The organism is Agrobacterium sp. ST15.16.024 (genome assembly GCF_027956545.1).
GTDB lineage: Bacteria > Pseudomonadota > Alphaproteobacteria > Rhizobiales > Rhizobiaceae > Agrobacterium > Agrobacterium cucumeris.
Window position 1 is genome coordinate 56376 of sequence record NZ_JAQKGO010000010.1, and the last position, 90927, is coordinate 147302.

100 protein-coding genes, 1 pseudogene and 1 riboswitch (1 of these 102 cut by a window edge) are annotated in these 90927 nt (G+C 59.2%); of the genes and pseudogenes, 33 read left to right on the forward strand and 68 right to left on the reverse strand.

Going from position 1 to position 90927, the window contains the following annotated elements; translation table 11 throughout:
* On the forward strand, positions 1-17 hold the 3' end of the coding sequence (purQ, locus tag PL640_RS21940) for a phosphoribosylformylglycinamidine synthase subunit PurQ (RefSeq protein WP_271363530.1). It extends 655 nt beyond the left edge of the window; the window shows 17 of its 672 coding nt (coding positions 656-672); the start codon falls outside the window, past its left edge; it ends in the stop codon at positions 15-17.
* A 78-nt stretch (positions 18-95) separates the two neighbouring features.
* Positions 96-500, forward strand: coding sequence for a hypothetical protein (locus PL640_RS21945; RefSeq protein ID WP_271363531.1), 405 nt, complete (start codon positions 96-98; stop codon positions 498-500).
* A 254-nt stretch (positions 501-754) separates the two neighbouring features.
* Here PL640_RS21945 and PL640_RS21950 read toward each other — a convergent pair whose 3' ends face one another.
* Positions 755-1060, reverse strand: a complete 306-nt coding sequence (locus tag PL640_RS21950) for a DUF1127 domain-containing protein (RefSeq protein ID WP_271363532.1) — start codon at positions 1058-1060, stop codon at positions 755-757.
* 93 nt (positions 1061-1153) lie between these two features.
* Here PL640_RS21950 and PL640_RS21955 point away from each other — a divergent pair, with 93 nt between their 5' ends.
* The 3 genes from PL640_RS21955 to PL640_RS21965 all read left to right on the forward strand — a co-directional run bounded on the left by PL640_RS21955 (position 1154) and on the right by PL640_RS21965 (position 5206).
* The gene (locus PL640_RS21955) at positions 1154-2569 is read left to right on the forward strand and encodes an aminotransferase-like domain-containing protein (protein WP_271363533.1); all 1416 of its coding nucleotides are present in this window, start codon (positions 1154-1156) and stop codon (positions 2567-2569) included.
* A gap of 152 nt (positions 2570-2721) precedes the next feature.
* Positions 2722-4956, forward strand: a complete 2235-nt coding sequence (gene purL / locus PL640_RS21960) for a phosphoribosylformylglycinamidine synthase subunit PurL (RefSeq protein ID WP_271363534.1) — start codon at positions 2722-2724, stop codon at positions 4954-4956.
* A gap of 16 nt (positions 4957-4972) precedes the next feature.
* Positions 4973-5206 carry a BolA/IbaG family iron-sulfur metabolism protein gene (locus tag PL640_RS21965; protein ID WP_003507909.1) on the forward strand — a complete coding sequence of 78 codons (234 nt, stop codon included), beginning with the start codon at positions 4973-4975 and terminating at the stop codon, positions 5204-5206.
* 134 nt (positions 5207-5340) lie between these two features.
* Here the strand turns inward: PL640_RS21965 and PL640_RS21970 are convergent, their stop codons facing one another.
* Positions 5341-6489 carry a hypothetical protein gene (locus tag PL640_RS21970; protein ID WP_271363535.1) on the reverse strand — a complete coding sequence of 383 codons (1149 nt, stop codon included), beginning with the start codon at positions 6487-6489 and terminating at the stop codon, positions 5341-5343.
* A gap of 212 nt (positions 6490-6701) precedes the next feature.
* Here PL640_RS21970 and PL640_RS21975 point away from each other — a divergent pair, with 212 nt between their 5' ends.
* The 3 genes from PL640_RS21975 to PL640_RS21985 all read left to right on the forward strand — a co-directional run bounded on the left by PL640_RS21975 (position 6702) and on the right by PL640_RS21985 (position 8778).
* Positions 6702-6950 carry a hypothetical protein gene (locus tag PL640_RS21975; RefSeq protein WP_271363536.1) on the forward strand — a complete coding sequence of 83 codons (249 nt, stop codon included), beginning with the start codon at positions 6702-6704 and terminating at the stop codon, positions 6948-6950.
* A 147-nt stretch (positions 6951-7097) separates the two neighbouring features.
* Positions 7098-7433, forward strand: a complete 336-nt coding sequence (gene grxD / locus PL640_RS21980; protein WP_142840122.1) for a Grx4 family monothiol glutaredoxin — start codon at positions 7098-7100, stop codon at positions 7431-7433.
* Between the two features lie 136 nt (positions 7434-7569).
* Complete coding sequence (locus PL640_RS21985) at positions 7570-8778, forward strand: multidrug effflux MFS transporter (protein WP_269699839.1); 1209 nt, start codon at positions 7570-7572, stop codon at positions 8776-8778.
* 231 nt (positions 8779-9009) lie between these two features.
* Here PL640_RS21985 and PL640_RS21990 read toward each other — a convergent pair whose 3' ends face one another.
* The 5 genes from PL640_RS21990 to rpsD form a co-directional block, all read right to left on the reverse strand.
* Positions 9010-9834 carry an inositol monophosphatase family protein gene (locus PL640_RS21990; RefSeq protein WP_269699805.1) on the reverse strand — a complete coding sequence of 275 codons (825 nt, stop codon included), beginning with the start codon at positions 9832-9834 and terminating at the stop codon, positions 9010-9012.
* Between the two features lie 29 nt (positions 9835-9863).
* Positions 9864-10691, reverse strand: a complete 828-nt coding sequence (locus PL640_RS21995; protein WP_271363537.1) for an inositol monophosphatase family protein — start codon at positions 10689-10691, stop codon at positions 9864-9866.
* Between the two features lie 19 nt (positions 10692-10710).
* Positions 10711-11646 (reverse strand): tRNA 2-thiocytidine(32) synthetase TtcA, encoded by a 936-nt coding sequence (ttcA, locus tag PL640_RS22000; RefSeq protein WP_405049208.1) that lies wholly within the window; start codon positions 11644-11646, stop codon positions 10711-10713.
* A 64-nt stretch (positions 11647-11710) separates the two neighbouring features.
* Positions 11711-12640 (reverse strand): glutaminase, encoded by a 930-nt coding sequence (locus PL640_RS22005; RefSeq protein ID WP_271363539.1) that lies wholly within the window; start codon positions 12638-12640, stop codon positions 11711-11713.
* 69 nt (positions 12641-12709) lie between these two features.
* Entirely contained in the window at positions 12710-13327 is a 618-nt protein-coding gene (gene rpsD, locus PL640_RS22010) for a 30S ribosomal protein S4 (protein WP_046798221.1), read from the reverse strand.
* 452 nt (positions 13328-13779) lie between these two features.
* Between rpsD and PL640_RS22015 the strand changes: the two genes are divergently transcribed.
* Positions 13780-14763 (forward strand): TerC family protein, encoded by a 984-nt coding sequence (locus PL640_RS22015; RefSeq protein WP_110756937.1) that lies wholly within the window; start codon positions 13780-13782, stop codon positions 14761-14763.
* 186 nt (positions 14764-14949) lie between these two features.
* Here PL640_RS22015 and PL640_RS22020 read toward each other — a convergent pair whose 3' ends face one another.
* The 9 genes from PL640_RS22020 to PL640_RS22060 form a co-directional block, all read right to left on the reverse strand.
* The gene (locus tag PL640_RS22020; protein ID WP_142840127.1) at positions 14950-16467 is read right to left on the reverse strand and encodes an ATP-binding protein; all 1518 of its coding nucleotides are present in this window, start codon (positions 16465-16467) and stop codon (positions 14950-14952) included.
* Between the two features lie 126 nt (positions 16468-16593).
* Positions 16594-17481, reverse strand: coding sequence for an EamA family transporter (locus tag PL640_RS22025; protein ID WP_271363540.1), 888 nt, complete (start codon positions 17479-17481; stop codon positions 16594-16596).
* A 37-nt stretch (positions 17482-17518) separates the two neighbouring features.
* Positions 17519-18157: a LysE family translocator gene (locus PL640_RS22030; protein ID WP_142840129.1), complete on the reverse strand. Its 639-nt coding sequence runs from the start codon at positions 18155-18157 to the stop codon at positions 17519-17521.
* Between the two features lie 74 nt (positions 18158-18231).
* On the reverse strand, positions 18232-18519 hold the full coding sequence (locus tag PL640_RS22035) for a HigA family addiction module antitoxin (protein ID WP_271363541.1): 288 nt from the start codon (positions 18517-18519) through the stop codon (positions 18232-18234).
* 14 nt (positions 18520-18533) lie between these two features.
* A complete protein-coding gene (locus tag PL640_RS22040) occupies positions 18534-18812 on the reverse strand; it encodes a type II toxin-antitoxin system RelE/ParE family toxin (protein WP_271363542.1) in 279 nt (92 codons plus the stop codon).
* A 93-nt stretch (positions 18813-18905) separates the two neighbouring features.
* Positions 18906-19145, reverse strand: coding sequence for a hypothetical protein (locus PL640_RS22045; protein WP_142840131.1), 240 nt, complete (start codon positions 19143-19145; stop codon positions 18906-18908).
* A 392-nt stretch (positions 19146-19537) separates the two neighbouring features.
* Complete coding sequence (gene murI / locus PL640_RS22050; protein ID WP_271363543.1) at positions 19538-20359, reverse strand: glutamate racemase; 822 nt, start codon at positions 20357-20359, stop codon at positions 19538-19540.
* A complete protein-coding gene (locus tag PL640_RS22055) occupies positions 20343-21188 on the reverse strand; it encodes an RNA methyltransferase (RefSeq protein WP_142840133.1) in 846 nt (281 codons plus the stop codon). Before PL640_RS22055 ends, murI begins: the two co-directional genes overlap by 17 nt.
* A gap of 280 nt (positions 21189-21468) precedes the next feature.
* Positions 21469-21999: a hypothetical protein gene (locus PL640_RS22060; RefSeq protein WP_161991228.1), complete on the reverse strand. Its 531-nt coding sequence runs from the start codon at positions 21997-21999 to the stop codon at positions 21469-21471.
* Positions 22000-22214: 215 nt separating this feature from the next.
* Between PL640_RS22060 and PL640_RS22065 the strand changes: the two genes are divergently transcribed.
* Positions 22215-23429 (forward strand): NADP-dependent isocitrate dehydrogenase, encoded by a 1215-nt coding sequence (locus PL640_RS22065; RefSeq protein ID WP_046798443.1) that lies wholly within the window; start codon positions 22215-22217, stop codon positions 23427-23429.
* A 607-nt stretch (positions 23430-24036) separates the two neighbouring features.
* The gene (locus PL640_RS22070; RefSeq protein ID WP_271363544.1) at positions 24037-24663 is read left to right on the forward strand and encodes a glutathione S-transferase family protein; all 627 of its coding nucleotides are present in this window, start codon (positions 24037-24039) and stop codon (positions 24661-24663) included.
* A 75-nt stretch (positions 24664-24738) separates the two neighbouring features.
* Here the strand turns inward: PL640_RS22070 and PL640_RS22075 are convergent, their stop codons facing one another.
* The 3 genes from PL640_RS22075 to recA form a co-directional block, all read right to left on the reverse strand.
* Positions 24739-25122 (reverse strand): VOC family protein, encoded by a 384-nt coding sequence (locus PL640_RS22075; RefSeq protein ID WP_271363545.1) that lies wholly within the window; start codon positions 25120-25122, stop codon positions 24739-24741.
* A 115-nt stretch (positions 25123-25237) separates the two neighbouring features.
* Positions 25238-27901: an alanine--tRNA ligase gene (gene alaS, locus PL640_RS22080; RefSeq protein WP_271363546.1), complete on the reverse strand. Its 2664-nt coding sequence runs from the start codon at positions 27899-27901 to the stop codon at positions 25238-25240.
* Positions 27902-28135: 234 nt separating this feature from the next.
* Entirely contained in the window at positions 28136-29227 is a 1092-nt protein-coding gene (recA, locus tag PL640_RS22085; protein WP_046798211.1) for a recombinase RecA, read from the reverse strand.
* 246 nt (positions 29228-29473) lie between these two features.
* On the opposite strand from recA, the gene PL640_RS22090 reads away from it, so the two are divergent.
* Together PL640_RS22090 and PL640_RS22095 are read left to right on the forward strand one after the other, a co-directional pair.
* The gene (locus PL640_RS22090; RefSeq protein WP_271363547.1) at positions 29474-30415 is read left to right on the forward strand and encodes a carbohydrate kinase family protein; all 942 of its coding nucleotides are present in this window, start codon (positions 29474-29476) and stop codon (positions 30413-30415) included.
* Positions 30416-30444: 29 nt separating this feature from the next.
* On the forward strand, positions 30445-31368 hold the full coding sequence (locus PL640_RS22095) for a pseudouridine-5'-phosphate glycosidase (protein WP_142840139.1): 924 nt from the start codon (positions 30445-30447) through the stop codon (positions 31366-31368).
* A 286-nt stretch (positions 31369-31654) separates the two neighbouring features.
* On the opposite strand, the gene PL640_RS22100 is transcribed toward PL640_RS22095, so the two are convergent.
* On the reverse strand, positions 31655-33919 hold the full coding sequence (locus PL640_RS22100) for an OmpA family protein (protein WP_271363548.1): 2265 nt from the start codon (positions 33917-33919) through the stop codon (positions 31655-31657).
* A gap of 320 nt (positions 33920-34239) precedes the next feature.
* On the opposite strand from PL640_RS22100, the gene PL640_RS22105 reads away from it, so the two are divergent.
* The 5 genes from PL640_RS22105 (at position 34240) to PL640_RS22125 (ending at position 38099) form a co-directional block, all read left to right on the forward strand.
* Positions 34240-35013 (forward strand): ABC transporter substrate-binding protein, encoded by a 774-nt coding sequence (locus PL640_RS22105; RefSeq protein ID WP_142840141.1) that lies wholly within the window; start codon positions 34240-34242, stop codon positions 35011-35013.
* Between the two features lie 112 nt (positions 35014-35125).
* The gene (locus PL640_RS22110; RefSeq protein ID WP_142840142.1) at positions 35126-35929 is read left to right on the forward strand and encodes an ABC transporter permease; all 804 of its coding nucleotides are present in this window, start codon (positions 35126-35128) and stop codon (positions 35927-35929) included.
* Complete coding sequence (locus tag PL640_RS22115; protein WP_142840143.1) at positions 35926-36756, forward strand: ABC transporter permease; 831 nt, start codon at positions 35926-35928, stop codon at positions 36754-36756. Before PL640_RS22110 ends, PL640_RS22115 begins: the two co-directional genes overlap by 4 nt.
* Before the next feature lie 168 nt (positions 36757-36924).
* On the forward strand, positions 36925-37191 hold the full coding sequence (locus PL640_RS22120; protein WP_142840668.1) for an usg protein: 267 nt from the start codon (positions 36925-36927) through the stop codon (positions 37189-37191).
* 83 nt (positions 37192-37274) lie between these two features.
* Complete coding sequence (locus PL640_RS22125) at positions 37275-38099, forward strand: class I SAM-dependent DNA methyltransferase (protein WP_271363549.1); 825 nt, start codon at positions 37275-37277, stop codon at positions 38097-38099.
* A 319-nt stretch (positions 38100-38418) separates the two neighbouring features.
* Here the strand turns inward: PL640_RS22125 and PL640_RS22130 are convergent, their stop codons facing one another.
* From PL640_RS22130 to PL640_RS22140, 3 genes are all read right to left on the reverse strand, one after another.
* Positions 38419-38907 carry an Lrp/AsnC family transcriptional regulator gene (locus tag PL640_RS22130; protein WP_003507846.1) on the reverse strand — a complete coding sequence of 163 codons (489 nt, stop codon included), beginning with the start codon at positions 38905-38907 and terminating at the stop codon, positions 38419-38421.
* Positions 38908-38977: 70 nt separating this feature from the next.
* Entirely contained in the window at positions 38978-39631 is a 654-nt protein-coding gene (locus tag PL640_RS22135; protein WP_271363550.1) for a uracil-DNA glycosylase family protein, read from the reverse strand.
* The gene (locus tag PL640_RS22140) at positions 39624-40217 is read right to left on the reverse strand and encodes a thermonuclease family protein (RefSeq protein WP_269699820.1); all 594 of its coding nucleotides are present in this window, start codon (positions 40215-40217) and stop codon (positions 39624-39626) included. Before PL640_RS22140 ends, PL640_RS22135 begins: the two co-directional genes overlap by 8 nt.
* Before the next feature lie 107 nt (positions 40218-40324).
* Between PL640_RS22140 and pdhS2 the strand changes: the two genes are divergently transcribed.
* Positions 40325-41860: a two-component system sensor histidine kinase PdhS2 gene (pdhS2, locus tag PL640_RS22145; RefSeq protein WP_269699821.1), complete on the forward strand. Its 1536-nt coding sequence runs from the start codon at positions 40325-40327 to the stop codon at positions 41858-41860.
* 12 nt (positions 41861-41872) lie between these two features.
* Here pdhS2 and PL640_RS22150 read toward each other — a convergent pair whose 3' ends face one another.
* Together PL640_RS22150 and cobT are read right to left on the reverse strand one after the other, a co-directional pair.
* Complete coding sequence (locus tag PL640_RS22150; protein ID WP_142840147.1) at positions 41873-42277, reverse strand: diacylglycerol kinase; 405 nt, start codon at positions 42275-42277, stop codon at positions 41873-41875.
* A gap of 8 nt (positions 42278-42285) precedes the next feature.
* On the reverse strand, positions 42286-43320 hold the full coding sequence (gene cobT / locus PL640_RS22155) for a nicotinate-nucleotide--dimethylbenzimidazole phosphoribosyltransferase (protein WP_142840148.1): 1035 nt from the start codon (positions 43318-43320) through the stop codon (positions 42286-42288).
* Positions 43321-43472: 152 nt separating this feature from the next.
* On the opposite strand from cobT, the gene PL640_RS22160 reads away from it, so the two are divergent.
* The 4 genes from PL640_RS22160 (at position 43473) to ribB (ending at position 46247) form a co-directional block, all read left to right on the forward strand.
* Entirely contained in the window at positions 43473-44258 is a 786-nt protein-coding gene (locus PL640_RS22160) for an adenosylcobinamide-GDP ribazoletransferase (RefSeq protein ID WP_309578159.1), read from the forward strand.
* A 19-nt stretch (positions 44259-44277) separates the two neighbouring features.
* Positions 44278-44469, forward strand: coding sequence for a DUF1289 domain-containing protein (locus tag PL640_RS22165; protein WP_271363552.1), 192 nt, complete (start codon positions 44278-44280; stop codon positions 44467-44469).
* Complete coding sequence (locus tag PL640_RS22170) at positions 44466-45173, forward strand: TIGR02281 family clan AA aspartic protease (RefSeq protein ID WP_271363553.1); 708 nt, start codon at positions 44466-44468, stop codon at positions 45171-45173. The genes PL640_RS22165 and PL640_RS22170 overlap by 4 nt, the downstream gene beginning before the upstream one ends.
* A 160-nt stretch (positions 45174-45333) precedes the next feature.
* Positions 45334-45484, forward strand: a riboswitch (FMN riboswitch).
* Positions 45485-45605: 121 nt separating this feature from the next.
* Positions 45606-46247, forward strand: a complete 642-nt coding sequence (gene ribB, locus PL640_RS22175; RefSeq protein WP_080816685.1) for a 3,4-dihydroxy-2-butanone-4-phosphate synthase — start codon at positions 45606-45608, stop codon at positions 46245-46247.
* 271 nt (positions 46248-46518) lie between these two features.
* On the opposite strand, the gene PL640_RS22180 is transcribed toward ribB, so the two are convergent.
* The 4 genes from PL640_RS22180 to PL640_RS22195 form a co-directional block, all read right to left on the reverse strand.
* Positions 46519-47307, reverse strand: a complete 789-nt coding sequence (locus PL640_RS22180; protein WP_271363554.1) for an SDR family oxidoreductase — start codon at positions 47305-47307, stop codon at positions 46519-46521.
* Between the two features lie 14 nt (positions 47308-47321).
* The gene (locus tag PL640_RS22185) at positions 47322-48800 is read right to left on the reverse strand and encodes a sugar ABC transporter ATP-binding protein (RefSeq protein ID WP_271363556.1); all 1479 of its coding nucleotides are present in this window, start codon (positions 48798-48800) and stop codon (positions 47322-47324) included.
* Between the two features lie 119 nt (positions 48801-48919).
* The gene (locus tag PL640_RS22190) at positions 48920-49849 is read right to left on the reverse strand and encodes a sugar ABC transporter substrate-binding protein (RefSeq protein ID WP_065115989.1); all 930 of its coding nucleotides are present in this window, start codon (positions 49847-49849) and stop codon (positions 48920-48922) included.
* 132 nt (positions 49850-49981) lie between these two features.
* A complete protein-coding gene (locus PL640_RS22195) occupies positions 49982-50962 on the reverse strand; it encodes an ABC transporter permease (RefSeq protein ID WP_127758017.1) in 981 nt (326 codons plus the stop codon).
* Positions 50963-51192: 230 nt separating this feature from the next.
* On the opposite strand from PL640_RS22195, the gene PL640_RS22200 reads away from it, so the two are divergent.
* From PL640_RS22200 to PL640_RS22220, 5 genes are all read left to right on the forward strand, one after another.
* A complete protein-coding gene (locus PL640_RS22200; protein ID WP_271363557.1) occupies positions 51193-52002 on the forward strand; it encodes a transketolase in 810 nt (269 codons plus the stop codon).
* Entirely contained in the window at positions 52002-52958 is a 957-nt protein-coding gene (locus PL640_RS22205; RefSeq protein WP_271363558.1) for a transketolase family protein, read from the forward strand. The genes PL640_RS22200 and PL640_RS22205 overlap by 1 nt, the downstream gene beginning before the upstream one ends.
* Before the next feature lie 116 nt (positions 52959-53074).
* The gene (locus PL640_RS22210) at positions 53075-54544 is read left to right on the forward strand and encodes an FGGY family carbohydrate kinase (protein WP_271363574.1); all 1470 of its coding nucleotides are present in this window, start codon (positions 53075-53077) and stop codon (positions 54542-54544) included.
* A 20-nt stretch (positions 54545-54564) separates the two neighbouring features.
* Complete coding sequence (locus tag PL640_RS22215) at positions 54565-55524, forward strand: sugar-binding transcriptional regulator (RefSeq protein ID WP_003520399.1); 960 nt, start codon at positions 54565-54567, stop codon at positions 55522-55524.
* A gap of 24 nt (positions 55525-55548) precedes the next feature.
* Entirely contained in the window at positions 55549-56334 is a 786-nt protein-coding gene (locus PL640_RS22220) for an SDR family oxidoreductase (protein WP_271363559.1), read from the forward strand.
* 139 nt (positions 56335-56473) lie between these two features.
* Here PL640_RS22220 and PL640_RS22225 read toward each other — a convergent pair whose 3' ends face one another.
* The 5 genes from PL640_RS22225 to PL640_RS22245 form a co-directional block, all read right to left on the reverse strand.
* Positions 56474-57235: an ABC transporter permease gene (locus tag PL640_RS22225; RefSeq protein ID WP_142840156.1), complete on the reverse strand. Its 762-nt coding sequence runs from the start codon at positions 57233-57235 to the stop codon at positions 56474-56476.
* Positions 57232-58158, reverse strand: coding sequence for an ABC transporter ATP-binding protein (locus PL640_RS22230; protein WP_271363560.1), 927 nt, complete (start codon positions 58156-58158; stop codon positions 57232-57234). The genes PL640_RS22225 and PL640_RS22230 overlap by 4 nt, the downstream gene beginning before the upstream one ends.
* 104 nt (positions 58159-58262) lie before the next feature.
* Positions 58263-59084: a sulfite exporter TauE/SafE family protein gene (locus PL640_RS22235; RefSeq protein ID WP_271363561.1), complete on the reverse strand. Its 822-nt coding sequence runs from the start codon at positions 59082-59084 to the stop codon at positions 58263-58265.
* Positions 59085-59773: 689 nt separating this feature from the next.
* Complete coding sequence (locus PL640_RS22240) at positions 59774-61084, reverse strand: extensin-like domain-containing protein (RefSeq protein ID WP_271363562.1); 1311 nt, start codon at positions 61082-61084, stop codon at positions 59774-59776.
* Between the two features lie 402 nt (positions 61085-61486).
* Positions 61487-63301, reverse strand: a complete 1815-nt coding sequence (locus PL640_RS22245; RefSeq protein ID WP_271363563.1) for a methyl-accepting chemotaxis protein — start codon at positions 63299-63301, stop codon at positions 61487-61489.
* A gap of 252 nt (positions 63302-63553) precedes the next feature.
* Between PL640_RS22245 and PL640_RS22250 the strand changes: the two genes are divergently transcribed.
* Positions 63554-63868, forward strand: a complete 315-nt coding sequence (locus PL640_RS22250) for a DUF1883 domain-containing protein (RefSeq protein ID WP_046798183.1) — start codon at positions 63554-63556, stop codon at positions 63866-63868.
* A 176-nt stretch (positions 63869-64044) separates the two neighbouring features.
* On the opposite strand, the gene PL640_RS22255 is transcribed toward PL640_RS22250, so the two are convergent.
* Positions 64045-65361, reverse strand: a complete 1317-nt coding sequence (locus PL640_RS22255) for a replication-associated recombination protein A (protein WP_271363564.1) — start codon at positions 65359-65361, stop codon at positions 64045-64047.
* Complete coding sequence (locus PL640_RS22260; protein ID WP_271363565.1) at positions 65358-66764, reverse strand: DegQ family serine endoprotease; 1407 nt, start codon at positions 66762-66764, stop codon at positions 65358-65360. Before PL640_RS22260 ends, PL640_RS22255 begins: the two co-directional genes overlap by 4 nt.
* A gap of 172 nt (positions 66765-66936) precedes the next feature.
* Here PL640_RS22260 and PL640_RS22265 point away from each other — a divergent pair, with 172 nt between their 5' ends.
* On the forward strand, positions 66937-67290 hold the full coding sequence (locus tag PL640_RS22265) for a lysozyme inhibitor LprI family protein (RefSeq protein WP_271363566.1): 354 nt from the start codon (positions 66937-66939) through the stop codon (positions 67288-67290).
* A 15-nt stretch (positions 67291-67305) separates the two neighbouring features.
* On the opposite strand, the gene PL640_RS22270 is transcribed toward PL640_RS22265, so the two are convergent.
* The 3 genes from PL640_RS22270 to ilvD all read right to left on the reverse strand — a co-directional run bounded on the left by PL640_RS22270 (position 67306) and on the right by ilvD (position 72053).
* Positions 67306-68307: a serine hydrolase domain-containing protein gene (locus tag PL640_RS22270; RefSeq protein ID WP_271363575.1), complete on the reverse strand. Its 1002-nt coding sequence runs from the start codon at positions 68305-68307 to the stop codon at positions 67306-67308.
* 76 nt (positions 68308-68383) lie between these two features.
* Complete coding sequence (locus tag PL640_RS22275; protein ID WP_271363567.1) at positions 68384-70027, reverse strand: sulfatase-like hydrolase/transferase; 1644 nt, start codon at positions 70025-70027, stop codon at positions 68384-68386.
* A gap of 184 nt (positions 70028-70211) precedes the next feature.
* Positions 70212-72053: a dihydroxy-acid dehydratase gene (ilvD, locus tag PL640_RS22280; protein ID WP_271363568.1), complete on the reverse strand. Its 1842-nt coding sequence runs from the start codon at positions 72051-72053 to the stop codon at positions 70212-70214.
* A 312-nt stretch (positions 72054-72365) separates the two neighbouring features.
* Here ilvD and msrP point away from each other — a divergent pair, with 312 nt between their 5' ends.
* Together msrP and msrQ are read left to right on the forward strand one after the other, a co-directional pair.
* Positions 72366-73307: a protein-methionine-sulfoxide reductase catalytic subunit MsrP gene (msrP, locus tag PL640_RS22285; protein ID WP_142840166.1), complete on the forward strand. Its 942-nt coding sequence runs from the start codon at positions 72366-72368 to the stop codon at positions 73305-73307.
* A 2-nt stretch (positions 73308-73309) separates the two neighbouring features.
* Positions 73310-73957: a protein-methionine-sulfoxide reductase heme-binding subunit MsrQ gene (gene msrQ, locus PL640_RS22290; RefSeq protein WP_271363569.1), complete on the forward strand. Its 648-nt coding sequence runs from the start codon at positions 73310-73312 to the stop codon at positions 73955-73957.
* On the opposite strand, the gene PL640_RS22295 is transcribed toward msrQ, so the two are convergent.
* The gene (locus PL640_RS22295; RefSeq protein WP_271363570.1) at positions 73911-74339 is read right to left on the reverse strand and encodes a ribosomal maturation YjgA family protein; all 429 of its coding nucleotides are present in this window, start codon (positions 74337-74339) and stop codon (positions 73911-73913) included. The two genes, msrQ and PL640_RS22295, sit on opposite strands and share 47 nt — an antisense overlap.
* Positions 74340-74394: 55 nt before the next feature.
* Between PL640_RS22295 and PL640_RS22300 the strand changes: the two genes are divergently transcribed.
* A complete protein-coding gene (locus PL640_RS22300) occupies positions 74395-75267 on the forward strand; it encodes a DUF817 domain-containing protein (RefSeq protein ID WP_271363571.1) in 873 nt (290 codons plus the stop codon).
* 190 nt (positions 75268-75457) lie between these two features.
* Here PL640_RS22300 and rplQ read toward each other — a convergent pair whose 3' ends face one another.
* The 28 genes and pseudogenes from rplQ to PL640_RS22440 all read right to left on the reverse strand — a co-directional run.
* On the reverse strand, positions 75458-75883 hold the full coding sequence (gene rplQ / locus PL640_RS22305) for a 50S ribosomal protein L17 (protein WP_006313985.1): 426 nt from the start codon (positions 75881-75883) through the stop codon (positions 75458-75460).
* Positions 75884-76003: 120 nt separating this feature from the next.
* Entirely contained in the window at positions 76004-77014 is a 1011-nt protein-coding gene (locus PL640_RS22310; protein ID WP_003495228.1) for a DNA-directed RNA polymerase subunit alpha, read from the reverse strand.
* Between the two features lie 195 nt (positions 77015-77209).
* Positions 77210-77599 (reverse strand): 30S ribosomal protein S11, encoded by a 390-nt coding sequence (rpsK, locus tag PL640_RS22315; RefSeq protein ID WP_003495225.1) that lies wholly within the window; start codon positions 77597-77599, stop codon positions 77210-77212.
* Positions 77600-77737: 138 nt separating this feature from the next.
* Positions 77738-78106 carry a 30S ribosomal protein S13 gene (gene rpsM, locus PL640_RS22320; RefSeq protein ID WP_003507791.1) on the reverse strand — a complete coding sequence of 123 codons (369 nt, stop codon included), beginning with the start codon at positions 78104-78106 and terminating at the stop codon, positions 77738-77740.
* Between the two features lie 307 nt (positions 78107-78413).
* Positions 78414-79004 (reverse strand): adenylate kinase, encoded by a 591-nt coding sequence (locus tag PL640_RS22325; protein ID WP_142840170.1) that lies wholly within the window; start codon positions 79002-79004, stop codon positions 78414-78416.
* Positions 79001-80341, reverse strand: coding sequence for a preprotein translocase subunit SecY (gene secY, locus PL640_RS22330; RefSeq protein WP_142840171.1), 1341 nt, complete (start codon positions 80339-80341; stop codon positions 79001-79003). Before secY ends, PL640_RS22325 begins: the two co-directional genes overlap by 4 nt.
* A 334-nt stretch (positions 80342-80675) precedes the next feature.
* Positions 80676-81155 carry a 50S ribosomal protein L15 gene (gene rplO, locus PL640_RS22335; RefSeq protein WP_271363572.1) on the reverse strand — a complete coding sequence of 160 codons (480 nt, stop codon included), beginning with the start codon at positions 81153-81155 and terminating at the stop codon, positions 80676-80678.
* 16 nt (positions 81156-81171) lie between these two features.
* Positions 81172-81378 (reverse strand): 50S ribosomal protein L30, encoded by a 207-nt coding sequence (gene rpmD, locus PL640_RS22340; RefSeq protein ID WP_003495212.1) that lies wholly within the window; start codon positions 81376-81378, stop codon positions 81172-81174.
* 11 nt (positions 81379-81389) lie between these two features.
* A complete protein-coding gene (rpsE, locus tag PL640_RS22345; RefSeq protein ID WP_046798171.1) occupies positions 81390-81959 on the reverse strand; it encodes a 30S ribosomal protein S5 in 570 nt (189 codons plus the stop codon).
* Between the two features lie 119 nt (positions 81960-82078).
* Entirely contained in the window at positions 82079-82441 is a 363-nt protein-coding gene (gene rplR, locus PL640_RS22350; RefSeq protein ID WP_046798170.1) for a 50S ribosomal protein L18, read from the reverse strand.
* A gap of 12 nt (positions 82442-82453) precedes the next feature.
* Positions 82454-82987, reverse strand: a complete 534-nt coding sequence (rplF, locus tag PL640_RS22355; RefSeq protein ID WP_006313979.1) for a 50S ribosomal protein L6 — start codon at positions 82985-82987, stop codon at positions 82454-82456.
* A 42-nt stretch (positions 82988-83029) separates the two neighbouring features.
* Positions 83030-83428, reverse strand: coding sequence for a 30S ribosomal protein S8 (gene rpsH / locus PL640_RS22360; protein WP_003507786.1), 399 nt, complete (start codon positions 83426-83428; stop codon positions 83030-83032).
* Between the two features lie 12 nt (positions 83429-83440).
* On the reverse strand, positions 83441-83746 hold the full coding sequence (gene rpsN / locus PL640_RS22365) for a 30S ribosomal protein S14 (protein ID WP_003495202.1): 306 nt from the start codon (positions 83744-83746) through the stop codon (positions 83441-83443).
* Positions 83747-83779: 33 nt separating this feature from the next.
* Positions 83780-84334 carry a 50S ribosomal protein L5 gene (rplE, locus tag PL640_RS22370; protein WP_142840172.1) on the reverse strand — a complete coding sequence of 185 codons (555 nt, stop codon included), beginning with the start codon at positions 84332-84334 and terminating at the stop codon, positions 83780-83782.
* Positions 84327-84635 (reverse strand): 50S ribosomal protein L24, encoded by a 309-nt coding sequence (gene rplX, locus PL640_RS22375; protein WP_046798168.1) that lies wholly within the window; start codon positions 84633-84635, stop codon positions 84327-84329. Before rplX ends, rplE begins: the two co-directional genes overlap by 8 nt.
* A gap of 12 nt (positions 84636-84647) precedes the next feature.
* A complete protein-coding gene (gene rplN, locus PL640_RS22380) occupies positions 84648-85016 on the reverse strand; it encodes a 50S ribosomal protein L14 (protein WP_003495199.1) in 369 nt (122 codons plus the stop codon).
* A gap of 234 nt (positions 85017-85250) precedes the next feature.
* Positions 85251-85487 carry a 30S ribosomal protein S17 gene (rpsQ, locus tag PL640_RS22385; RefSeq protein ID WP_006313974.1) on the reverse strand — a complete coding sequence of 79 codons (237 nt, stop codon included), beginning with the start codon at positions 85485-85487 and terminating at the stop codon, positions 85251-85253.
* Between the two features lie 11 nt (positions 85488-85498).
* On the reverse strand, positions 85499-85699 hold the full coding sequence (gene rpmC, locus PL640_RS22390) for a 50S ribosomal protein L29 (protein ID WP_271363573.1): 201 nt from the start codon (positions 85697-85699) through the stop codon (positions 85499-85501).
* A gap of 12 nt (positions 85700-85711) precedes the next feature.
* A complete protein-coding gene (gene rplP, locus PL640_RS22395) occupies positions 85712-86125 on the reverse strand; it encodes a 50S ribosomal protein L16 (protein WP_006313973.1) in 414 nt (137 codons plus the stop codon).
* A gap of 38 nt (positions 86126-86163) precedes the next feature.
* Positions 86164-86895 (reverse strand): 30S ribosomal protein S3, encoded by a 732-nt coding sequence (gene rpsC / locus PL640_RS22400; protein WP_003516138.1) that lies wholly within the window; start codon positions 86893-86895, stop codon positions 86164-86166.
* Positions 86895-87284: a 50S ribosomal protein L22 gene (gene rplV, locus PL640_RS22405; RefSeq protein ID WP_006313972.1), complete on the reverse strand. Its 390-nt coding sequence runs from the start codon at positions 87282-87284 to the stop codon at positions 86895-86897. The genes rpsC and rplV overlap by 1 nt, the downstream gene beginning before the upstream one ends.
* A 2-nt stretch (positions 87285-87286) precedes the next feature.
* Complete coding sequence (rpsS, locus tag PL640_RS22410; RefSeq protein ID WP_003507772.1) at positions 87287-87565, reverse strand: 30S ribosomal protein S19; 279 nt, start codon at positions 87563-87565, stop codon at positions 87287-87289.
* 15 nt (positions 87566-87580) lie between these two features.
* Entirely contained in the window at positions 87581-88417 is an 837-nt protein-coding gene (gene rplB / locus PL640_RS22415) for a 50S ribosomal protein L2 (protein ID WP_003507771.1), read from the reverse strand.
* A 43-nt stretch (positions 88418-88460) separates the two neighbouring features.
* Positions 88461-88754: a 50S ribosomal protein L23 gene (locus tag PL640_RS22420; protein WP_003495178.1), complete on the reverse strand. Its 294-nt coding sequence runs from the start codon at positions 88752-88754 to the stop codon at positions 88461-88463.
* The gene (gene rplD / locus PL640_RS22425; protein WP_010971963.1) at positions 88751-89371 is read right to left on the reverse strand and encodes a 50S ribosomal protein L4; all 621 of its coding nucleotides are present in this window, start codon (positions 89369-89371) and stop codon (positions 88751-88753) included. Before rplD ends, PL640_RS22420 begins: the two co-directional genes overlap by 4 nt.
* Before the next feature lie 12 nt (positions 89372-89383).
* A complete protein-coding gene (gene rplC / locus PL640_RS22430) occupies positions 89384-90025 on the reverse strand; it encodes a 50S ribosomal protein L3 (protein WP_046798167.1) in 642 nt (213 codons plus the stop codon).
* Between the two features lie 168 nt (positions 90026-90193).
* The gene (gene rpsJ / locus PL640_RS22435; RefSeq protein ID WP_003495158.1) at positions 90194-90502 is read right to left on the reverse strand and encodes a 30S ribosomal protein S10; all 309 of its coding nucleotides are present in this window, start codon (positions 90500-90502) and stop codon (positions 90194-90196) included.
* 310 nt (positions 90503-90812) lie between these two features.
* Positions 90813-90927: pseudogene (locus PL640_RS22440) on the reverse strand (EF-Tu/IF-2/RF-3 family GTPase); the annotation flags it as partial.

Genomic DNA, 90927 nt, shown 5'->3' on the forward strand with positions numbered 1-90927 from the left:
GCGTCATCGCAGCCTGATAGACCGGGCGGGCTTTGAGCCCGCCTTTTTTAATGCCGGCTTCCGGCTAAGTTTCGGCTTCTCTTCTGGATGACCTGATGCCTCGTCTTCTTCGCCACAATGCCTATAAAGCCACCGCATTGCTGCTCGCGGCAGCCGCGCTCGCCGCCTGCCAGCCGAAAACGCAGCCGGCTGCCTCCGTATCCCGTGCCGCCCTGCCGACGATGGAACGGATTGCTCTTGGCGCGAATGCCTGCTGGTTCAAATCGGGTGATGCGGCGTTCAAGGCCTATCGTCTGGCGCCGGAACTCAACTCTTTCTCCGGCCGTCCGCGCATCCTGCTCGTACCACGCAACAGCCCGGAATCACGCCCCATGCTGGTCGTTCAGGCAGAAGGCAATCCGGCAAAGCTCGATGCTTTCGGACCCGTCATGAACGAAGCCATCTCCGGCCGCATCGCAACCGACGTGAAGCGCTGGGCGAATGGCGGCAAGGGCTGCTGATCTCATCGTAGTATTCTAGGCCTGCGCATCGGGCGAGACGTATCCGCGTCCCTCATTCCTGTGCTTGTCACAGGAATGAGGAAAGGAGAACGCTCGGCACAAGAAGCCCTTGCCACGTACCGTTTACCAATTTGCCGAAGCTGCTCTAAGCGACCTAAATAAAAAAACCCGCCGACGCCGGTTGGGAGTGGCGTGGCGGGCTGCCGAATGGCTTGATGGCGCCGGGGAAAGAAGGCACCGCTCTTCGACAAAAATTATAAAAACCGCGACGGCCAGGAGAAAAGCTGCGATTTCGCGGCTTCCTTCAAGGCTTCGTCCCGCGTAACGCCGATATCCTCCAGAAGATCATCAGGCAATTCCCGCAGAGCGAGCCGTCCCCGTCGTTTCTGCTGCCAGCGCAACATGCCCATAATCAGGCGACCAATAAGCGTGCGGGCGATCTCGGCCGGAAAGGGCGCCGGTGCGACCATGTCGCCGGCATCGCGGAACACGCGTTCCCGTTCGTAGCCATCAGGATAAAGCGTATCCGCTGTCGAAAGGTATTGATCCATCTTGCGCATATTGCACCTATTGTCTCCGTGCGTTTAATCTCAATCAATGCAGACAATAAATACAATTGACTTGCTGACAGATACAATGCATAAATTGTCACCATGACAAATTGGCTTCCTGATCTCACCGAGGGCGACGGCCCGATTTATCTGCGCCTTGCGGACAGTATCGAAGGCGCGATTTCCGACGGCACCCTGCAGGCCGGCTCGAAATTGCCGCCTCAGCGCAATCTCGCTTACGATCTGGGCGTGACAATTGGTACAATCAGCCGCGCCTATGCGCTGATCCATGAACGTGGTCTCGTCAGCGGCGAAGTCGGCCGCGGCACTTATGTCAACGAGCGCAAGAGCCCCGCCCCGTTGTCGCGGGTAGAACCGGCGGCGGCATTTGGCGGCACGCGTTATGCCATCGACACCAGCGCCGAGTTCCGCCTGAACACCACGGCGGCACCCGATGTTGGCCAAAGCGTGCTGATCGGCAAGTACATCGAGGCGCTCGCCAAAGAGCATCCCTTCGAAATTTCCAACTACACCCGCACCCTTCCAGACAACTGGTGCATGGCGGGCGCTCGCTGGCTGTCCCAGAACGGCTGGTCACCCAAACCGGAAAACATCGTTTCGACGCTCGGCGCCCATGCCGCAGTGATGAGCGTGGTGACGGCAATGACCGCGCCGGGGGACCGCATCGTCTTCGAACCGGTCACCTATTCCCATATCAGCCGCAGCGCCGCCCTTGCCGGACGCCGCGTGACACTGGTGGAAGCGGATGAAAAGGGCATTGTTCCCGATGATTTCGAGCGCGTTTGCGCCCAACAGCATCCGAAAATGATCTTCCTGATGTCGGCGGGCCAGAACCCCACCTGCGCCACCTTGCCTGAAGATCGGCGGCGGGCAATCGCCGATATCGCCCGCAGATACGGCGTATGGATCGTAGAGGACAATCTCTACGGCGCTATGACCCGGGATGCGATCCCGCTCATCGCGGAATTTGCACCCGACATCACCTTCGTCGTCGGCGGCCTGTCGAAATCCGTTTCGGCCGGCACCAGGGGCGGCTGGGTGGCCTGCCCCTCGCAGTTTTCATCGAGAATACGGATTTCGCATTCGATGCTGACCGGCGGCCTGCCCTTCATGCTGGCCGAACTGAATGCCCGCCTCGTCAATAGCGGCGACGCCGACGATATCCGCAAGGATTGCATTGCCGAAATCAACCAGCGCGAAGCGATCGCCCGACGCGTCTTTTCCGGGCTGGAATTCAATTCGCTGCCCGATATTGCCTTTTTGTGGCTGAGACTGCCCGAACCCTGGCTTTCGGGAACCTTCCGCAGCGCGGCCATGAAGGAAGGCGTGCTGATCGACGACGAGGACGAGTTCAAGGCCGGACGGACGGACAAGGTTTTCCACCGCATCCGCATCAGTTTTTCCGGCCCATCCGAACAAAAGGAAATGACGCAGGCCTTCGGCATCCTCAGACATCTGCTCGACAATGGGTCGGTGGGTTACGAAAGCGTGGCGTAGTCCTTTCTGGACCCGCAGGCATCACCCATGAGCCGCCGCGAACGGCACAAACCGCCAATTAGCGGGTGAATCCACGCATTTTCCTGTCGCACCATTGAGCCTCTTGCGCTAAAGAACCGGAAACTTTCCTCGGCTCGAACCGCGTGAGACCTATGTCTATCTCAAACTCCATCAAGATCACCCCGGAACTCGTTGCATCCCACGGGCTGAAGCCCGACGAATACCAGCGTATCCTCGACCTGATCGGACGGGAGCCGAGCTTTACCGAGCTTGGCATCTTCTCGGCCATGTGGAACGAGCACTGCTCCTACAAGTCTTCCAAGAAGTGGCTGAAGACCCTGCCGACAACAGGACCGCGCGTCATTCAGGGCCCCGGTGAAAATGCCGGCGTGGTGGATATCGACGATGGCGACTGCGTCGTCTTCAAGATGGAGAGCCACAACCACCCGTCCTATATCGAGCCCTATCAGGGTGCGGCGACCGGCGTCGGCGGCATCCTGCGTGACGTCTTCACCATGGGCGCCCGCCCGATCGCGGCCATGAACGCGCTGCGCTTCGGTGCGCCTGACCACCCGAAGACCCGCCACCTGGTGGCCGGCGTCGTCGCCGGTGTCGGCGGATACGGCAATTCCTTCGGCGTGCCGACGGTTGGCGGCGAAGTGGAATTCGACCCGCGGTATAACGGCAACATCCTCGTCAACGCCTTCGCAGCCGGACTTGCCAAGTCCAATGCGATCTTCCTCTCGGAAGCCAAGGGCGTCGGCCTGCCGGTCGTTTATCTCGGCGCAAAGACCGGCCGCGACGGCGTTGGTGGTGCGACCATGGCTTCGGCCGAATTTGACGAGTCGATCGAGGAAAAGCGCCCGACCGTTCAGGTCGGCGACCCCTTCACCGAAAAGTGCCTGCTGGAAGCCTGCCTTGAGCTGATGAAGACCGGCGCGGTCATCGCCATTCAGGATATGGGCGCCGCCGGCCTCACCTGCTCGGCTGTCGAAATGGGCGCCAAGGGCGATCTCGGCATCGAGCTTGACTTGAACGCCGTACCGGTGCGCGAAGAGCGCATGACGGCTTACGAAATGATGCTGTCGGAAAGCCAGGAGCGCATGCTCATGGTTCTCGAGCCCTCCAAGGAAGAGGTCGCCAAGGCGATCTTCGTCAAGTGGGGTCTGGACTTCGCCATCGTCGGCAAGACCACCGATGATCTGCGTTTCCGCGTCATTCACAATGGCGAGGAAGTCGCCAACCTGCCGATCAAGGAACTCGGCGACGAGGCTCCCGAATATGACCGCCCATGGACGCCCGCCAAGGTGCCGGCACCGCTGGCCGAAACCGACGTTCCCGCAGCCGATATTGCCGATGCACTGGTGTCGCTGCTCGGTTCGGCCAACAACTCCTCGCGCCGCTGGGTCTACGAGCAATATGACACGTTGATCCAGGGCAATTCCCTGCAACTGCCGGGTGGCGATGCCGGCGTGGTGCGCGTTGAAGGCCACGACAAGAAGGCGCTCGCTTTCTCCTCCGACGTAACCCCGCGTTATGTTGAGGCCGATCCCTTCGAGGGCGGCAAGCAGGCGGTTGCCGAATGCTGGCGCAACATTACAGCGACAGGCGCCTTGCCGCTGGCGGCCACCGACAACCTCAATTTCGGCAATCCGGAAAAGCCCGAGATCATGAGCCAGCTCGTCCATGCCATCAAGGGCATCGGCGAAGCCTGCCGCGTCTTGGAGTTCCCGATCGTTTCCGGCAACGTCTCGCTCTATAACGAGACCAATGGCCAGGCGATCCTGCCCACCCCCACCATTGGCGGCGTTGGCCTCCTGAAGGATTGGGGCCGCATGGCACGCATCCGTTTCGCTGCCGAGGGCGAAGTGGTGCTTCTGGTCGGCGCACCTGCCGGTCTCGGCACGCATATCGCCCAGTCGGTTTACATGCGTGACATCCACAACCGTATCGATGGCCCGGCGCCGCATGTCGATCTGCCTGCCGAGAAGCAAAACGGCGATTTCGTTCGTGGCGTCATCACCGACGGTCTGGCCACCGCCGTTCACGATTGCTCCTCGGGCGGTCTGGCGCTTGCGATCGGCGAAATGGCGATTTCCTCGGGTATCGGTGCAACGATCGATGCGGTCGAAGGCCACAATCCGGTCCTCACCTTCTATGGCGAAGATCAGGGCCGATATGTCCTCACCGTCAAGAAAAGCGATCTCGACAAGGTGCAGGCGGCTGCCAGGGCGGCGGGCGTTTCCTGCGTGGCCATCGGCGTTACCGGCGGTTCCACCGTAAAGCTGGGCACGGCGCGCGCTGTCGAGATTAAAGAATTGCACTTGGCCTATGAATCGTGGTTCCCTCAATTCATGGACGGCGAAACTTTGCTCGCCGCAGAATGAATTAAGGAGAAACACCATGCCCATGAAACCCGGCGACATTGAAGACATGATTAAGGCGGGAATTCCCGGGGCAAAGGTCACGATCCGCGATCTGGCCGGTGATGGCGACCATTACGCGGCCGAAGTCGTTGCGGAAGCATTCAAGGGCAAGACCCGCGTGCAGCAGCACCAGATGGTCTATGACGCGCTGAAGGGCAATATGGGCGGCGTTCTGCATGCCCTTGCCCTGCAGACCTCGGCTCCCGAATGATTGCGACCGTGAAAGCGATGCCGGCGAGACAGTTTCACTGTCCCGCCGACGCATAAAGGCTCCGGACTAAATAAAAGGCCCGCGTGACACTCTCACGCGGGCCTTTTCACATCGATGGAATGGGCAAACGCCGCTTACAAGGCAGGCGGCGTCTGGGAATCCAAGTCGGCGAAGGACGCGGCCGGCACCGGCCCTGCCGTCAGCAGCGTAAAATCGTAGCCGGACCTGCGATCCGGACCGAGAACATATTGCCGGTGCATGCGCAGGAAGTTGCGCTTGTTCTTTTTATAACGCTCTGGCGAAAGCGAATGCTTGAAACGGATCGGCACGATCTTGGGCTGCGGCGCATCTGCGTGACCGGCCAGGGCCACGGTATTGCACCGGTAAAGATGGATTGGATCGGTCAGACACTGGATGTCGAACCACGTCACTTGCTGGTGACGCGCGATCGTGCCGACGCTCTCACGCAGCCTGTCCGCACTCGACAGGAAGGCGCATTGCAGCGCCGCTCCACCCAGGGTGGCGAAAGACAGTTTCCGGCCTTCAAGCGCGTCCGGCTTCAACTCCAGCACACGGCCGATAGTGGCGAGCGCAAGACTGGCGCCCATGCTGTGCGAAACGACCAGCACCTCGTCCGAGGGCTGTTCGAGCGCCGTCAGGACAAGCGCCGCCCTCTCCTCGATCCAGTCGCGCGCAATCGGCTCATCGCGGCCGACCGCAAGCGCGAACCGCCAGTCCGCGTAAAGGTGCAGGGTGTGAAACCGCTCGGCAAACGGCAGAAACGCCTTCACGAAAAACAGCGCGGCGGCAGGAAGGCTGAGGGCAAATAGCCAGATTGGCAAAGCGAACAGCCATGGCGAAAGGGCAATAGCGGCAGCAAGCCCGCCACCGACAAGCATCAGCAGGAACGGAAAGAGGAAAAACAGGCCGAAACGCCAGGCATGGCGAAAGTAGCGCGCCGCGCCCCCTTCACTGACGATGCCCGCCCCCGCCTTGAATCCGAGCCAGATCTGCCGCCAGACCGGTTCATCCCGCAGCTCGGAGATGACCCCATTATGATCATAGACAAAAATCTCCGAACGGGTTCGCCAGTCGCCCGCCGAGGCCTCCACCGCGAATGTTTCACCTCCCGGCGCATTCTCCAGCGGCCCCACCGCATAGCCGACATCCCAGGTCTTGCCGGCAAGCACCGCCGCCCGCTGGTAACGCAGATGATGGGCTGCCGCATCAAGCGGATCGAAACCGGGGAAATAAAGAACAAGTCGTGACTTGACGGTCGGCATGCACAAACCTTCGGGCGGGAGCATTTCCAGTAAAAGCGGGACCGCTTTTACGTCAGGACAATGCGTAAAAACAAATAGCTAGAGCGTTTTCGCGTTTCAGAGAAAAGCGGAAATGCTCTAGAGACACCCGAAAGGATCGCTTGATACAGTGGGCGATGCACGTATAGTAAAAATCGCGACAGAAATATGATTTATTTATCGGTGAGGGAAATTTGTCTGGCATCGTCGATCAATTGCTCAACGGCGTCGTCAAGGGCGCTCTCGCCGAAGTCCTCACCAAGACCGGTATCCGCAAAACCCGCCGCACGCGCCGGACGAAAAGCACCGGCTCGCTGGCCGGCGGCATCGTCGGCTCCGTTCTCGAAGCCGCAATCAACGCCGCCGTCAAACCCAAGCCGGCCAAGAAGCAGGTGAGCAAAAGACGCACCGCCGCCGCGCGCAGCCGGCAGAGATATCGCTAAGGCGTCTCAAGCCACGTTTTTGGCATGTCGTGCATTGCAACACCCGCGCATTTTTTACGCTTCCTGGGTGGAAATCGCGCCGCGACATGTTATCTAGGGACAAACAGAAAGCAGCGGCCTTGAACCGCATGTGAAAGGAATAAGCCTATGAGCGGCATTAACGACATGATCGACAGCGAAGTGAAGAGCAACGACATCGTTCTTTTCATGAAGGGCACCCCGCAATTTCCGCAGTGCGGTTTTTCCGGCCAGGTGGTACAGATTCTCGATTATCTCGGCGTCGACTACAAGGGCATCAACGTGCTTGCCGATGCTGACATCCGTCAGGGTATCAAGGACTATTCCAACTGGCCGACCATCCCGCAGCTCTATATCAAGGGCGAATTCGTCGGCGGCTGTGACATTGTAAAAGAGATGTTCCAGTCCGGCGAACTTCAAAACCACTTCCAAGAACAGGGTATCAGCGTCCGCGGCGCGGCCTGATTTCGGCCGGTAAACCGGCCCACCCTGATTGTCAGAAATGTATGCCAGGCGTTGCTTCAAGCAACGCCTTTGCCGTTCTTTTTGGGGCAATCCTGTGACAGAACTTTCACAATCCACCACTTCGCGCGCAGGCTCGATGGGGCGCACGGAATTTATCGCGCTTGCCGCCATGCTGATGGCGCTGAACGCGCTTGCCATCGACATCATGCTGCCCGGTCTTCAGGAAATCGGCGCATCACTGGGCGTCGTCAATGAAAACCACCGCCAATACGTAATTTCCACCTATCTTCTCGGCTTCGGCGTCGCCCAGCTTCTGTATGGACCGATTTCGGACCGTTTCGGCCGCCGCAAGCCGATGCTCGTCGGTCTGGCCATCTATATCATCTCCGCCATTGCCGTGGTCTTCGTGCCGTCATTCTCCGGCCTGCTGGTCCTGCGCTTCATCCAGGGCATCGGTTCGGCGGCGACGCGTGTCATCACCATCTCGATCGTCCGTGACATCTATGGCGGCCGTCAGATGGCGGAAGTCATGTCGCTGATCATGATGGTCTTCATGGTCGTTCCGGTCATCGCGCCCGGCACCGGCCAGATCGTGCTTTTCTTCGGCAACTGGCATCTGATCTTTGCTTTCATGGCCGGCATCGCCGCCGTCGTGACGGCCTGGATGTATTTCCGCCTGCCGGAAACCCTGCATCCCGACGATGTCCGCCCTTTCACCGCCCGTTCGGTGCTTGGCGGCTTCAAGATCGTGCTCACCAACCGGATCGCGCTCTGTTATACGCTTTCGAGCACCTTCATCTTCGGCGCGCTGTTCGGCTTCATCAACTCGGCTGAACAGGTCTATAAGGGCATTTATGGCCTTGGCGCATGGTTTGCGGCGGCCTTTGCCGGCGTTGCGCTGTTCATGGCCTTCTCGTCCTTCATCAATGCGAGGCTGGTCGGCAGGTTCGGCATGCGCAAGCTGTCGCACGGATCGCTGCTCGGCTTCATCGCCATCACCTTTATCTGGCTGGTGGTGCAGGTGCTGGGACCGGAGCCGATGCCCTTTGCCATCTTCATCGTGTTCTTTGCGCTGGCCATGTTCCAGTTCGGCTGGATCGGCTCGAACTTCAACTCGCTCGCCATGGAACCGCTCGGCCATGTTGCCGGCACCGCCTCCTCCGTCATCGGCTTCATGGGAACCGTCGGCGGTTCGCTGATCGGCGCCGGCATCGGCCAGGCTTTCGACGGCACGGCGCTGCCGATGGTGGCCGGCTTCTTCGTCGTCTCCATCATCGGTCTGATCTTCGTGCTGATCGGCGAAAAGGGCATGCTGTTTCAGGCTCACAACAAGCCGACACGGTGAAAGCCATTGGAAAAAAGAAAGGGCGCGGAATTCTGTTCCGCGCCCTTTTTGTTTGGATACAAGCTGACCTCATCCACCCGCCGTCACCCCGGACCTGATCCGGGGTCCAGCCAGCCCAAGTCCTTGGGCTGAGAAAAGTCTTTCCGCCGCGCAGACGCGCCGCGGCTGGATGCCGGATCAAGTCCGGCATGACGGTGGAGGGTGTTGCGTCGTCCCCACGAATCTGAAGCTTCACACCGTAAAAATCTTCTCGCGCAGCAATTCCCAGGTCTCCTGATCCGGAGCCAGCAGCAGCCCGCCATCCACATGGCGCGGCAGATAGGGCGAACCATCGAGACGGGCAGCGTAGGCGCCCGATTCCTGCGAGATCAACGTGCCGGCCAGATGGTCCCACGGCATCAGCTTGTTATACATCAGGAAATGCATGTGGCCGCCGCAGAACAGGCGGTATTCGTGCGCAGCGCAGCGATAGCTGGTGAACAGCCGCACATCCGCAAGGTTCATCAAGATCTTGCGGCGTGTTTCCACATCGAAATAACCGGTATTGGCGATGCCGACCATCTGCGACAGGTGCGGTGCCGTCACAACCGACATCTGCGTCTGGGTGCCATCTGCGCCACAAAGCCAAGCGCCGGAACCCTTTTCGGCGATTGCCCAGTCATTGCCCATGGGATCGAAGATCAGGCCGGCCACGGTCTCGCCCTTGGAAATGACGCTCATCATCACGCCGAACAGCGGCAGGCCCGACGCGAAATTATAGGTGCCGTCGATTGGGTCGACCACCACGGCAAGATCAGCATCGGCAAGCTTGCCGAGCAGCGAAGCATCGGCCGCGACGGCCTCTTCGCCGATGAACAGCGCATCAGGCATGATTTCCTGCACGCGGGCACGGATCAGCCGCTCGGCAGCCTCGTCAGCCTCGGTGACGAGATCGATCGCCTCGGACTTGATCCTGACGTCGCCATCGCCCAGATTGCGGAACCGCGGCAGGATTTCCACTGCCGCCGCCTCCTGAAGCGCGTTGGCAAGAGAGGCGATGTCGAGTTCGAGAGCCATGGGCGATATCCTTCCTTGTGATGTACCTGCTATAAGGCGACGATTTCCCGTCGCAGCATCTTCCAGCTTTCCCTGTCGGGCGCCGACAGGATGCCGCCCGCCGTCTGGCCCGGCCGATAGGGCGTATTGTCGAAACGGGCTGTGTAACCACCCGCTTCCTGATGAACGAGCACGCCGGCAAGATGATCCCACGGCATCAGCTTTTCATGGCCGATGAAATGCAGTTTGCCGGCCGAGGCAAGCCAATATTCATGTGCAGAACAATTCAGCGAAAACGCCATCTTGATCTTCGCCATGTTGGCGGCGATGACAGGACGGCGATCCTCGTGGCTGTGGCCCCAGGAAAAAATGCCGACCATCTCGGATAGCGGTGCGGGGTCCGCAACCTTGAGCTTGGCCTGCGAGCCGTTCCTGCGATGGAGATAAGCGCCCTCGCCTTTCAGCGCAACAATCGTGTCGCCCATGACAGGATCATGGATGATGCCCGCCACCGTCTCACCCTTGACGGTGACCGCAAGCAGCGTGCCGAAAGCGGGAAAGCCGGAAGCGTAATTGAACGTGCCGTCAATGGGATCGATCACGAAGGCAAGTGGCGCATCGGCAAGGGCCGGAATGACTGATGGGTCCGCCTCATAGGTCTCTTCGCCGACGATGTGGGCCTTCGGAAACCGCTGTAATAAAGCAGCAGTAATCGCCTTTTCCGCCAGAATATCAGCCTCGGTAACGAGATCGACCGCGGACGTCTTTTCGGAGATCGCGTCTGCGTTCAAGTTGCGGAAGCGGGGCAGAATTTCCTGGGCGCCGGCAGCGGCGACGGTGGAAACGAGGAATTCGATATCTTTATCGGAAAGGCTCATGGCGCGGGGCACTTCTTCATCAGGGAGGGCTGGCCTCACTACGCTCTTCAGGTGACGCCCCGGTGACAGCAAGCGCCGAAAAATCAAAAAGCCTGGGATCAAGCAGATGCGACGGATTAACGTGGGCAAGCGCCCGCAGCATCACATCCTTGCGGCCCGGCATGCGCCGTTCGATATCCGCCAGCATCTCTTTCATGGCATTGCGCTGAAGCCCGTCCTGCGAGCCGCAGAGGTCGCAGGGAATGATCGGGAATTCCATCGCCGCCGCAAATTTCGCCATATCGTCTTCGGCGCAATAGGCAAGCGGGCGCAGGACCATCAGGTCGCCCTCGTCATTCAAAAGCTTCGCCGGCATGCCGGCGAGACGGCCGCCATGGAAAAAGTTCATGAAAAAGGTCTCGAGAATATCCTCGCGGTGATGGCCGAGCAGCAGCGCGTCACAGCCCTCCTCCCGCGCGATGCGGTAGAGATTGCCGCGCCGGAGCCGCGAACAGAGCGAACAGTAGGTGCCGCCGGAAGGCACCTTTTCTTTCACCACCGAATAGGTATCGCGATATTCGATGCGATGGGCGACACCGATCTTCGCCAGATATTCCGGCAGGACGTGCTTGGGAAAATTCGGCTGGCCCTGATCGAGATTGCAGGCCACCAGTTCCACCGGCAAAAGCCCGCGCCATTTGAGATCGAGCAGCAAGGCTAGAAGACCGTAGCTGTCCTTGCCGCCGGAAAGGCCTACAAGCCAGCGCTTCTGGCCGTTCAGCATGCCGAAATCTTCAAACGCCTGCCGCACATTGCGCAGCAGCCGCTTGCGCAGCTTGTTGAACGAGACCGACCGCGGTGCATTGTCGAACAGCGGATGCGAGCTGCCGTTTTCCTCGGACGCGTCGTGATCCGCCCCGATTGGTGCGGCCCCGGCCTGATCTACAAAGTCATCGATCTTGGTGAGAATGTTCATCATCCGCTCGCTCCGGCACGACTGCCGTTCTTCATGCAGGCAATGCCCCCATCCGCTGGCAATATCAAGCCCCGAATACCGACCAGCCGGTTTTCGTCGCCAGCAATTCCAGTGCCTGTGACCCGAGCGCCGAATTACCCACCTTGTTGAGACCCGGCGACCAGACGGCAATCGACGCATTGCCCGGCGCCACCGCCATGATGCCGCCGCCGACACCGCTCTTGCCCGGCAGGCCGACATGATAGGCGAAATCGCCCGATCCGTCATAATGGCCACAGGTCAGCATCAGCGCATTGATGCGCCGCGCCCGGCGGTCCGAGACGACCGTGTGGCCGGTCAGCGGATTGCGGCCGCGATTGGCAAGGAAAAGCCCGGCACGGGATAGCTGGGCGCAGGTCATGGAAAGCGCGCACTGATGGAAATAAACGCCGAGCGTATGTTCCACGGGATGGTGCAGATTGCCGAAGGAACGCATGAAATTGGCGAGCGCGAAATTGCGGAAACCCGTCGCCTGCTCGGATTTTGCCACCGTGTCGTCAATGCTGATCGTGTCATCGTCAGCGAGATAACGCACGAAGCGCAGAAGCTCGCCGATCGCCTCACGCGGCTGGTGGCCGGAAAGAACGATATCGGTCACCACGATCGCGCCGGCATTCACAAAGGGATTGCGCGGGATGCCGTGCTCATGTTCCAGCTGGACGATGGAGTTGAAGGAAGAGCCTGAAGGTTCGCGCCCCACTCGGTTCCACACCGTCTCACCGGCCTTGCCGAGCGCCAGCGTCAGCATGAAGACCTTGGAGATACTCTGGATCGAAAACGGCACAAGCGCATTGCCGGCCGTATAGGTGGTTCCATCGACGGTGGTGATGGCGATGCCGAACTGGTTGGAATCGACCTTGGCGAGTTCGGGAATATAATCCGCAACCTTCCCCTCACCCAGTCTCGGCAGCATGCTGTCATAGATGGAATCGACGATCGCCTGAATATCCTGCATGCAAAGCCTTCCCCAGCAAACAAAAAAGCCGCCCCGAAGGGCGGCTTTCTCAATACTGAAACGCGTCGATTAACGCGAGTAGAATTCGACGACCAGATGCGGTTCCATGACGACCGGGTACGGAACGTCGGAAAGCGACGGAACGCGGGCGTAGGTCGCAACCATCTTGTTGTGGTCGACTTCGATGTAGTCAGGAACGTCACGCTCTGCGAGCTGAACGGCTTCGAGAACCGTCACCAGCTGCTTGGACTTCTGACGAACTTCGATGACGTCGCCAGCCTTGCAACGGTAAGAACCGATGTTGACGCGAACGCCGTTAACCGTGACGTGGCCATGGTTGATGAACTGGCGCGATGCGAAAACGGTCGGAACGAACTTGGCGCGGTAGACGATGGCGTCCAGACGCGACTCGAGCAGGCCGATCAGGTTCTCGGAAGTGTCACCCTTGCGACGGTTTGCTTCGTCGAAAGTGGCGCGGAACTGCTTTTCGCGCAGTTCGCCGTAGTAGCCCTTGAGCTTCTGCTTGGCGCGCAGCTGCGTGCCGAAGTCGCTCATCTTGCCCTTGCGGCGCTGGCCGTGCTGGCCCGGGCCGTATTCGCGGCGGTTAACCGGGGACTTCGGACGACCCCAGATGTTTTCGCCCATGCGGCGGTCAATTTTGTACTTAGCCGATTCGCGCTTGCTCATCGTATTTCCTTCTCAAAAGGTTATGCCGGTCTGTTGCCAAACCGGTTTAAGGAAACACGCCCTCCTCTGAAGCCCGTTTCAGGGCCTCTGACAGGCTTCTCACATGCAAATGGAGAAACCACGGGACATGTCGGTGATATTGACCGCCGAACGTCAGCCTTTAAACTGCAAGGCAGTCAACAAAACACACCGGACATCACTGCCCGGCGTTGGGGCGGCTTCTATAGTCGTTTTACAAATTTGTCAAACAGCGCCTGCCGATTTTTTTCTTGGACCTGCCCTTGAAAACATCGACCGGCCACCCATTTACCCATCGTGATCAGAACTCGGGCCCCTCTGACGTGTTACCGGACAACACGTGATGTCGAGTTTCTTTAGGTTGGGGCCCACGTATATTCTTGACACACGTTCCCCATCCGCAAAGCCAACCTCGTCCGGCTAAAGGTTGACTGATGGAGTTCCTCCTCAACGATTTTCTCGGTACCCCCACATGGATGTGGGCGGTCTTCATTTCTCTCGTCCTTGGCCTCCTGGCGCTCGATCTCGGCGTGCTGCACAAGAATTCCAAGGAAATCGGCATTCGCGAAAGCTTGCTGATGTCCGGCTTTTACATCGCCATCGGTTTGGCCTTCGGCGGCTGGATCTGGTATCAGTCCGGCCAGCAATCGGCGATGGAATATGTCACCGGCTTCGTGGTCGAAAAAAGCCTGGCGATGGACAATATCTTCATCATCGCCATGATCTTCTCTTATTTCGCCATTCCCCGTCAGTACCAGCACCGCGTGCTGCTCTGGGGTATCCTCGGCGTCATCATCCTGCGCGGCATCATGATCGCCGGCGGTGCAGCCATCGTCGAAAACTTCCACTGGGTGCTTTATCTCTTTGCGGCCTTCCTCGTATTCACGGGCCTCAAGATGCTGTTCTCGTCCGACCATGACGAGGCCGATATCGGCAACAACCGCATCCTGAAATTCCTGCGCAGCCGCCTGCCGGTGACGGAGAAGCTGCATGGCGAGAAGTTCTTCGTCAAGGAAACGGATGCGACTACCGGCAAGCTCAAGACCTTCGTGACGCCGCTCTTCCTGGCGCTCATCATGGTTGAAATCGCCGACCTGATCTTCGCGGTCGATTCGATCCCGGCGATCTTCGCGATCACCACCGATCCGTTTATCGTATACACCTCGAACATCTTCGCGATCCTTGGCCTGCGCGCCCTATATTTTGCGCTCGCCGCCCTGATCCACCGCTTCGCTTATCTGAAATATGCGTTGGCTGCGGTTCTGGTCTTCGTCGGTTCGAAAATCTTCGTCGCCGATATGCTCGGCATCGCCAAAATCCCGCCCGCCGTCTCACTCGGCGTCACGGTCGCCATCCTCGCAACCGGCATCATCGGTTCGCTGATTGCGACACGCAAGGAAGTGAAGGCCGTCGAGTAATGATGAGCAAGGAGGAGGCGGTGACGCCTCCTCACACGCCGTCACCCCGGACCTGATCCGGGGTCCAGCGCGATCAAGTCATTGATCGCAAAAAGCTCTTCTCGCGGCGCAGACGCGCCGCGGCTGGATGCCGGATCTAGTCCGGCATGACGGAAAGGTTATTCCAAGCAGGAAACCCTGCCAACCTCACTCCGCCGCAAGCCGCGTATCATCCTCAGCCGCATCCGCATCGCCGGGTGCGGTCTTCGCATCGAGATCGGGAAAAGCCACGATGCGCTTGCCGGAGAAATCGGCATGCACCACCACGAGCTCCTTCTCCTCGAAATAACCGAGGAGGCGCCGCGCGCGGCGGGCGGAATGGGTGCCATAGGCGCGGGCAATGCGGGCATCCGACGGGCAAGGCTCTTCACCCAGCGCCGCCTTGACGAGCAGCAGGAAGACCCCCTGCAGATCGTCGGAAACCGACATCGACAATTCCAGCGCCTTTTCCCAGCCTTCGCTTGCCGCCATCGCCGCATCCACGCCGGAACGGGCAATCGCCACCTGTCGGCGGAATTCCGCCAATGTCATCGGCGTGCCGGGAATGCGGCGCATACGGGCGCGCACCAGAAAATCCTGATAAAGCACGGCATCCGTGCGATAGGCCGATTGCGGATCGTCGAGAATTTCCACAAGAACCGCACCGATCTTTTCCTCACGCTCTTCCGGCGTCAGTTCCGGCTGACCTGCACGCGGCGATTGCTCCGGTGTAGGGCCGACAGCGGCGGGTGTGGAACGCGAGAGCTCTGCCAGAATATCCGTGGTCGGACGCGGTGCTGGTGGCGTACGGCGCACGGCGGCGCGTGTGAATTCTTCCGGGTCCGGCGTGAAGATCAGGTCTTCCACATCCTGGGGTGCATCCGGCAGCGGCATCAGCTTTGGCGAGGATGAGCGCGCCGAGGTCTCCACCGCTCCAATGACGATGGGCAGCGGGCGACGCGAAAGCGCCGGGCCGAGCGCCACGAAATTGCCGCGCTGCAGATCGCGGAACATTTCCGCCTGTCGCCGGTCCATGCCAAGAAGGTCAGCCGCGCGCGCCATGTCGATATCGAGAAAGGTACGGCCCATCAGGAAGTTCGAGGCTTCCGCTGCCACGTTCTTGGCGAGCTTCGCCAGACGCTGCGTGGCGATGACGCCGGCAAGACCGCGCTTACGGCCACGGCACATCAGGTTCGTCATGGCGCCTAGCGACGCCTTGCGGGCATCTTCCGTCACCTCGCCGGCGACGGAGGGCGCAAACATCTGCGCCTCATCCACTACCACAAGCACCGGATACCAGAATTCGCGATCGGCATCGAACAGGCCGTTGAGGAAAGCGGCTGCGGCCCGCATCTGCTGTTCGACATCAAGGCCTTCCAGCGTCAGCACGCAGGAAACGCGATGCTGGCGAATGCGGTTGGCAATGCCGGCAAGCTCCGCTTCCGTGCGCTCGCCATCCACCACCACGTGACCGAACCTGTCGGAAAGCGTGACGAAATCACCCTCGGGATCGATGATGACCTGCTGCACCCACGGCGCCGATTGCTCCAGCAGCCGGCGCAGCAGATGCGACTTGCCGGAACCGGAATTGCCCTGCACCAGCAAACGCGTCGCAAGCAATTCCTCGATATCGAGCTTGGCCTGCTGCCCGCCCGATAAGGTTCCCATGTCGATGCCGACCTGCAATGTTCAATTCCTCGTGCTGCATCTGATCCGGCCGATTCTCTTGGCGGCGGCCGAACATGCTCTTTACCAAAAAATCGCCGGTTGCGTCTGCCCCGTGCCGATAATGCACAGGCAATTGCACCGCCTCTAGGCAGCCCCGGACGAGACCCGCAAAAATGCAAGCCGTCTGCCGAACACATTCAGCATCAGACCGATGATGACCAATGCGGCGCCGACCACTTCAAAGACGGTGATATGCTCTGCGAAAGCGAGATAGGCGCTGATGAAACCGACAATCGGCACCAGCAATGAAAACGGCGCCACCGTTCCGGCAGGATAACGCAGAAGCAGGTAACTCCAGATGCCCGCGCCGACAATCGTCGCACCATAGGCCATGTAGATCACCACGAGAGCCATCGTCGGCGTCGCATTGAGCACGCCTTCCGCAATCGCCTCAGGTCCTTCCACCACCAGCGAAAGCAGGATCAACGGCAGAACCGGCACAAGGCTCGTCCATGCGACAAAGGAAACCGCATTCACCTGGCCGATGCGGCGGTTGACGATGTTGCCGCAGGCCCAGGCAATTGCCGAGCCGACCCCCATCAGAAGCGGTACCAGGGCTGCGACCGTCATGCGTTCCACGCCGATGACCGCCAGCCCGCCAAAAGCAATGATCGCGCCGATGATCTGTGAAGGCAACGGCCGTTCGCCGAGAAACACCACGGCAAGCGCCAGCGTGAAGAAGGCCTGCGACTGCATGACGAGCGAAGCGAGCCCCGCCGGCAGGCCGAGCTTGATGGCCGGATAAAGCAGGCCGAACTGCACGAAGCCCATCGCCATGCCGTACACGATCATATGCCGCCACGGCACATTGGGTTTCGGCAGGAAGAATATCAGCGGCACGGCTGCAAAGAAATAACGCACACCCGTCAGAAACAAAGGCGGCATGTCGGTGACGCCGACCTTGATGGCGACGAAGTTGAAGCCCCACAAAAACACGGTGATCAGGGCGAGAAGTATATGCGGCAATGCCATTTTGTTATGTCCGAATTTCAGGCGATCAAGAGTTGCCTTACGGCGCGACCGCCCTCTTCCAGCCAAAGGCAATGAGACCGGCGCCGATCAGGAGACCACCACCCGTGCGGTTGACGATGCGCTGAACATTCGGCTTGCGGATCGTGTTGCGGGCGGCACTTGCCAGAAGTCCATAAAGCGCCGCATTGACAGTGGCAAGCACCAGGAACGTCACCTCGAAAATCAGCACCTGCGGCCAGAAGGGCAATGTCGGCACCAGAAATTGCGGCAGGAAGGCCACGAAAAACACGATGCTTTTCGGGTTCAGCGCCGTGACGATATAGGCATGCAGGAAGATTTTGAGCGGTCTTTCACGGCCCGTCACACCCTTGCCGTCCGCGCCTTCGCCGCTGATCGGTGAACGCCACAGCTTGATGCCGAGATAGATGAGGTAGGCGGCGCCAATCCATTTCAGACCGGTGAAAAGAGCAGCCGATGTGGCAAGCAGCGCGCCGAGCCCCAGCATCGAGGCCGTCATGGCGGTGAAATCACCCAGCGCCACGCCCGTCACCGTCGCGGTGCTCGCCTTGCGGCCATGGCCGAGTGCGTAAGAAATCACCAGAAGGATCGTCGGTCCCGGAATGGCGAGCATGATGGCGGATGCGGCCACGAAGGCCAGCCAGTTCTCCAAAGGCATGATGAAATCTCCCTTCACTCGATGCGGTGAGCAAGCCACCAAACCCACGAGGTATCAAGCGTAATCTTCGAAGATTATGCCGTCCTGTCATCCAACGGACGAACGGGCGGCTGCTCACGCTTCATCGCCTGTGCAAGATCGTAATTCGACTGCATGGCAAGCCATGCGCGGGCCGTGCTGACGCCTGCCCGCTCCAGCCGCACGGCAAGGTCAGGACTGACGCCCGCCCGTGCGTTAAGGACGCGCGAAAGCGCCACACGGGACATGCCGAGCCTTTCAGCGGCTTCTGTCACGGAAAGCTGAAGCGCGGTAATGACCTCCTCCCGCAAAAGCTCACCGGGGTGAACAGGAAACTTCATCATTGGAACAAATCCCTTCAGTGATAGTCTTGATAGTCGACAAGCTCGACATCGCTGTCCAAAAATCGAAATGTCACCCGCCAGTTTCCGTTCACCCAGATCGACCATTGACCCTTCATCTCGCCTTTTAGCGGGTGAAGTTTGAAACCAGGAAGATTAAGATCGGGCGCACTTGCCGCGACCTCAAGCAAGGTGAGTATTCGGCCAAGCTTGGCGGCATGGGCCGGCTGAATACCCTTCGTCGTCCCTGAGCGGTAAAAAGCTTCAAGCCCTTTGTGACGAAAACTCACGATCATGGAATAACGTTATCCTGTATCGCATCGCTATACAACACACCGAACGCCAGATCAGCCTCCAGGACATGTTTTTACCGAAGAGGCTGTCACGGATCAAAACCGCGGCGCCCAGTAAGGTGGCGCCCAGTCCCGACGCATCTTCCGCTCGGATGGCTCGAGGCCGATATCATCCAGCATACGTTCGGGTAGATCGGTGATATCCGTCGGCGGCGCACGCGGCACCATGGCCGCAACGAGAACCGCCCTTAGGGTTTTCCAGACGCCGAACGTGACGAACAAACGGTCGACCGCATCCGGCAGCGCATATGCTACCAATGGTTGATTTTTTTGCATGGAGATCCATCCCGGCGCAGCGAAGCGGCCAGGTCCTTTATCGATGGAAAACGACATGCCGGAATGACGGGCGCAGCACTCAGGCCACGCGAACGCGCAATTTCAGATGTCGAACGAAGTGAAAATGCCAAACGGCAAGGAAATCAGGCAATAAGCCTTATCGGAGGTTGATGCCTCGGACCATGTAACCACCGATGACCATGCCGGAAATGCCAGACATGCCGTTAAGGCGCATATTAAAATCGTCAGTCATTCCACGCCTCCTTTTATAGCGGTTACAGACGAGGGGCATCTTACACGAGATGCCAGGCGCGACAAGTGGTCGCAATCTCGAATTGCAAAAGTCAAATAAGATAGATGCAAAAATACAACAGGCGCTCAGGCGACAGAACTCAGGCTGCCGAAACGCTGAGACCGAACCCCTGCATCAACCGCCGTGTGGCGAAATCCGGCTTGCCCGACGTGAAGACGGCAAAGTCGAAGCCGTCGGGGTGTTCCGCATCCTGCGGCAGCGGTACCAGATGGCGCGCCCGCCTTGCTATCGCCTCTGCCGGATCAAGCCAGTCCACCGGCCAGGGCGCCAGCCGGCGAAACACATTGGCCATGAAGGGGTAATGGGTGCAGGCGAGAACGACGATATCGGTGCGCTTGCCGTCACTGTCGATGAAGCAGGGTTCGATTTCGGCCAGAACCGCCTCATCCGAAACCGGCTCACCCCTAATCCAGCTTTCCGCCATGCGCGCCAGATTTTCAGAGCCCACGAGACGGACATGGCACTGTGTGGCGAAGGACTGGATGAGATCACGCGTATAGGCACGCTTGACGGTACCCGGCGTCGCCAGCACGGAGACGAGGCCGGAGCGGGTGCGCTCCGCAGCCGGCTTGATGGCGGGAACGGTGCCGACAAATGTCATGTCCGGAAACCGGGCGCGAAGATCGGCCCCGGCCAGTGTGAAGGCGGTGTTGCAGGCGATGATGCAGACTTCCGGGCTGTAGTCCTGTAGCAGCGTTTCGAAGAGCGAGAGAATACGCGTCTTCAGCGCCTCCTCTTCCCAGCCGCCATAGGGAAAACCCGCATCGTCGGCCACATAGATGAAACCGCGCTCGGGCATCAGCACGCGCGCTTCGCGCAGCACGGTCAGCCCGCCAATGCCGGAATCAAACACCAGCACCGGTTTCAGCACATCGGCCGCGGCCTCACTCGTCTTCAGCATTCTCCCCGGTCCTCTCCGAATTGGCGCCCTCAGCCGACGGCGCCGCCCGGCCTGCCTGCTTTGGCCACTGCCGGGGGAAACGGTCGAGCGAATTGATCACGCCGCGGACAACGCTGATTTCCTGCTCGGAAAAACCCCGTCTCGACAGCACGGCACGCAGATTGTCGACCATTTTCGGCTTTTTTTCAGCAGGGTGGAAATAACCGCGCGCGTCCAGCGCTTCCTCGATATGTTCGAACAGGCCGAAAACCTGCTCCTTGGTCGAAGGTCGCTGCTCGACGGACTGGAAAAGCGTCTCCCCCAGGTCGTCCATGCCTGATTTCATCCATTCGTAAGACATCAGCAGCACAGCCTGCGCAATGTTCAGCGAGGCAAAAGCGGGGTTGACGGGGAAGGTCACGATCTCGTCGGCCAGCGCCACTTCCTCATTGGTCAGCCCCCAGCGCTCCCGCCCAAACAGAATGCCGGTCTTTTCGCCGGCCTTGAATTTTGCCCTGAGCGTATCGGCAGCGGTTACCGGCGCGCGCACCGGCTTGAAACCGTAACGCTCGCGCGCCGTCGTGGCATAAACGAAATTGAGATCCTTTATCGCCTCTTCCAGCGTCTCGAATACCTTGGTACCGTCAATGACATGATCGGCCTTGGAAGCGGCGGCTCGCGCCTTCTCGCTCGGCCAGCCATCACGCGGATTGACCAGACGCAGTTCGGAAAGGCCGAAATTGGCCATCGCCCGTGCCACCATCCCGATATTTTCGCCGAGCTGCGGTTCGACCAGAATGATCGCCGGGCCTTCCGCCAGAAGTTCAAGCTCGCTGTTAGTGCCTGCCATCGTCGTTTGTCCGTTTTCAAAAGCGCCGCATCGACTTTAACGCCGATACTGTAAAGCGCGCTTCACTGGCACAGATCGGCGCTAAAATCAAAGTCGGAGGGAGCACGCATCCCGCTCGGCTTTGCTGAAGATGAGAGCAAAACCACTACCCCGTCATCCTCGGGCTTGACCCGAGGATCCACAAACCGTTGAAATCAATCGATCCTCGGGTCAAGCCCGAGGATGACGCCGATTGTGGTGAAAGCCTCGCATCACCCTCAACAGGCTCAAACGCGACCCCTCACTCCCCCTTGATGATATTCGCCATCTCTTCGCGTAGCGAATCCCTGCCCTCATCGCCAACGCGGTGAATGTCGCTGATCACCGGCCGCCCGTCTTCCTCGATGACATCGAAATGAACTTCATCGACGGTCGCCTTCATCTCCGCCTCGTCCATGCAGGCCCACAGCTTGAATTTCGCCGTCACATCAGTCACGCCGTCCTTCACCGCGCCCGGCGTCACCGAAACATCCGCCAGCGGGCAGCCATCCTGCGAGTTCGTCACCACATCGTAACCGAAGGGATCGCCGGTCTCACCGCTTTCCGCCTCATAAGCCGGCTTCTTGGATGCTTCGCGATACTGGGTGACGAAGTCCTTGCTGAACAGGCTGGTCAGCATGTCCTCGTCGAAAATATATTTCCAATTTTCGGCGTCGCCGGACCAGTTCTTGACGGTGATGTCCATCACCTTCTGAACGGGATCGGCAGGCCCGGCCGCAAGGGCATTGTGCGAAAAGAGGACGGCGGCAGTCAGAAGCAGAATATTCCGCATGATGTGATCCCGGGATAGGCCCGACACGCGGGCGAAGCGATTCGCCTGACTGTATTCCGGCATTGTGGTTTGGCAATGCGCAATCCACTGTTGCGCTGCGCCAAAAAAGCGCCCCCCATGGCTTTGCCTCAGACGCTCGCGATGCTATAGCCGCACCGGATATTTTTCCGGATACCGGCGTCATCAGGCGCCACAGCTTCGAAGGTGAGGAATTCATGGCAAAGATCAAGGTAGCCAATCCAGTCGTTGATCTCGACGGCGACGAAATGACCCGTATCATCTGGCAGCTGATCAAGGACAAGCTGATCCTGCCTTACCTCGATCTCGATATCGAATATTACGACCTCTCGGTTGAAAACCGTGATGCCACCAACGACCAGGTCACCGTCGATGCGGCACACGCCATCAAGAAGCACGGCGTCGGCATCAAGTGCGCCACGATCACGCCGGATGAAGCCCGCGTCGAAGAATTCGGCCTGAAGCAGATGTGGAAGAGCCCGAACGGCACGATCCGCAACATTCTGGGCGGCGTCATCTTCCGCGAACCGATCATCTGCAAAAACGTTCCGCGCCTCGTTCCCGGCTGGACCAAGCCGATCGTCGTCGGCCGCCACGCTTTCGGCGACCAGTACAAGGCAACCGATTTCAAGTTCCCCGGCAAGGGCAAGCTGACGATCAAGTTCGTTGGTGAAGACGGTCAGGTCATCGAGAAGGACGTCTTCGACGCTCCGAGCGCCGGCGTGGCTCTTGCCATGTACAACCTCGACGAATCCATCCGCGAATTCGCCCGCGCATCGATGATGTACGGCCTGATGCGCAAGTGGCCGGTTTACCTGTCCACCAAGAACACCATCCTCAAGGCCTATGACGGCCGCTTCAAGGACATCTTCGAAGAAGTCTACCAGACCGAGTTCAAGGCGAAGTTCGACGAAGTCGGCATCATCTATGAGCACCGCCTGATCGACGACATGGTTGCTTCCGCACTGAAGTGGTCTGGCGGTTACGTCTGGGCCTGCAAGAACTACGATGGCGACGTTCAGTCCGACACGGTTGCCCAGGGCTTCGGCTCGCTCGGCCTGATGACCTCGGTTCTCCTGTCGCCGGATGGCCGCACGGTCGAAGCCGAAGCGGCACACGGCACGGTGACGCGTCACTACCGCCAGCACCAGAAGGGTCAGGAAACCTCGACCAACTCGATCGCTTCGATCTTCGCCTGGACCCGTGGCCTCGCCCACCGCGCCAAGCTGGACGACAATGCCGAACTGGCAAAGTTCGCGACAACGCTCGAAACCGTCTGCGTCGACACCGTCGAAAGCGGTTTCATGACCAAGGATCTGGCCCTGCTCATCGGTCCGGACCAGCCCTGGCTCTCCACCACCGCGTTCCTCGACAAGATCGACGAGAACCTCAAGAAGGCGATGGCGGCTTAAGCCTCTTCACTCAGCGACATCAAAACCCGGCCTCAGCGCCGGGTTTTTTCTTTGCGCCACAAAGCTGAAACGTCAGCGCCGCGGCACGGGCCGAGCGCGCCCTCACCTCCTCCTGCACTGGGAGACCGAGTGCACCCGTCGCGCGCCTGATCTGCAAATCTCCGACCAGAAGCGACAGCCCCCCGGCCCTTCCGGCATGTCAGCGCAATGACACCGCGTTTTTCCAATGCCTGAAAATAGGCCGCGAGTTTCGGCATGACGTGGTCACGATCTGGGCTGCATTGGGCAGAAAAAGGTGGAAAAACTGAAAAATCGGGCCGAAACGCCCGGTTTTCTTTTTTTGTTCACAGTATCTTGATTAGACGTTGCACTAGGCGCAGACTTCGATTCTGCACCGTGCCGTGGCCAGTATAACAATAAGACAAAGCTGAAACAGCATCTACTTACAGATAACTTGCCCGGTGCAGTCAAAACTTACCGTAGCGTCAGTACGATCTTCAAAGAGCGTGAGAATGATGCCGCGGGTTATAAAAACACACCGCGCCAGTGAGGGACCCGCAGGGTTTCCCCATGAGGTTGCGGCTATTTTGCTTGGGGAGGCAAAACTATGAGTGAGTTGATCTTCTACACCAATCCCATGTCGCGCGGACGCATCGCGCGCTGGATGCTCGAAGAAGTGGGTGTTCCGTATAAAACGGAAATATTGAGTTTCGAAACCTCGATGAAATCACCCGCTTACCGCCTGATAAACCCGATGGCCAAGGTGCCGGCCATCAAACATGGCGATACCATCGTCACCGAGGCGGCGGCGATCTGCGCTTATCTGGCCGACGCCTTTCCGGGTGCAAATCTTGCTCCGACGCCGAAGGCGCGCGGACTTTATTATCGCTGGATGTTTTTCGCTGCCGGCCCCCTGGAAATGGCGGCCAGCATGAAGGCAATGGGTTTTGAAGTACCGACCGACAAGCTGCGCATGGCGGGCTGTGGCAGCTATGCGGATGTGATGAACACGCTTGAGCGCGCCGTCAGCGAAAACCGCTTCATCGCCGGCGATCTCTTCACCGCAGCCGATGTTTATGTCGGTGCCCATATCGGTTGGGGGCTACACTTCGGCACGATCGAAAAACGCCCGGCCTTCATCGACTACATGGCGCATCTCACCGAACGCCCGGCCTTCAAGCGCGCTGCCCAGCTTGATGAAGATGCGGCGAAGGATTTGCAGGCAACCGGATAATCGGCCTGCGATATTGCAAAAAACGAACCACGGCCCGTCCGAAAATCGCCCATAGGGTCGGTCTTTGCGGCGGGTCTATTCATCGGATTGGCCGAGCGGTTCTCCGACCTCGATTGCATGCCCGTCCGGATCATAAAAGCGGAATACTCTCTGCCCCCAGGCCTGCTCTTGCACGGAATGAATAAGCTCCACATGCGGTGCGATATTTAGAAAAGCTGCATCCACATCTCCATGCTCGAAATAGAGCAGCAGGTTTCGCCTGCCATAGGGCTCTTCCATGCCGGATGGCGCCTGCCACACCGTCTCCTCAAGCGACCGCCCCTCATGAATGGCAAAGCCGCCTTCAAAGAGAACGAAATCCCCGAAGTCACGCAATATTCTGAGGCCGAGCCGGTCACGATAAAACGCCTTGGATCGGTCTATATCGCGCACGAAAGGGATGGGATTTACAAATCGCATCGCATGCCTTCCTCCCCGTCTTCAGCGCTCGATGGGCCATGCCGTCTCTCGCCAGCCGCAGCGCAGAATGAAAAAAGGCGGGGTAAAACCCCGCCCCTTCCTCAATCTTTCCGGATCAGGCCGCCAGTGCCGCGGCCACTGCTTCGATGGCCTCCTGCGCCTTGGCGCCATCCGGGCCGCCGGCCTGTGCCATATCCGGGCGTCCACCGCCGCCCTTGCCGCCAAGTGCGGCCGAAGCGGTGCGGACAATATCGACAGCACTGAAACGGGCCGTCAGATCTTCGGTAACGGCAGCAACGGCGCTTGCCTTGCCATCCTCGGAAACCGCAATCAGCAGCACGACGCCGGAGCCGATATTGGCCTTGGCCTCATCGGCAAGACCCTTGAGATCCTTGGCATCGATACCAGCAAGCGATTTCGCAAGGAAATTGACGCCCGCGACCTGCTGCACATCGTTTGCGCCGGCATCCGACGAACCACCGCCCATCGCAAGCTTCTTGCGAGCATCCGCAAGCTCACGCTCCAGCTTCTTGCGCTCGTCCAGCAGCCCTTCAACGCGCGACAGCACGTCGCCCGGCTGAACCTTCAACGACGACGCCAGAGCCTTCACCCGCTCATCCTGCTCGGCAAGATAGGCGAACGCCCCCTGACCGGTGACGGCTTCGAGACGACGCACGCCAGAACCGACAGCGCTTTCGCCGAGAATGCGGATAAGGCCGATCTGACCGGTGGCAGCCACATGGGTGCCGCCGCAAAGCTCAACGGAATAGGGACGGTTGGCTTTTGCGCCATGCAGGCCGGTGCCCATCGACACCACGCGAACCTCGTCGCCGTATTTTTCACCAAACAGCGCCATGGCACCTTCGGCAATGGCATCGTCAACGCTCATCAGACGCGTGACAACCGGCGAGTTCTGCAACACGATCTCGTTCGCCATGTCCTCGACGACCTTCAGCTCCTCGGCCGACATCGGCTTGGGATGTGAAACGTCGAAGCGCAGGCGCTCGGGCGCAACCAGCGAACCCTTCTGGGCAACATGGGTGCCGAGCACTTCGCGCAGCGCCTCATGCAGCAGGTGGGTTGCGGAGTGGTTGGCGCGCAGACGCGAACGGCGATCATGATCGACCGTCAGCTGTACGGCTTCATCGACCTTCAATCCACCCTTGGACACCGTGCCGGAGTGCACAAAAAGGCCTTCGCCCTTTTTGTGGGTGCCGGTGACATCAAAGCTGCCAGTTTCGCCGACGATGACACCGGTATCGCCCATCTGGCCGCCCGATTCACCGTAAAATGGCGTCTGGTTGACGATAATTTGCACCGTCTCGCCCTCGGCAGCATTATCGACTGCCTTGCCATCCCTGACGATCGCCTGAATGACGCCCTCAGCGGTTTCGGTGTCGTAGCCCAGGAATTCCGTCGCGCCGAGCTTTTCCTTCAGCTCGAACCACACGGTTTCCGTTGCCGTATCGCCGGAGCCGGCCCAGTGCGAGCGGGCTTCCGCCTTCTGGCGCTGCATGGCATCGGTAAAGCCGGAAATATCGACGCCGATTTCGCGGGCGCGCAGCGCGTCCTGTGTCAGATCGAGCGGGAAACCATAGGTGTCATAGAGCTTGAAGGCGGTTTCGCCATCCAGCATATCGCCCTTGTGCAGGGTGGAAGTAGCATCGGACAGCAGCGACAGGCCGCGTTCCAGCGTCTTGCGGAAACGGGTTTCCTCAAGTTTCAGCGTCTCGGAAATCAGCGCTTCGGCCCGAACCAGTTCGGGATAGGCGCGGCCCATCTGCTGGATCAGCGCCGGCAGCAGCCTGTAGATCAGCGGCTCGCGCGAGCCCAGAAGCTCGGCATGGCGCATGGCGCGGCGCATGATGCGGCGCAGAACGTAACCACGACCTTCGCTCGATGGCAGAACGCCATCGGCAATCAGGAAGGAGGCCGAACGCACATGATCGGCGATGACCCGGTGGCTGGCGCGGTGCTCGCCTTCGGCCGGAACCCCGGTTGCCTCGACGGAAGCGGCGATCAATGCGCGGAACAGGTCCGTGTCGTAATTGTCGTGTTTGCCCTGCAGCAGTGCCGAAATGCGCTCGAGGCCCATGCCGGTGTCGATCGACGGGCGCGGCAGGTCGATGCGTTCTTCCTTCGTCAACTGCTCATATTGCATGAAGACGAGGTTCCAGATCTCGATGAACCGGTCGCCATCCTCTTCCGGCGAGCCGGGCGGGCCACCCCAGATATGATCGCCATGATCGTAGAAGATTTCCGAACAGGGACCACAGGGACCGGTATCGCCCATCGCCCAGAAATTGTCGCTGGTCGCAATGCGGATGATGCGGTCATCGGAAAAACCGGCGATCTTCTTCCAGAGATTAAAGGCCTCGTCGTCGGTGTGATAGACCGTGACCAGCAGACGGTTGCGATCGATGCCGAATTCCTTGGTGATCAGGTTCCAGGCATGGGTGATCGCCTCTTCCTTGAAATAATCGCCGAAGGAGAAATTGCCGAGCATTTCGAAGAACGTATGGTGACGGGCGGTATAACCGACATTGTCGAGGTCGTTATGCTTGCCACCGGCGCGCACGCACTTCTGCGCCGAAGCGGCGGTGGAATAGGGACGGCTTTCAAGACCGGTGAAGACGTTCTTGAACTGCACCATGCCGGCATTGGTGAACATCAATGTCGGATCGTTGCGCGGCACCAGCGGGCTGGAGGGCACGATCTCGTGTCCATTCTTTTTGAAGTAGTCGAGAAAGGTCGACCGAATTTCATTTACACCGCTCATGCCCACACACCGCTCACAGCTGGAGTCCATCATTGCCATCACAAATGATGGCTATATTGCAAAATCAATGGCTTTTATCGTCCGTATCCTGCCCTGTCCAGCCATGCAGGTAAACCAAGGCGCATCGACAAACAAAAAGGGCCAGGCGAGGGAAAATCGCACAGCCCATTTCGTTTCGATCAGCTCATTTAGGTAAAGCGGCCCGACAATCCATGCCCGGCCGCTTTTGAGGTGTCAGCCCTCGTCGCCGTCACCGTCGCTATCGCCGGCATCCGGACCGCCATTCTGCAGGAAGCGGTCAGCGATCAGACCGGCATTCTGACGCAGCGCCAGTTCGATCTCATTGGCCGTCTCCGGATTGTCGCGCAGGAAGGTCTTGGCGTTTTCACGCCCCTGCCCCAGACGCTGGCTGTTATAGGAGAACCATGCACCGGATTTCTCGACGATACCGGCCTTCACGCCGAGATCGACAAGCTCGCCGGTCTTGGAAACGCCTTCGCCATACATGATGTCGAATTCCACCTGCTTGAAGGGCGGTGCCATCTTGTTCTTGACGACCTTGACGCGCGTCTGGTTGCCGACCACCTCTTCGCGTTCCTTGACGGCACCGATACGGCGAATGTCGAGGCGCACGGAGGCGTAGAACTTCAGCGCGTTACCGCCCGTCGTCGTTTCCGGCGAACCGAACATGACGCCGATCTTCATGCGGATCTGGTTGATAAAGATCACCATACACTTCGACTTGGAGATCGAAGCGGTCAGCTTGCGCAGCGCCTGGCTCATCAGACGTGCCTGAAGACCCGGCAGGCTGTCGCCCATCTCGCCTTCGATTTCCGCCCGCGGCGTCAGCGCCGCAACCGAATCGACGACCAGAACATCGACCGCGCCGGAACGAACCAGCGTATCGGTGATTTCCAGCGCCTGCTCGCCGGTATCCGGCTGCGAAATCAGCAGGCTCTGCAGATCCACACCCAGTTTGCGGGCATAGACCGGATCAAGCGCATGTTCGGCGTCCACGAAAGCGCAGATGCCGCCCTTCTTCTGGGCTTCCGCAATGGTCTGCAGCGCCAGCGTCGTTTTACCCGAGCTTTCCGGACCATAAATTTCAACGATGCGCCCCTTCGGCAGACCGCCGATGCCGAGCGCGATATCCAGGCTGAGCGAACCCGTTGAAACGGTTTCCACTTCAACCACATTTTCATTGGAACCGAGCTTCATGATCGATCCCTTGCCGAACGAACGTTCGATCTGGGAGAGCGCCGCTTCCAGTGCCTTGCTTTTATCCACGGATTTATCCTCTACGAGACGCAAAGAATTTTGTGCCATCTGAACCACCTTTAGGTTATTGAAGCCGCACAGGCAATGAAGCAGTATGGAAATGGTATGTACTCCATTTGTTCTCATTTCGCAAGGCACGGCCAGCATATTGAAAACAAATAACGATAAGTGGTTTGTTCTATCTTTGTTTTTCGGCTCCGGCCTATCGCCGCAAACGGGAAGTGACAGGGAAACGGACAGGAGGTTCGGCCGAATCGTCCGGCCTTTCCATCCGCCAAAGAGGGAAACGCAAGCGTGAAGAAAATACTCGTTCTGGGCGGCGCGCATATCGACAGGCGCGGCATGATCGAGACTGAGACGGCGCCCGGCGCCAGCAATCCCGGCTCCTGGATGGAGGAGGCAGGCGGCGGCGGTTTCAACGCGGCGCGCAATCTTGCCCGGCTCGGTTTTGCCGTCCGCATCATCGCGCCACGCGGCGGCGACGTGACGGGCGAAGCGGTGGCGGAGGCCGCAAAATATGCCGGCGTCGAAGATACGCCCTTCATTTTCCTTGACCGTCGTACGCCGAGCTACACTGCCATTCTGGAGCGTGACGGCAATCTGGTCATCGCGCTTGCCGATATGGACCTCTACAGGCTCTTTACCCCGCGCCGCCTGAAAGTGCGTGCCGTGCGCGAGGCGATCACGGCAAGCGACTTTCTGCTCTGCGATGCCAATCTGCCAGATGACACGCTGACGGCGCTCGGCCTCGTCGCCCGCGCCTGCGAAAAGCCGCTCGCCGCCATCGCCATTTCCCCCGCCAAGGCGGTGAAACTGAAGGGCGCGCTTGCCGATATCGACATCCTCTTCATGAACGAGGCAGAAGCACGCGCGCTCACCGGAGAGACGGCGGAAAATGTTCGCGACTGGCCCGGCATTCTGCGCAAGGCCGGGCTTGCCGGCGGCGTCGTCACCCGCGGCGCAAGCGAGGTCGTGGCTTTCGATAGGACGCAAACCGTAACGCTCAACCCGCCCCTTATTCGCGAGGTGAAGGACGTGACCGGCGCCGGCGACGCCATGGCCTCCGGTTATCTCGCCGCGATCGCCGAGGGAAAGACCATCGCGGAAGCGCTGAGACAGGGTGCGGCGGCTGCGGCCATCACCGTACAATCGCCCTTCGCCACCTCGCAGGATTTATCAAAAGACAGTGTCGATGCCATGTTGGGACTTGTTCCCGCAGCTGAGATACTGGCATGAACCCGCTTTCAAGAACTGGAACAGAATAAATGACCCGCCCAATCTCCCCGCTCCTGCCCATCGTTTATTCACAGGAAGTCGCCGCCGCCAAGCAGCGCGGTGCGCCGATCGTCGCACTTGAATCGACCATCATCACCCATGGCATGCCCTATCCCGGCAATATCGAGATGGCCGAAAGCGTCGAACAGATCATTCGGGACCAGGGCGCCGTTCCGGCGACCATCGCCGTCATTCACGGCACCCTGCATATCGGCCTCGAAAAGGACCAGCTGGAGGCGCTCGCCCAGACCACTGACGCCATGAAGGTCTCGCGCGCCGATATCGCCTTCGCAATCGCCGAGCGCCGCACCGGTGCCACCACGGTTGCCGCCACCATGATCGCCGCCGCCCGCGCCGGCATTCGCGTTTTCGCCACCGGCGGCATCGGCGGTGTACACAAGGGAGCGGAAGAGACCTTCGATATCTCCGCCGATCTGACCGAACTGGCCAAGACCGGCGTCATCGTCGTCTGCGCCGGCGCCAAGGCGATCCTCGATATTCCGAAGACGCTCGAGGTTCTCGAAACCAACGGCGTGCCCGTCGTCACCTTCGGCTCGGAAGAATTCCCGGCCTTCTGGTCGCGCTCCTCCGGCCTGGCGAGCCCACTTTCGCTGAACAGCCCGGCGGCAATCGCCAATTTCCAGGTAACCCGCGAACAGCTCGGCATCGATGGCGGCATGCTGATCGCCAACCCCGTCCCGGAAGAAGACGAAATCCCCCGCGAAGAAATGGAAATCTACATCAACCGCGCCATCTCCCATGCCGAGCGCGACGAAGTCACCGGCAAGGCGGTCACGCCCTATCTGCTCGGCGATATCTTCCGGCTGACGGATGGCCGCAGTTTGGAGACCAATATTGCGCTGGTGCGCAACAATGCGCGGCTGGCGGCGGAGATCGCCGTGGCGCTGGACTAACCGCCGAGGTTGGGATCATCCTCAAGTTTGTGGGCGATGGTAGGGTTCGAAAACCTCTCATCCGTCATGCCGGACTAGATCCGGCATCCAGCCACGGCGCGTCTGCGCCGTGAACGAGTTTTTCGTGATCAAGGACTTGATCACGCTGGACCCCGGATCTGGTCCGGGGTGACGGATTGCGGATGATCCAACTTCGTCAAACGCCTCGGCGCTAGGGACATAGTAATCACCAAAAAGCCCGGAAAGCTTGCGCTCTCCGGGCCTTTGTTTTCCTGCCAGAACCCAATCAGTTCTGCGCGACCGGCTTCACCAACGGCGTGACGCGGCGGATGGTGACGCGGCGGTTCTGCTGTTCCGGACCGAGTGTCTGGACCTTCAGGTAACGCTCGCCATAACCCTGCGTCGCAAGGTTTTCCGGCGGAATGCCATAGACATCGGTCAGCACATTGGCGACGGATGCGGCGCGCTCGTCGGAAAGAACGAGGTTGCTTTCATCCGAACCCACGGCATCGGTATGACCTTCGATCAGGAAGGTTTCCGCCGGGTTCTTTTCCAGCGCCTTGTTGATCGCGTCCGCCACCTTGCGCAGTGAGCGAGCCTGCGCCATCGGAATTTCGGCGCTGCCGGTGGCAAAGGTGATCGTATCGAGGTCGATACGGCGCACCTTGTCACGGATACGGGCCGAATAGCGCACTTCATCCAGCGAATAGACACGCTCCACGGGCTCGACCGGCGGCTGCTCGAGGAAGCGGTAATAATCGCGGTCCGGATCGCTCGACGTGTCGATGATATAGTCACGAACGGGGATACGCAGGCGCATTGGCGGCAGGTCGAGGCCCGGATCGCGATAGACATAATCGCGGTCTGGATCGTCCATCAGCTCGGGCGCATAGAACAGCACATATTCCCGGCCGCGATCATCGATGCGCGAGCGCTGGATCACGTCGCCATAACGATTGCGGATCGTCACCACCTGCGTGCCGTCACGGCGCTCCACGGTTTCGCGGACGCGACCGCCCGGCAGACGCTCGTAATAGGGCTCGCCGCCATCACGAATGAAGCGCTGATTGTCATCGCCACGCACGACGACACGATCGCCGAATTGCAGGATGATCGGCGCATCGCGATCACGATCCCGGTCACGCGGGCGGCCCTCACGTGGCTGCCATTCGCGCACGCCTTCCGGCCGCTCATATTGCGGACGACGGTCGATGCGCTCGCCCTGCTGGGAGGTGATCGCCTCCATTTTCACGGGCGGCGGCGGGGTCTTGCCTTCGGCGGCACCGGCGCGCTGCGCCTCGGCGTCGGAGGTCGGAACCTTCACGTCACCGGCCTGTTCACGCTCCCGGCGACGTTGCTCGCGGGCCTGATTATTACCGGAGCGCTCCACTTCCTTGTCGCTGTCGAGAACGGCCGCACCCTTGTCGACCGGCAGGATGACGGTATCGGCGGTCTTGGACGGGTCCTTGGCAACCGCCTTGGCCTTGTCCAGTTCCTCCTTCGTCATAGGTGGTGCTTCCGTCTGCGGAACGGCAACCTGGTTGGGAACGGGCTCGCCGGCAGGTGCCTGTCCGGTCGTGGCGCCGCTTGGCGGCGGGGGCGTCGGCGTGCCCGGCAGCGGCGCTGCAGGCTCTGTCTTGCCCTGACCTTCGACTGGCGGCCTCTCGGAAGGCTGCTGGCCGGGTGCGGGGTTGGGCTGTGCTTCTGGCGCCGGCGGACGTGCAGGTGTCGGCGCTTCCGTCGGAACAGGCGCTTCTTTCGCGGCCGGTTCCGGAGCGTCGGGCTTTTTCTCCGGAACAGCCTTTTCGGCCGGTTCGGATTTCTGTTCCGGAGCCTTTTCTTCTACCTGCGGCTTTTTCTCACGCGGTTTGGCGGGCTGCTCGGCATTGTCAGGACGTGCGGCCGGCTGCTCGGCGGCAGGCTCTTTTGCACGTTCCTTGCGCGGGCGCTCCTTCGGCTGCTGTTCAGCGGGTGCCGCCTCAGGCGCGGCTTCGGGGGCGGCCTCCGGACGCTGGCGTGCGGGCCGCTGCTCGCCTTCCCCTTGAGGCTCCTGTGCCCGCTCGGGTTTGCGTGGACGTTCCTGCGGCTGTTCGGCAGGCGCCGGTTCAGGGCGGGCTTCGCGCTGCTGCTGCGGCTCACGCTGAGGTTCCGGCGGTGCTTCACGCTTGGGTTCCGGCTGCGCTTCACGTTGCGGCTCGGGACGCGGTTCGGCAGGTGCGGCTTCCGGCTTCGGCTCGGGCGGGCGTTCACGTGGCGGCTCGGGGGCCTGCTCCTGCTTCGGCGGCTCTGCCTGCGGCTGCGCTTCTTCGGCCTGCTGGCGCTGTTTGCGCAGAAGCTCCTCCGGGTTCTGTTCCTCGGCCACCTGGCCTTCTGGCTGCGCCTGCGCCAGAATCAGCGGGCTCTGCAACTTGGGCATCTGGGTCTGCGCCCGCGCGGCTCCGGCAAAACCGGCAGCAGCCGGCTCCACCGCAATCGCCAGCGACATGAGGGGGAAAACCACCCCCGTCAGCAATCTGTTCTTCTTCAGCATCGGTGCGTCCTCATCTGCCATTATTGGTCGCTTGTATCGCGACATCTTGAACCGGCTGCGCATGCAGGCGCTGGTCAACGCCTTGCACACGCTTCGGTTCCCATGATGGACAAAGCCTTGTGTACCGGAAATGAACAGATCAAGGCGTTTTCGTGAAAGCTCTGCGGCGCAATCGAGATGACTAATATTGCAGTTGCATTTTTTGACCAACCGGATGAATAATTGCCCCGGCGCTGAAGGCCACGGAAAACAAAAAAACATTCCGTCGCGCCTTGCGCTTATGGCGTCCGCACTGAAAACAACAACAGACTGCGGATGAACGACCAAAAGAGAGGATCGAAATGCCTATTTCCACCCGTCTGCTCGCAGCCGTATCGATTGCCGCTATCTCGCTGTTTTCAGGTGCCGCCCTTGCGCAGGACAAGATCGTCATCGGCACCGAAGGCGCCTACCCGCCCTTCAACAATCTTGAAGCCGACGGCACGCTGACCGGCTTCGACATCGACATCGCCAAGGCGATGTGCGAACAAATGAAAGCCGAATGCACCTTCGTCACCAATGACTGGGACGGCATCATTCCCGCCCTTCAGGCCAAGAAGTTCGATGCCATCATTGCTTCCATGTCGATCACGCCCGAGCGTCTCGAGAAGGTCGATTTCTCCAAGAAATATTACAACACGCCGCCGGCCATCGCCGTGCCGAAGGATTCGCCGATCAAGTCTCTCGACGACCTGAAGGGCAAGTCGCTCGGCGCCCAGGGTTCCACCACCCACTCCAACTATGCTGAAAAGCATTTTCCGGATGCCGACGTGAAGATGTATCCGACCGCCGACGAATATAAGCTCGATATCGCCAATGGCCGTATCGACGCCGTGATCGACGATATCGTCGTGCTTTCGGAATGGCTGAAGACGGATGCCGGCGCCTGCTGCAAGATCCTGACGCCGCTCAAGGTCGATGTCGAGATCAACGGCAATGGCGCAGGCGTTGCGGTCCGCAAGGGTGACACAGCGCTCGCCGATAAATTCACGGCTGCCATCGCCGGTATCCGCGCCAGCGGCAAATACCAGGAGATCAATAAAAAATACTTCGATTTCGACGTTTACGGCGAGTAAGCCTGCTCGATCTGTTGAAATCTGGTGGCGGAAGGCTTGCCCTTCCGCCATTTTTGTTTGAAAACGTCACCATAACAATCACGGCGGCTTAAGACCGCGGGGGAAAACTGGCATGAGCGGAGCATTTTCCGCCATAGGTGCGTTCTGGACCTATGTCTCGACACTTCTCGACCCCTTTTGCGGTCCGGTCGGTCTCTTCTCGCTTTTCGGAAACGGCACCCTTGTTGCGTGTGGTGATGCAGGCTGGGGCGATGAAATCGCCTTCGGCGTCAAGGTCACGATCTCGCTGGCGCTTGCGACATTGCCTGTCGGCCTGCTGATCGGCTTCCTCATCGCGCTTGCGGCGCAATCGGAAGAAAAGTCGCTGCGGCTGGCAACCGGCATCTACACAACCATCTTCCGCGGCCTGCCGGAACTGCTGACGCTCTTCATCGTCTATTACGGCATTCAGATGCTGCTGCAATCAGCAGCGGGTTATGTCGGCATCACCGGCCCGGTCGAGATCAATGCCTTCGTGGCCGGCATGGTCGCGCTATCGGTGGTGTTTTCATCCTATGCTTCCGAAGTTCTGCTCTCCGCCTTCAAGGCCATTCCCAAGGGCCAATATGAGGCGGGCCATGCGCTTGGCCTGTCGCGCGGCCGCACCATGGTGCTCATCATCATTCCGCAACTGGTCAGGATCGCCCTGCCCGGCATGACCAATCTCTGGGTCATCCTGCTCAAAGACACGTCCTACGTTTCGATCATCGGACTTGCCGATATCATCCGTCAGACCGGCATCGCCGCCCGGGTCAGCAAGGAAGCATTCTTCTTCTACGGCATCGCCTGCCTGCTTTACCTCATCCTCGCACTTCTCTCCTCCATCGGGATCGGCTTCATCGATCGCTGGTCTCGCAAGTCGGAGGCACGCCGATGAGCCATATCAATGAACTCATTCCGCCGCGCCCGGCGCCAGCCATAGCCGACAAGCCGCTCAACATATCGCGCATCGTCGGCATCGCCGTCATCATGCTCTGGCTGCTGCTCGCCGCCGGCTTGATCTTCGCCATGATCGAAGGGTGGGACTGGGCGAAATTCGAACGTTACGGGCCGCGTTATATTGATGGCCTCATCACCACCATCACGCTGGTCGGCAGTTCGATCATTCTCGGCGCAATCTTGTCGGTGCCGATCGCCTTTGCGCGTATGTCGAAAAACCGCGTCCTCGGCGCGCTGGCCTATGCCTATGTCTATGTCTTCCGCAGCACGCCGCTTCTGGCCCAGCTTTTCCTGATCTATTACGGCCTCGGCAGCTTCCGCCCGCAACTGGAAGCCGTTGGTCTGTGGTGGTTCTTCCGTGAAGCCTGGTATTGCGGCCTCCTGTCGCTGACCCTCAACACCGCCGCCTATCAGGCCGAAATCCTGCGCGGTGCAATCCGCAGCGTGCCGCTCGGCCAGCATGAGGGCGCCGCCTCGCTCGGCATTTCGAAATTCATCACCTTCCGCAAGGTCATCCTGCCGCAGGCACTCATCGTCGCGCTGCGTCCTTACGGAAACGAGATCATCCTGATGATCAAGGGTTCGGCAGTCGTCTCCATCGTCACGGTCTTCGACCTGATGGGACAGACCCGCTACGCCTTTTCCCGCACCTTCGATTACCAGGCCTATCTCTGGGCCGCGATTTTCTACCTGACGATCGTCGAGACGCTGAGGCACGTCTGGGCCTGGCTGGAAGCCCGCCTGACACGCCACCTCAAGCGTTAAGCCAAAGCTTGGCAGCACTCATCAACTGAGGCTGCCAACATTTTGAAAAATATAACTATTTTGTGACAGTCCATGGCTTTGGCAAGGTTGGATTAACCCTGTCGTGTTCCCATGTCAGATACAGCGGCAACGCTGTGATCGGCAATCATGGAAACGGGAACCGCCGTCATGAACAAGGACATGGAAATGATGCTGAGAGGCTACGGCCTCACCACCGCCCAGATATTCTACCGCATGCCGGACCATCCGCTGGTTCTGCAGACCTATGTCTGGCAGGACTATGATCTCGCCCCGGATTTTCCCGAAATGCACGGCTTCCTCAAATTCTGGCAGGAAAAGCTCGACGGACCGCTACATTCCGTCCGCTACGTGCACCGGCAGGTGATCTCGGCGCAGGAATGGCGCGCGCTGAAAGGGGAGTTCATCATCCACTGAGAACTGTCCCCACATAAACGTTGCGCCAACCACCGTTGCGGCTTACAGCAAGCGTCAACCGAAGACGTTATGGATACCGCACGATGACGAAGAACCAGAAAATCGACGAAGAGGCGCTTGCCGAGGCCTATAACCGCGCACTGACGCTTGAAAAAGCCGGCGATGTGGAAGCGGCGGTAAAAGCCTATCAGGAAGTTCTGGCGATCGATCCGGAAGATCACGGTGGCGCCGCCGTGCGTATCGCCGCCATGGGCCGGGGCGAAACGCCACCGAAAGCGCCAGACGCCTACGTCGAAACCCTGTTCGATCAGCACGCCGAAGCCTTCGAGGATATTCTTGTCGAACAGCTGGGTTATGCCGTACCGATGATGGTCCGCCAGCGGCTGCAGACGCTGAACCTCGGCCCTTTCAAGCGCCTGCTCGATCTCGGCTGCGGCACCGGCCTCACGGGCGAGGCGCTGCGCGACATGGCCGAGGACATTACCGGCATCGACATTTCCGAAAACATGGTCGAAATCGCCCATGAGAAGGACCTCTACGAGACGCTTTACGTCGCCGAAGTCGAAGATTTCCTTGAGGATAATGACGACGAACCCTTCGATATCATCACCGCAACCGACGTGCTGCCCTATCTCGGCGCGCTGGAACCGATGTTTTTCGGCGCCGCCGAAAACCTCAATGCCGGCGGCCTGCTGATCTTCTCCTCGGAAACCCTGGACGAAAAGACCTTGGCCGGACGTCCCTATATGGTCGGCCCGCATCACCGTTTCGCCCATGCGGAAAATTACGTTCGCGAAAGACTGGCTGCGACCGGTTTCGATATCCTCGAAGTCACCGATATCAACGTCCGCATGCAGGACGGCAACCCGACACCGGGCCATCTGGTGATTGCCAAGCTCAAGGGCTGAGGCCCCGACATTGCGGCATATTTCTTCTCCCCGAGGGGGAGAAGATGGCCCGAAGGGTCGGATGAGGGGGCAACGTTGCCGGATTTCGGAGAGCTTGCCCCCCTCATCCCGCTGCCGCGGACTTCTCCCCCGCGGGGAGAAGAAACAAGTGGCGTCCGCTCGGCCCAATGCGACGAACTCTGCCGTGCTGAATCAATATCTCATCAAGATCGCCCAGCCAGTTGAAGAGATTCGACTTTCCGTCGCAACAACCCGCAAATAAAAATGCCCTCCCCGGCAACCGGAAAGGGCATTGCTCAAAAACCGGATGAGCGGCGTATCACTCTTCGCCGGATTTCGGATTATCCAGCAGCATGTAATCGAGCGGCAGTTCCGTCGTATATTTGATCTGCTCCATCGCAAAAGCAGACGACACGTCGCGAATTTCGATCTTGGCGATCATCCGCTTGTAGAAAGCGTCATAGGCAGCAATGTCAGGCACGACGACGCGCAGGAGATAATCGACATCGCCGCTCATGCGGTAAAATTCGACGACCTCCGGAAATTCGGAAACCACCTCGGAGAAACGCTTCAGCCATTCGATGGAATGGGAGGCGGTGCGGATGGAAACGAAAACCGTGACCTTGGTGTTGACCTTGACCGGATCAAGCAGCGCCACGCGCCGGCGGATGACACCGTCCTCTTCCATCTTCTGGATACGCCGCCAACAGGGCGTCGTGGAAAGTCCGACCTTTTTCGCCAGATCAGCGACGGCCAGCGTGGAATCCTCTTGCAGAATGCGCAAAATCTTACGGTCAAGGCGATCCAATGCGTCTATCCTCCTGAATTAATTTCCTTTCAATACACTAATTTTTGCAGAAAAACAGAAAATTGTTTCACTAAAGCCGCATTTCCACATGTTGCCGCAGAACCGGAAGCAGCTCCTGCGTGAACCATGGGTTCTTTTTCAGCCAGCCGGTATTGCGCCAGCTGGGGTGCGGCAGCGGTAAAATGCCAGGGCCGGAATTGACGTGCAGGTGGCCGCGCCAGTTCTGCACGGTTTCGGTCATGGTTTTGCGTCGCTTTTCGCCCAGATGAAAAGCCTGCGCATATTGGCCAACAGCAAGGATCAGATCCACCTGCGGCATCGCTTCCATCACCCGCTCACGCCATACAGGCGCACATTCGCGCCGCGGCGGCAGGTCGCTGCCCTTTTCGTCGTAACCCGGGAAACAGAAACCCATGGGCACAATGGTGAAGCGGTCGGGATCATAAAAAGTCTCGCGGTCGACATTCAGCCATTGCCGAAGCCTGTCGCCGGAAGCATCGTTAAATGGCAGTCCCGTCTCGTGCACACGCAGGCCCGGCGCCTGCCCGGCAATCAGGATGCGGGCCTTCTTCGACATGACGACCACCGGCCGCGGTTCATGCGGCAGGCGATCGGCCATGCCCCTGACAGGCGCGTCACGACAGAGGCGACAGCGGGTAATCTCGCCGCGCAACGCATCCAGCCCGTCATCGAACCCCGGCATGGATTGATCCATCTCAGCCATGCGACCATCCCAGAAGATGGCGGATGACGGTCAGGAATCCCGCCGCCGGTGTCTCGATATCCGCTGCCCGGTGCTCCCGCCGCCATTGCGAAGGTTTTTCGAATTCGCCCGCCCAGATGCCCCGCGCATCCCGGCGCGCTGCGGCCTGTTCACCTGAAAACTGGAAGTAACCGGAGGCGACGGCAAAACCCGCCGACACCATTTCCGCCGAAACATCCCTGCCGCCGGCGGCACAATAAACGAGCAGCCGGCCGTAACGGTCCCTCGAACTGCCGGAACAGGAAAAATTCTGCGCCACGACCAGCCGTTGCAGCACACGGCGCGCCTCCTCCCCGCAGGGCCAGGTCTCGGCGCCGCGCCGGCATGTCTGCAACAGTTCGGGCGCATCGATACCCAGCAGACGAAACCGCTCTTCACCCTTTGAAAGCGTATCGCCGTCGATCACGAAGAAACGACCGCTATACGTCTCGCTGTTGATCTGGTCGAGCTTGGCGGCGATGAGGATGCCGAGAAAAACCGCGGCAAGAAACAGCCCGCCGTCGCGGAACGCCGAAAAACCCCTGCGCCTGCCTCCGTTTCGTCCCATGTAACAACAAACCCTTGTCAGAAATGGCAAACAAATCCTTTCACGGCAGCATCTTCTTAAGATTTTGAGCGTAGCCTGCAAGGGTTCATGTCACCTGCGTTGTAACAATGAGTAAAAGCGTCAGCACGTCCACCGACAAGATCATCGTCGACCGCTCGAAAAAACACCGCAACAAGGCGGTTTTCGACACGGTGAAGACGACGCGTGAACGCCTGCAGCAGGGTGCTGGCGGAACCGAAGCCTATGAACGCGAAATGCTGACAATGCACATCGCCGAGACCCTTCAGGGCGCGATGTTCATGCCGCTTTTCATCGTGCTCGCCTCCGTCATCGGTCTTTATATCACCCGCGACATCGGGCTGATCATCTGGTCGCTGATTGCGCTCAGCTTCCACGCCATGGCTCTGGTGCTGGCCAAGAGAGCGGCGAAACAGCAGATCACGCCAGAAAATCTCCAGCACTGGAAAAGTCTGTTCCTCGGCATGCAGATCCTCATCGGCTGTGCATGGGCCATGTTCGCACTGGCCGAACCGGCGCGCAACGACCCGACGCTTGTCCTCTTCTTCAAGGGCGCAACGCTGCTGATCGCGCTTTCGCTGACCGCCATGGCCAATTTCATGCTGCGCCGGGCGACTTTCATGACCTTCCTGCCGGTTATGGCGGCGCTGTGCGTCACCTCGGCCATCTCTCGTGATCCATTCGATGTCGGCCTTGCATTGATGTTCGGCATGGCGATCCTCTTCTGTCATCGCATCACCAGCCGGCTCTACCAGACCAGTGTCAAGCTCCTGTCCTCCCAGACGGAAAAGGACGACCTGATCGCCGAGCTCGAAGTCGCCAACTCGGTTTCGGATGAAGCGCGACGCCGCGCCGAAGAGGCCAATCTGGCCAAATCACGTTTTCTCGCTTCCATGTCGCATGAACTGCGCACCCCGCTCAACGCCATTCTCGGCTTCTCCGAGGTCATGGCGTCAGAAGTGCTCGGCCCGCTCAACAATCCGCTCTACAAGGAATATTCCGGCGATATCCATCGCTCCGGCCAGCACCTGCTCGATCTCATCAACGAAATCCTCGACCTGTCGCGCATCGAGGCCGGTCGCTATGATCTCAATGAGGAATCCATCTCGATGCTCGAAATCGCCGAGGATTGCATCGGCATGATCCAGCTGCGCGCACGCGCCAAGACGATCAGAATTTCGCAGCAGTTCGAAAGCAGTCTGCCGCAGGTCTGGGCTGACGAAAAATCGATCCGCCAGGTCATTCTCAACCTTCTCTCAAATGCCGTGAAATTCACGCCGCAGGGCGGTGAAATCCTTGTGAAAGCCGGCTGGACGGCGGGCGGCGGGCAATATGTGTCGATCAAGGATAACGGCCCCGGCATTCCCGAAGACGAAATCCCCGTGGTGCTGTCGGCATTCGGTCAGGGATCGATTGCCATCAAGAGCGCCGAACAGGGAACCGGACTTGGCCTGCCCATCGTTCAGGCCATTCTCGCCAAACATGACGGCCAGTTCATCCTGAAATCGAAGCTGCGCGAAGGCACCGAAGGCATCGCCATCCTGCCGGCAAAACGCGTGTTGCAGAGCCTGCCGGCCGTGGAGGAAACCCACGCGATCCAGCCGCGCCGCCGGTCCTTCGCATAAGGGCTCAAGGCCTCAGAAGAACAACGTCGTTACCAGCGAATAAAGCACGAAGAATCCGTTCGCCATCAACAGGCAGAAAACGGCGAAGGAGCCGAGGTCCTTGGCATGTCGCCCGACCGAGGAAATTTCCGGCGAAATGCGGTCCACCAGCTCCTCAATCGCGGTATTGAGCGCCTCGACCGCAAACAGCAGCAACATCAGCACAGTGAAGACGAGAAGATGCGCAAAGGGCGCAGCGACGATGAGAAGCAGGCCAAGCCCGACGCCGAAGGCCAGAACCTCATGCCGGAACGCCGCTTCCTGCCACAGCCGGCCCAGCCCCTGCACGGAATAGCGGGCAGCGGCGAAAAGATGCCGCCAGCCTTTTTCCTTGCGGAATGCCGGTTCGGGTTGCTTCTTTTGCGGCGTCGCGTCCATCTTCGGCCTCAATGATCGGTGCGGGGGCTGATGCGGGTGTCCACACCCGCCGCTTCGAAAGTCGCCATGCCGGAATGGCAGGCGGCGGCAGCCTTGACGATGCCGGCGGCCAGTGCCGCACCGGTGCCTTCGCCCAGCCGCATGCCAAGCGCCAGAAGCGGCGTCTTGCCAAGCTTTTCGACGGCGGCGAGATGGCCGGGCTCACCCGAGACATGGCCGATCAGGCAATGATCAAGCGCCGAAGAATTGGCGGCCTTCAGCAGGGCGGCAGCGGCGGTTGCCACATAACCATCTATCAGCACGGGAATACGCTGCACGCGCGCCGCGAGGATAGCGCCGGCAATTGCCGCGATCTCGCGTCCGCCGAGACGGCGCATGATTTCCAGCGGATCGGACAGGTGGTCCTTGTGGAACTCGACAGCGGCCTTCACCGCCGCGATCTTGCGGGCCATGACCTCGCCTTCCGAACCGGTGCCGGGGCCGGTCCATTCTTCCGCCGTGCCGCCATAGAGCGCCAGATTGATCGCCGCCGCAATCGTGGTGTTTCCAATGCCCATTTCACCGACACAGAGAAGATCGGTGCCACCGGCAATCGCTTCCATGCCGAAGGCCATGGTCGCCGCACAGTCGCGCTCCGAAAGCGCCGGCTCGCAGGTTATGTCCCCGGTCGGATAATCAAGCGCCAGGTCGAATATCTTCAGGCCAAGATCATTGGCGACGCATATCTGGTTGATGGCAGCACCGCCGGCTGCAAAATTCTCCACCATCTGCTGGGTCACGGAAGTCGGATAGGGCGTAACACCATGACGGGTGACACCATGATTGCCGGCAAAAATCGCCACCAGCGGACGGGTGACGGCGGGCGAACGGCCGGACCATGCCGCCAGCCACATGGCGATTTCCTCAAGGCGGCCGAGCGAACCGGCGGGCTTGGTCAGCTGCGCATTGCGCTCCTTGGCCGCCACCAGCGCGTGCGTCTCCGGGCCGGGAAGCTCACGCAACAGCGCGCGAAAATCGTCGAAGGGCAATCCGCTCATGCTCATGGTGTCGGTCTCTTTCGTAGCCGGGTTGGCTGTCGCATCGGCTCATGCGTCCGGAACTTGTGTTTTCCGGCAAATCGGTCTTTGTTGCGCCTCTCATAATCGCGGATGCGCCGCGGAACAACCGGAAATGCAAGTGCAGCAACGGAGAGAGCATGAAGGCCCGGGATTTTATAACAGATGTCATGCATTCCGTTGCCTTTCTCAGCCGCCTGCCGGTTCCTTCGCGGTTTTTCGAAAATGCCGATGGCGTGTCGATGCGCCGCACCGCCCGCACCTTTCCCGCCGCCGGCCTGCTGATCGCCCTGCCCGCGGCTTTTCTGGTGGTGACTTTCGCTACTTTCGATGCCTCGCCGCAGCTCACCGGCTGGCTCGCCATCGCCCTCACGGCGCTTCTGACAGGAGCACTGCATGAAGACGGGTTAGCCGATATGGCCGATGGTTTTGGCGCAGGCAAGGACAAGGCACGCACGCTTGAGATCATGAAGGACAGCCGCATCGGCAGCTATGGCACCATCGCCATGGTGCTGTCCTTTGCCCTGCGCGCCACCGCACTCGCATCGCTGATCGAGACACTTCCCGCAAAAACTGCCGCCGCCGGCCTGATCGCCGCACTTGTCCTGAGCCGTTCCCTGATGGTGTGGCACTGGCAGGCTATGCCCGCCGCCAAAACCTCCGGCATTGCCGCCGGCGCCGGCCAGCCCGGCGAAACCGAGCGCAATATCGCACTGGCGATCGGGTTGCTCGTCTTCATTCTCTTCACGCTGCACGCTTTGCCTCTTCTGTCGATTGCACTTGTGCTGGCGGCAGCCATTCTGGCCACCATGCTGTTCGGCCGGCTGTGCGACAGGAAGATTGGCGGCCATACCGGCGATACCATCGGCGCCTGCCAGCAGATCACGGAGATCGTTACTCTCGTCGCCCTTGCCCTTGCGACGTAACGGTCTGATATAGATCGTCATGGAAACACCCTGCATCCATATCTGCCGCCTCGATGCGACCAACAGCCTCTGTATCGGCTGCGGCCGCACGCTGGATGAAATCGGCGGCTGGGCAGGTTATAGCGACGAGAAGCGCCGCGCGATCATGCAGGCGATGCCGCAAAGACTGGAAAATTTGAGCGAGACCGCCAAGGAGACGCATACCGCATGAACAGGCTGACCATCGTTCTCCTTCTCCTCGCCGTGGGCCTCGGCCTGCTTCTCATCAATCACGATGGTGGCCGCACATTCGGCCTCGATAATGATCAATTCGCACAGGCCCTCTATCTCGTGCCCATTGCCGGCCTCCTGTCGGTCGGCATCCTGGCCGGAAGACGGGGTGGCTTCGGCACCGTCATTCGCCAGCTCGCCGTCTGGCTCGTCATCATCCTCGGCCTCGTCTCGCTCTATCTCTATCGCTACGACCTGCAATCCTTCGGTGATCGGCTGCTGGGTGGCCTGATGCCGGGCCGCGCCGTAGTGGTGACGACCGCCGGCGGCGAACAGGAAATCGTGCTACATAAATCGATGAGTGGCCATTTCGAGGCGAATGTGAGCGTTGATGGCAAGACCATCCACATGCTCGTTGATACCGGCGCTAGCTCCGTGGTGCTGGCCAATGCCGACGCCGCCGAAATCGGCATCGACACCGACAGCCTGCGCTATACCGTACCTGTTATGACCGCAAATGGCCGCACGGCAGCAGCCCCCGTCACCCTGGCGGAAATCGGCATCGGCCCGATCGTGCGCCGCAACATCCCTGCCCTCGTCGCCCAGAACGGCCAACTGGGCCAGAGCCTGCTCGGCATGAGCTTCCTGTCGACGCTCGGTTCGCTGCAGATGCAGACGGACGAATTGCGGTTGCGGGATCGATAAACCGCAGGCATCACGGGGTCCGCCGCGGCACTCCGCACTCGTCATCGGACGCGGAAAGGAAATACCCCGTTTTAGGCATAATCGGGATGTTCTTTTCGCACCGACCGGTCGTCGCAGAGCATTGCCCCTTGATTCCTTCGCATTTGATAATTTATGTTGGTGCTGTTCTCAGGGCGGGGTGTAATTCCCCACCGGCGGTATCGGGATTTTTCCCGGAGCCCGCGAGCGCTTCCGGTCTCCAAAGCCGGAAGGTCAGCAGATCCGGTGAGAGGCCGGAGCCGACGGTATAGTCCGGATGGAAGAGGACAAGGCATAAGACGCCCGCGCGTGAGCGGGCTTCGCATTGCATTGTTCGCCCAAGGGATATTTGGCGCTTCTTGAAGCGCGAAAATGCCGCAAAACGGCATAACCCCTTGAAAGGCTTGAAATAGAATGACCATTGCTAAAATTGAAGACGCGATCGATGCCATTTCCCGTGGCGAGATGGTGATTGTGGTCGATGATGAAGACCGCGAAAACGAAGGCGATATCATCGCCGCTTCCGACAGCATCACTCCGCAGCAGATCGCTTTCATGATGAACCATGCCCGCGGGCTGGTATGCGTCGCCATGCCGGGTGAGCGCCTCGACGCGCTCGACATTCCGCTGATGGTGTCGCGCAACACCGAATCCCTCAAGACGGCCTTCACCGTCTCGGTGGACTATATTCCGGGCACCACGACAGGCATTTCCGCCGCCGACCGGGCAGAGACAGTGCGTGCGCTGGTGTCGGAGGGTTCGCGCCCGGAAGACTTCGCCCGTCCCGGCCACATCTTCCCGCTGCGCGCCAATCCGCAAGGTGTTCTCGGCCGCACCGGCCACACGGAAGCCGCCGTGGACCTCTGCCGTCTTGCCGGGAAATTCCCGTCCGGCACCATCTGCGAAGTTGCCAATGACGACGGCACCATGGCCCGCCTGCCCCAGCTCGAAGTCTTCGCCGAACGCCACGGCCTGCTCGTCGTGACGATCAAGGACCTCGTTGCTTACCTCAAGGGCGAGGTTGTCGAAGACGTGGTGCAGAAGCAGGTTGCGTGAGCTGCTGCTCGTGGTGTGAATACAAAAACGCCCGGCGCAAGCCGGGCGTGATGCTTGTGAAACCGTCTGGCTTCTCCTCTTCCGTCATGCCGGACTTGATCCGGCATCCAGCCACGGCGCGTCTGCGCCGTGAGAAGAGTCTTTTGCGATCAAAGACTTGATCGCACTGGACCCCGGATCAAGTCCGGGGTGACGGAGGGAAAAAGCCGCGTCAACCTGACCGATAGGTCTGGCGCCCTATCATCCATCTCAGCGCTAACGCGCCAAAACCCTACCAGCAGCAGAAACCGCCATCCACCAGCAGATCCACGCCCGTCACGAAGCTCGCCGCATCTGACAGCAGGAAGATCGCCGGACCGACCATCTCATCGACGCCCGCCATGCGCTGCATCGGCGTCTGTTCTTCGAACAGCTTGGTCTGATGCACCATCTCCGGCCGCGTATTCATCGGTGTTGCCGTGTAACCCGGCGAGATGGTGTTGACGCGAATGCCGCGCCCCACCCACTCCATCGCCATGGATTTCGACATGTGGATGACGCCGGCCTTCGAGGCGTTGTAGTGGCACTGCATCAGCCCGCGATTGACGATGACGCCGGACATGGAGGCGATGTTGACGATTGCACCACGGCCGTTCTTCAGCATGGCATTGGCTTCCGCCTGGCAGGAGAGGAAAACACCCTTGAGGTTGATGTCCATCATCGTCTGGAACTGGTTTTCCTCCATCTCCTCGGCCGGATTGGCATTGGCGATGCCGGCGGCATTGACGGCGAGTGAAAGCGCGCCAAGCTCGGCCTCAGTACGGGCAACCGCTTCAGTCAATGCCTGCTTGCTGGTGACGTCAGCTGCAATCTGGATCGACTTACGTCCGGCCTTTGCAATAAAATCGGCGGTCTGCGCCAGACCGTCATCGGTGCGGCGATCAAGCAGCGCGACATTGGCGCCGGACTGGGCAAGCCCCATGGCGATCCGCTGGCCGATGCCGGAGCCGGCACCGGTGACAAGTGCCACCTGGCCGGAAAGATCGAACAGTTTCGGCGCGTTGAGCGTGATGGTGGACATCGGTATTTCCTTCTTCAGATGGTTGCCAGTTCCATGACCGAGACGTCGTTTGCTTCGTCACGGTTGAGGATGCCGGCCTGTTTTCCCTGCGCGAGCACGAGGATGCGATTCGATACGCCCAGCACTTCCTCGAGATCGGAACTGACGACGATGACGGCCACGCCGCTTTTCGCCAGACCGACGATAATGTCGTAAATGCCCGCGCGTGCGCCGACATCGATTCCGCGGGTCGGCTCGTCCAGCACCACCACGCGTGGATTGCGGGCAAGCCATTTGGCAATGACCACCTTCTGCTGGTTGCCACCGGAAAGATCGGACGCCGGCTGTTCGCTGCGGCCCTTCACCCCGAATTTGGCGATGGCTTCCCTGGTAAAGGCGCGCTTGATGCGCGGCGTGATCCAGCCAGTGCCGACGCGGTCGAGATTGGCATAGATCAGGTTTTCACCGATCTCGTGCTCCACCACCAGCCCCTGCAATTTGCGGTCTTCCGGCACCATGACGACGCCCTTGGCGATAGCATCCGCCGGGCTTTTCAGCGTCAGCACCTTGCCATCCAGCAGCACCTCACCCGCACTCGTCGGGTCAGCACCGGATATCGCCCGCACCAGCTCGGTGCGTCCCGCGCCGATAAGACCGGCGATACCAAGGATTTCACCGGCGCGAACGCCGAAGCTGATGTCGCGGAAGGCATTGGTCGCGCCAGTCAGCCCCTTGACCTCCAGCACCACCTTGTCCTGCGGTTCCGGCAATGCCGGGAACAGGCGCTCCAGCGAGCGGCCGACCATGCTTTCAACGATGGTACGCACCGGCGTCGCGCTATCGGCAAATTCATGCACGCGCTCACCATCGCGCAACACGACGATGCGGTCGGTGATCTGTTTGATCTCTTCCATGCGGTGGGAAATATAGATGATGCCGACGCCCTCGGCGCGCAGCTTGCGCACCTGCTCGAACAGCGCCTGCGTTTCCGCGCCGCCAAGTGCCGCCGTCGGCTCATCGAGGATCAGAAGTTTCGCGTCCAGCGCCAGCGCCTTGGCGATTTCGATCAGCTGCTGGTTGGCGGTCGAAAGGCCGGCCACCTTGCGGGTGGCGGGAATGTGGAGATTGAGGCGCGCCAGCTGCTGCTGGGCTCTGCGCACCATCTCGGCGCGGTCGATAACGCCATTCTTCATCAGCCAGCGGCCGATGAACACGTTCTCGGCAATTGAAAGCTCCGGCAGAAGCTTCAGCTCCTGATGGATGAGCACGATACCCTTATCGATCGCCTCGCGCGGCGATGCAGGCGCGTATGGCTGCCCAAGCCATGTCATCTTGCCCTCGGACGGCTCACGCGAACCGGCGATGATACCTGACAGCGTGGATTTGCCCGCGCCGTTTTCACCCAGCAACGCCACCACTTCGCCCGGATAGACATCGAGATCGACGGCTTTCAGGACCTCAAGCGGACCATAACGTTTGCTGATGCCACGGAGCGAAAGAACCGGCTCGCGCATGACGGGACCTCCCAGGACACCTTAAGCAGCGGGAATGCCCAAAGCCTTGCGTCCGAAATAATCTAAAGACAAACCAGTGAATGCCCCGCGCATCCCATGGGTCGCGCGGGGCAGCAGGATCAGGGATGGTTGGCGATGAAGCCTTCGACATTTTCCTTTGTCGTCAGCGTCGCATCGGAGAGCTGCACGGCCGGAACCTTCTCGCCGCCGACGATCTTGACGGCCATTTCCACAGCCATGCGGCCCATCTTCTGGGTCTGCTGCGTCGCGGTCACGTCGAACACGCCGTTCTTCAGCGCCTCAAGGGCTGCCGTATCACCATCGAAGCCGCCAACGACGATCTTCTGCGAAGGGTTGGCAACCTTGATCGCCTGCGCCGCGCCGAGCGCCAGACCGTCGGCCTGCGCAAAGACGATGGAAACATCCGGATTGGCCTGCAGCATGTTCTGCATGATCTGGAAGCCTTCATCCTGGCTCCACATGTTGGACCACTGTTCGGCAACAATCTTCACGCCGGAATTGGCGTTTACCGATTCCATGCAGCCCTTGGTGCGGTCCACTTCCGGTGTCGTGCCCTTCTGGCCATGGATGATGACCATCTTGCCCGAACCACCGGCCTGCTTGATGATGTAATCGCAAACCGCCTTGGCGGAGGCGACGGAATCGGTGGCAAGGAAGGTATCGCCCGGCGCGCCATCGGCATTGCGGTCGATGTTGATGACGGGAACGCCGGCGGCCTTGGCAAGCTTTACCGGAACGGTCGCAGCGGCGGCACCGGCCGGAATATAGATCAGCGCATCGATGTTCTGGGTCAGCAGATCCTGGATCTGGTTCACCTGCGTCGGGCCATCGCCCTTGGCGTCAACGGTGACGACGGCAATGCCCCGCGTCTTGGCTTCGGCTTCAACGGCCTGCTTGATCTGGTTGAAGAAGTTCGCCTGCAGATTGGCGACGGCAAGGCCAATCTTCTTGACTTCGGCGGCATTGGCCTGGCCAAGCGACATGGCGAGAAGGGCGGCGGATGTCAGCAGAATGCGTGAAAATTTCATGATTATTCCTCCATTTGTTGATTGTTGACCTTCGGGCAGATCAAACCTCCTCCCCTCCGGCCGTTTTTCACGCCTCCCATGCCGGGAGGGTCGTTTATTGCGCGGACGGCTCTTCGCCATCCGCAGGCAAATTCAGCTTCTGCGGCGACGCAAGGTTTCAGCACCCACGGCCAGCACGATGACCACACCGATGATGACCTGCTGCAAAAAGGGAGAAACGTTGAGCAGATTGAGGCCATTGCGCAGCACGCCGATGATCAGCACGCCGATGAGGGTGCCGCCAATGCCGCCAGCACCGCCCGAAAGCGAGGTTCCGCCGATGACGACCGCCGCAATCGTATCCAGCTCGTAACCGAAGCCGCTGGAGGGCTGCACCGAGTCGAGACGTGCCGCAAGAACGATGCCGGCCAGACCGGCCAGAACCGCACAGGCGACATAAACGCAGATCGTCACCAGCGGCACGTTGATGCCGGCAAGACGCGCCACTTCCGGGTTGCCGCCAACGGCATAAACCGTGCGGCCTTCGGAGCGGAAACGCAGGAAAATCCAGGTAACAAGCACCACGACCAGCATCAGCAGCACGGTTGCGGTCAACACGCCGAAATGGCGCTCAATCGCCAGCATCATGAACCAGTCAGGGAAACCGACGATCTGCTGTCCATCGGTGATCATATTGGCGAGACCGCGCGCCACCGACATCATCGCCAGCGTGGCAATGAAAGCAGGCACCCGGAAGGCCGTCACCAGAATACCGACCACGAGGCCGCATGCGGCAGAGGCGACAAGCGCCAGCACGATGGCCATGCCCATCGGCATGCCCGCGACATTGGCCGTCCAGCCCATGATCATCATCGACAGCGCCAGCACCGAGCCGACGGACAGATCGATGCCGCCAAGCAGGATCACGAAGGTCATGCCGACGGCCATGATGCCGAGCACGGTGATCTGGTCGAGAATGTTGAGCCCGTTTCGGAGCGACAGGAAGTTCTCGCTGGCGAAAGTCAAAAAGACACACAGCAGCAGCAGGCCCAAAAGTGGTCCGGTCGCACCACTCAGCCAGGCAAGCGGGCTCCTGGTGTGCGTGACCCCCTCATTGCGTTCAAGCGCGGACATGGCTCCTCCCGATGACTGTCTTGCATTTTTTAAACCGATTAGAATAATTATTCATCATCGGTGAAACATGCATAAGCCAGTTGAGAGAAGCTTGTCAATAGGGCTTTCACGGCAATGCCGATACCGCCGGACGATAAACAATCCGCAATTCCATCTTGACAGAAACGCCACGTCTGCAATTATATAAATAGATGCATAAATATTCACACGCATGTTTTGAAGAGGATTCCATGCAGTCCCAGGAGCTAGAGCGCATTGCGCGCCAGATTCGCCTTCGCGACGTACAGGCTGTTTTTGAAGCGGGTGCGGGCCATGTCGGCGGCGAAATGTCGGCTATCGACATCATGACGGCCCTTTACTTCCACGTCCTGCGCATCTGGCCGGATGATCCGAAGAACCCTGCCCGCGACCGCTTCGTGCTTTCCAAGGGCCATACGGCCTGCGCGCTGTATGTGACGCTTGCCAAGCGCGGTTTCATCCCGGAAGAGGAAATCTCGACCTTCTTGCAGCCGAATTCGCGCCTCAACGGCCATCCGAACTGTAACAAGGTGCCGGGCGTGGAAACCAATACCGGCCCGCTCGGTCACGGACTGCCGGTTGCCGTCGGCATGGCCAAGGCGGCCAAGCTTTCCGGTGCGGACTACCACACCTATGTCATGACCGGCGACGGCGAGATGCAGGAAGGCTCCAACTGGGAAGCCATCATGTCCGCTGCGCAATTCGACCTCAACAATCTGACGCTGATCGTCGATCACAACCGCTTCCAGCAGGGTGCGGCGCTTTCGGAAACCAATGATGTCGCGCCGCTTCGCCCGAAGCTCGAGGCTTTCGGCTGGGAAGTCAGCGAAATCAACGGCAATGCCATGGCGGAAGTCGTGCCAGCGCTGGAGCATCGCGGCAACCGCCCGCATTGCATCGTCGCCCACACCAACAAGGGTCACGGCATTTCCTTCATGCAGGACCGCGTTGACTGGCACCATAAGGTTCCGAGCAGGGAACAATATGAAATCGCCGTCAAAGAACTTTCGGAGACATTGTAATGAACGCGCCCGTAACCGCCGCCAAGCTTTATGACTGCCGCGACGCCTTCGCCGAAACGCTGGAAGTGCTGGCCGCCGGCAATGACAGGGTCGTCGCCGTCTGCAACGATTCGGTCGGCTCCTCGAAGCTTGGCGGTTTCAAGTCGAAATTCCCGGAACGTCTCGTGAATGTCGGCATTGCCGAGCAGAATATGGTCGGCGTCGGCGCCGGTCTCGCCAATGGCGGCCAATTGCCCTTCGTCTGCGGCGCATCCTGCTTCCTCACCGGCCGCGCGTTGGAGCAAATCAAGGCCGACCTTGCTTACTCCAACGCCAATGTGAAGCTGATCGGCATATCCTCGGGCATGGCCTATGGCGAACTCGGCCCGACGCATCATTCCATCGAAGATTTCGCCTGGACCCGCGTTCTGCCGAACCTGCCGGTCATCGCCCCCTGCGACCGCATCGAAACGGCCGCCGCCGTCAAATGGGCCGCGGACTATGCCGGCCCCTGCTTCCTGCGCCTGTCACGCGTCGGCGTGCCGGATCTTCTGCCGGAAGGCCACGTCTTCGAACTTGGCCGCGCCAACCTGCTGCGCGAAGGTTCCGACCTGACTTTGATCGCCAATGGCACGCTGACCCACCGCATCGTCAAGGCCGCCGATATTCTGGCCAGCCGTGGCGTCAAGGCGCGTGTGCTGAACATGGCGACCGTACGTCCCATCGATGAGGCGGCGATCATCACTGCTGCGAAGGAAACCGGCGCGATCCTGACGGCTGAAGAACATTCGATCTTCGGCGGCCTTGGTTCGGCCATTGCCGAAGTCGTGGTCGAGCAGGCCCCGGTGCCGATGAAACGTCTCGGCGTTCCCGGTGTCTTTGCCCACACCGGTTCGGCCGAATGGCTGCTGGATGAATTCGGCATGGCGCCGGCCGCCATTGCGGATGCGGCCGAAGCGCTGATCAAGAGAAAATAAAGTCTCCTCCCAGAGTCGTCGCGTGTCTTCGGATGCGCGGCGACACCCTTTCTGCAATATCGTCGTTTAATCGCCGCAAGGCGGAAACGAAAAACTGCCGACGAAAGACTCCCATGATGCGCGCCATTCTGTCCATCGATCAGGGCACCACCAATTCCAAGGCCATACTCGTCTCGGAAAGCGGAGAGCTGCTGGCGCGCGGCTCATCTCCCGTCGGCATCGCCTATCCGCAGCCCGGCTGGGTGGAACAGGATCCGAACCGCATCTGGGCCTCGGTCCGTGAAGCGATCTCCGCCTGCCTCGACGCCGCCCCCTCTGCGATCGATGTCGCGGCCATCGCCATTTCCAACCAGCGCGAATCCGTCACCATATGGGATGGCGAAACCGGCGAGCCGCTCGGCCCGGTGCTCAGCTGGCAATGCCGCCGCACGGCGCAGGACTGCGCCGAACTGATCGAAAAGGGCCATTCCGAGCACGTCATGGCGCTGACCGGCCTGCCGATCGACCCCATGTTTCCCGGCGCAAAAATGCGCTGGCTGCTGGAGCGTGCCCCGAAGGGACGCAGGCTCCGCATCGGCACCATCGATAGCTGGCTCATCCATTGCTTCACCAGCGGTAAAGTCCATGCCTGCGACGCCTCCAACGCCGCCCGCAGCCAGGTGCTCGATCTCAACCGGCAGGTCTGGAGCGATGAGCTTTGCGAGCTCTTCGGCATCGATATCAACACCCTGCCCGATCTGCGCGACAGCAGCGGCGATTTCGGCACCACATCAGGCGTTCCCGGTATCAAGGACGGCACACCGATCCTCGCCGCCATCGGCGACAGCCACGCAGCCCTCTTCGGTCACGGCGCCTTCAACCCCGGCGATGGTAAGGTCACTTTCGGTACCGGCTCATCTGTGATGACCACTCTGCCGCATTTCATCGCGCCCGAACGCGGCATCACCACCACCGTTGCATGGCGGCTCGGCGGCAAACCAACCTTTGCCTTTGAAGGTAATATTCTCGTTTCGGCAGCCTCCCTGCCCTGGATGACGGAGATTCTCGGCCTGCAGGATGTCGCCGCGCTGGTGGAACTCGCCGCCACTGCCGAGCCAAACGGCCCCGGTTTCGTGCCGGCCTTCGTTGGCCTCGGTGCGCCCTATTGGGATACCAATGCGCGCGCCCTGTTCTCCCAGATCAATTTCAGTGCCACGCGTGCCCAGATGGCCCGCGCCGTCACTGACTCGATTGCCTTTCAGGTCCATGACGTCTTCGCCGCCATGCGCGCGCAGTCGCCTTCGGGCTTTGGACGGCTGTTCGTGGATGGCGGGCCGAGCCAGAACCGTTTCCTGATGCAATGTGTCGCCGACATGCTGCAACACCCCGTCATCCAGCGTGACGCGCCGGAAGCCTCGGCACTGGGTGCCGCCTATCTCGCCGGCCTCGCCCTCGGTGTCTGGAGCGATCTCGATGCCATCGCGGCGTTGAACAGCAACGGCAACACCATCGCGCCGTCCGCGAGCGAAAACAGCCAGCGGCTCAGCGTCTGGCGCGATGCGATTGCCCGCTCGACCTTGCCTGTAACCTCGGGTAATGGTGAATAAAAATTCACCCTGGAGGGCTTATGGGCAGGCTAAACGAACTTCGAATGATATCCCGCGTGGCGCAGATGTATTTCAGCGAGCACAAAAGGCAGGCGGAAATTGCGCAGCATCTCAACCTGTCGCAGGCCACCGTCTCGCGCATGTTGAAGCGTGCCGAGGCAGAAGGCATCGTCCGCACCAGCATCATTCCGCCGCCCGGCACCTATAGCGATCTGGAAGCGCAGCTGCGCGAACGTTTCGACCTGCCAGAAGCCATCGTTGTCGATTGCAGCGAGGATCGCGACGGTGCGATCATGGCCCGCATCGGCGAGGCAGCGGCGCATTTCCTCGAGGTGACGCTGTCGCAGAACGAGATCATCGGCGTTTCCAGCTGGAGCCAGACGATCTTCAAGATGGTGGAAAACATCCACCCGCTTAAAGGTGCCAAGGCGCGTTATATCGTCCAGACACTGGGCGGCATGGGCGATCCTTCCGTGCAGACGCATGCGACCCAGATCACCACCCGGCTGGCGCGGCTGACGGAGGCCGAACCGAAACTGCTGCCGGTGCCGGGCGTCGCCACCTCGCGCGAAGCCAAGCTCTTGATGCTCGCCGATCCCTTCGTGCGCGAAACCATCGATCTCTTCGGATCGATCACGCTCGCCATCGTCGGCGTCGGCGCGGTCGAACCATCGGAGCTTCTCGCCCGTTCCGGCAACATTTTTTCCGCCAAGGAACTGGCCGATCTCGCCCAGGCGGGTGCGGTGGGCGACATCTCGCTGCGCTTCTTCGACAGGCAAGGCAAGCCGGTGAAGACGCCGCTCGACGACCGGGTCATCGGCCTGCCGCTGGAAAACCTCTCCAATGTTGACCGCGTCATTGCACTCGCAGGCGGCTCGAAAAAGACCGAGGCGATTGCCGGGGCACTCAGGACCGGTGTGATCGACGTGCTCGTCACCGATAAATTCACCGCCGAACGACTGGTCGGCAAGGAAACGTAGCCAAAATCCCATAAAGGAGGAGACATGAGGCGCTTTGAAGGTCAATCCGTATTCGTGACCGGAGGCAATAAGGGCATCGGATACGGCATCGCCCGCCGTTTTGCCGAGGAAGGTGCAAAAGTCGCCATCGCCTCTGTCGACAGGGACACCCATGACGCCGCCAGAAAACTGGCGGACGAAACCGGCGCCGTCACACACGGCGTCATCCTTGATGTGCGTGATGCGGCAGCGGTGCGTGAGGCCTATGGCGCAGCCGAAGAGGCGATCGGCGCGCTGTCCATCTCCGTCCAGAATGCCGGCGTCATCACCATTTCCAAGATCGAGGAACTGACGCAGGAACAGTGGGATTTCAATCTCGACGTCAACACCAAGGGCGCGTTCCTCTGCTGCCAGGAGGCGATCCGCCGCTTCCGCGAAAGCGGCATCAAAGGTCGTCTCGTCAACACCGCTTCCGGCCAGGCGCGTCAGGGCTTCATCTATACCCCGCATTATGCCGCCTCGAAATTCGGCGTTATCGGTCTGACGCAAAGCCTTGCCAAGGAACTGGCGCCTGAGGGCATCACCGTCAACGCCATTTGCCCAGGCATCATCCATACCGAAATGTGGGACTATAACGACCGCGTCTGGGGCCAGATGCTGGGCGATTACAAGCCGGGCGAACTAATGGCCGAATGGGTACGCAACATCCCCATGCGCCGCGCTGGAACGCCCGCGGAAGTGGCCGCACTGGTGGCGTTTCTGGCCTCCGAGGATGCGGCATACATCACCGGCCAGACGATCAATGTCGATGGTGGGTTGATCATGTCTTGAGGGCTCGCGACCTCTCTCCTCCCGTCATCCTCGGGCTTGACCCGAGGATCCATCCCCACGCAACCATGGATCCTCGGGTCAAGCCCGAGGATGACGGCACTGTAGAGAAGTCTTCAGTGACAGGCAGTAATCCGCAATGTCAGTTGCGCAGCCGATACCCCGTCTTGAACATCCAGGCGACAACGCCAAGGCAGAGCCCCAGAAACAGCGTGATCATCGCAAGGCTGATGACGGGATTGACGTCGGCGATCTCGTAAAAGCTCCAGCGGAAACCGCTGATGAGATAAAGCACCGGATTGAAGTGGCTGACCGTCTGCCAGAAGGGCGGCAGCATGTCGATGGAATAGAAGCTGCCACCGAGGAAGGTCAATGGCGGCACCACCAGCATGGGAATGAGGTTCAGCTGCTCGAAATTCGTCGCCCAGATGCCGATGATGAAACCGAACAGGCTGAAACTGACAGCCGTCAGCACGAAGAACAGCACCATCATGAACGGGTGGGCAATGTGGATATCCACGAAGAACGTGGCCGTGATCAGAATGATCGTGCCGATCATCAGCCCCTTGGTCGCCGCCGCCCCGACATAACCGGCGACGATTTCCGTCATCGAGACGGGCGCGGACAATATCTCATAGACCGTGCCAGTGAATTTCGGGAAATAGATGCCGAAGGAGCCGTTGCTGATACATTGGGTCAGAAGCGTCAGCATGATCAGGCCGGGCGTTATGAAAGCGCCATAGGAAACGCCGCCAACTTCCTGAATCCGCGAGCCGATCGCGGTTCCAAACACGATGAAATAGAGCGAGGTGGAAATGACCGGAGACACCACGCTCTGCAACAGGGTGCGCCGCGTGCGCGCCATTTCGAAAAGATAGATGGCCTTGATGGCTTCGAAATTCATTTCTGGTCTCCCACCAGCGAAACGAAAATATCCTCCAGCGAACTCTGTCGCGTGGAAATATCCTTGAAGTGGATGTTGGCGGCGGAAAGGGCACCCAGAAGATCGGCCATGCGCCCCTGCTCGCCATTATCCTCGATTTCATAGGTGATGGTGCAGCGATCGTCTGAAAGCGTAAGCCCGAAGGGCGCAAGGCTTTCCGGCAACTGCTCCACCGGCTGCGCCAGTTCAAGGAAAAGCTGCTTGCGGCCGAGTTTCTTCATCAGCGCCGTCTTTTCCTCGACCAGCAGCAGCTCGCCGCCATTGATGACACCCACGCGGTCGGCGATCTCTTCCGCCTCTTCGATGTAGTGCGTCGTGAGGATGATGGTGACGCCCTTGGCGCGCAGCTCGGAGACGACATTCCACATGTCACGGCGCAGGGTCACATCCACACCGGCGGTCGGCTCGTCGAGGAACAGCACCTTTGGCTCATGCGCCAGCGCCTTGGCAATCAGCACACGCCGTTTCATGCCGCCGGAAAGCTCCCGCAGCATATTGTCCTTCTTGCTCCACAGCGACAGGGATTTGAGGATGCGCTCGATCAGTTCCGGGTTCTTCTTCTGCCCGTGCAGGCCGCGCGAAAAGCTGACGGTGTTCCACACCGTTTCGAACTGGTCGGTCGTCAACTCCTGCGGCACGAGACCGATCAGGGCGCGGGTCTGGCGAAAATCCTTCACCACATCATGCCCGCCGACAAAAACGGAACCGTCACCCGGATTGACGAGACCACAAACGATGGAGATCAGCGTCGTCTTGCCGGCACCGTTCGGACCCAGAAGAGCGAGGATTTCTCCCTCTCTGATATCAAGGCTGACGCCTTTGAGCGCCTGAAAGCCATTTGCGTAGGATTTGGTCAGATTCCGTATCGAAACAATGGCATTCATCGCGAATCTTTCGAAAAACCGAGTAAGATGCACGCCATATAGGCCGTAGAATGCGCAAATGCCAGTCCGGAGGCCTGAACACTGCGTTCGGCAATCGAGGAAAATCAGCCGTAAACGCTGTAGAAAAACTGCGCCGCGACGAAGACCAGAAACACCCCGAAGGCCCGCTCCAGCTGCTTTTTGCTAAGCGCATGCGCCAGCCGCGCGCCATAGGGCGCGACCACGAGCGTAATGGGGATCAAGAGCACCACGGCGATCCAGTTGATGAAGCCGGTTGAAAATGGCGGCAGGCCCGCATCACCCCAGCCGGCCCAGATGTAACCCAGCAGCCCCGGCAGCGAAATCAGCACACCGACGCCGGAGGACGTGGCAACCGCCTGATGGATGGTGCGCCCGTAAAGCGTCATGAAAGTATTGTTCATCACCCCGCCGCCCACGCCCATCAGGCCGGAGAGAAGGCCGATGCCGGTGCCCACCAGAAACCGGACCGGGTTTTGCGGCAGGTCGGAACCGAGATGCCAGCTCGCCCGGTTGAAGACCATCCGAAAGGCGAGCGCCAGCGCGATGAAGGCAAAGATCAGCCGCAGCGCAACACTGGAGGCATGGGCGGCCACGACGGATGCGAGGATGGTGCCGAGCGGCACGGCGACGATCCAGCCCTTCAGAAGGTCGATATCAACCGCGCCCTTCTGGCGATGGGTCAGAAACGAGCGGATGGAGGTCGGCACGATGATGGCAAGCGAGGTGCCGAGTGAAAGATGCATGCGCACCGCCTCCGGCACATCCAGAAGCCCGAAGACATGGTAGAAAACCGGCACCAGAACCGCGCCGCCGCCAATACCGAACAGCCCTGCGAGAAGGCCGGCGATGACGCCGGCCGCCGCAAGCGCCGCAGCGAAGACCATTACCTCTGAAACAGGGGGCATGAAGGTGGGCTCCTGGCGGCCGTTGTCACAAACATGTGATCCTCATAGCGTATCAGAGACGGGCGGCAAGCCATGTTGGCCGCAGGTCAGTACGGCGCGATGTCTTTTGCCGCATATCCGCGCCGGATGGACCACTTCTTGGGACCATGTCCCATTGCATGCCCTTGCAAAGACGCCGATATCCCCCCGATAAGGCAGTCTTCTTCACCGGCCTTCGGGCCGGTCTTTTTTTGGGTATTTGACAGGGGCGTAGGTGTTGGGAGATGGATCACAACAAACGCCGATCTGTCCAGCGAATGTCGTCCCGTGCCACCAGGCAGGTCTCACCGAACGTCCTAGGTGTTAGCTTTCAGGAGGTTGTTCGTTGACAGTGGACCGGAGGTGCGTGGGGCTTACCCCCCTCTGCCCTGCCGGGCATCTCCCCCACAAGGAGGGAGATCGGCAAGGGGCGCTACCTGCACCTCATTCTCGAGCTTGAGATGGGCGAGACCTTGCCGCAGATCGATCTCCCCCCTTGTGGGGGAGATGCCCGGCAGGGCAGAGGGGGGTAAACCCCACGCACCCTCGATCAGTTGTCAACAAACAACCTCCTGAAGCTCACACCTGGAGCATCGGATCTAAAAGTGTATTGCGGTTTTCAAACAAAAACTGAGAGCGGCGGGACCGATTTCGATTTATCGCTCGCCGCTCTAATCGCAATGCCTGTAACCCGACTTGCGGGTACGCAGGTCAAAGTGAAAATGGTTCCAGTGGTTGGGATCGCTGCCCGGCCCGAGAACGGTCGAGAAATATTTGCAGCTGTCGGACCTCACCGCCTTCAGCAGCGCCTTTTCGCGGAAGGCGAAGAAGTTCTTGCTGCGGACGTCGATTTCCTTGCCGTTCTTGAGCGTGATGGTGCCGATATCGATGGCGTTGCCGCGCGCATGTTCCGACCACGGGTTGCTGGAGCGCGAATTCATCTTGCGGCAGGAATAGCCACCCATCGGCGTGATGCGGCCGACGCCTGAGAGATAACGGAAGCGCGAGGACGGCACGAGCTCGAACTTCACCCATTTGGCGAAGGCGAGCGTGACCTGGCAATTGAGCTTCACCGCCGGGCGGATGGCGACGCCGCTGGCAAGTCCGCTGAGTTCGATCGGATAATCGATGCCGCAGGTCGGACCATCGGCGATACGCGCAACATCGCGGAAAGCGACGCCAAGACGACGCAGTTCGGAGCGACAGGCAACTTCGGAGGAAGGCATGACGCCGGGCGGCATGCTTGACCGGTTGCTTTGTCCGCCGCGCGCCATCGGATCATTCGGCATCAACATGGCAACCTCCTCCACCGGCTGGCGGCGGGAAGACGAGCCGACGGGTGGCGGCGGTATCAACCGTGATTGACCGGCGCTCTGCTGCCGGCGAGGAGGAGAAACGGCCATCGGATTGTCGGTGCCGATACCATCCACCACCGGCTGCTCCGAAACGCCTTCGGCAATATCCGCATCCTGCTCTTCCGCAAGTCCACGAACCGGTTCCACGCCCAGCATGGAATCCATGTTCACCCCTCCCTCACCTTCAGCAATTTGGCTGCCGGCCATCGGTTGCGGAGACATGGTCTGACCTTGCGTCGCCTGGTTTGGCATCGCCTGATTTGACATCGTCTGCGTCGAGGCGCTGTGGCCGCTCGCCGCCATGCGCGCCTGATGCTGGGTGTCGAGTGTGGAATAGCCCTGTCCGCCCTGTGGCGATTGCAGCAGGGGGTCCTGCGAAGCGTAAGGCTCCGGCATCGGCTGCGACACGGCTGCGGGATAATCGGAGGCCTGCCCGGCCCGCTCGGCCTGATAGACCGCGCCTGACGGTGCGCTGTAGCCCTGCTGCCGCGACGACCTTATGGCGCTGACACGCGTGGTGCCATCCACCTCCGCCGGTGGCACGAGGCCTTCCGCCGAACACGACACCATGACCGTGGAAATCATCAGCAACGTCACAAGACGACGCGGAAGGGAAACATACGCCATACGAGAACCTGTACCTTCAGCGGCCGCAAACGCGGCAATACAGGTCAAATTTTAAAGAAATGAGGTAAACGAAACCTTATTGGTTGCGGGAAATAACGAACCGGCCAGTTTTGGGGTGTTCGAAAACCCAGCGCAAACAAATTGCTTCCGTCATTCCGGCCTTGAGCCGGAATCCAGCCGACGCGCGTCAGCGCGGCGGGAAGGACTCTTTTCAGCCCAAAGATTTGGGCTGGCTGGATACCGGCTCAAGGCCGGCATGACGGGAGGAGAAAACTTGGTGAAACAGTAGCCGCTGGAATGCGCGAAGTGCTGTGCCAAAACGTCAGAAAGACATCTAGAATCAAGCCTCAACAAAAAGGGCGCAGCCAAGCCGCGCCCTCCAATTACCCCAAGCGGATCAACTCACGCGGCCCGAGAAACCTCGCGCCCTACCCCTTGTCCGAGTTCGAAACGGGAAAGCAGTGAGCGCAGCTGCTGGCTTTCCTCGGCAAGCGTCTGGCTGGCCGCCGTTGTCTCTTCCACCATGGCGGCATTCTGCTGCGTCATCTGATCCATATGGTTGACGGAGGTATTGATCTCCTGCAGGCCGGTTGCCTGTTCCCGCGCCGCCGTGGCGATGGAATTCACATGACCTTCCACGCGGTTGACCAGCGCCACGATCTCTTCCAGCGCATCGCCCGTGGAACGCACGAGCGCGACACCGCCGCCGACCTCTTCTGCCGAACGGTTGATGAGGGTCTTGATCTCCTTGGCCGCGTTGGCGGAGCGTTGCGCCAGCTCGCGAACCTCCTGCGCCACCACGGCAAAACCACGTCCCGCTTCGCCCGCCCGTGCGGCCTCAACCCCGGCATTCAGCGCCAGCAGATTGGTCTGGAAGGCGATCTCGTCGATGACGGAGATGATCTGACCGATGCGTTTGGAGGAATCCTCGATACGACCCATGGCATCAACGGCGTTTCGAACGATCTCGCCCGAGCGGCCGGCACTGGTTTTCGTGTCCTGCACCATCTGCCGCGCCTCATTGGCCCGTTCGGAAGCGGTGCGCACGGTGGCGGTGATCTCGTCAAGGGCCGCTGCCGTCTCCTCCAGCGCCGCCGCCTGCTGTTCGGTCCGGCGTGAAAGATTACCCGTCGCGCCGCTGATATCGGAGGCACTGTCATTGACGACATCGCCGGTTCGGGCAATCGCCTCGATGGCGCCGTGCAACGCGCCAACCGCACGATTGAAATCCATGCGCAGTTTTTCATAATCCGCGCCAATATCGGCAAGCTCGACGGTCAGATCGCCATTGGCAAGCGCCTCCAGCGAATTGCCAAGCTGGGTCATGGCATGGGTCTGACGTTCAGACGCGGAGCGCAGAACTGTTTCATTGCCCCGCCGCGCCTCTTCCAGTGCCCGCTGCTGGTCAGCCTCACGGGCCTGCAGGGCGCTGCGCTCATTGACGCTGTCACGCAAGACCAGAAGCGTCTTGGCAATCGCGCCGATTTCGTTGCGGCGGTCAGCGAACTGGATTTCGGCCGCGCCGTCACCATCGGCGATCCGCTTCATGCTCTGGCGAATAAGGTCGATCGGTCGCGTCACGCTGCGCACGACGGCAGCTGCCACGCCGATGACCAGAAGGGCAGACAGAACGCACAGACCGATGTTGAAATAGGCATCGCTCCAGAACACCGCCTCAAGATCGTCCACATAAACACCGGTGCCGACAATCCATCCCCAGGGGGCGAAACCGGCGACATGGGAAAACTTCTCCACCGGGTCCGGCGCGCCGGGTTTCGGCCAATAATAATCGACAAAACCCTGACCGCCCGCCTTCACCGTGTTCACGAATTCGACGAACAGCGCCTTGCCGTTCGGATCCTTGTTGGCGGTAAGGTCGGTGCCGTTCATTTCAGGCTTGATCGGATGCATCACCATATTGGGATGCATGTCGTTGATCCAGAAGTAACCGCTGCCATTGCCATAACGCATCGCCGCGATTGTCGTTTTGGCTTGCTGCTGCGCGGCTTCCCGTGTCAGGCTGCCACTCTGCTCCAGACGATAATATTGCTCGATAATGGCAACGGCGGTTTCGTTCATCGCCGCAAGCCCGGCTTTGCGCTCGCGCTCCATCTCGTGGAAGGTTTCAAAAAGGCTGAATGTCAGCGCCGCGGTCAATATTGTCAGAAACAATGCGACAAGCGCATAAAGACGCATAGATATCGTAACGTTTTTCATATTCCCCCCAACGCCGACGATGGCATTCCCATCAGCCGATGTTAAAGTTGAAAAATTTATTATCATTAAATACGCATCTTATACGTTAGTATTATTCCCTGCCGTCCACGTGAAACCCGTCGATACTCTCCACAGCCATTCAAAAGCGGCACGGCTGTCCGAAATTCGACGAGCGCGCGCCTGGCTTTAAAGGGCTCGTTAACTCTGGCGTCCTATCCTCCTTTGCCAAATATACGGTATGGGAAGCACGCGATGGCACGGCCGAATTTCCGCTTTACGCATTACGACCTGAAGGAATTGCGGGCTGGGACGACCATTGAAATATCGCTGTCGGCCGTCAACAATGTGCGGCTGATGACAGGCGCGAATTTCCAGCGCTTCACCGAACTGCTCGACTTCAAATATCTCGGCGGTGTCGCGAAAAAATCGCCGATCCGCATCGCCATTCCGGAAACGATGCACTGGCACCTGGTGATCGACGCCGAGGGGCATAGTGGCCTGGCGGAATCCTCGGTGAAGATGCTGCCGGCACAACCGCAGGTCGCGCCGCAGCGCAAAGCGTCCTGATTTCTTCAAAGCATTTCGGCTTTTCTCGCAAACGCCACACGCTCTCGTATCTTTACGCATTTTCCGAGCGTAAAAGCGCCACGCATTTTGACGGAAATTCACTGATAAACAAAGAGATAGCGCGGCTTTGCGACTCTTTTTGCCAAGCACATAATTCTGTTTGTGAAGAACGCCGCCTAACGCACGCCTCGCTCACGGCGCAGCTTCGCCCACCAGTCGAGACGTTTGCGGATTTCCCGCTCGAAACCCCTGTCGGGCGGATCGTAAAAAGTCGTGCGGCCCATTTTTTCCGGGAAATAATCCTGTCCCGAAAAAGCATCCGGCTCGTCATGGTCATAACGGTAGCCGTCGCCGTACCCCTCGCCCTTCATCAGCTTGGTCGGGGCATTGAGAATGTGTTTGGGGGGCACCAGCGAGCCGTTTTCCTTGGCCGCCCGCATTGCCGATTTGAAGGCCGTGTAAACGGCGTTGGATTTCGGTGCGGTGGCGAGATAAACGCAGGCCTGCGCCAGCGCCAGCTCGCCCTCGGGTGAACCGAGATAATCATAGGCATCCTTGGCGGCATTGCAGACGGCAAGCGCCTGCGGATCGGCAAGGCCGATATCTTCCACCGCCATACGCACCAGCCGCCGCCCCAGATAAAGCGGATCTTCGCCGGCATCGAACATGCGGGCCAGATAATAAAGCGCCGCATCCGGATCCGAGCCGCGAACCGACTTATGCAGCGCCGAAATGAGATTGTAGTGACCGTCCTGGCTCTTGTCGTAAACCGGGGCGCGTCGCTGCACGATGCGTGTCAGCCCTTCGGTATCGAAGGTCTCATCCTTGCGCGCCGCCCGCCAGACCTCTTCGGCAAGCGTCAGCACGGCACGGCCATCGCCATCCGCCATGCGGATGAGGCTCGCCCGCGCGTCTTCCGTCAGTGGCAGAGGTTTGCCCTCCGCTTCCTCGGCACGTTTCAGAAGTTCACTGAGACTATCCTCATCATGCGAACCAAATGTCAGCACCCGCGCCCGCGACAAAAGAGCGGCGTTGAGTTCGAAGGACGGGTTTTCGGTGGTGGCGCCGACCAGAATGATGGTGCCATCCTCCATGACCGGCAGGAAGCTATCCTGCTGGGCGCGGTTGAAACGGTGGATTTCGTCAACGAACAGCAGTGTCTGCCGGCCGTTCATCCGGCGGGTGCGCGCGGCCTCGAATACTTTCTTGAGGTCAGCGACCCCGGAAAAGATCGCCGAGATTTGCTCGAAAGCCAGCCCCGCCTCACCCGAAAGCAGACGGGCAACCGTCGTCTTGCCGGTTCCGGGCGGCCCCCAGAAGATCATCGATCCCAGTGAGCCGCTGTCGATCATGCGGCGCAGTACGCCCTCTTCACCCGTCAGATGCGCCTGCCCGCTTACCTCGGCCAGTGTCTTTGGACGCAGGCGATCGGCAAGAGGCCGCCGATTGGCGACCTCAACAGGCACTTGCGGGGCGAAGAGGTCGTCACTCATCGCAGGAACTGCCGGATGCGCTGGCCGTCGCGCAGGATTTCGACCCGCCAGAAACCGGGATTGTCATTCAGCGCCTTCTCGACCGCAGCCGTGGAGCCGATATCCGCGCCATTCAGCGACAGGATCACGTCCTTCGGCTGGAAACCGACGCGATAGGCTGGCGAACCGCGCTTCACATCAGTGATGACCACGCCCGTCACCTGCGACGGCATGCGCAGCTCATCGGCAAGCTTCGGCGAAAGATTGGCGACGGTGGCACCGGCGAAGGGATTGCGGCCTTCGACGAGGCGCTCATCCCGCGGCGCGGTTTCCGGCGCCGTGTCGAGTGCGATGGTCAGCTTCTTTTCCTTGCCCTTGTCCATCACGGTAAGCTCGGCGGATTTGCCGATGCCCGCCGTCGTCAGGCGATAACCCAGCGCATCGGGATGCTCGACCTCGAAACCGTTGACTGCGGTAACCACCTGTCCCGGCTCGATGCCCGCCTTCTCCGCCGGGCCGTCCTTGACGACACTGACGACGAGCGCCCCACGGGCGCGATGCAGACCGAGCGCCTCGGCGACATCAGACGTCACGGGATCGAAAGTCGCGCCAATATAGGGTCGCTGAAAGTTTGCATCACCGCGTTCGGCCGCAGCCACGAATACCCGCACCAGATTGGCGGGAATGGCAAAGCCGATACCGTTAGATCCACCGCCCTTGGAGAAGATCGCGGTATTGATGCCGATCAGCTCACCGGCCATGTTCATCAGCGCACCACCGGAGTTGCCGGGGTTGATGGAAGCATCGGTCTGGATGAAGAAGCCGAAATCGCCCTGCGTCACCTGGTTGCGAGCCAGACCCGAAACGATGCCGCTCGTCACCGTCTGGCCGACACCGAAGGGGTTGCCGATGGCCAGCACCAGATCACCCACCTCGATGGTGTCAGAATTGCCAAGCGACAGCACGGGGAACTGCTCCTTGGCATCGATCTGCAGAATGGCAAGATCGATACGGTCGTCCTTCATCAGCACCTTGGAGGAAAACTCGCGTCCATCCGCCAGCGCTACCTTGATGTCGTCGGCACCATCGATGACGTGGTTGTTGGTCACGACCAGACCGCCGGCGGTGACGATCACGCCCGAGCCAAGCGACGACTGCTTTTCCGTGCGGTTCGGCATCTGCTGGCCGAAGAACTGCTCGAAGAACGGGTCGCCGGCAAAGGGCGACAGACGCCGCTGCACGACACGTTCGGCATAGACGTTGACCACAGCACCCGCGGTGCGCTTGACCAGCGGCGCGAAGGAAAGCTGCATTTCCGTGTGGCTTGACGGTACGGTCTTGTTGTCCTGCGCCTGCGCGCCCGTGGGCAGGAGAATGAGCGCGGCGAGAAAGCCGGTGGACAGATACTTCAACACGCTTCGCATGTGATTCCTCATCGTCATCAGTATGATGGAGTTATAACGCCAAAGCCTGTAAAGCAAAGAGCGGCAAGATGATGGCCAGCCTTTTCCCTGTGCAGGCCGGTTCCGGCAATTGGAACCACCGACGCCCCTTTTTGGTTTCATCCGCATCGATTGTCCTTGAAAGAAACGATCCATGCATCTGAAACAGACTTTCCTCGCCTGCGGCCTCCTCCTCTGCGCCTCCACTCTCGGCTCGCCAGCTTCGGCAGCCAGCTTTGATTGCACCAAGACCGACCTGGCGGCGGATGAAAAGGCGATCTGCGACAATCGCGCCCTGAATGACCAGGACGTGAAGATGGCCACCACCTTCGATATCCTCACCCAGCTGATGGCCATGGGCGCCCGCGACACATTGCGCGACGAGCAGAGCCAATGGTTGAAGAAACGCCAGGAATGCGCGGCGGATGTCGCCTGCCTGACGGGCGCTTACGACGAGCGTATGAAGAAGCTCGGCGAAGCTTTCCAGAGCATCAACAGACCCCTTTGATCGATACGGTGATTATCACGCCGCACGGATGATGTTCTCCATGAGACCGTGCAGCTGATCGCGATAACCGGTTCTGGCTGAAGGCGCATCCTCACGTGAGGTCATCACCACGGACAGGCGCTTGGCGGGAACGATGTAGAGCATCTGCCCGCCATAACCCCAGGCGTAATAGACCATTTCTCCCGCCATCTCCTTGATGAACCAGCAATAGCCGTATCCATCACCGTTGAAGACGGAGTTGGTGCGCTGTTGCCAGGACTGGTCGATCCATTCCTGCGAGATCAGCCGCTCACCGCCGGGCGTCACCCCGCCCCGCCGGTAAAGCTCGCCAAAGGCCAGCAATGAGCGCGCCGTCATCGCCATCTGGTTACCGCCGAGATAAATGCCCTGCGGATCACGCTCCCAGCCACCAATGGCAAATCCCTCCAGCGGCCGAAACCAGTCCCGCGCCAGAGAGAGCGTCGAGCGGCCGGAGGCCCTGGTCAATATCGCCGAGAGCAGATGTGTGGAGCCGGTGGAATAAAGCATGCCACCATCAGGCTCTCCGGCGAAACCGGACCCCAGCGCCATGCGCACCCAGTTGCGGCTGGCGACCCAGCGCCCATAATTCGGGCCGGACATGCGCTCCAGACCGGATTGCATCGAAAGCAGGTTGCCGATGGTGACCCTCTCCAGCCGTGGATCGGGATTCGGCGGAAAATCGCTGCGCAGGATGGTCGCAATCGGCTGATCGGCACCAGAGAGTATCTTCCGGTCGATCGCCATGCCGACCAGTGCCGAAATGACCGATTTCGATGCCGACTTGATGTTGGTGGAGCCGTTAAGGCTCGCACCATGATAGGCGCGGCTGGCGACCTCCGCCCCGTCGATGCTGACGATGACGGCCTTGAGGCTCGAAAGCGTATCTGCCTCGCCAAGCAGCGTACTAAGGCGGGCGCGGCCCCCGCTCGTCTGAGCAAGAGCGATAGAAGCTAAAGGCAAGCTACCAAGAAGGGCGAGTGCGGTTCGTCTTTTCATTTGGTAGAAGTAGGATTTCTCAACCACGACAAAACCCTCCCTCTCAACCACTCACTCCATTGTGAATGGCAAGCCCTCACATCACATTTGAGCCGGGAGTTTCGCTCCTCTTCAATCCCCATACGCGCTCACGCAACTTCCAATCTGCAAGAATCGCCCGATCGAATGTCTCAAGCCCCCACTCACCTACAAGCGTTGGCGCTTCCGAAAAAAGTGAGACGCCAAGTCCTGCCCTGCGATCAGGCAATATGTATCCAAGAGATTCAAGAATAGTTGGAAATACATCCACCATCGTTGCACGTTTATCGGACTGACTGTTTGCGGAAATTCCTTCATTTTCGCGCGTACTGAAGATAAAAAAACTGTTTCGCCTTTGCAGCTTCTTGAGCTTTCGATCCAATTCGTTGCGCATCGCCAGATGATCACTTTGCAGGATGACCACAGTATTTTCCAGCAGTCCCTCAATTTCGAGCCGATCCAGAAAAGCCGCAGTCAATTTGTTCGTGCAATAGAATGCCTGCTCCGTTTGTGTCGGGAATTGTGTGACCTCTGGATCGGTTTCACACTGACGCGAAACATATCCCTTCGGCGTATGTCCGCCGATAGTGGTCAACGTGACGGCAAATGGACGATTGCCGTTTGCCAGCCGCTTAACCTCTCCATAAGCCGCGTGGAACATGTCCTCGTCATCAAGGCCCCAAGGATTTTTACGCAATCCCAAGCTGTTTTCAGAAACGGGATATTGGTGGCCCAACACTTCATAGCCAAGGCTGTTTTGGTAGTTGTGAGCCCTAACAAAATTCTCCGTGCCAGCAAATCGCAACATCGCACCTTTGATGAAACTAAGATCGTAGCCATCACGAACCAGCAGGTCACTGACACAAGTGGCATTCGGCAATACCGCATTCGTCTGGTCGAAATCATTTCGATTGATCGAGCCAAGGCTCAACAATGGTACACCGCATAAACTTGCGACTTGTCCTGCCAATGTCCAGTCCGTTAGCTGCGCCTGCTCAATTCCGTTTGCGGAAAATCCCTTCTGAAACAATGGCAAAAGGGGAGAAGCTAAGGTTCCGAATGCACCGTCTAACAGCGTCCGCTCAGTGCTTTCAAGGTAGATATGGACGAAATTCGGTTGCTTGCCCAAAGGTTTGGGTAGATTTGACGGGTTTACATACACCGCATCGAGATCCTTGGAGTGAGGACCGTAGACTTCAAACAGGTATTGCCCAACATTGACAGTAAAGGGATTGAGGACAAGCAAAGGCAGAAAAACGATTTTTCCAAGCCGTTGAAGTTGCATATCGCCTCGCGCGGCCATTCGCCAACAAATGTAGATCAAGATAAAGGGCTGCAACTCAATGAAAGCCACCCGTGCAACATCCAGGACAACGCCGTTTGATTCCATATCGTATTGAAGATGGAACACGACGGGAGCAATCGAGAATGTACCAAAAATTCGAATATATACGTACCAGATTGCGAATAACAAAAGCGGAAAGATTGGAAGCCACCATCCATAATTGATCGCCCCGTTAGGAATATATTTTATAAATCCGAACATCACAAAAAAACAAGAAAAAGAAATCGCAAAAATCCATAGGAATTCGATATTAAAATCAAATATGTTCACGATCAATGCGGATATTGAAAAAGAAAATACGAAATTCCATACTACCCAATACGATCTTTTATTCCGGTAAAAATCGATTTTAGACAAAATGATGATTCCTAGTGCGATATTTATGCTTTTACACTGGAATAAACTACGATTTTACTAACAACAAACTATGATCAACAAGACAGCCCTGACATAATTAAACAATTTCGGCCAGAAAATATCAGAACAAAAAAGCCGCCCAAAACGGGCGGCCTCTTATCCGGGATCGAAGCTGGTGCGCCCCTTATTCTGTGTCCGGCAAAATCCGCACTGCGCCCTTGTCCGCGCTCGACGCAAAGGCCGCATAGGCCTTCAACGCCGTCGTGACATTGCGCTTGCGCGGTGCCACCGGCTTCCAGCCGAGCTCTTCCTGTTCGGCCCGGCGCGCTGCAAGTTCCGCATCCGTGACCTTGAGGTTGATGGTGCGATTGGGAATATCGATCTCGATCAGGTCGCCCTGACGCACGAGGCCGATGGCGCCGCCCTGTGCCGCTTCCGGCGAGGCGTGACCGATGGAAAGACCTGACGTACCACCAGAGAAGCGACCGTCGGTGATCAGCGCGCAGGCTTTGCCGAGACCCTTGGATTTCAGGTAGCTGGTCGGATAGAGCATTTCCTGCATGCCCGGTCCGCCCTTCGGCCCTTCGTAACGGATGACGACGACGTCGCCCGCCTTGACCTCATTGCCGAGAATGCCCTTCACCGCGGCGTCCTGGCTTTCGTAAACGACGGCCGAACCGTTGAATTTCAGGATCGATTCATCAACACCCGCCGTTTTCACGATGCAGCCGTCAAGCGCGATGTTGCCGTAAAGCACGGCCAGACCGCCATCCTTGGAGAAAGGCTTTTCAACCGAGCGGATGACGCCGTTATCGCTGTCGGTATCCAGATCATCCCAGCGCGAAGACTGGCTGAAGGCAACCTGGGTCGGCACGCCGCCCGGGGCCGCCTTGAAGAATTCACGAACCGTCTCGCTGTTGGTGCGGGTAATGTCCCAGCGATCGATGGCATCGCCCAGCGTCGCCTCGTGCACGGTATAGGTATCGCGGTTGATGAGACCGCCACGCTCCAGCTCGCCGAGAATGCGCATGATGCCGCCGGCGCGGTGAACGTCTTCCATATGCACGTCCTGCTTGGCCGGCGCGACCTTGGAAAGGCATGGAACCTTGCGGGAAAGACGGTCGATGTCCTCCATGCCGAAATCGACGCCGCCCTCATGGGCCGCCGCCAGGATATGCAGAACCGTGTTGGTGGAGCCGCCCATGGCGATATCCAGCGACATGGCGTTCTCAAACGCCGCCTTGTTGGCGATGGTGCGCGGCAAAACGGTCTCGTCATCCTGCTCGTAATAACGGCGGGCCAGATCGACGATCAGATGACCGGCCTCGACGAACAGACGCTTGCGATCCGAGTGGGTGGCAAGCGTCGAGCCGTTGCCGGGCAGCGAGAGACCCAGCGCCTCGGTCAGACAGTTCATCGAATTGGCGGTAAACATGCCGGAACAGGAACCGCAGGTCGGGCACGCAGAGCGTTCGATGATCTTGACGTCCTCATCGGAAATCTTGTCGTCGGCAGCCGCCACCATGGCATCGACCAGATCAAGCGCGACGGTCTTGCCATGCAGAACCACCTTGCCCGCTTCCATCGGGCCGCCGGACACAAAGACGGCGGGGATGTTGAGGCGCATCGCCGCATTCAGCATGCCGGGAGTGATCTTGTCGCAGTTGGAAATGCAAACCATCGCATCGGCGCAATGGGCGTTGACCATATACTCGACAGAGTCAGCGATGATCTCGCGCGACGGCAGCGAATAAAGCATGCCATCATGACCCATGGCGATACCGTCATCGACCGCAATCGTGTTGAATTCCTTGGCAACGCCGCCCGCCGCTTCGATTTCGCGGGCAACCAGCTGGCCGAGATCTTTCAGGTGCACATGGCCCGGTACGAACTGCGTGAAGGAATTGACTACCGCGATGATCGGCTTGCCGAAATCGCTATCCTTCATGCCGGTGGCGCGCCAAAGGCCGCGCGCGCCCGCCATGTTGCGGCCGTGGGTTGTCGTTCTGGAGCGATAGGCTGGCATGGTGTTTTCCTCGATCTCTTGAACAGAAGGGCCGTCTTCCGCAGCACGGTCAAAACAGCCTCTGCCCTATTTTGCGGTTTTTCTAGCGCAAACCGCAAGCCCTGTCACTGTCACCTTCAGGCAAAACAGTACGGTTCGGTACGGTACGCTCCATCTGCTGCTGCCATTCCGGCACTGGCTCATCACAAATGCGCGATTTTCACCGTGCGGTCGTTGTTTTTTCGCACAGCGCTGAAACATATCTGTGCAGCGGTCGTATTGGTTATCATAATCGATTTATCGCCGATGCACCCGGCTTTTGTGGAGGTTGAAATGCCCGCCTATCGTCCGCCCCTCATCGCGGCAAGTGAAATCACGCCGAAGAGTACCTACCTGTCCCGACGCGGCTTTCTCGGCACGGCGGCCGGACTTGCGGCAGTTGGACTTACCGGTCGCGAAGCGATCGCCGCACCGCTTTCCGCAAAACCCGGCGCCTACAAGCTGGATGACAAGCTCACCCCGCTCGATGCCGTCACCAGCTACAATAATTTCTACGAATTCGGCGTCGGAAAATCCGACCCGAAGGAAAATTCCGGCAAGTTCAAGCCCACCCCATGGACGGTGAAGGTGGATGGCCTCGTCTCCAAGCCGCAGGAATTCGGCATTGAAGAGCTGATGAAATACCAGCTTGAAGAACGTACCTATCGCATGCGTTGCGTCGAAGGCTGGTCGATGGTCATTCCATGGATCGGTTTCCCGCTCGCAAGCCTGCTCGACAAGGTCGAGCCGCTTGGCAGCGCGAAATACGTCACCTTCGAAACCGTGGTGCGGCCGGAGGAAATGCCGGGCCAAACCGGCCTGTTCCAGCCGCTGTCCTGGCCCTATATCGAAGGCCTGCGCCTCGATGAGGCGCGACACCCGCTGACCCTGCTTGCCGTCGGCCTATACGGAGAAACGCTGCCCAACCAGAACGGCGCGCCGATCCGGCTGGTCGTTCCATGGAAATACGGCTTCAAGGGCATCAAATCCATCGTCAAGATTTCGCTGGTCGAAAAGCAGCCGGAAACGACGTGGAAAAATTCCAATGCCCGCGAATACGGCTTTTATTCCAACGTCAATCCGCATGTGGACCATCCCCGCTGGAGCCAGGCGACCGAACAGCGCATCGGCGAAGGCGGCTTTTTCGGCACCCAGAACCGCCCTACCCTGATGTTCAACGGGTATGACGAGGTGGCAAGCCTTTATACCGGAATGGACCTGAAAGCGAATTATTGACCATGGCCTTTGCCCTGTCGCTTCCATCGCTGCCGAAGCGTTACCAGCCGGCGACCATCTGGTCGCTATATGTGATCGGTCTCTGTCCGGCCGTCTGGTATTTCTATCTCGCCGCAACCGGCGGCCTCGGCTTCAACCCGGTCAAGGATTTCGAGCACCTGCTTGGCATCTGGGCGCTGCGCTTTCTCTGCCTTGGCCTGCTGGTGACGCCGTTGCGCGACCTCTTCAACATCAACCTCATCGCCTATCGCCGGGCACTGGGCCTGATTGCCTTTTATTACGTGCTCGCGCACTTCACCGTCTATCTGGTGCTGGATCGCGGCCTGATGCTGGGCTCCATCGCCGGAGATATTCTCAAACGCCCCTATATCATGCTCGGCATGGCCGGGCTTGTCATGCTCACGCCGCTTGCGCTCACCTCCAACCGCTGGTCCATCCGCAAGCTTGGCAGCCGCTGGAACACGTTGCACAAGCTCGTCTATCTCGTGCTCATCGTTGGCGTGCTGCATTTCGTGCTGGCACGAAAATCGATCACGCTGGAGCCGGTGTTTTACATCAGCACCATGGTGGTATTGCTTGGATATCGGCTGGTGCGGCCGACGATCATGGCGGCGAAGAGGGCGAAACGCGCGAAAGCCGCCCGGCCATGAAGAATGCGGCCACAATGCCCGCGATGTAACAGACGATATTCCATGGGGAAAAAACGCGACCGAGCAGCAAGGCTCCGGCGGTCGTCGATCGAAACGCGTCCAGCGCCGGAAAATGGACAAGCCGGATGAATTCCACGGCAATAGCGACGAGAATGGCGGCCTGAGCCTCATGACCACGCCAACCGGACGGAAATACCGCCGCCAGCAACAGAAAAACCATGGCTCCCCACAGCACGGATCCGCCATATTTTACCGCCACGAACGGTAACCCAACGTCATAACCGAACCTGCGCAGGCAAAGGCCGCAGACGATCACCACGATCGCCGCCGCCAGAAGCCGGATGCGGGTGAAATAAGATGGGGATACGCGCGGCAGGCCCATACGGCTTCCTTCGGGTTTTCGTATGAAAGGTGACGAAGTGAGATCGGGGACGGAAATGAGCACATCAACAAGCCCGGCCGCAAGTCGCCTCTCCGTCCTGGACAATCTGCTCTGCGATACCTATCCCTGGGGCGAACTCAAGGGCTTCAGGCGCTTTATTGTCGAATTTCTCTATTTCGGCATCAAGGAGGCCCGCGCCTGCCTGTTTGCGGGGTTGTTTTTCATCTCCATCTTCGTCGTGCCGCATGGCGGGTTGTTCGGCATCCCGCGTTATGACGTACTGCTGATCATTGCGCTCGCCATCCAGTTCTTCATGATCTGGAGCAGGCTTGAAACGCTTGATGAGGCCAAGGCCATCCTGCTGTTTCACGTCGTCGGTTTCGCATTGGAGGTGTTCAAGACATCCAGCGCCATCCAGTCGTGGTCCTATCCGGATTTCGCCTATAGCAAGGTCCTCGGCGTGCCGCTTTTCTCCGGCTTCATGTATGCCGCCGTTGGCAGCTACATCATTCAGGCATGGCGGCTGCTGGATGTGCGCATTCGCCACTATCCAACCTACTGGATGGCGACGCTGATCGGCATCGCCATCTATGCCAACTTCTTCACCCATCACTTCATCGGCGACTACCGCTGGTACATCGCCGCCTGCGCCATAGGGCTTTATTCCCGCGCGACCGTGATTTACCGCCCCTATGATCGGGATCGAAAGATGCCGCTGCTCCTCTCATTCGTCCTCATAGGATTTTTCGTCTGGCTGGCGGAAAACATCTCCACCTTCTTCGGCATCTGGAAATATCCCGACCAACTCGGCGCCTGGTCCGTGGTGCATATCGGCAAATGGAGCTCATGGTCGCTGCTGGTCATCATGACCTTCACCATCGTCGCGCATCTCAAGCACATCAAGGCCCGTATCCACGTTCCGGAGTGAAAGAGGATTCTCTGCAGCCAAGCAACTGGCTGGGCAGCTCACGGCTGCGGCAATATTCGCAAATGTACCCGCACGAATGTGCTCAAGGTCGCGAGATCCGCGCCTGCCCCTCCTCCCGATACCAAACGCAAAAAAGCCGGGCGATCTCTCACCCGGCTTTTTAACTCACGACACCCGAAGGCGTCACATATTACGCAGCTTCGGCAGCAGCAGCTTCAGCAGCAACGCGAGCCTTGTCGGCTGCACCCTTGGCGTCAACGTCGCGCTCGACGAATTCCACAACGGCGAGAGCCGCGTTGTCGCCCTGGCGGTAGCCGGCCTTCATGATACGCAGGTAGCCGCCATTGCGGGTTGCGTAACGCGAAGCGATCGCGTCGAACAGCTTGCGAACGGCGTCCTGATCCTTGATCTGCGAGATCGCCTGACGACGAGCGTGCAGGTCGCCGCGCTTGCCGAGGGTCACGAGACGCTCGACGATCGGACGGATTTCCTTCGCCTTCGGAAGGGTGGTGACGATCTGCTCATGGGTGATGAGCGAAGCAGCCATGTTGGCAAACATTGCCTTGCGGTGGCTGGCGGTTCTATTGAGCTTGCGGCCTGAATTTCCGTGGCGCATTGCTATTCTCCTTCTACGCAGGTTCCTTCTCTAAGGCCTGCCGTTTCCTGGCACATGCAGATGACTTATCTGCTGTTTGACGGGGAAAGGCAGTCTTTAAAGGGTCTGCCTTTTTGATTGTTAGTACTGGTCTTCGTAACGCTTGGCGAGATCTTCGATGTTCTCTGGCGGCCATGCCGGCACTTCCATGCCGAGGTGCAGACCCATGGAAGCGAGAACTTCCTTGATTTCGTTCAGCGACTTGCGACCAAAGTTCGGCGTGCGGAGCATTTCGGCTTCGGTCTTCTGGATCAGGTCGCCGATGTAAACGATGTTGTCGTTCTTCAGGCAGTTTGCCGAACGAACGGACAGCTCGAGCTCGTCGACCTTCTTGAGAAGCGCCGGGTTGAACGCGAGTTCGGTAACCGATTCTTCTTCTGCTTCCTTCTGCGGCTCGTCGAAGTTGACGAAGACGCCCAGCTGGTCCTGAAGAATGCGAGCGGCGAAGGCAACGGCGTCTTCGCCGGAAACCGAACCGTTGGTCTCGATCGTCATGATCAGCTTGTCATAGTCGAGAACCTGGCCTTCGCGGGTGTTTTCCACCTTGTAGGACACTTTCTTGACCGGAGAATAGAGGCTGTCCACCGGAATGAGGCCGATCGGGGCATCTTCCGCGCGGTTGCGCTCAGCCGGTACGTAACCCTTGCCGTTGTTGACGGTGAATTCCATGCGGATTTCAGCGCCATCATCAAGCGTGCAGATCACGTGGTCGGGGTTCAGGATCTCGATGTCGCCAACCGTCTGGATGTCACCAGCGGTTACGGCACCAGGGCCCTGCTTGCGCACGACCATGCGCTTGGAATCGTCGCCATCCATCTTGATGGCGATTTCCTTGATGTTGAGCACGATATCCGTCACATCTTCCCGAACGCCGGGGATGGAGGAGAATTCATGCAGGACACCGTCGATCTGCACGGCCGTTACAGCGGCGCCACGCAGAGAAGACAACAGAACGCGACGCAGCGCGTTGCCGAGGGTAAGACCGAAACCACGTTCCAGCGGCTCGGCAACCAGGGTTGCCTTGGTGCGGCTGGACGAGGTGAACTCGACCTTGTTCGGCTTGATAAGTTCCTGCCAGTTCTTCTGAATCATCTTTAAACCTTCCGTTCGCCGCCACCATCCAATCGTGACGGACCGAGCATGAAAACACCGAGAGGAACCTAATTCAGTGGTTCATCAGTGGGTTCTTGAGCGCAAGTCCGTCGATCGAAATCGACGCGCACACGCCAGATACACGAAAATTCCGCCAGACCTGAGGTAAGGCGGAATTTCCGAACCACGGTCGCGTCAGACGCGGCGCTTCTTGCGCGGACGGCAACCATTGTGCGGGATCGGCGTCACGTCGCGAATGGAAGTGATCATGAAACCGGCAGCCTGCAGAGCGCGAAGTGCCGATTCACGGCCGGAACCCGGACCGCAAACTTCAACTTCAAGCGACTTCATGCCGTGTTCCTGAGCCTTCTTCGCGCAATCTTCAGCAGCGATCTGGGCAGCGAACGGGGTCGACTTACGCGAACCCTTGAAGCCCTTGGCACCAGCGGACGACCAGGCAATAGCATTGCCCTGTGCGTCGGTGATGGTGATCATCGTGTTGTTGAAGGTCGAGTTGACGTGCGCGACGCCCGACGTGATATTTTTGCGTTCGCGACGACGGACGCGTGCGGCTTCCTTGGCCATGTTATACCTTTCATTGATCTCTTCACCGCCGTAACACCAGCGGCTACACCGGCGATCAGCCCGTATTCGAGCTTTTCGCCAAACTCAGAAAGGCTGGCGCGGACTGCACCAGCCTCCCCTTTCCGGAGAACCGGAAAATTACTTCTTCTTACCAGCGATAGCCTTCGCCGGACCCTTGCGGGTGCGGGCGTTGGTGTGCGTGCGCTGACCGCGGACCGGAAGGCCACGACGGTGACGCAGGCCGCGGTAGCAGCCGAGGTCCATCAAACGCTTGATGTTCATCGACGTGTCGCGACGCAGGTCGCCTTCGACCTGGTAGTCGCGGTCGATGGCTTCGCGGATCTGAAGAACTTCAGCATCCGTCAGCTGATGAACGCGCTTGTCAGCCGGAAGACCGACCTTGTCCATGATTTCCTGCGCGAATTTCGGACCAATCCCGTGAATGTAGGTCAGCGCAATAACAACGCGCTTCGCAGTCGGGATGTTGACGCCAGCGATACGTGCCACGTCTTTTCTCCTTGGTTCCAGTTGCCATCCGGCAAGTGGTGATTCCAGTCGAGCGACCAACAGGGTCGCCAGTTCAAAATTGATGTCCGTGACAGGTCAAAACGACCGAACCCGGATCTCCCTCCCTTAAGGGAAATCCGCGCCAGTCGCTTGGGATGTCGCGAGTTGGCGCGGTGTTTAACGGAATCAGCGCAAAAAAGCAACCGGCTCCGCCAAGATTCTTTTGCCATCCAAAGGACGAGCTAAATCATGAGAGCGGCAAATCGGGCGAAAATCGCCGGCAGATTTTGCCACCCTGCCCCAGCCTTCAGGCAGAAGCTTTTTCGAGGACGTTTTCGATAGCCTCGGTCACGGCATCGACATCCGCCATGCCATCCAGCGTCACAAGTTCACCCTGCTCGCTGTAATAGTTCGACAGCGGCGCGGTCTTCTCGCGATATTCCGTCAGGCGCTTGCGGAAAGCTTCCGGATTGTCGTCCGAACGAACCGTACCACCGGCGGCAATGGTTTCTGCGACGCGGTTTTCGATTCGGCGAATCAACGCCTCTTCGTCCACCTTCAGTTCGATGACGGCATCAAGGGCAAGATTCTTGTTGCGCATGTTCTCGGCAAGCGCCTTGGCCTGCGGAACAGTGCGCGGATAGCCGTCGAGAATAAAGCCCTTGGCACAGTCAGGTGCTTCGATACGTTCGGAAACGATCTGATTGACGATATCGTCGGAAACCAGCCCGCCGGCGTCCATGACGGCCTTGGCGCGCTTGCCGATTTCGGTGCCCGCGCTGACCGCAGCGCGAAGCATGTCACCGGTGGAAAGCTGCGGGATCCCGTACTTGTCAGTCAGCCGCTTGGCCTGGGTTCCCTTGCCCGCACCCGGCGGACCCAAAAATATCAGTCTCATCGTCCCCTCTTTCCTCCACGCAACTTCGACTTCTTGATCAGCCCTTCATATTGCTGCGCGATCAGGTGGCCCTGGATCTGCGCAACCGTGTCCAGAGTTACACTGACAACGATCAAAAGCGAAGTACCACCAAGGGCTAATGGAATGCCCGTGCGTGCGATAAGTGTCTCAGGAAGGATACACACGAAGACAAGATAAACAGCACCGACCACTGTGATACGGGTCAGGACGTAATCGATGTACTCCGCGGTGCGCTCACCCGGACGAATGCCCGGAATGAAGCCGCCATGCTTCTTGAGGTTATCGGCCGTGTCCTTCGGGTTGAAGACGATAGCCGTGTAGAAGAATGCGAAAAACGCGATCAGCAGGCCGTAGAGCGCCATGAACAGCGGCTGTCCATGCTGCAGCGACGCAATGATGGACGTCGCCCAGCCGGGCAGATTGGTGTTTCCGGCAAAACCGGCAGCCGTCGCCGGCAGAAGCAGCAGCGAGGATGCGAAGATCGCGGGAATAACGCCGGCGGTGTTGAGCTTCAGCGGCAGATGCGAGGTATCGCCCTGGAACATCCGGTTGCCGACCTGTCGCTTCGGATATTGTATCAGCAGGCGACGCTGGGCGCGTTCCACGAAGACGATCAGCGCGATGACGCCGATAGCCACGACGACGACCATCAGAATCAGCGGGGTCGAAAGCGCACCGGTGCGGCCGAGTTCCAGCGTGCCGGCAAGCGCCTTGGGCAGGCCAGCAGCGATACCTGCGAAAATGATCAGCGAAATACCGTTGCCGATACCACGCGACGTGATCTGCTCACCGAGCCACATCAGGAACATCGTGCCGCCGAGCAGCGTGATGACGGTGGAGATACGGAAGAACCAGCCTGGATCGACCACGAGGCCGCTGCCACTTTCAAGGCCGACCGCGATGCCATAGGCCTGCAGCGTACCGAGCAGCACCGTGCCGTAGCGGGTGTACTGGTTGATGATCTTGCGGCCGGCTTCGCCTTCCTTCTTCAACGCTTCAAGCGAGGGCACGACCGAGGTCATGAGCTGCACGATGATCGAAGCGGAGATGTAAGGCATGATGCCGAGGGCGAAAATCGCCATACGCTCGACAGCGCCACCCGCAAACATGTTGAAAAGACCGAGAATACCGTTGGCCTGGCCCTGGAAGGCCTGCGCATAGGCTTCTGGGTTCAGGCCCGGAAGCGGAATATGGGTGCCAAGACGGTAGACGAGAAGTGCGGCAAGAGTAAACCAGAGACGCTTTTTCAGATCCTCCGCCTTAGCGAAGGTCGAAAAATTCAGGTTCGAAGCCAGTTGTTCCGCTGCGGAAGCCATAAATTTCTCCGAATGACCCTTGCCAGCCAGCAAAACCGGCCGATGCGGAAAGGTCTAAAAGATACCGGTTCAAAAACCGGGCTTCGGACGAACACGGCTTTGCGCCGCCATCATGCCTCACCCTGTTTTTTTATGTCCTATCCCCTCCCCTATGGAAGTTCAAGAACTGTGAGGCTCTCCCTGCAGCACTTTATGCTGCAAGCGGCGCGCATAACAGCTGCACCGCGAAGAGTTTGCCATGATGCATCTCTAAATCGATTTAGATCGAAAGCAACATTGGCCAGGGAGCGCAGACGCCCGGAGCACGAAGCCCCGGGCGCCTGAAGTCTATATATTACTCGGAAGCTTCGGCTGCAACCACGAGAAGCTTGATCGAGCCGCCGGCCTTCTCAATCTTTTCGAGTGCGGGCTTGGAAGCGCCGGCAACTTCGAAGGTAACCTTGGCCTTCAGCTCGCCGTCGGCGAGGATGCGGACACCGTCCTTGACGCGGCGGATAACGCCGGCTGCCTTGAGAGCAGCAGCATCGATCGTTGCGGAAGCGTCGAGCTTCTTGGCGTCGATGGCGGTCTGGATGCGGCCGAGCGACACAACAGCATATTCGGAGCCGAAGATGTTGTTAAAGCCGCGCTTCGGCAGGCGACGGTAGATTGGCATCTGACCGCCTTCGAAGCCGTTGATGGCGACGCCCGAACGAGCCTTCTGACCCTTCACACCGCGACCACCGGTCTTGCCCTTGCCAGAACCGATACCGCGACCTACGCGGATACGATCCTTGGAGGAGCCTTCGTTGTCTCTGATTTCATTGAGTTTCATGATAGGTTACTCCGTCTCACTTCTCGTCAACGACGCGAACGAGATGCTGGACCGCACGGATCATGCCACGAACCGCCGGAGTATCTTCCAGGGTGCGCTGACGATGCATCTTGTTGAGACCCAGACCGACCAGCGTCTGACGCTGGATTGCCGGGCGGCGAATAGGGCTGCCGATCTGTTCGACCGTAACAGTCTTCTTGGCTTCAGTAGTTTTCTTGGCCATGATCCAGCTCCTTATTCTTCAGAAGCGTTGCCGGACGCGGCGCGGCGAGCCTGAAGGGTCGCAAACTTAAGACCGCGCTGTGCAGCGATGTCCTTCGGATGAACCTGATGCTTCAGAGCGTCGAAGGTTGCGCGAACCATGTTGTAAGGGTTCGACGAACCGGTCGACTTCGCAACGACGTCATGAACGCCCAGCGTTTCGAAAACAGCGCGCATCGGACCGCCGGCGATGATACCGGTACCGGCCTTGGCCGAACGCAGCAGAACCTTGCCTGCGCCGTGACGGCCATTGACGTCGTGATGCAGCGTGCGACCATCGCGCAGCGGAACGAAGATCAGATCGCGCTTTGCGCTTTCAGTTGCCTTGCGGATCGCTTCCGGAACTTCACGAGCCTTGCCGTGGCCGAAGCCGACGCGGCCCTTCTGGTCGCCGACGACGACGAGAGCGGCGAAGCCGAAGCGACGGCCACCCTTAACAACCTTTGCAACGCGGTTGATCGCGACCAGCTTGTCGACGAATTCGCTATCGCGCTCTTCGCGGTTCTGGCGATCTTCGCGAGAACCTCTTTTATCCTGTGCCATTGTCCTTGTCCTTTTTCTTTTACGGGTGGAACGGCAAACGAAAAGACCAGCGGCCTCGATGAGGAGATCCGCATGGCCCGGTGAAATTCCGCCCGGATCGTTGCCCGGGCGGAAAAATATCAGAAGTTCAGACCGCCTTCGCGGGCAGCATCTGCCAGGGCCTTGACGCGGCCGTGATAGATGAACGCGCCTCGGTCGAATACGACATCCTTGACGCCAGCCTTGACGCCGCGCTCGGCAACCAGCTTGCCCACGACAGATGCCGCAGCAACGTCGGCGCCGGTCTTGAGCGAGCCGCGCAGATCAGCTTCGAGCGTGGAGGCAGACGCAAGCGTCTTGCCAGCAACATCATCGATGATCTGGGCGTAGATGTTCTTCGACGAGCGATGAACCGACAGGCGCGGGCGGCCGTTGGCAACCGCCTTGATCTGGCGGCGCACACGGCTCGCGCGACGTGCAAGTGCTTCTTTCCTGCTAGCCATTTCGCGTGATCCTTACTTCTTCTTGCCTTCTTTGCGGACGATACGCTCTTCAGCGTACTTCACGCCCTTGCCCTTGTAGGGCTCGGGACCACGGTATTCGCGGATTTCCGCGGCTACCTGACCGACCTGCTGCTTGTTGATACCGGAAACGATGATTTCCGTCGGCTTCGGCACGGCAATGGTGATGCCGACCGGCGGCTCATAAACCACGTCGTGGGAGAAACCGAGCGCCAGCTGCAGGTTCTTGCCCTGCAGGGCGGCACGATAACCAACGCCGTTGATTTCGAGCTTGCGTTCGTAACCGTCCTTAACACCCTTGAAGATGTTCTCGATCATCGTGCGGGACATGCCCCACTTCGAGCGAGCTTCCTTGGTGCCATTGGCTGGCGTTACGGAAACGCCGTTATCTTCGAGTTTCAGCTGAATATCGTCGTTTGCGACGAAAAACAGTTCACCCTTCGGGCCCTTCGCAGTGACCTTCTGGCCGTCGACATTGGCCGTCACACCTGCGGGAACCGGAACGGGCTTTTTACCGATACGAGACATTGTTCAATCCTGTCTGTTCGTTATGGAGATCCGTGCTCGATCTTAGAAGACCGAGCAAAGAACCTCGCCACCAACGTTCTGTTCGCGAGCCTGGTGATCGGCCATCACACCCTTCGGAGTCGAAAGGATGGTGATGCCGAGGCCGTTCGCGACCTGCGGAATGGACTTTACCGAGACATAAACCCGGCGGCCCGGCTTGGAAACGCGGCCGATCTCACGGATCACGGACGCGCCTTCGTAGTACTTCAGTTCGATGGTGAATTCGGACTTGCCGTTTTCGAAATCGACCTTGGAATAACCGCGAATGTAGCCTTCAGCCTGCAGCACGTCGAGAACGCGTGCGCGGAGGCTGGAAGCAGGCGTGCTGACCGCAGACTTGCGGCGAGCGGCACCATTGCGGATGCGGGTGAGCATATCACCCAAAGGATCAGTCATGGTCATGTGCCCGTCTCCTTACCAGCTCGACTTGACAATACCCGGCACCTTGCCGGAATTGCCCAGCTCACGAAGCGCGATACGCGACATCTTGAGCTTGCGATAGAACGCGCGCGGACGGCCCGTTACTTCGCAGCGGTTGCGGATACGCGTCTTCGAGCCGTCACGCGGCAGCGAAGCGAGCTTCAGAGTGGCCTTGAACCGGTCTTCGATCGGAAGGGACTGGTTCATTACGATCGCCTTGAGTGCAGCACGCTTGGTAGCCTGCTGGGCGACCGACTTGCGGCGGCGCTTGTTCTTTTCAACTGCGCTTGTTTTCGCCATATCGGAGTTCCTTTTCTACGCTCGTCGTTACGGTTAGTGACGGAACGGGAAGTTGAACTCTGTAAGCAGAGCCCGAGCTTCGTCGTCCGACGTCGCCGTCGTGCAAACGATGATGTCCATGCCCCACATCTGATCAACCTTATCGTAGTTGATCTCAGGGAACACAATGTGTTCCTTGATGCCCATGGCGAAGTTGCCACGGCCGTCAAAGCTCTTGGGGTTCAGACCCCGGAAGTCGCGAACGCGCGGCAGCGCGATGTTGATCAGACGATCAAGGAATTCATACATGCGTGCGCCACGAAGGGTAACCTTCGCACCGATCGGCATGCCTTCGCGAAGCTTGAAACCAGCGATCGAGTTACGAGCGCGGGTAACGACCGGCTTCTGGCCGGCAATCGCAGCCAAGTCACCGGCAGCAATGGTGGGCTTCTTGGAATCAGCAGTCGCTTCGCCAACACCCATGTTGATCACGATCTTTTCGATCTTCGGGATCATCATCACGTTGGCGTAGGAGAACTTCTCCTGCATGGCGCCGCGGATACGCGACACATATTCCGTCTTGAGACGCGGCTCGTACTTGTCAGCCATCGATCACTTCTCCCGAACGCTTGGCCACGCGGACCTTCTTGCCTTCTACAACAGAAAAGCCAACGCGGGTCGGCTTGCCATCCTTATCGGCGATGGCAATGTTGGAGATGTGCAAGGATGCTTCCTTGTTGATGATGCCGGCTTCCTGGCCCTGGGTCTGGCGCTGGTGACGCTTCACCATGTTTACGCCACGCACAACAGCCCGGTCTTCCTTCGGCAAAACCTGGATTACTTCGCCGGTACGGCCCTTGTCCTTACCGGTCAATACGACAACCTTGTCGCCTTTACGAATTTTCTGCATCGCGATTGCTCCTTACAGTACTTCCGGAGCCAGCGAGATGATCTTCATATGGTTCTTGGCGCGAAGTTCGCGCGGAACCGGTCCGAAGATACGGGTGCCGATGGGCTCTTTCTTGTTGTCGATAAGAACGGCTGCGTTGTTATCGAAACGGATGACGCTGCCGTCAGCGCGACGGATGTCCTTGGCGGTGCGCACGACAACCGCCTTCATCACATCGCCCTTCTTGACGCGGCCGCGCGGAATAGCTTCCTTGATGGAAACGACAATAATGTCGCCAACAGAAGCATATTTGCGCTTCGAGCCGCCCAGCACCTTGATGCACATGACACGACGTGCGCCGGAATTATCCGCCACGTCGAGGTTTGTTTGCATCTGAATCATGTCAGGTCGCCTTCTTGTTGTTACCGGAACGGTTGGGCAAACTCTCCCGAGTGAGCCCCCTGCTCCAGCTTATGAATATCTCTTTTTTTGCGCGGAAATGTCGTGACAGGGTGGTTTCCCGAAGGACCTTCCGTGCGCATCAAAGCAAAAGACGCTCGATTCACGAGCGTCCTTGCGCTGCTTCATACAGGAATTCGCGCCAAGTACAAGATGCCTGGCGCGATTCTGTTGAAATTAAGCCTGGGCGGCGACAACCGTCCAGCGCTTGTCCTTGGAGATCGGTGCGCATTCCTCGATGGAAACGACATCGCCGACCTTGTATTGATTGTTTTCGTCGTGTGCCTTGTACTTCTTCGAACGACGAACGGTCTTTTGCATGAGCGGGTGAGCGAATCGACGCTCAACCCGGACCACGACAGTCTTCTCGTTCTTGTCGGACACTACGACGCCCTGCAGAATGCGTTTCGGCATATTATTTTTCCTTAGGCCTTGGCTTCTGCCGCCTTCTGGCGGGCAATGGTTTTAACGCGGGCGATGTCCCTGCGGACTTCGTTGATGCGCGAGGACTTCTCCAGCTGGCCGGTCGCCTTCTGGAAGCGCAGGTTGAACTGCTCCTTCTTCAGATCGGCGAGCTTGTCCTTGAGCTGGTCGGCGCTGAGGCCGCGAACTTCATCGGCTTTCATGTGCCTTGCTCCTTACTCTGCGATGCGCTGTACGAAGCGCGTCTTGACCGAGAGCTTGGCAGCGCCGAGACGAAGCGCCTCACGGGCGATCTCCTCGGTAACACCGTCGATCTCGAACATCATACGACCGGGCTTGACCTTGCATGCCCAGTATTCGACCGAACCCTTGCCCTTACCCATACGAACTTCGGTCGGCTTCGCCGTTACCGGAACGTCAGGGAATACGCGGATCCACACACGACCTGCGCGCTTCATGTAACGCGTGATCGCGCGGCGGGCCGCTTCGATCTCGCGTGCATTCACGCGGTTCGGTTCCTGCGACTTCAAGCCGAATTCACCGAATGCCAGGTCAAAGCCGCCCTTGGCGACGCCCTTGATGCGTCCCTTGAACTGCTTACGGTACTTAGTACGCTTTGGCTGCAACATTTTCTTACTTCTCCGAGCTTATCTTTCGCCAGCGTCAATCAAGCGTTTTCGCGACGACGATCGGGACGATCGCCACGCTCACGGCTTGCAGGGCCCTGCGCATCGCCTTCGAGACCGCGACGCTCAGAAGCCATCGGATCGTGCTCAAGGATTTCGCCCTTGAAGATCCAGACCTTGATGCCGCAAATGCCGAATGCGGTTTCAGCTTCAGCTGTGCCGTAGTCGATGTCCGCACGCAGCGTGTGCAACGGAACGCGACCTTCGCGGTACCATTCGGTACGAGCGATTTCAGCACCGCCGAGACGGCCGCCGCAGGTGATCTTGATGCCTTCGGCGCCAAGACGCATTGCAGACTGAACCGAGCGCTTCATTGCACGGCGGAAAGCCACGCGACGCTCGAGCTGCTGGGCGATCGACTGGGCAACCAGAGTTGCGTCGATTTCCGGCTTGCGCACTTCAACGATGTTGAGGTGCGTTTCGGAGTTGGTCATCTCGGAAAGCTTCTTGCGAAGCTTCTCGATGTCCGCGCCCTTCTTGCCGATGATGAGACCCGGACGAGCCGAGTGGATCGTAACGCGGCACTTCTTGTGCGGACGCTCGATGACCACCTTGGCGATACCGGCCTGCTTGAGTTCCTTGATCAGGTATGCCCGGATCTTCAGGTCTTCATGCAGCAGCTTGCCGTATTCCGCGGTGTCAGCGTACCAGCGGCTATCCCAGGTACGGTTGATGCCGAGGCGGAAGCCGATTGGATTGATTTTCTGACCCATTATGCGGCCTCCCCTTTTTCCTCAACTTCACGAACAACGATCGTGAGGTGAGCGAACGGCTTTTCAATGCGGGACGCACGACCACGGCCACGAGCGTGGAAACGCTTCATGGTGATGGACTTGCCAACATAGGCCTCGGCGACGACGAGAGCGTCGACGTCGAGGTCATGGTTGTTTTCCGCATTGGCAATTGCAGATTCCAGCGTCTTCTTGACGGTGCCTGCAATGCGCTTGCGGGAGAATTCGAGCTCGGCGAGAGCGCGATCAACCTTCTTGCCACGGATAAGAGCGGCAACCAGGTTCAGTTTCTGGGGGCTGACGCGGAGCGTACGGGCAATGGCCTGAGCCTCATTGTCCTTCAGCCGGCGTTCGGTCTTAGCCTTCGCCATGATTACTTCCTCTTTGCCTTCTTGTCCGCGCCGTGACCGTAATAGGTACGGGTCGGAGAGAATTCACCGAACTTGTGTCCGACCATGTCTTCGTTGACCGAGACGGGCACATGCTTGCTGCCGTTATAAACGCCGAAGGTCAGACCAACGAACTGCGGCAGGATCGTGGAGCGACGGCTCCAGATCTTGATTACTTCGTTACGTCCGCTCTCGCGTACCTTCTCAGCCTTGGTGAGAAGATAGCCGTCAACAAACGGACCTTTCCATACTGAACGAGCCATTAGTGACTACCTCTCTTACTTCTTACGCTGATGGCGCGAGCGCATGATGAACTTGTCGGTCGACTTGTTCGAACGGGTGCGCTTGCCCTTCGTGGGCTTGCCCCACGGAGTAACCGGGTGACGACCACCCGACGTGCGACCTTCACCACCACCGTGCGGGTGGTCGACCGGGTTCATGACGACGCCGCGAACGTGCGGACGCTTGCCACGCCAACGCGAACGACCAGCCTTGCCGTCGTTGATGTTGCCGTGATCCGAGTTCGAAACAGCGCCGATCGATGCGAGGCAGGAGCCGTGCACCAGACGCTGTTCGCCCGAGTTGAGACGCAGGATGGCCATACCGGCATCGCGGCCGACGAGCTGGACATACGTACCGGCGGAGCGGGCGATCTGACCGCCTTTACCCGGCTTCATCTCGACGTTGTGGATGATCGAGCCGACCGGAATGTACTGAAGCGGCATGGTGTTGCCGGGCTTCACGTCCACTGCCTTGTCGGAGGCGATCACCTTGTCACCAGCAGCGAGACGCTGTGGCGCGAGAATGTAAGCCTGTTCGCCGTCGGTATACGTAACCAGCGCGATGAACGCGGTGCGGTTGGGGTCGTATTCCAAACGTTCAACGGTGCCTTCAACGTCGAACTTGCGACGCTTGAAATCCACCAGACGGTAGGTCCGCTTGTGACCGCCACCCTGGAACCGGACGGTGATCCGGCCCTGGTTGTTGCGGCCACCCTTGGAGCTGAGGCCCTGGGTCAGAGCCTTTACCGGCTTGCCCTTGTAGAGCGAAGCGCGGTCCACGATAACCAGCTGGCGCTGGCTTGGCGTGGTCGGATTGAAACTTTTCAATGCCATTTTATTGTTCCCTTTTGGGTCTTTGCCCGCTTGGGCCTAACCTTTAGAGTCCGGTGGACACGTCGATGGATTGACCTTCGGCGAGCGTAACGACGGCTTTCTTGACGTCTTTCAGCTTACCGGCGAACCCACGGAAACGACGGGTCTTACCCTTGCGGATAAGCGTGTTCACAGCCGTGACTTTAACGCCGAAGAGAGCTTCCACGGCAGCCTTGATTTCAGGCTTGGAAGCGCTTTTGGCGACGTTGAATACGACCTGGTTCTGTTCGGATACCAGCGTCGACTTTTCCGTGATCGAAGGAGATACGATCACATCGTAGTGGCGAAGATCCGTCATTTGAACCGCTCCTCCAGAGCCTCTACAGCAGCCTTGGAAAGCACCAGCTTGCCACGGCGCAGGATGTCGTAAACATTGATGCCCTGTACCGGCAGAACGTCCACATTCGGGATGTTCTGGGCTGCGAGCTTGAAGTTGCCATCAAGTTCAGCGCCACCGATAACGAGAGCGTTGGTCAGGCCAAGCGAAGCGAAGCTGCCCAGCAGAGCCTTGGTCTTTGCTTCAGATGCAACGAGCTGATCAACGATGATCAGTTCTTCAGCCTTCAGCTTTGCAGACAGGGCGTGACGCAGAGCAAGCGCACGAACCTTCTTGGGAAGGTCATGGGCGTGGCTGCGAACGACCGGGCCGTGGGCCTTGCCGCCGCCGCGGAACTGCGGTGCGCGAGCCGAATGGTGACGAGCGCGGCCCGTACCCTTCTGCTTGTACATCTTGGCGCCGGTGCGGGAAACTTCCGACCGGTTCTTGGTCTTGTGGGTTCCCTGCTGCTTCTTTGCAAGCTGCCAGCGAACCATGCGGGCCAGAATGTCCTGGCGGGGGTCGAGGCCGAAGATCTCATCCGACAGAGAAACCTTGCCGGCGTCTTTTCCCTCGAGGGTCTTGACGTTCAATTCCATGATAAGGCTCCCTTACTTCGCAGCCGACTTGACGGCGTCGCGGACGATGATCCAGGAACCCTTGGAGCCGGGAACTGCACCCTTCACGAGGATGAGGCCACGGTCTTCATCAGTCGAAACGACTTCAAGGTTCTGGGTCGTAACGCGCGTCTGGCCCATATGACCAGCCATGCGCTTGCCCTTCCAGACGCGGCCCGGATCCTGGTTGTTACCGGTCGAACCGTGTGCACGGTGCGATACGGAGTTACCGTGCGAAGCGCGGCCACCACCGAAGTTGTGACGCTTCATAGCACCGGCAAAACCTTTACCGATCGTGGTTCCAGTGACGTCCACCAGCTGGCCGTTCTGAAAATGAGTTGCGGTCAGTGTTGCACCGATGTCGATCAGGTTCTCGGGGGAAACCCGGAACTCGACGAGCTTGGCTTTCGGTTCGACATTGGCAGCGGCAAAATGACCGCGAAGCGCCTTCGTCGTGTTCTTGACCTTGGACTGGCCGGCACCGAGCTGAACTGCGGTATAGCCATTCTTGTCTTCCGTGCGCTGGGCAACGACTTGTACGTTATCCAGTCGCAATACTGTTACGGGGATATGTTCACCTGCGTCGTTATAGACGCGTGTCATACCCACTTTCTGTGCAATCACACCTGAACGCATTGGTTCATCCTCTTGCGAGCCTTGAAGGGAAAACCCTCTCTGGCCTTTGTTAAGGAGTGCCCTTCGACATCTCACGATGTTTCCGGTCTCCGGTTTGGAAGTCGTTGGATTGCTCCACGTACCTTCCTTGTTATTTCAGCCCTCACCTTGGATGGATCGGGCCGGGTCTTAGAGCTTGATTTCCACGTCAACGCCAGCAGCGAGGTCGAGCTTCATAAGAGCATCGACAGTCTGCGGGGTAGGGTCAACGATATCGAGAAGACGCTTGTGCGTCCGCATTTCGAACTGTTCACGGCTTTTCTTGTCAACGTGAGGAGAGCGGTTGACGGTAAACTTTTCGATGCGGGTAGGAAGCGGAACCGGGCCGCGAACGCTGGCGCCGGTGCGCTTTGCGGTCGACACGATTTCACGGGTAGAGGCATCGAGGATCCGGTGATCGAACGCCTTGAGGCGGATACGGATATTCTGGCCGGTCATTCGTCTTGTCCTTGTTCTTTGTTATTCGTTTCCGCACGCGGAAACACATGAACTTCTATTGATCGTGGCGCCGCAGATTTTCAAAAATCGAGAGAGATGCGCCTCGCACCCCAATCATTTCAGTAGTCTGTATTGCTAAAACACCGCGTTTCGCAAATGCGTGCGAATCCAGCGGTGAGTGTGAGTGCGCGTTTACGCGCTTTCACCGAATTTTTCAAGCACTAAAAATGCAACGCCGCCAGGCTTTTTATTAAAAGCCCGACGGCGGTGTTTGTGACACCGCCGTCGGAGCGAATTTTAAAAGTCGAAATTACTCGACGATCGAGGCCACGATGCCGGCGCCGACGGTACGGCCGCCTTCGCGGATAGCGAAGCGCAGCTTTTCTTCCATCGCGATCGGAACGATCAGCTCGACTTCAACCGTG

What these genes read in the sequence shown, in the direction of transcription:
- PL640_RS21945 (WP_271363531.1), top strand. Translation starts at nt 96, where the DNA reads ATGCCTCGTCTTCTTCGCCACAATGCCTATAAAGCCACCGCATTGCTG.
- PL640_RS21950 (WP_271363532.1), bottom strand. Translation starts at nt 1,060, where the DNA reads ATGCGCAAGATGGATCAATACCTTTCGACAGCGGATACGCTTTATCCT.
- PL640_RS21955 (WP_271363533.1), top strand. Translation starts at nt 1,154, where the DNA reads ATGACAAATTGGCTTCCTGATCTCACCGAGGGCGACGGCCCGATTTAT.
- purL (WP_271363534.1), top strand. Translation starts at nt 2,722, where the DNA reads ATGTCTATCTCAAACTCCATCAAGATCACCCCGGAACTCGTTGCATCC.
- PL640_RS21965 (WP_003507909.1), top strand. Translation starts at nt 4,973, where the DNA reads ATGCCCATGAAACCCGGCGACATTGAAGACATGATTAAGGCGGGAATT.
- PL640_RS21970 (WP_271363535.1), bottom strand. Translation starts at nt 6,489, where the DNA reads ATGCCGACCGTCAAGTCACGACTTGTTCTTTATTTCCCCGGTTTCGAT.
- grxD (WP_142840122.1), top strand. Translation starts at nt 7,098, where the DNA reads ATGAGCGGCATTAACGACATGATCGACAGCGAAGTGAAGAGCAACGAC.
- PL640_RS21985 (WP_269699839.1), top strand. Translation starts at nt 7,570, where the DNA reads ATGGGGCGCACGGAATTTATCGCGCTTGCCGCCATGCTGATGGCGCTG.
- PL640_RS21990 (WP_269699805.1), bottom strand. Translation starts at nt 9,834, where the DNA reads ATGGCTCTCGAACTCGACATCGCCTCTCTTGCCAACGCGCTTCAGGAG.
- PL640_RS21995 (WP_271363537.1), bottom strand. Translation starts at nt 10,691, where the DNA reads ATGAGCCTTTCCGATAAAGATATCGAATTCCTCGTTTCCACCGTCGCC.
- ttcA (WP_405049208.1), bottom strand. Translation starts at nt 11,646, where the DNA reads ATGAACATTCTCACCAAGATCGATGACTTTGTAGATCAGGCCGGGGCC.
- PL640_RS22005 (WP_271363539.1), bottom strand. Translation starts at nt 12,640, where the DNA reads ATGCAGGATATTCAGGCGATCGTCGATTCCATCTATGACAGCATGCTG.
- rpsD (WP_046798221.1), bottom strand. Translation starts at nt 13,327, where the DNA reads ATGAGCAAGCGCGAATCGGCTAAGTACAAAATTGACCGCCGCATGGGC.
- PL640_RS22015 (WP_110756937.1), top strand. Translation starts at nt 13,780, where the DNA reads ATGGAGTTCCTCCTCAACGATTTTCTCGGTACCCCCACATGGATGTGG.
- PL640_RS22025 (WP_271363540.1), bottom strand. Translation starts at nt 17,481, where the DNA reads ATGGCATTGCCGCATATACTTCTCGCCCTGATCACCGTGTTTTTGTGG.
- PL640_RS22030 (WP_142840129.1), bottom strand. Translation starts at nt 18,157, where the DNA reads ATGCCTTTGGAGAACTGGCTGGCCTTCGTGGCCGCATCCGCCATCATG.
- PL640_RS22035 (WP_271363541.1), bottom strand. Translation starts at nt 18,519, where the DNA reads ATGATGAAGTTTCCTGTTCACCCCGGTGAGCTTTTGCGGGAGGAGGTC.
- PL640_RS22040 (WP_271363542.1), bottom strand. Translation starts at nt 18,812, where the DNA reads ATGATCGTGAGTTTTCGTCACAAAGGGCTTGAAGCTTTTTACCGCTCA.
- PL640_RS22045 (WP_142840131.1), bottom strand. Translation starts at nt 19,145, where the DNA reads ATGCAAAAAAATCAACCATTGGTAGCATATGCGCTGCCGGATGCGGTC.
- murI (WP_271363543.1), bottom strand. Translation starts at nt 20,359, where the DNA reads ATGCTGAAGACGAGTGAGGCCGCGGCCGATGTGCTGAAACCGGTGCTG.
- PL640_RS22055 (WP_142840133.1), bottom strand. Translation starts at nt 21,188, where the DNA reads ATGGCAGGCACTAACAGCGAGCTTGAACTTCTGGCGGAAGGCCCGGCG.
- PL640_RS22060 (WP_161991228.1), bottom strand. Translation starts at nt 21,999, where the DNA reads ATGCGGAATATTCTGCTTCTGACTGCCGCCGTCCTCTTTTCGCACAAT.
- PL640_RS22065 (WP_046798443.1), top strand. Translation starts at nt 22,215, where the DNA reads ATGGCAAAGATCAAGGTAGCCAATCCAGTCGTTGATCTCGACGGCGAC.
- PL640_RS22070 (WP_271363544.1), top strand. Translation starts at nt 24,037, where the DNA reads ATGAGTGAGTTGATCTTCTACACCAATCCCATGTCGCGCGGACGCATC.
- PL640_RS22075 (WP_271363545.1), bottom strand. Translation starts at nt 25,122, where the DNA reads ATGCGATTTGTAAATCCCATCCCTTTCGTGCGCGATATAGACCGATCC.
- alaS (WP_271363546.1), bottom strand. Translation starts at nt 27,901, where the DNA reads ATGAGCGGTGTAAATGAAATTCGGTCGACCTTTCTCGACTACTTCAAA.
- recA (WP_046798211.1), bottom strand. Translation starts at nt 29,227, where the DNA reads ATGGCACAAAATTCTTTGCGTCTCGTAGAGGATAAATCCGTGGATAAA.
- PL640_RS22095 (WP_142840139.1), top strand. Translation starts at nt 30,445, where the DNA reads ATGACCCGCCCAATCTCCCCGCTCCTGCCCATCGTTTATTCACAGGAA.
- PL640_RS22100 (WP_271363548.1), bottom strand. Translation starts at nt 33,919, where the DNA reads ATGGCAGATGAGGACGCACCGATGCTGAAGAAGAACAGATTGCTGACG.
- PL640_RS22105 (WP_142840141.1), top strand. Translation starts at nt 34,240, where the DNA reads ATGCCTATTTCCACCCGTCTGCTCGCAGCCGTATCGATTGCCGCTATC.
- PL640_RS22110 (WP_142840142.1), top strand. Translation starts at nt 35,126, where the DNA reads ATGAGCGGAGCATTTTCCGCCATAGGTGCGTTCTGGACCTATGTCTCG.
- PL640_RS22115 (WP_142840143.1), top strand. Translation starts at nt 35,926, where the DNA reads ATGAGCCATATCAATGAACTCATTCCGCCGCGCCCGGCGCCAGCCATA.
- PL640_RS22120 (WP_142840668.1), top strand. Translation starts at nt 36,925, where the DNA reads ATGAACAAGGACATGGAAATGATGCTGAGAGGCTACGGCCTCACCACC.
- PL640_RS22125 (WP_271363549.1), top strand. Translation starts at nt 37,275, where the DNA reads ATGACGAAGAACCAGAAAATCGACGAAGAGGCGCTTGCCGAGGCCTAT.
- PL640_RS22135 (WP_271363550.1), bottom strand. Translation starts at nt 39,631, where the DNA reads ATGGCTGAGATGGATCAATCCATGCCGGGGTTCGATGACGGGCTGGAT.
- PL640_RS22140 (WP_269699820.1), bottom strand. Translation starts at nt 40,217, where the DNA reads ATGGGACGAAACGGAGGCAGGCGCAGGGGTTTTTCGGCGTTCCGCGAC.
- pdhS2 (WP_269699821.1), top strand. Translation starts at nt 40,325, where the DNA reads ATGAGTAAAAGCGTCAGCACGTCCACCGACAAGATCATCGTCGACCGC.
- PL640_RS22150 (WP_142840147.1), bottom strand. Translation starts at nt 42,277, where the DNA reads ATGGACGCGACGCCGCAAAAGAAGCAACCCGAACCGGCATTCCGCAAG.
- cobT (WP_142840148.1), bottom strand. Translation starts at nt 43,320, where the DNA reads ATGAGCATGAGCGGATTGCCCTTCGACGATTTTCGCGCGCTGTTGCGT.
- PL640_RS22160 (WP_309578159.1), top strand. Translation starts at nt 43,473, where the DNA reads ATGAAGGCCCGGGATTTTATAACAGATGTCATGCATTCCGTTGCCTTT.
- PL640_RS22165 (WP_271363552.1), top strand. Translation starts at nt 44,278, where the DNA reads ATGGAAACACCCTGCATCCATATCTGCCGCCTCGATGCGACCAACAGC.
- PL640_RS22170 (WP_271363553.1), top strand. Translation starts at nt 44,466, where the DNA reads ATGAACAGGCTGACCATCGTTCTCCTTCTCCTCGCCGTGGGCCTCGGC.
- ribB (WP_080816685.1), top strand. Translation starts at nt 45,606, where the DNA reads ATGACCATTGCTAAAATTGAAGACGCGATCGATGCCATTTCCCGTGGC.
- PL640_RS22180 (WP_271363554.1), bottom strand. Translation starts at nt 47,307, where the DNA reads ATGTCCACCATCACGCTCAACGCGCCGAAACTGTTCGATCTTTCCGGC.
- PL640_RS22185 (WP_271363556.1), bottom strand. Translation starts at nt 48,800, where the DNA reads ATGCGCGAGCCGGTTCTTTCGCTCCGTGGCATCAGCAAACGTTATGGT.
- PL640_RS22190 (WP_065115989.1), bottom strand. Translation starts at nt 49,849, where the DNA reads ATGAAATTTTCACGCATTCTGCTGACATCCGCCGCCCTTCTCGCCATG.
- PL640_RS22195 (WP_127758017.1), bottom strand. Translation starts at nt 50,962, where the DNA reads ATGTCCGCGCTTGAACGCAATGAGGGGGTCACGCACACCAGGAGCCCG.
- PL640_RS22200 (WP_271363557.1), top strand. Translation starts at nt 51,193, where the DNA reads ATGCAGTCCCAGGAGCTAGAGCGCATTGCGCGCCAGATTCGCCTTCGC.
- PL640_RS22205 (WP_271363558.1), top strand. Translation starts at nt 52,002, where the DNA reads ATGAACGCGCCCGTAACCGCCGCCAAGCTTTATGACTGCCGCGACGCC.
- PL640_RS22210 (WP_271363574.1), top strand. Translation starts at nt 53,075, where the DNA reads ATGCGCGCCATTCTGTCCATCGATCAGGGCACCACCAATTCCAAGGCC.
- PL640_RS22215 (WP_003520399.1), top strand. Translation starts at nt 54,565, where the DNA reads ATGGGCAGGCTAAACGAACTTCGAATGATATCCCGCGTGGCGCAGATG.
- PL640_RS22220 (WP_271363559.1), top strand. Translation starts at nt 55,549, where the DNA reads ATGAGGCGCTTTGAAGGTCAATCCGTATTCGTGACCGGAGGCAATAAG.
- PL640_RS22225 (WP_142840156.1), bottom strand. Translation starts at nt 57,235, where the DNA reads ATGAATTTCGAAGCCATCAAGGCCATCTATCTTTTCGAAATGGCGCGC.
- PL640_RS22230 (WP_271363560.1), bottom strand. Translation starts at nt 58,158, where the DNA reads ATGAATGCCATTGTTTCGATACGGAATCTGACCAAATCCTACGCAAAT.
- PL640_RS22235 (WP_271363561.1), bottom strand. Translation starts at nt 59,084, where the DNA reads ATGCCCCCTGTTTCAGAGGTAATGGTCTTCGCTGCGGCGCTTGCGGCG.
- PL640_RS22240 (WP_271363562.1), bottom strand. Translation starts at nt 61,084, where the DNA reads ATGGCGTATGTTTCCCTTCCGCGTCGTCTTGTGACGTTGCTGATGATT.
- PL640_RS22245 (WP_271363563.1), bottom strand. Translation starts at nt 63,301, where the DNA reads ATGAAAAACGTTACGATATCTATGCGTCTTTATGCGCTTGTCGCATTG.
- PL640_RS22250 (WP_046798183.1), top strand. Translation starts at nt 63,554, where the DNA reads ATGGCACGGCCGAATTTCCGCTTTACGCATTACGACCTGAAGGAATTG.
- PL640_RS22255 (WP_271363564.1), bottom strand. Translation starts at nt 65,361, where the DNA reads ATGAGTGACGACCTCTTCGCCCCGCAAGTGCCTGTTGAGGTCGCCAAT.
- PL640_RS22260 (WP_271363565.1), bottom strand. Translation starts at nt 66,764, where the DNA reads ATGCGAAGCGTGTTGAAGTATCTGTCCACCGGCTTTCTCGCCGCGCTC.
- PL640_RS22265 (WP_271363566.1), top strand. Translation starts at nt 66,937, where the DNA reads ATGCATCTGAAACAGACTTTCCTCGCCTGCGGCCTCCTCCTCTGCGCC.
- PL640_RS22270 (WP_271363575.1), bottom strand. Translation starts at nt 68,307, where the DNA reads ATGAAAAGACGAACCGCACTCGCCCTTCTTGGTAGCTTGCCTTTAGCT.
- ilvD (WP_271363568.1), bottom strand. Translation starts at nt 72,053, where the DNA reads ATGCCAGCCTATCGCTCCAGAACGACAACCCACGGCCGCAACATGGCG.
- msrP (WP_142840166.1), top strand. Translation starts at nt 72,366, where the DNA reads ATGCCCGCCTATCGTCCGCCCCTCATCGCGGCAAGTGAAATCACGCCG.
- msrQ (WP_271363569.1), top strand. Translation starts at nt 73,310, where the DNA reads ATGGCCTTTGCCCTGTCGCTTCCATCGCTGCCGAAGCGTTACCAGCCG.
- PL640_RS22295 (WP_271363570.1), bottom strand. Translation starts at nt 74,339, where the DNA reads ATGGGCCTGCCGCGCGTATCCCCATCTTATTTCACCCGCATCCGGCTT.
- PL640_RS22300 (WP_271363571.1), top strand. Translation starts at nt 74,395, where the DNA reads ATGAGCACATCAACAAGCCCGGCCGCAAGTCGCCTCTCCGTCCTGGAC.
- rplQ (WP_006313985.1), bottom strand. Translation starts at nt 75,883, where the DNA reads ATGCGCCACGGAAATTCAGGCCGCAAGCTCAATAGAACCGCCAGCCAC.
- PL640_RS22310 (WP_003495228.1), bottom strand. Translation starts at nt 77,014, where the DNA reads ATGATTCAGAAGAACTGGCAGGAACTTATCAAGCCGAACAAGGTCGAG.
- rpsK (WP_003495225.1), bottom strand. Translation starts at nt 77,599, where the DNA reads ATGGCCAAGGAAGCCGCACGCGTCCGTCGTCGCGAACGCAAAAATATC.
- PL640_RS22325 (WP_142840170.1), bottom strand. Translation starts at nt 79,004, where the DNA reads ATGAGACTGATATTTTTGGGTCCGCCGGGTGCGGGCAAGGGAACCCAG.
- secY (WP_142840171.1), bottom strand. Translation starts at nt 80,341, where the DNA reads ATGGCTTCCGCAGCGGAACAACTGGCTTCGAACCTGAATTTTTCGACC.
- rplO (WP_271363572.1), bottom strand. Translation starts at nt 81,155, where the DNA reads ATGAAACTCAATGAAATCAGAGACAACGAAGGCTCCTCCAAGGATCGT.
- rpmD (WP_003495212.1), bottom strand. Translation starts at nt 81,378, where the DNA reads ATGGCCAAGAAAACTACTGAAGCCAAGAAGACTGTTACGGTCGAACAG.
- rpsE (WP_046798171.1), bottom strand. Translation starts at nt 81,959, where the DNA reads ATGGCACAGGATAAAAGAGGTTCTCGCGAAGATCGCCAGAACCGCGAA.
- rplR (WP_046798170.1), bottom strand. Translation starts at nt 82,441, where the DNA reads ATGGCTAGCAGGAAAGAAGCACTTGCACGTCGCGCGAGCCGTGTGCGC.
- rplF (WP_006313979.1), bottom strand. Translation starts at nt 82,987, where the DNA reads ATGTCTCGTATCGGTAAAAAGCCCGTTCCGGTTCCCGCAGGTGTGACG.
- rpsH (WP_003507786.1), bottom strand. Translation starts at nt 83,428, where the DNA reads ATGACCATGACTGATCCTTTGGGTGATATGCTCACCCGCATCCGCAAT.
- rpsN (WP_003495202.1), bottom strand. Translation starts at nt 83,746, where the DNA reads ATGGCGAAAACAAGCGCAGTTGAAAAGAACAAGCGCCGCCGCAAGTCG.
- rplE (WP_142840172.1), bottom strand. Translation starts at nt 84,334, where the DNA reads ATGGCTGACAAGTACGAGCCGCGTCTCAAGACGGAATATGTGTCGCGT.
- rplX (WP_046798168.1), bottom strand. Translation starts at nt 84,635, where the DNA reads ATGCAGAAAATTCGTAAAGGCGACAAGGTTGTCGTATTGACCGGTAAG.
- rplN (WP_003495199.1), bottom strand. Translation starts at nt 85,016, where the DNA reads ATGATTCAGATGCAAACAAACCTCGACGTGGCGGATAATTCCGGCGCA.
- rpsQ (WP_006313974.1), bottom strand. Translation starts at nt 85,487, where the DNA reads ATGCCGAAACGCATTCTGCAGGGCGTCGTAGTGTCCGACAAGAACGAG.
- rpmC (WP_271363573.1), bottom strand. Translation starts at nt 85,699, where the DNA reads ATGAAAGCCGATGAAGTTCGCGGCCTCAGCGCCGACCAGCTCAAGGAC.
- rplP (WP_006313973.1), bottom strand. Translation starts at nt 86,125, where the DNA reads ATGTTGCAGCCAAAGCGTACTAAGTACCGTAAGCAGTTCAAGGGACGC.
- rpsC (WP_003516138.1), bottom strand. Translation starts at nt 86,895, where the DNA reads ATGGGTCAGAAAATCAATCCAATCGGCTTCCGCCTCGGCATCAACCGT.
- rplV (WP_006313972.1), bottom strand. Translation starts at nt 87,284, where the DNA reads ATGGCGAAGGCTAAGACCGAACGCCGGCTGAAGGACAATGAGGCTCAG.
- rpsS (WP_003507772.1), bottom strand. Translation starts at nt 87,565, where the DNA reads ATGGCTCGTTCAGTATGGAAAGGTCCGTTTGTTGACGGCTATCTTCTC.
- rplB (WP_003507771.1), bottom strand. Translation starts at nt 88,417, where the DNA reads ATGGCATTGAAAAGTTTCAATCCGACCACGCCAAGCCAGCGCCAGCTG.
- PL640_RS22420 (WP_003495178.1), bottom strand. Translation starts at nt 88,754, where the DNA reads ATGACGGATCTTCGCCACTACGATGTGATCGTATCTCCTTCGATCACG.
- rplD (WP_010971963.1), bottom strand. Translation starts at nt 89,371, where the DNA reads ATGGAATTGAACGTCAAGACCCTCGAGGGAAAAGACGCCGGCAAGGTT.
- rplC (WP_046798167.1), bottom strand. Translation starts at nt 90,025, where the DNA reads ATGCGTTCAGGTGTGATTGCACAGAAAGTGGGTATGACACGCGTCTAT.
- rpsJ (WP_003495158.1), bottom strand. Translation starts at nt 90,502, where the DNA reads ATGACCGGCCAGAATATCCGTATCCGCCTCAAGGCGTTCGATCACCGG.